We start from the raw sequence: 111724 nt of genomic DNA, 5'->3' as shown, positions 1-111724 counted from the left end.
ACCCATGACTGCCTCCAAAAGACAGTCTTGAATCTGATTTGCTCAGCCTTGGGAATCCCCAAGAGTCCACACGACCTAAAGGATGGAGGCGAGCGCGCTGCCGGCCATGCCGAAGGAGAACAGGACGAGGCAACCGGCGGCGATGCGATGGGGCAGCCGCGGCCCGATCGCCTGCAGCGGCAGGCGTGCGAGGAGGGCACCGGCGACAATCCAGAGAGAGCCGACGCTCACGGTCAGGGCGGCAAACCCGGCGAGCCACGGCAGCATCGCCGCGAGCCCGACCTGGGGCATGATGACGAGCGCGATGATCAGCGCTTTCGGGTTGAGGAGGGTGGTGACGAAGACCCGGCCGAGCGTGATCGGCCGCCCGCCGGCGTCGCGCGCCTTCGCAGCCCAGAGGCCACGTGCCATGAGGAGAATCCACGAGGCGGCGGCGAACTTCAGCAGGAGGCCGATCTCGGGATGGGCGGCAAGCCACGGCGCCGCGAGCGTTGTCGCGGGGACGATGACAAGAAGATAACCGCCGAGCTCGCCGAGTAGCAGACGCGCGGAGCGGCGCAGGCCGACCGCAGCACCGGAAAGCCACAACAGCGTATTGGTCGGCCCGGGCGTCGCGAGCAGAACTAGGATGGCAAGGGCGAAGGCGAGCGGCTGCATGATCGCTATCGATTCCGGTTTCTCGACATGCTTTTAGCCCACCCGCTAGCCTCAGGACTTGATCCTGGTCAAGTGCTGGCGAGGCAACAAGACCCCTCCCCAACCCCTCCCCACAAGGGGGAGGGCTTGGCGCCCGCTGCAATCGCCTGCGATTTCAAGCCATGCGTGAGGCGCAAACATCGATCTGCAGCCAGAGACGGTGCGGCTCGGGAAGCCCCTTGTGCCACAAGGGGGAGGGGCCTGGTGCCCGCTGCAATCGCCTGCGATTTCAAGCCTATGCGTGAGGCGCAAACATCGATCTGCAGACGGAGACGGTGCGGCCCCAGCAGCCCCTCCCCCTTGTGGGGAGGGGTTGGGGAGGGGTCTTCTAGTTAGGGCTGGGAAAGGGGGCACAGGCCGACGGACAGAGCCTTACGCCGCCTTTTGCGCCTCGCCATAGGGATCGAACCGTCCGTAGAAGGTCTCGCCCTTTTCGGCCATCTCCTTCAGGAGCGGCGTCGGCCTGAAATGGTCGCCATGGTCCCTGGCGAGCTTCTCGCACAGCTCGACGAAGGTCTTCACGCCCATGCCGTCGATGTAGGAGAGCGTGCCGCCGGTGTAGGGCGCGAAGCCGAAGCCGAGGATCGAGCCGACGTCGGCTTCGCGCGGATCGGTGACGATGCCTTCCTCGATGGTGCGGGCGGCTTCGAGCGCGATCGTCGCCAGCAAGCGCTGCTTCAACACGCCGACGTCGACCTTGTCGGCATCCTTCTGCGGGTAGAGCTCCTTGAGGCCCGGCCAGAGATATTTCTTGGCCGGTTTCGCCGGGTACTCGTAAAAACCCTTGCCGTTCTTGCGGCCGCGCCGGTCGAACTCGTCGACCATCTTGTCGATCAGCGCCATGTGCCTGGGGTCGACGGCCCTTTCGCCGAGGTCGGCAATGGTCGCTTTCAGGATCTTCTGGCTCAAGTCGATCGCCACCTCGTCGTTCAGCGACAGCGGTCCGACCGGCATGCCGGCCATCTTGGCGGCATTCTCGATCATCGCCGGCGGCACGCCTTCGATCAGCATGTCGTAGGCTTCGTGGATGTAGCGGAAGACACAGCGGTTGACGTAGAAGCCGCGGGTGTCGTTGACGACGATCGGCGTCTTCTTGATCGCCGCGACATAGTCGAGCGCCGTGGCGAGCGCCTTGTCTCCGGTCTCCTTGCCGAGGATCACTTCCGTCAGCATCATCTTCTCGACCGGCGAGAAGAAATGGACGCCGATGAACTGCTCCGGCCGCCTGGAATTCCTGGCAAGGCCGGTGATCGGCAGCGTCGAGGTGTTGGAGGCGAAGATGGCGTCCGGCGCGATCACCGCTTCCACCTTCTCGATCACGTCCTTCTTGACCTGCCGGTCCTCGAACACCGCCTCGACGACGAGGCCGGCGTCCTTGAGGTCGCAATAGTCGGCCGACGGCGTGATCCGAGCGAGCAGGGCTTCGCCCTCTTCCTTCGTCAGCCGGCCCTTGCCGATCGAATCCTTGACCAGCCCTTCCGAATGCGCCTTGCCCTTTTCGGCCGCTTCCATGTCCCGGTCGATCAGCGTCACCGGGATGCCGGCGGCGGCCGTCACATAGGCGATCGAGGCGCCCATGAAGCCGGCGCCGACGACGCCGACCTTCTTCAGCTCCGTCTTCGGTACGCCGGCCGGCCGGCGCGCGCCCTTGCCGAGTTCCTGCATCGAGATGAACAGCGAGCGGATCATCGAGAAGGCTTCGGTGGTCTGCAGGATCTCGGTGAAATAGCGCTGCTCGATCTTCAGTCCCGTGTCGAAGGGCACCTGCAGGCCCTCGTAGACGCATTTCAGGATGGCGATCGCGCCCGGATAGTTGCCGTAGGTCTCGCGGCGAAGGATGCCGGACGCCGCCGGCCAGAGCTGCGCCGAGGCCGGCGTCCAGACGCCGCCGCCCGGCAGCTTGAAGCCCTTCTCGTCCCAGGGCTGCACGGCTTTGAGCCCGTTCCTGATCATCGCCTTGGCGGCCTCGATCAGCTTCTCCGATTCGACCACCTCGTGCACGAGCCCCATCGCCTTGGCGCGGGCGGCGGTCAGCGACGAGCCGGTGGTCATCATCTGCAGCGCGTCCTGCGTATTGGTGAGCCGCGGCACGCGCTGGGTGCCGCCGGCGCCCGGGAAGATGCCGACCTTGACCTCGGGAAGGGCGATCTTCACCGATTTCGAGTTGGAAGCGACACGGCCGTGGCAGGCGAGCGACAGCTCGAAGGCGCCGCCCATGCAGGTGCCGTTGATCGCCGAAACCCAGGGCTTGCCTGAGGTTTCGAGCTTGCGGAAGAGCCCGGTCATGCGGCCGACGAGGTTGAAGAGCTTCTGCGCGGCATTGGCCGGGTCCTTCTTCTTCTCCTCGGCCTGCAGCGTGAACATCGACTTGATCATCGAAAGGTCGGCCCCGCCGGAGAAGGAGGACTTGCCGGAGGTGATGACGACGCCCTTGACGGCGGCGTCGGCGGTCGTCTCATCGACGATCGCGTCGAGTTCGTCCATCACCTCCTGGGTGAAGACGTTCATCGATTTTTCCGGCATGTCCCAGGTGACGAGCGCGATGCCGTCCGCGTCGGTTTCGATCTTGAAGTTCGTGTAAGACATATTCTCTCTCCCGGGATCGGATCAGACGCGTTCGATGATCGTGGCGGTGCCCATGCCGGCGCCGATGCAGAGCGTCACCAAGGCCGTGTTCAAGTCGCGGCGCTCGAGTTCGTCGAGCGCGGTGCCGAGGATCATCGCGCCGGTGGCGCCGAGCGGATGGCCCATGGCGATCGCGCCGCCATTGACGTTGATCCGGTCGTGCGGAATGTCGAAGGCTTGGCAATAGCGGAGAACGACGGCGGCGAACGCCTCGTTGAGCTCGAAGAGGTCGATGTCGGAGAGCTTCATGCCGGCGCGCTTCAGGAGCTTTTCGGTGACGTCGACCGGGCCGGTCAGCATCAAGGCCGGGTCGGAGCCGATATTGGCGAAGGCGCGGATGCGGGCGCGCGGCTTCAGCCCCATGGCTTCGCCGCCGGCCTTCGAGCCGAGCAGCACCGCAGCGGCGCCGTCGACGATGCCGGAGGAATTGCCGGCGTGATGGACATAGTTGATCCGCTCGATCTCCGGATGCGCCTGGATGGCGACGGCCTCGAAGCCGCCCATCTCGCCCGGCATCTGGAAGGAGGGATTGAGCGAGGCGAGCGCCTGCATGTCGGTGCCGGGCCGCATATGCTCGTCGCGGTCGAGGATCGTCAGGCCGTTCTGGTCCTTGACCGGCACCACCGAGTTCTTGAAATAGCCCTTTTCCCAGGCGTGTGCCGCGCGCTTCTGGCTTTCCACCGCATAGGCGTCGACGTCGTCGCGCGAGAAGCCGTATTTGGTGGCGATCAGGTCGGCCGAGACGCCCTGCGGCATGAAATAGGCCGGCAGGCTGACGGAGGGGTCCATGAACCATGCGCCGCCCGACATGCCGAGGCCGACACGCGACATCGATTCGACGCCGCCGGCGATGACGATGTCGTCCGCCCCTTGCGCGATCTTGGCGGCGCCGAAATTGACGGCGTCGAGGCCGGAGGCGCAGAAGCGGGAGATCTGCATGCCGGGCGCCCTGGTCGAGTAGCCCGCCTCGAAGGCGGCCGCCTTCGGGATCACCGCACCGGCATCCATCACCGGATCGACGCAGCCCATGATGATGTCGTCGACGGTCGAGGTGTCGAGCCCGTTGCGGTCGCGCACTGCCTCGAGCACCTTGGCGGCGAGCCGGACGGACGGCACCTCATGCAGTGCGCCGTCCTTCTTGCCACGGCCGCGCGGCGTGCGCACGTGGTCGTAAACGAAGACATTCGTCATCTCTTGATCTCCCTTCGCGGGCGTTGCACCCGCAATTTACATAAGCCTGCAATCAGAACGCGGCAGCGTCCAGCGCCATCATCGTATCGGCACCGGTTTCGATGCGGGCCTTGCGCAGCGCCGTCTCGGGCATGATGCGCTCCATGAAGAATTTCGCCGTGATCAGCTTGTTCCTGAGGTAGTCCGCGCGCGCGGTTTCGCCGGCGGCGAGCTTCTCCTCCGCGGCCTTCGCCATTTTCGCCCACATATAGCCGAGCACGACGAGGCCGAAGAGATGCATGTAGTCGGTCGAGCCGGCGCCGGCATTGTCGGGCTTGGCCATGGCGTTCTGCATGAACCACATGGTCGCCGCCTGCAGGTCGTTGAGGCCCTTCTTCAGGGCCTTGGTATAGCTGGAAAGCCGGTCGTCACCGCGGTTCTCCTCGCAGAAATCGCCGATTTCCTTGAACAGCGCCATGACGGCGCGGCCGCCGTTCATCGCCAGCTTGCGGCCGACGAGGTCGAGCGCCTGGATGCCGTTGGCGCCCTCGTAGATCATCGCGATACGCGCATCGCGGACATACTGGCTCATGCCGTGTTCTTCGATATAGCCGTGGCCGCCGAAGACCTGCTGCGCCATGACCGTGTGCTCGAAGCCCTTGTCGGTCATGACGCCCTTGAGGATCGGCGTCATCAGCCCGAGGACATCGTCGGCGGCCTGGCGCTCGGCTTCACTGTCGGAGCGATGCGCGATGTCGGATTTCAGCGCCGTCCACAGCGTGAAGGCGCGGCCGGCCTCGTTGAAGGCCCTGATCGTCATCAGCGTTCGGCGCACGTCCGGATGGACGATGATCGGATCGGCCTTCTTGCCCGGTTCCTTCGCCCCTGAAAGCGAGCGGCCCTGGATGCGTTCGCGGGCGTAATCGGCCGCATTCTGATAGGCGATCTCGGCGATCGACAGCCCCTGCATGCCGACGGCGAGGCGCGCCTCGTTCATCATCACGAACATGGCGTTGAGGCCCTTGTTCTCGGCGCCGATCAGACAGCCGGTCGCCTCGTCGTAGTTCATGACGCAGGTGGCGTTGCCGTGAATGCCCATCTTGTGTTCGATCGCGCCGCAGGAAACGCCGTTGCGCTCGCCGGGCAAGCCGTCGCCGTCCAGCTTGAACTTCGGCACGATGAAGAGCGAGATGCCCTTGACGCCTTCCGGCGCGCCCTCGATGCGGGCGAGCACCAGGTGGATGATGTTCTCCGCCATGTCGTGCTCACCGGCGGAGATGAAGATCTTCTGCCCGGAAATCCGGTAGGAGCCGTCGCCGTTCGGCACCGCCTTGGTGCGCAGCAGGCCGAGGTCGGTGCCGCAATGGGGCTCGGTGAGGTTCATCGTCCCGGTCCAGGTGCCGTCGACCATCTTCGGCAGGTAGGTGCGCTTCTGCTCGTCGGACCCATGCACGAGGATGGCGGCGATCGCCCCTTGCGTCAGGCCCGGATACATCATCAGCGACATGTTCGCAGCCGACAGGAATTCGCCGACCGCCGTGTGCAGCGTATAAGGCAGGCCCTGGCCGCCGAACTCCTCCGGCGCGGCAAGGCCGAGCCAGCCGCCCTCGCGATAGAGATCGAAGGCTTGCTTGAAGCCCCTGGGCGTGGTGACGGAGCCATCCTCATGGCGCGTGCAGCCTTCCTGGTCGCCGGAAAGATTGATCGGGAAGAGGACCTCTTCGGCAAGCTTCGCCGCCTCGCCGAGGATCGCCGCCGTCATGTCCGGCGTCGCATCGGCGAAGCCGGGCAGGTTGTGATAGCGCTCGATGCCGAGCACGTCGTTGAGGATGAACAGGGTGTCGTCAACCGGAGCCTTGTAGATGGGCATTCTTTCCTCGCCTTGATGTCCCTTCGGGCCGCGCCGCGCGTCTCACCCGATTCCTGCTGTTTCGAGCGTACACCGACCGGCCGGTGTCGCAACATCAACGCGACGCTACAAAAATTTGACGTTTGCGTAAACGTCAAAAATATTCCGTCGCAAAAGTTTCATCCGCGCTTCTGGCGGCCGGGAACGGCCCGCGGCCGGGCGCGCAGCCGCGCTGGCGCCACCAGGCTGCGCAGCAAATGGTTAAAAAATCGGGCGGATTAACCGCTTGTTTACCACGTTTAATGAATTGTGGGCTTTGAAGTGGCCAAGCTGCAGCGAGTCCCGTGTTCGTGATGTTGCGGCTCGGCCCGCATCGGCTGTGCCGCCGGCAGCGAGGAAGACGGATTCCTTCAGGGCGGCTTCGATGATGGTCGAAGACAGGGGCGAAGGAAGACAGGGGCGAAGAGACAATGAACGGATCGCGATCCACTTCTCAGCGCGCAGGCAACCGGTCCTATGGCGACAGGCCGTCGCTCGATGCCCTGAACCGCACCATCGAGGGGCTCGAGGCGCGCATCGAGGGCCTGATGAGCAGCGTCAGCCGCGAGCCGCGCCAGCCCGAGCGGCCGCGTCCGGGCCCGGGCGATGCGGTCTCCGAAATCCTCGAGCGCCAGCGCGCCTTGAGCGCCGGCCGGGAGCGGCCCGCCTTGCGCGAACGGATCGCGTCGCGCGAGCCCGATCGCCCCGCCTCGAACCGCCTCGCGGACGAGAGCCGGCACCAGTCCGCTTATGCGTCCGCGCCGGCGGCACGCTCCTCGGCGCCGAACGATATTGCGGCGGCGTTGGTCGGGCTGCGGCAGGATCTGAAGCGCGACATCGGCGACGGGCTGTCGCGCGAGATGCATGCGCTGCGGACGGAGATTCGCGGCATCAAGGCGGAGGCGGCCGAGGACCGCCGCTTCGCCGCGGATGTGCGCGGTGAGATCGAGCGCCTGGCTATCGGCATCAAGGAGATCGGCCGGCAGGCGCCGGCGGCGGAGGCCGACGCGCTAAGGAGGGAGTTCGACGATCTCCGGGCGACCCTCGACGGGCTCGCACGCGAGGACAGCATGCGCCGCATGGAAAACCGCTGGAGCGGCGTCGAGGACCGGCTGAACGCCTTCGACCAGAATCGCGACGACGAACTGGTGGCGCTCGCCTACAGGCTCGACGAGATCAAGTCGCAGATCAACGGCCTGAACAGGGATTCGTCGATCGACGCCTTGGAGAACAAGCTGGTCGCGGTCGCCCAGGCGATCGAGATGCTCGGTCGCCAGATGCAGCCGGACGACAGGCGCCTCGCCGCGCAGTTCGCCGATTTCGACGCGCGGCTCGACGAGATCAGCCGGGCGATCGCCGCCGGCAGCCGCTCTGCGGCCGGCCTCGACACCTCCTTCATCAATCGACTCGAGACGAGGCTCGGGGACCTGTCGCGCCAGATCGACGGTCTCGCCCATCCCGCTGACTCCGGCCTCGGCGCGCGGATCGAGGCGCTGGCGGCGCGGATGGAGGATCTTGCCGGCGAGAAGGCCGCGGACCGGCTCGAAGCGCGTCTCGATCAGCTTTCCGCACTACTGGAACGCAGCCAGCAGGACATGCTGCCGGACCTCCTCGACCATCTCGCCGATATTTCCCGGAAGATCGAGGCCCTGGGCCAGGACAGCGTCAACGATTCGCTCGCGGTCCGGCTCGACGACCTCGCCCGTCGCATTGACGACCTCGCCTTCAACGCCGAGCCGTCTGCGGCCGACCCGCGCTTCGACCGCCTCGAAGACCGGCTGGCCGATATCGCCCAGCGCCTGGAGGAGGCGCAGGTCGCGCCCTTCGACGATCGCCAGGCGCTGAGCAACCTCGAAGCGCAGATCAGCAATCTCTCGACGCTGATCAGCCAGCCGCGTTCCGAACCGGGCGAGGCGCCGGCGGAGTTCGAAAGCCGCATGAATGCGCTCGAAGACTACCTGGCGACCAGCGACGAATATATCATCGAAGCCGCCCGCCAGGCCGCCGAAGCGGTGATGGAAGCCTATAACAGGAATGCCGCGCCGCAAATGTCCGCGGGTGGCGACATGGCGGCGATCTCGGCGCTTGCCGAGGACCTCAGGACGCTCGAGGAGCTCAGCCGCTCGAGCGATGAAAGGACGGCGCGGACCTTCGAGGCGCTGCATGAAACGCTCGTCCACATCGCCGAGAAGCTGGAGCGGCTCGAAGAGCGCGGGCCCGCCGCGCTTCGCGAAGCCCAGACCAGCGTGCCGATGCCGAAGGCGGCGCAGCCCGAATTCTCCGCCGGCCTTGCGAGCACGGCGCGGGATGATCGCGGCGAGCGTGAAGTGCCCTTGCCGGCGGAAGACGCGGCGATGGTCGCTGCCGTGGAGGCTCCGGCCGCCGTCGAGGCGAGCGCCCCTGCCGGCGGTTCCACCGTTGAAGCGGGAGAAATCAGGGCGGAGGCGCGCGGGGCCAGGACGAGCCTGCTCGCGGGCCTGACCCGGCGGTTCACCGGCAAGCGCGGCGAGACGGCTTCCGTCGAGGCGCGGCAGATGATCGAGCCGACCCCGTCGATCGATCCGTCGGAAATGCTCGCTCCCGAGGATGCCAACCAGCTCCTGGAACCGGGCTCGGGCGTCCCGGACGTGAGAAAGATCCTCGAGCGCGTCCGCGCGGGGCAGATGGCCCGCGGCGGCCAGCAGGCTCCCGAGGGCGACAAGGCGGACTTCATTGCGGCGGCACGTCGCGCGGCGCAACTGGCCGTCGAGGAATCCGATACGCTGAACCGCGTCAAGGAGCGCAAGGCTCCCTCCGCGCTCGGCGGCGCCCTTGCCCGCCACCGCCGGCCGATCCTGATCGCCGTCGGCGCCGTGCTGCTCGCCATCATGTCCTACCCGCTCGTCAACACGATGCTGAAGGGCAAGGAGGCACCGAGCCTCCCGCCGGCAGCGACGATCGAGCGCAAGGCGGACGCGGACGTCGCCCCGCCGAAGGCCGCCGATAACCGCATCGCGGAAACGGCTCCCCTCGCTACCGAAACGGCCGAGGCTGGGAAGACCGCGCCGCCGATCGGGAAAGCCGAATCGCCTGCGCCCGCGATCGAGCCGCCCGCGGCCGCGGCCGACAAGGGCGAAACTGCCGCTGCCGCCGGCAACGCGCCCCTGCTGCAGCCGGCGGCCGGAACGACCGAGGTCGCCGCCGTATCGACATTCGAGCCGTCCAAGGATGCCGCCGGGGCCGCGACCTTCGAGCCGGCCGGGCAGGGCGAGATTGCCCTGCCGGACGGCTTCGGTCCGCCGGCGCTGGTCACGGCGGCAAAGGGGGGCGATCCGCTCGCCTTCTACGAGATCGGCAGCCGCTTCACCGAGGGGCGCGGCGTCAAGGAGGATCTGGCGGAGGCGGTCAAGTGGTATCAGCGCGCCGCCGATGCCGGCGTCGTGCCGGCCCAGTACCGGCTTGCCAACGTCTATGAGAAGGGCGCGGGTGTTGCTCGCGACGCGGCCAGGGCCAAGGCGCTTTACCTTGAGGCCGCCGCCGCCGGCAACGCCAGCGCCATCCATAACCTCGCGGTCATGCTGGCAAGCGGCCGCGACGGCGACGCGGATTTCGCCGAAGCCGCCAAATGGTTTGAAAAGGCCGCCAATCTGGGCGTGCGCGACAGCCAGTTCAATCTCGCCGTACTTTACGCGCGCGGCAACGGCGTCACGCAGAACCTCGAAGAGTCCTACAAATGGTTCGCGATTGCCGCTCGCGACGGCGACAAGGACGCGGCCGAGAAGCGCGACGAGATCGCCAAGGCACTGAAACCCGCCGAGCTTTCGAGCGCCAAGGCCAAGGCCGACGCCTGGAAGGCTGAGGCCGTCGACGTCAAGGCGAACAAGGTGGAGGTGCCGGACGCCTGGGTCGGTGCGCCGACCAAGACGGCGACGATCGACATGGCGAAGGCGGTGCGCAACATCCAGGCCATCCTCAACAACAACGGCTTCGATGCCGGCACGCCGGATGGCCAGATCGGCAAGAAGACGGTCGCCGCCATAAAGGCCTTCCAGAAATCGGTCGGCCAGGAACCGACCGGTCGGATTACCGACGAACTGGTCCGGGAACTCTTGAAGCGCAATTCCTGAGGAGTTCGCTTAAGTCCGGGCGAAATGCGACGCGCTTTGGCGCGTCCTGAACTTGCGCGCTGGGCATGTGCCTGAGAAGGTTGACAGTCCCGGCTCACGGGCGCATGAGAGGAAATGTCGCCCTTCCCTGTCCGGGTCGGGCGGTCCAGCAATATATCCTACCACTTCGCAGGATCGCGTCGCGCGCCTTTCGGGGCGCGTGAGGGGTGCGGATGATTTGAAACAATGCACAATTCCTCAATCGTTTCCGGTTAGGACTTGTGAAGGAGCAAATTTCGCCCGCATTGCGGGCCGCTGGCATATCGAGGTTCGGCCGTGACGGTCTATCTGCCCATTGCAGAGCTATCGGTGAACATCCTGATCATCCTCGGCATGGGCGCAGCCGTCGGTTTCCTGTCCGGCATGTTCGGCGTCGGCGGCGGTTTCCTGATCACGCCGCTCCTGATCTTCTACAACATTCCCCCGGTCGTCGCCGTGGCGACCGGCGCCAACCAGGTCGTCGCCTCGTCGATCTCCGGCGCGATCACACACTTCCGCCGCGGCACCATCGACGTCAAGCTCGGCACGGTCCTCCTATGCGGCGGCCTCGTCGGGGCGAGCGTCGGCGTCTGGCTGTTCTCGATCCTGCGCCGGATGGGCCAACTGGACCTGGTGATCTCGCTGCTCTACGTCGTGCTGCTCGGCTCGGTCGGCGGGCTGATGCTGTGGGAGAGCATCGGCGCCATGCGCAAGGCGGCGAAGAACCAGCCGACGCCGCTGCGCCGGCCCGGCCAGCACATCTGGATCCATGGCCTGCCGCTCAAGATGCGCTTCAAGAAGTCGAAGATCTATCTGAGCGTCATCCCGGTCGCCACGCTCGGTTTCTGCATCGGCATCCTGACATCGGTGATGGGCGTCGGCGGCGGCTTCATCATGGTGCCGGCGATGATCTACCTGCTGCGCATCCCGACCAGCGTCGTCGTCGGCACCTCGCTGTTCCAGATCGTCTTCGTCTCCGCCTATACGGTGATCGTCCAGGCCTCGACGAACTATACGGTCGACATCGTGCTCGCCTTCGTCCTGATGATCGCCGGCGTCATCGGCGCGCAATACGGCGTGCGCGTCGGCCAGCGGCTGCGCGGCGAGCAGCTCCGGGCGCTTCTGGCGCTGCTGGTCCTTGCCGTCGGCATAAGGCTGGCGATCGAACTCGTCATTCCGCCGAAGGATATCTATTCGGTCGTTTCAACGGGGCTCGCCTTCTGATGCTCCGTTCGGCGCTCACTCTTCTTGCTTTGCTTGCCTTCGCCGCGCCGGCCCTGGCGCAGTCCCTGGAGCGGCCGGTGACGAACTTCGCCGAGAAGCTCGAGATCGGCATCTCGACGGACGAGATATCGATCACCTCCGATTTCCGCGGCGCCGACCTGACGATCTTCGGCGCCATCGACGGCTTCGACGCCAGCCTTTTGGCGCAGGGCAAGTACAACATCATCGTCGCGCTCGAAGGCCCGAAGGACAACGCGACGGTGCGCAAGAAGGAGCGCGTCTTCGGCATCTGGGTCAATACGAACTCGATGACCTTCGAACTGGTGCCCGAATCCTACTCGCTGTCGAGCACGCGCGACATCGAGACGATCGCCCCGCCGCGCGACGTCGCCAACATGGGCATCGGCATCGATCACATCCGCCTGGTGCCCCTGGGCTTCGTCGGCGACGGCAGCTCGCTCGGCGAGTTCCGCAACGCCTTCCGCCGCATCCGCGAGACGAGCGGTGTCTTCCAGCGCGATCCGGGCGGCGTGCAGTTCATCAGCTCGAGCCTCTTCAAGGCCTCCGTGCGCCTGCCGGCCAACGTTCCGAACGGCGTGCATGTCGTGCGCGCCTACCTTTTCCGCGACGGTCTCTTCGTCGCAGCCAAGGCCCTGCCGCTTCGGGTGGTGAAGACCGGCCTGGAGCAGGCGATCACCCGCGCTGCGCATGATCAGCCGCTGATCTACGGCCTCTTCGCGGTGACGCTTGCGGTGATCACCGGCTGGGGCGCGAGCCTGCTCTTCCGCAAGGAATAGGCCGCTCTGCCGCGTTTCCTTTTGCGCGGTTGCGGTTTAAGGAGAAGCGATAGGCATCGCCACGCCCGCTGTCAGCCCGCGACCGGTGCAGCGATGCGGAACGTTTGGGACGCCGCCCCTGAGCCGGGCGCTCCCGGCAAGCAGAGGAAGCCTCATGAAACCGATATTCGTGCAACTGCAGTGCGCTCCCGGCAAGACCTATGATGTGGCCGACGAGATTTACCGCAAGGAGATCGTCTCGGAGATGTATTCGACGAGCGGCGACTACGATCTGCTTCTGAAGATCTATGTCGAGGAGGGCCAGGACATCGGCAAGTTCATCAACGACAACATTGCGAGCGTCCCGGGCATTTCCCGTTCGCTGACGACGCTGACCTTCAACGCTTTCTAGAGTTTTGCAGCCAGGTGGAATCACCTGACTTCACACAGATGCGGTGGCGGGAACGCATGTGAGTGCACCCGCTCTAACCCAGGAGGTTGGCGAAGCGAACCGAATAGATCCGGTCGCGCCCGAGCATATGGGCGACCAGCCGCTCGCGCTCGAAAAGGCCGCTCATGGCGCGGTGCCGGAGATCGAGACCGCCGGTCGTCACGCCGAAGGCGGGCATCAGCAGGCGCCTGCCGTCCGTCGCGAAGCAGGCGCGCCGGACGCATCTTTCCCGGCGCCTGACCGTCGCGGAGGGATGCAGGTGGCCGGCGATCTCGCCGAGGCCATCGACCAGTGATGGCTCATGGCGGAAGACGAGGCCGGCGTGGCGAAGCTCGTCCATGGAGGCGCCGGGCAGTCCCACGGCGCCGTCGGGGTCGTGATTGCCGTTGATCCAGATCCAGTCGCGGCCGCGGGCCATCGCTGCAATCATCTGGCGGAAGATCTCCGGCATTGCAGCCGATCCCTTCCGGTCATGGAAATTGTCGCCGAGGCTGACCACCGTCGCCGGATCGTGGCGGGCGACGACCGCCTCCAGGATGCGCAGCGTCGCCAGCGTGTCATAGGGCGGAAGCATCATCCCCCGCCGGGCGAAGGCGGAGCCCTTTTCGAGGTGCAGGTCGGACACGACCAGCGTGCGGCTCTCCGGCAGAAAGAGCCCGCCCAGCGGATCGCAGACCGCCGCGACGCCGTTGACCGATGTCGCGGCCTGCAGGAACGTGTTGGCGGCGGGGCCGGACGTCGCGTGAAGGAGCCGGTGCATGGTTACTCCGACGCTTCCGTACGTGATCCAGTTGGGCACGAAGCCCTCTCGGAGCGGTCGAAAGGGGCAAGACGGTGCCGCTGTGGAGCCCCTCCCCCTTGTGGGGAAGCGCTGGGGAGGGGGTCACGCACATTATTCACATCGCTCTCCTATCCGTCCGCACCGTGAGCGCCGCCCATCGCCTCGTTGATCAGTTCATCGGCTGCCGCTTCCGTCAGCAGGAAGTCGTGCGCTTCGCCATGCACCGTTTCCTTGCCGATCTCCAGCATGACCGGTACGGCGAGCGGCGAGATGCGGTCGAGCCGGCGATGGGTAATGTGCCCCTTGATTCGCTTGAGCATAGAGCCGAGGCGGCCGATGTCCAAAAGACCCGTGGCGGCGTCGTTGCGCGTCGCCTCGAGCAGGATGTGATCGGGCTCGTGCATCCGCAATACGTCGTAAATGAGGTCGGCGGAAACGGTGACCTGCCGCCCGGTCTTCTCCTTGCCCGGGTGACGCTGGTCGATCAGCCCGGCGATCACCGCGCAATTGCGGAAGGTGCGCTTCAAAAGGAAGGATTCGTTCAGCCAGGCCTCCAGGTCGTCGCCGAGCATGTCCTTGTCGAAGAGCTGGCCGAGCGACGGCGCCCGTGCCTCGAAGGCGGCGCCCATGTCGTCGAGGGCCCAGATGCCTAGCGAATAGTCCGTTGCGACGAAGCCGAGCGGCTTCAGCCCGGCGCGGTCGAGCCTGCGGGTGAGAAGCATGCCGAGCGTCTGGTGCGCGAGCCGGCCCTCGAAGGCGTAGATCACCATGTAGTGACGGCTGCCGCGCGGGAAGGTCTCGACCAGGAGTTCGTTCTCGCCGGGCAGCATCGACACGTCCCGCTGCAGCGCCAGCCAGTCGCGCACCTGGTCGGGCAGGCCGGCGCGGCGCGCCGGATCGGCGAGCATCTCCCTCACCTGCCCGGCGAGATAGGTGGAGAGCGGGAACTTGCCGCCGGCATAGCTCGGCACCTTCGGATCGAAGGAAAAGGCCTGCGAGACGAGGCACTCGTTTTCGCGGATGCCCTCGAAGCGCACGACCTTGCCGGAAAAGACGAAGGTGTCGCCCGGCGACAGCATTTCGAGGAAAGATTCCTCCACCTTGCCGAGCGATATGCCGCCGCGGCCGAGCGAGCCGCGCTGGTTGCGCTTCACCATGCGCACGTTCAGCATCGGCGATTCCACGATCGTGCCGACATTCAACCGGTATTGCTGGGCAACGAAAGGGTTGGAGACGCGCCACAAACCGTCCTTCGTCTTGCGGATGCGGGCGTAGCGCTCATAGGTCCTGAGCGCATAGCCGCCCGTGGCGACGAGGTCGACGACGCGCTCGAACGTCTCCCAGGAAAGATCGGCATAGGGGGAGGCGCTGGTGATCTCTTCGTAAAGCTCGAGCGCGTCGAAAGGCCTGGCGCAGGCCATGCCGAGCACATGCTGGGCGAGCACGTCGAGCGCGCCTTTGCCGACCGGCGGCGTATCCTGCGCGCCGATATAGTTGGCATCGAGCGCCGCCTGGCATTCCATCACCTCGAAGCGGTTGGCGGGCACGAGGATGGCGCGGCTCGGCTCGTCCATCCGGTGGTTGGCGCGGCCGATGCGCTGGGCGAGACGGCTCGCCCCCTTCGGCGCGCCGACATGGACCACCAGGTCGACGTCGCCCCAGTCGATGCCGAGATCGAGCGTCGAGGTGGCGACGACGGCGCGCAGCCGGTTCTCCGCCATCGCCGCCTCTACCTTGCGGCGCTGCGCGACGTCGAGCGAGCCGTGATGCAGCGCGATCGGCAGGCTGTCGTCATTGATCGTCCAGAGCTCCTGGAAGAGCATTTCCGCCTGGCTGCGCGTGTTGACGAAGAGCAGCGTCGTGCCGTGCTGCTTGATCGCCGCATAGATGTCCGGGATGGCGTAGCGGGCCGAGTGCCCGGCCCAGGGCACGTGGTTCTCCGTGTTGAGAATCGAGATCTCCGGCTTCGCCCCGCCGGAAACGGTGATCAGTCCGGCATGGTTCTGCCGATCCGGGGCCTGGGCCGCGAGCCAGCGCTGCAGTTCCATCGGCTCGGCAACCGTCGCCGAAAGGCCGATCGTCTGGAGGCGAGGCGCCAGCCGGCGCAAGCGCGCGAGCCCCAGCGACAGGAGATGCCCGCGCTTCGACGTCACCAGCGAGTGCAGCTCGTCGAGCACCACGTAGCGCAGATCCTTGAAGAAGCGCGTCGCCTCGCCATCGGAGAGAAGCAGCGCCAGCTGCTCCGGCGTGGTGAGCAAGAGGTCCGGCGGGTTGAGCTTCTGGCGCAGCCTCTTGCCCTGCGGCGTATCGCCGGTGCGGTTCTCGATCCGGACCGGCAGCCCCATCTCGCCGACCGGCTTCATCAGGTTGCGCTCGATGTCGACGGCCAGCGCCTTCAGCGGCGAAATATAGAGCGTATGGATGCCGACGAAGGGGGAGCTTGGCGGCATCCTGTCGCGCCGCGTCACGTCGACGAGCGAGGGCAGGAAGCCGGCAAGCGTCTTGCCCGCGCCGGTCGGCGCGATCAGCAGCGTGCTTTCCCCCGCCTCCGCCCGGGACAGCAATTCGAGCTGATGGGCGCGCGGCCGCCAGCCCTTTTCGGCAAACCACCGGAGAAAGGGCGCCGGCAACGTCAGCGCGTCGCTTTCCGGCGATGGGGAATCGATCCTGTTCACGGGGAACAAAGGTAGATCAAACCGGGCAAAAGAGAAGCCCGCTATGCGGCGTGCGCGCGACCGCCCCTCACCCTAGCCCTCTCCCCGTGCCGCGAGCCCCTTCGCCCCGCTTGCGGGGAGAAGGTGGCCGGCAGGCCGGATGAGGGGGCGCTCACTTTAGCGTATCAAAGCGCGATATACCGGTCGGCGCGGTGGTTGATCGCCACGAAGAGGTTGAGGACGACCGCGCCGAGCACGGACCACATGACGACCGGCGGCGTGGTGACCGAGAAGGCGACGGCGAGCACGGCTATGTCGATCGCGAGCTGCACGAGGCCGGCGCGAATGCCGAAGCGCTCCTGCAGGTAGATGCCGAGGATACCGACGCCGCCGAGGCTGGCGCGGTGGCGGTAGAGCGCGAGCAGCCCGTAGCCGAGCAGGAGGCCGCCGAGCAGGGCGGCCCAGCCGGGATGGATTTGCTCGATCTCGAAGAGGCGCGATTGCGCATCGGTCAGGAACGATGTGAGCGCGATGGCGATGAATGTCTTGAGCGTGAAGGCCGGGCCGAGCCGCTTCAGCGACAGATAGAAGAAGGGCAGGTTGAGAAGGAAGAAGGCGAGGCCGAAATTCACCCCCGTCGCGTAATGCAGGAGGAAGGCGATGCCGGCCGTGCTTCCGGTGAGGAGCCCGGCGCTCGCCAGGAAGTAGAGGCCGAGCGCAGCGACGAGGCTGCCGGAAAAGATCCCCTGGACATCCTCCGTCGGGGTGTGCCGGGTCGGGCTCGTGTTCCAGAGACCGAAAACGCTGCTTGCCTGTGCCATGCCGAAACCCTCGTGATGGCGCAAGCATTGCTGCAATGCACAAAAATAATCAAGAAAAATATGTAAGCCATGCTGACCTATTTTTCCCGACATAGACCAGCCGCTTCGCTCTACCCAGGCTTGCCGGCGAGGAACAGGATGCCGGCGACGGGTTCGCCCGCGTCCATGCGGATGACGGTGCGCTCTAGCGCCAGCATCGAAAGGCCGCGGTCGGCCAGCAGGGAAGCGACATAGCGCTCGGAGTGCGCGTAGCGCAGCGACGGGCGGAGCACAAAGCCCTCGTCCGTTGCCGCGTCTTCGACGGAAAAGGCGAAGAGCCCGGCGGGAGCGAGCAGGCGCTCCGCGATCACGAAGGCGCTTTCGAGATTGCCGAGGTACATCAGCACGTCCGCGGCGCTGACGAGGTCGGCTCGCTCGGCCGGCAAATCCCCGAGCACGCCCGAGCTTTCCGGCGCCAGCGACAGGTCCGCCTGGCCGAGCCGGTCGTAGGTCGCCTTTGCTTCCGCCCTGGCGAGCATGTTGGCCGAGAGATCGAAGCCCTCGAGGAAGTCCGCACGGCCGCGGATGCGCTCGCCGAAGAGCCCGGTGCCGCAGCCGAGATCGGTCACGTGGCGGAAATGCCGTCCGCCGCTCGCCCGCTCGATTAGCCCCGCGAGCTTTTCCGGGACGCTGTAGTCGAGCTTCTCGACGAGCGCATGGTCGAAACGATCCGCATAGTCGTCGAAAAGACGCTCGACATAGGTGCTCGGCGGCTGCTCCGGCGTCTCTTCGGCGCCGAGCAGGGCGAGCTTGAGGCTGGCGCCGAAGATGTCGTCCGGGTGGAGGCGGAGCGTCGCGCGGAGCGCGGCGACCGCCGCCTCTTTTCGGCCCGATTTCTCCTCATAGTCCGCCAGCCGGAACCAGCCGGCGGCCCAGCCGGGCGCGAGTTCCAGCGCCTGGGCCATCAACTCGGCCGCGCCCAGGCTATCGCCGGATTCGGCGAGCATTTTGGCGTAGTCGGCACGGCGGTCGGCGATCAGGTCGCCGGAGGAGAGCTGGTTGAGGGACATCGGCTTGACGGCTTGGTTGCGGTTGACGCATCTGACGCCGGGCAAGGCAAAATACAAGGGGAATCTGAGGAACGGGCGGGCCTCCCTTGCGTCACGTCTTGCGGGCTTGGGAACGGCGGCTTATGTGAAGGCAGGCAGGCCGCCCCTCGAACGAAATGAATCGAACGGAACAAAATGTCGGACGGAATAAACAAATTCCTCGGTGATTCGCCGCTCCGCGTGCTCGTCAAGCTGGTCGTGGTTTCGATCCTGGTCGGCTTCGTCATGACCGTCTTCGACTGGTATCCGGCCGATATCCTTTACGCCATCCGCAATTTCCTGCTCGACATCTGGCACAAGGGCTTTGCGGCGCTCGGGCGCGTCGGCGACTACCTGTTGCTTGGCGCCGCCGTGGTCATTCCCGTCTTCCTCATCCTTCGTCTCTTGAGCTATCGGCGATAAGCATGCAGCATCCGGTCTTTTTCGCCCGCAGGCGGCTTCTCCTGCGTGCCGGTGCCGTGGTTTCCCTCGGCGTGATCACCGGCTGTACGACCGCCAACATCCTTGCCCCGGATGACGGCAAAGGCAGCGACCAGACCGAGGCGACGCTCGGTTACGTCAACCGGCTGCGCCAGGGCAGGGGGCTTTCGACCCTGGTCGGCGATCCCGTCGCCTCGGTCGCCGCCATGCATCAGGCCGCCCGCATGGCGCGTGCCGGCAAGATGCAGCACACGATCGGCTGGCGCGACAGTTTCCGCGACCGGATGAAGGGACAGGGCGTCACCCTTCCGGCGGCGGAGAACATCGCCATGGGCCAGGACGATGCCGAAGCGGCCTACGAGGCCTGGTTCCATTCGCCGAAGCACCTCGAAAACATGCTCGGCACCTATCGCGGGCTCGGCGTCGCCGTGGCGCAGAATTCCGCTTCCGGAAACCGCCCCTATTGGGCCATGGTGCTTTGCAGTTGAGCTGATTCCCAAGGTCTCCTTGCGGAAGCTGCGCAGGGACCGTGATGACGACCGCCATGCAAAACCTCGAATGCGACAGGGACGCCCGCGACGCGGGTCCGTTTCACGTCACCAATCGGCTGATCTTCTCGATCGCCTTGCCGATGACGCTCGGATTCCTGACGACGCCGCTGCTCGGCCTTGTCGATACGGCCGTGGTCGGCAGGCTCGGCCGCGCCGAGCTCATCGCCGGTCTCGCGATCGGCGCGGTGATGTTCGACCTCATCTTCACCACCTTCAATTTCCTGCGCGCCGCCACCACCGGCCTCGTCGCCCAGGCCTATGGCCGCGGGGACCGGCGTGAGCAGCAGGCGGTCTTCTGGCGCTCGCTCACGATCGCGCTCGCCTCCGGCGTTGGCCTCGTCCTCCTGTCGCCGCTTCTGCTGGCGATCGGGCTCTCGCTGATGGGACCGGATGCGGAGGTCGCGGCGGTGACGCGCACCTATTTCCTCTATCGCATCCTGTCCGGTCCGGCCGCTCTCGCCAATTACGCGATCCTCGGCTTCGTCCTCGGCCGCGGCGAGGGCGCCATCGGCCTCCTGCTGCAGACGCTGATCAACGGGACGAACATCGTCCTTTCGATCCTGCTCGGGCTCGTCCTCGGCTGGGGCGTCGCCGGCGTCGCGATCGGCACCGTGGCGGGCGAGGCGATCGGGGCGCTCGCCGGTTTTGCGATCGTCTACGGCCGCTTCGACAAGAAGGAGGCCCCCGGCTGGGCGACGGTTCTTGCGCGCGACCGGCTGAAGGCACTCTTCGGCCTCAACCGCGACATCATGATCCGCTCCTTCGTGCTCCTCGGCGCCTTCACACTCATGACGCGGATCGGCACCGCGCTCGGTCCGGTGACGCTTGCGGCCAATGCCGTGCTGATGACCATCTTCCTGGTGGCCGGCTACTACCTCGACGGCCTTGCCAATGCGGCCGAGCAACTGACGGGACGATCGATCGGCGCCGGCTGGCGCCCGGCCTTCGACCGGGCGCTGCGGATGACGGCCGCTTGGGCGCTGGGGCTCGCCCTGCTGACGACGGCCGCCTTCCTTGCCTTCGGCAATGCGATCATCGACATGCTCACGACGGCGCCGGACGTGCGCGCGCTCGCCTATGACTACATGCCCTGGGCTGCGTTGACCGCGCTCACCGGCGCGCTCGCCTTCCTGATGGACGGCGTCTTCATCGGCGCCACCTGGTCGCGCGACATGCGCAACATGATGCTCTTGGCCTTCCTCGGCTACGTCGCTGCGCTGGCCGTTCTGGTGCCGCTCTTCGGCAATCACGGGCTCTGGGCCGGGCTCAACCTGTTCCTGCTGATGCGCGGGCTCTTCCTGTTGATCCTGGTGCCGCGCCGGGCGGCTCAGGCGTTCCGCCCCGCCCAGTAGTCGAGCCGGCTATCGCGGATGTCGCGGATGGAGCCGAGCTTTTCGCGGTCGCAGAGCGCCGAAAGACCGCGCACGATCCGGGCCGGCAGGCCCGGCCCCTCGTAGACCATGCAGGAATAGAGCTGCACCAGATCGGCGCCGGCGCGGATCTTCTCCGCCGCGGTCTCCGCCGAGCTCACGCCGCCGACGCCGATGATCGGCAGGGCCGGGCCGACGCGCTTGCGCATCCGCGCGAGCACCGCCGTCGACTTCTCGAAAAGCGGCTTGCCGGAAAGCCCGCCGGCCTCGCCCGCCTGCCGCCGGTCCCCGAGCCCCTCGCGCGAGAGCGTCGTATTGGAGACGATCAGCCCGTCGAGATCATGCGCCAGCACTTCGGCGGCGATGTCGTCCATGCCTTCCTCGGTCAGGTCCGGGGCGATCTTGAGGAAGATCGGGACGCGCCGTCCGCTCTTGCCGGCCTCCTCGTCGCGGGCGGCAAGGACGGCGGTAAGCAGCGCCGCCAGGCTTTCGCGCGCCTGCAGGTCGCGCAGGCCCGGCGTGTTGGGCGAGGAGATGTTGGCGGTGAAATAGCGGGCGACGGGATAGAAGGTGCGGATCCCCGCCACATAGTCGGCGATGCGGTCGGAGCTGTCCTTGTTGGCGCCGATATTGACGCCGATGAGCGCCTGGCGCGAGCAGGCCTTGAGCCGCGCCAGCGCGGCTCCGTGCCCCTCATTGTTGAAGCCGAGGCGGTTGATCACCGCCTCGTCCTCGACGAGCCGGAAAATCCGCGGCTTGTCGTTGCCCGGCTGGGGGCGCGGCGTCACCGTGCCGACCTCGGTGAAGCCGAAGCCGATCCGCAGAAGCGCCTCCGGCACCTCGGCATTCTTGTCGTAGCCCGCGGCCATGCCGACCGGATTGGGGAAGGTGAGGCCGGCGATCGTCTGCTCGAGCCGCGGATCGGCCGGCGCGGCGCAAGCCGGCACCAGCCCGCTCTTCAGCGCCTTGATCGAGAGGCCATGCGCGGTCTCCGGATCGAGGAGGAAGAGGCCGCGGCGCGCGAGAAATGCGAGGGGGCCGGTCATGGCTGAAGCTCGGGAAAGACATGCCGACCGTCGGCGCCGAGCGGCAATGGCTTCTCCCACAGGACCGCATCGAGCGTCAGGGGCGCGTAGAGATGCGGAAACAGCGCACCGGCGCGGGAGGGTTCGTAGACGAGCCTGTCGCCCAGCGCTTTTCCGTCCACCGCGACGAGGAGCAGGTCTTCCTGTCCCTCGAAGTGGCGCGCCGCCGTCTCGACCACCTGTTCCCGGGTCGAAAAGTGAATGAAGCCGTCGGTGAGGTCGACGGGCGCGCCTGCGAATTGCCCGGTGCGCCGCGCCTCCTGCCACAAAAGTGCGGGGACGATCTTGTAAATGGTAGCGTTCATCTTGTGCCCAGTCCGCTTTCGCCCGTCCGTCTCGAGAAACCGAGCCTTGGCCTTGCCGCAAATATTGGCGCATGTCCACCGCGGAGCGTAAGATCGAAGCGGATTTCCGTGAGCCATCAAAGGAGAGAATGTCATGAGGCAGACAATCGCAGCGCTCGCGGTCGGCCTGGGACTCGGGCTGATGGTGCCGGTCCATGCCGAAGAGGTATCGCCCGGCCGCTACAGCATGCAGAAATCGGAGACGGGACTGGCCCGCCTCGACACCGAGACGGGCGAGGTCTCGCTCTGCCGGGAGAACAATGGAGAACTCGTCTGCCGGATGGCCGCGGACGAGCGCGCAGCCTTCGAGCGGGAGCTCGACCTGCTGACGAAACGCGTCGAAGCCCTGGAGAGGGCGGTGGAAAGCGGTGAAACCGCTCGCAAACCCGATCTTCCCGACGACGAGGAGATTGACCGCGCCATGGGCATCATGGAAAAAATGATGCGCAAGTTCATGGAGATCGCGAAGGAGCTCGAGCTCTATGGGAACGACCCCGCCGACCAGGGCGGAGTGCCGCAGAAGACCTGACGGGATCGGCGCACCATGATCGCGAGCTCGCGGGCGCGCGGCTGCATGAGTCCTTGATCTGGATTGATTTGGCGCTGAAATCGTGCAGCGATTGGAAATATTGCAGTGATCCCGACAAGGCGGCACTGCGGGATCGCAGATTGAGGCTCTTGGGAGGGGGCGTCACCATGCCGGAAATGACCATCATCATCGCGGACGACCATCCGCTTTTCCGTGGTGCGATGCGCCAGGCACTGAGCGGCACGCCCGGCACGCCGGCCATCGTCGAGGCCGGGGATTTCGCCGCCGTGCGCAACGCCGCCGCCGAAAACCCCGATGCCGACCTGATGCTGCTAGACCTGACCATGCCCGGGGTCAGCGGCCTTTCCGGCCTGATCGCGCTGCGCGCCGAATTCCCGAGCCTGCCGATCATGATCGTCTCCGCCCATGACGACCATGAGACCGTCCATCGCGCGCTCGACCTCGGCGCGGCCGGCTTCCTGTCCAAGTCCGCCGGCATCGACGAAATCCGTGAGGCGATCGGCAAGGTCATGGCCGGCGAGGTCTTCGTCCCGGCCAGCTACGACCAGGGCCAGCCTTACGAGCCCGAGATCGCCGACCTCATGCACCGGCTGCAGACGCTGACGCCGCAGCAGTCGCGCGTGCTCTCGATGCTCGCCGAGGGCCTGCTCAACAAGCAGATCGCCTATGAGCTCGGCGTCTCTGAGGCGACCATCAAGGCGCATGTCTCGGCAATCCTCCTGAAGCTCAACGTCGACAGCCGCACCCAGGCGGTCATCCAGCTTTCCAAGCTCGGATCGGTTGCTGCCTGAGGCGGCGCCTCCGTCATAGGCTTTTTTCGCCCCTCATCCGCCTGCCGGCACCTTCTCCCCGTCCTGACGGGGAGAAGGGATTTTGCCGCGACCTACCCGCACCCCCCGAATGCCGAGAAGGTTCGATGCGGTGCCGCGAGTCCCCTTCGCCCCGCCTGCGGGGAGAAGGTGCCGGCAGGCGGATGAGGGGGGCCTTCCGCGCCCTACTCCGCCGCCGCCCGTGCCGCCGCGGCAAGCTGCGTCAGCCAGGCACGCATTGCCGCCGGGCGCACCGGCTTGTGCTGCAGCGAGATGCCGTCGCGCTCGGCGGCGGCGCGGACCTCCGGCGAGCGGTCGGCGGTCACCATCAGGGCCGGAATGCTTTCCTTCCAGAGCGCGCGGATGGAGGCGATCGCCTCTATGCCGGTGCCGTCGCCTAGGTGGTAGTCGGCGACGATCGCATCGGGGCGGGTCTCCAGTTTCTCCGGCCCCATGTCCGATGAGGCCGCAAGCGATTCGCCCGTCGTGACGGCGCAGCCCCAGCCGCCGAGCAGCACCGCCATGCCTTCGAGGATCTTCGGTTCGTTGTCGATACAGACGACGTTGAGGCCGGTCAGCGCGTCACTCGCCTTCGTTGCTGCCGGCGGCTGCGGCTTCACCCGTTCGCCGGCGCTCGCGTCGAGCGGCACGGCGACCTTGAAGCCCGTGCCCTTGCCCGGCTTCGATTGCAGGCTCACGGGGTGATTGAGCACGCGGGAGATGCGGTCGACGATGGAGAGGCCGAGCCCGAGCCCCGAAGCCGTGCGCGCGCCCTCGTCGAGCCGTGCGAATTCCTTGAAGACCGTCCGGAATTTCGAGGAGGGAATGCCGATGCCGGAATCGAGCACCTCGATCGTCGCCGCCTGCCCGTGCCGGCGTGCGCCGACGAGCACCTTTCCTTCGAGCGTGTATTTGATGGCGTTCGACACCAGGTTCTGGACGACGCGCCTTAAAAGGTTCGGATCGCTGCGCACGATGAGCGAAGTGGGCATGACGATGAGCTCGATGTTCTTCGCCCGCGCCATCGGCGCGAAATCCGTCTCGATGCGCCTGAGGAGTTCGTTGAGGGCCACGGATTGCAGCCGCGGCTTCATCGCGCCGGTGTCGAGCCGCGAGATGTCGAGCACTGCGCCGAGGATGGCTTCGACCGATTCGAGCGAGGAGTCGATGTTCTGGACCAACGCGCTGTTGTCGGAATCGCCGAGGCGCTCGACGAGCGAGGAGGAATAGAGCCGCGCCGCGTTCAAGGGCTGCAGGATGTCGTGTCCGGCGGCCGCGAAGAAGCGGGTCTTGCCGATATTGGCTTCCTCGGCGGCGGCCCGCGCCTCGGCGAGTTCCCGGTTGACGCGGGTGAGTTCTCCCGTCCGCTCGGCGACGCGCAGCTCCAGCGTCTCGTTCGCCTGTTTGAGCGCCATGTCGGCGGCCACGCGTTGCGTGATGTCGGTATAGGTCGTGACGATGCCCTTGTCGGGCATCGCGTTGGTCCTGACTTCGATGATGCGGGCGCCGCCCGAAAGCTCGAGCAGGAAGGGCTTGTCGAGCGTCAGGAAGTTGGCGACCAGCGCCTTTTCCTCGTCCTTGCCGATGTCGCCGCGCCGGGCGAGCATCGCGACGATGTCGGCCAGCGGAAAGCCGACCTGGCCGGCAGCCTCCGGCAGGTCGAGAAGCTCGCGGAAGCGGCGGTTCCAGATGATCAGGTTGTTGGCGTTGTCGAAGACGGCGATGCCCTGGTCCATCTGCGAGAGCGCCGTCTGCAGCATGTCCTGATTGTATTGGAGCGCCTCGCTCGCCTGGTCGAGCAGCCAGGCCGTGTCCGACGAGGCGTCGTCCATGCGCTGCAGCACCAGTGAAAGGACGAGCCGGGCCGACGAGGAGCCGATCGCGCTGCCCAGCAACTGCTCGGAGAAATGGACGAGCGCCATGTCGGCGGAGGCGTTGTCGTCGAGCCAGCGGCCGCTTTGCCGCTCATAGGTGTGGAACGAGCGCTGCATACGCTCCTCGCCCATGTAGCGGGCGATCGTCGTCTTGAGGTCGCGCACCGTCACCTTGGTCTTGCGGCCGCGGAAGGTCCGCTCCGTGCGCGAGCGGCGCGTGATGAAGACGCCGGCCTGGAAGCGCTCGAGCGGCTTTGGCGCGCGCGTCAGCGAGCCCAGCACATAGGCCGCCACATTGACGAGCATGCTGAGGGCCGTCGCGTTGACGAGCGGGTCGGATTGCGGGCCCGAGAAGAGATCGGTGAACGGGAAGATGAAGCTCAGGACGGTCGAGGCGATGTGGGAGTTGTCCGGCCCGCCGAGGCTCGGCAGGAACAGGACATAGGCCCAGACGAGAAAGCCGCTGACCATTCCGGCGATCGCGCCGCGGGCGTTCGCCTGCCGCCAGACGAGGCCGCCGAGCAGCGCCGGCGCCATCTGCGCGATCGCGGCGAAGGAGAGCAGGCCGAGCGAGGCGAGCCCCGCGCTGATGTCGGCGGCGCGATAATAGCCGTAGCCGAGCAGCAGGACGGCGAAGATGGCCGTGCGGCGGATATTCAGCAGCGTCCCGGCCATGTCCTCCTGGAGCGAACCGCGCCTGCCGAGCCGGCGGCGCAGGAACACGGGCATGACGATGTCGTTGGAGACCATGATCGAAAGTGCGACGGAAGCGACGATGACCATGGCCGTCGCCGCCGAGAAGCCGCCGATGAAGGTGATCAGCGTGATGACCGGCACGTCGCCCGCGAGCGGCAGGGTCAGGAGGTAGAGATCGGCGTTGCCGGAGCCGGAGAATGTCAGGATGCCGGCCATTGCGATCGGCAGGACGAAAAGATTGATCGCGATCAGGTAGAGCGGGAAGAGAATGCCGGCGGTGCGCAGTTCGTTGTCCGTCCGGTTTTCGACGACGGTGACGTGGAACTGCCGCGGAAGCATGATGATCCCCACGGCGGACAGGCCGATCAGCAGGATCCAGCGCGCGACCGGCGTCTCGTATTGGAGCGCGGCAAGCACGGTGGGGCTCTCACGGGCCTCGGCCCACAGATTGGCGGGACCGCCGGACAGCGCGAAGATGATGTAGACGCCGACGGTCACCATCGCCAGCAGCTTGACGACCGACTCCATCGCGATCGCGAGGATCAGGCCGTCCTGGTGCTCCGTCGCATCGGTGTGGCGCGTGCCGAAAACGATCGCGAAACAGGCGAGGAACAGCGTGACCAGGAGCGGCAGGTCCATGAAGTTCTCACCTGCGCCTATGCCGTAGTCGCTGGTGTTGATCATCGTGGCGACCGAGCTCGAGACCGCCTTCAACTGAAGCGCGATATAGGGGACGGCGCCGACCAGCGAGATCAGCGCGACGATCGCCGCGACCGCCGGGTTCTTGCCGTAGCGCGCCGCCACGAAGTCGGCGACGGAGGTGAGCTTCTCGGTCTTGGCGAGCCGGACGATGCGGCGGATGAGCGGCATGCCGAGCGTGAACATCAGGATCGGACCGATATAGATGCCCGTGAATTCGAGCCCGCGCTCCGCCGCAAGCCCGACGCCGCCGAAATAGGTCCAGGAGGTGCAGTAGATCGCAAGGCTCAGCGCATAGACGAGCGGCCTGCCCTTCTCGGCAATCCTGTCTCGTCTCGCTCGCCGGTCGCCATAGCTTGCGACTGCGAAGAGCAGCAGCAGATAGGCGAAGGCAGAGGCAAAAATAACCGAACCCGAAAGCATGCCTCACTCCTCCACGGGCAGCATAGGGCAAGTCCATTTGCTTGGAAATTGCCTGTAGTATCAGTCTTAAGTCCAAGACCGAGCCATCTCTCCGCCGACCGGTTTTGCGTGCACGAATCATGAGGGCGATCGGCCGAGCGCGGCTTGAGCAAAGGCAAAGAGTGGTTCCATAGCGCCCGGCTTTGGTTTAAATTCCTACCACCGGTTGCCGCATCGAAACTGCGGGCGATCATTCTCGACTGGACTTCACGGAGAGAGGCATGCTGAACGAATTCAAAGAGTTTATCGCGCGCGGCAACGTGATGGACCTCGCCGTCGGCGTGATCATCGGCGCCGCCTTTGGCAAGATCGTCGATTCGGTCGTCAACGACCTGGTAATGCCGGTCGTCGGGGCCATCACCGGCGGCGGCTTCGACTTCTCCAACTATTTCCTGCCGCTGTCGGCGAACGTGACGGCTCCGACGCTTGCCGCGGCTCGCGAGCAAGGCGCCGTCCTCGCCTACGGCAACTTCATCACGGTACTGATCAACTTCCTGATTCTCGCCTGGATCATCTTCCTGTTGATCAAGCTGGTGAATCGCGCGCGCACATCGCTCGAGAGGGAAAAGCCACCGGCACCGGCCGCGCCGCCGCCCGAGGACATTCAGCTCCTGTCGGAAATTCGCGATCTCTTGAAGCAGCGCGCTTGAACGACCTTGCGCTGTTTATCGCGGGCACGCTTCCCGTGCCCGCGAAAACATCACAGAAATCGATAAATCCGTCAGAGAAAATCGCGTGATCGCGGGCGCCAAAGCGATTACTGCATGTTCCCGAACCGCTGCGCACTTTTGGGCGACATGCATAGGAGCCTGCCGATGACGATCATGACCAGCCTCAGCCCGCGCGCTCTCTCGGCGCCCGAAAGCGGCATCGTCGAAGTGGTGAACTATGCGCGCGGCCGCGACGGGCTGATCCCGCTCTGGGTTGGCGAGGGCGATCTTCCGACGCCGGATTTCGTCAGCCGCGCCGCGGCCGAAGCGCTGGTCGCCGGCGAGACCTTCTACACCTGGCAGCGCGGCATCCCGCCGCTGCGCGAGGCGCTGTCGCGCTACTATCGGCGCCGCTTCCAGAAGGCGCTTTCGCCCGAGCATTTCTACGTCACCGGTTCGGGGATGCAGGCGATCAAGCTCGCGATCGAGGCGGTCGGCTCGCCCGGCGACGAAATGGTGCTCCTGACGCCGGCATGGCCGAATTTCGCTGCCGCCGCGGACCTCTCCGGCGTTCGGCCCGTCGCGGTGCCGCTCAGCTTCGAGAACGGCAAATGGCAGCTCGATCTCGACCGGCTCGAGGCGGCGATCGGGGAAAGGACGCGGGCGCTGTTCATCAACACGCCGTCCAATCCGACCGGCTGGACCGCGACGCGCGACGATCTGAAGGCCATCCTGTCGCTGGCGCGCAAGCACGGCCTCTGGATCATCGCCGACGAGATCTACGCGCTTTACTGCTACCTCGGCGCACGGGCGCCGTCCTTCCTCGACATCATGGACGAGGACGACCGCATTCTCTTCGTCAACTCCTTCTCCAAGAACTGGTCGATGACCGGCTGGCGCGTCGGCTGGATCGTCGCGCCGCCGGCGATGGGGCAGGTGCTCGAAAACCTGATCCAGTACTCGACCTCGGGTGTCGCGCAATTCATGCAGCGCGGCGCCGCCGTCGCCCTCGACCACGGCGATGGCTTCGTCGACGAGAACGTCGCCAAGGCGCGGCGCAACCGCGACATGCTCTGCGATGCGCTGATTGCGACCAATCGCGTCCAAACGCTGAAGCCCGACGGCGCGCTCTACGCCTTCCTGAAGATCGACGGCGTTACCGACGCGCGGGCCGCGGCGCTCGACATCGTCGACAAGACCGGCGTCGGGCTCGCCCCGGGGACGGCCTTCGGCGAGGGCGGCGCGCTCTTCCTGCGCGCCTGTTTCCTGCGCCACCCGGCTCAGATCGCGGAAGCTGCGGAACGGCTCCAGGGCTATATCCTCGGCCGCTGACCGTCGCGAAGGGCTGCCAGCCCCGCCCCGATCGGGCGATCGATAAAATGCGAAGGATCGGCGAGGCGGACCCTTAACCACGCAACCGAGAATTGGTGGTGTTCGCCTCCGGGAGACGGCCGGATTTACCAATTCTGAAAGCACGAGGCGGCTTTTCTGTTCCCATGTTCTAAGGGCAGGGGGCAGGCATGGCCGTATTGGTGACAGGCGGAGCGGGCTATATCGGCAGCCACATGGTATGGGCGCTGCTCGATGCGGGCGAAGCGGTGGTGGTGCTCGATTATCTGTCGACCGGCTTTCGCTGGGCAGTGCCGCGGGAGGCGCGCTTTTATTTTGGCGACGTCGGCAATCGCGCGCTGCTTCAGCGGATCTTTGCCGAAAACGAGATCGATTCGGTCGTGCATTTCGCCGGATCGGCGGTGGTGCCGGACTCGGTCGCCAATCCGCTTGCCTATTACGAGAACAACACGGCCAATACCCGCACGCTCATTGCGGCGGCCATAGAGGCCGGCATACGCCACTTCGTCTTTTCGTCCACTGCCGCCGTCTACGGCACGCAGGACACGCCCGATCCGGTCAAGGAAACGGTTGGCCTACGCCCGGAGAGCCCCTACGGCCGCTCCAAGCTGATGTCGGAGATGATGTTGCAGGATGCCGCGGCGGCGCATGATTTCAGCTTCGTCGTCCTGCGCTATTTCAACGTGGCGGGCGCCGATCCGCAGGGGCGTGCCGGCCAGTCGACCTTCGGCGCGACGCATCTCATCAAGGTCGCCTGCGAGGCCGCGCTCGGCAAGCGCCGCAAGGTCGATGTCTTCGGGACCGACTTTCCGACGGCGGACGGCACCGGCGTTCGCGACTATATCCATGTCAGCGATCTGGTGGCCGCCCACGGTAAAGCGCTTTCCTATCTCCGGCGCGGCGGTGAACCGCTCGTCACGAATTGCGGCTACGGCCGCGGCTTCTCGGTGCTGCAGGTCCTCGATACGGTGCGCCAGGTTTCCGGACGCGATTTCCGGGTCGCCTACGGCCCCCGCCGTCCGGGCGATCCCGCGCAGGTCGTCGCCGATCCTTCCCTCGCCCGGCTGAAGCTCGACTGGGTGCCGACCCATGCAAGCCTCGAACACATCGTCCAGAGCGCCTTCGACTGGGAAGGGTATCTGAGCCGCAAGAACAGCTTCGACGACGATCGCGGCAAAGACGGCCGGCTGATCGCCAGCGGCTGAAGGGTCAGTCCCCTCGGCCGGAGCGGCTCACCGTTCGTCCTCGCCGAGCAGGCGCTTCTCATGCGCAATCGCCTGCTCGATCAGTTGCGCCCAAAGCTGCTCGTAAAACTCAGGCTCGAGGCCGAGGTCGACCGCGTTCCTGCGGGCGTTCTCCTTCACCTCGCTCACCCGCGCCGGGATGTCCGCCTTCAGTTTCAACGGCCGCTTGATCTCCGCGGCGCGAACGATATAGCCCCAGCGCTCGGCAAACAGCACCATCAGGGCACGGTCGAGCCGATCGATCTCGGCGCGCACATCCGCCATCGTCGTGCATTCTGCGGGGGTCTTCTGCATGGTCGTCCGGCTCCTCGCGCGGCCGCTTCGGCCCGGCGGTTCGTTGCGGCGCAGTGCTCGTGCATGGCGCCCAGAAGTGTGCAGCGGTTTTGGAACGACGACATGCACGAAAACAAGGACCTGAAGCGCGTCACACGAATTCGATTGAGTGCCACGGGCTTTAGCAAAGGGGACGCTTACTGAGAAGAGGTAAAACGGCCGCAACATGGAGGGGCGGCCGACAGAGCTGAGGCACGCCTTGAAAACCTCACGCGTCTGAACGACGTGCGGAAATGGTCACTTCGGCAGGCGATCGCCCGGGGAGGAGGGTGCGGTCCTGTCTCTTCCGGTGATCGCCCGCCGACGTGTGCGATGACGTTAGGCGTGCAAGCTTGAGCGAGGCTTTCAGCCGCCGAGCGCGAGCTTGATCGCCGCCCCGACGATGCCGACCGCGACGACACCGGCGACCCAGAGGCCGACGAACCAGAGAAGCTTCCGCGTCAACCCGTCCACCCGCATCAGTGATAGCCCTCTTCCGGATCGACCTTGCCGCGGAAGACCCAATAGGCATAGCCGGTATAGGCGAGAATGATAGGCACCAGCACGAGCGCGCCGACGAGCAGGAAGGCGAGGCTCTCATTCGGCGCCGCGGCGTCCCAGATGGTGAGCGACGGCGGCACCATATAGGGGTAGAAGCTGATCCCGATGCCGGCATAGCCGAGGACGAAAAGGCCGAGCGCCGCGACGAAGGGCTGCACGTCGTGCCGTTCGCGAATGCCCTTGAGCAGCAGGTACAGGCAGCCGAGCACGAGCAGCGGCACGATGATGCTGAAGACCGCGGTTGGCCAGCCGAACCAGCGCTCGAGATAGGCCGGCTCGAGAAACGGCGTCCAGAGGCTGACGATGCCCATGTCCACGACCGTCGCAGCGGCGCAAATGAGCGCGATGTCGCGTGCCCGTTCGGCAAGTTCGCCCTGCGTCTTCATGATGAGCCATGTTGCGCCGAGCAATGCATAGCCGACCACGACGGCGATGCCGGTCATCAGCGAGAAGGGCGTCAGCCAGTCCCACCAGCCGCCGGCATAGGCGCGGTTCTCGATCGGAATGCCCTGGACGAGCGCGCCGAGCGCCAGCCCTTGCGCGAAGGCCGCCAGCATCGATCCGGCCGCGAAGGCCCAGTTCCACAGGAATTCGCCGCGCCGCGTGCGCCAGCGATATTCGAAGGCGACGCCGCGGAAGATGAGGCCGATGACCATGGCGATGATCGGCGCGTAGAGCGCCGGCAGGACGGTCGCATAGGCAAGCGGGAAGACGGCCATCAGGCCGCCGCCGCCGAGCACCAGCCAGGTCTCGTTGCCGTCCCAGACGGGCGCCACGGAATTCATCATCACGTCGCGGTCATGCTTCTGCGGAAACAGCGGAAAGAGGATGCCGACGCCGAGGTCGAAGCCGTCGAGAACGACATAGGCGAGAACCGCAAAGGCGATCAGCGCCGCCCAGATGAACGGCAGGTCAAAGTCCATGCTCGCCTCCATGAGGTCTGGCCGCAGCCGGGCCCGGCGTGACGCCGGCGCTGCGCAAGGGGCCCTCGCCGAGTTCCGGCATAGTGTCGCGCGGCAGACGGGCCATCAGCCGGAAAATGTAGAAGGTGCCGGCGCCGAAGACGAGGAAATAGACGATGATGAACGCGACGAGCGAGGCGCCGACGGCCGGTGCCTCGATCGGCGAGATCGACTGCGCCGTCAGGAGGTGGCCGTAAATGGTGTAGGGCTGCCGTCCGACCTCGGTGGTGATCCAGCCCGCAAGCACGGCGACGAAGCCCGCGGGCCCCATGACGACCGCCGTGCGGTGCAGCGAGGCATTCGTTGCGAGCGTGCCGCGATAGCGGCACCAGAGGCTCCAAAGCCCGATGCCGAGCATCGCGAAACCCATCGCCACCATGACCCGGAACGACCAGAAGACGACGGCGACCGGCGGATGCAGTTCCTCGGGGATCGTATCGAGGCCGGCGAGCGGCGCATCGAGCGAATGCTTGAGGATCAGGCTCGAGAGCTTCGGGATTTCGACCGCATAGTCGATCCGCTTCTCGGCGGCGTTGGGCATGCCGAAGAGGATCAGCGGCGCGCCTTCCGGATGGCTGCGGTAATGGCCCTCCATCGCCATCACCTTGGCCGGCTGGTGCTCCAGCGTGTTGAGGCCGTGCTGGTCGCCGGCGAAAATCTGGATCGGCGCGACGAGCGCCGCCATCCACATGGCCATCGAGAACATCGTGCTGGCCCGGCGCGGCGCCGTCCTGCGCAGGAGGTGCCAGGCGCCGCAGGCGCCGACCACGAAGGCGGTTGTCAGATAGGCGGCGAGCACCATATGCACGAGCCGGTAGGGGAAGGACGGATTGAAGATGATCGCCCACCAGTCGGCGGGCACGAACTGCCCGGCCTCGCTCATCGTGAAGCCGGCAGGCGTCTGCATCCAGGAATTGGCGGCGAGGATCCAGGTGGCGGAGATCAGCGTGCCGAGCGCGACCATGACGGTCGCCAGGAAATGCAGGCCGGGGCCGACACGGTTCATGCCGAAGAGCATGATGCCGAGGAAGCCAGCCTCGAGGAAGAAGGCGGTCAGCACCTCATAGCCCATCAGCGGCCCGATGATCGGCCCGGCCTTGTCCGAGAACACGCTCCAGTTGGTGCCGAACTGGTAGGACATGACGATGCCGGAAACGACGCCCATGCCGAAGGTGACGGCGAAGATCGTTTTCCAGAAGTTGAAGAGTTCCAGATAGACCTGGTCCTTCTTCCAGAGCCACAGCGCCTCGAGGACCGCCAGGTAGCTGGCGAGCCCTATGGAGAAAGCGGGAAAGATGATGTGGAAGGAGACGGTGAAGGCGAATTGCAGGCGCGCGAGTATCGTCGCATCGAAGGCTTCAAACACGGTGCAATCCTTTCACGCGGGAGCCGCCGCGACGGACGAGCAGTCCGTCAAGCATCGGCGATCACACGTCGGAACCCGGCGGTTTCATTTTGTGATTGAATTTGGCCCAGAATTGCCAAAGGTCAATGTCGCGTGGGATCGCCACGTTGTCGCACTGCGGCAATCTTTCGCCTGCGGCATTTTGAACGGAAACTGCCGCCCTGCTCGCTTCGGGCGGCATGGTTGCACTTGTGCCGCTATTATCCAGGTGTATAATAACTCCGTCGCCGATTTTTGACGCGACCTTCGCTTCATTTTCCGCAGGAGAGCCGCATGCGCCTATCCGCCTGGCAGGCAATGACGTTTTGGCCGGGCGCTCCGGTCCGGAGGCGGGCATGAGCCGCCGCAGCTTTCATCGTGCGCCGGAGGGCGAACGCCGGCAGGAACTCATCGAGGCGACGCTCGACTGCATTTCGGAGTACGGCCTCAAGGGGGCGACCGTCCGGCAGATCGCGGTCCGCGCCGGCGTCACCGCCGGGCTCGTGCGTCATTACTTCGATTCCAAGGACCAGATGATCGCGGAGGCCTACCGCGCCGTCATCGCGGCGCTCACGGACAAGGCGACACACGTCGAGGGCGACCCGGTGACGCGCCTCAAGGACTTCATCGCCATCAACCTGACCGAGCCGGTCGCCGACAGCCGCAGCGTCTCGCTCTGGGCGGCCTTCATCAGCCAGGTGCGCGTCGACCCGGTGCTCGCGGCGATCCACCGCGAAGGTTATCTCGCCTTCCGCAACGCGCTCCAGGACCTGTTGAGCGACTTCCTGGCCTTCAAGGGCAGGCCCGCCGGTCCGGAAGAGTGTCGCCGCTACGCGATCGCCATCAACGGCCTCGTCGATGGACTGTGGGTGGAAGGCTGCCTTGCCGGCGATCTCTTTCGTGAGGGGGAGCTGGTCAGCATTGCCATGGCGTCGGTGGAGGCCCTGCTCGGCCTGCCTATAGAAAGCTGATGTCTGTGGCCGCGCCGCGGTCTTGGCAAACGACATGCATGAAACAGGACAAGAAGGGAGCGAACACTTGCGCTACGCCTCGATCACGTCACGACTTGCCGGCCTCGGTTCCGGCAAATGGGCGCTGCACATTCGCGCGCGGCAATTGAAGGCGAGCGGGGCCGACGTGATCGAGCTCACCATCGGCGAACCCGATGTGGCGCCAGATCGCGCCCTTCTTGACGAGTGCCGGCGCGCCCTGCATGCCGGGCGCTATCGCTACTCCAATGGCCGCGGCGAGCCGAGCGTGGTGGCGGCGCTTGCGGAAAAGTACCGTCGCCGCCGCAGCGACGTGACGGCGGAAAACGTCCTGTGCTTTCCCGGTACGCAGACGGCGCTCTTCGCCGTGATGCTCGGGCTTGCCGAGGCGGGGCAGGGCGTCCTCGTCGGCGATCCGCTCTATGCCACCTATGAGGGCGTCATCCGCGCCACCGGCGCCCATCCCGTTTTCGTGCCGCTGAAGCCGGAATTCGGCTTTCACATGCGCGCAGCCGATCTGGAAGCGGCGGTCACGCCCGAGTGCCGCGTCCTGCTCCTGAACACGCCGCACAATCCGACCGGCGCGGTGTTGACTGCGGCGGAGATCGCCGCGATCGGTGCGGTCGCGCGTCGCCACGACCTCTGGATCGTCTGCGACGAGGTTTACGAGCAGCTGGTCTTCGACGGAACCTTTGCCTCGCCCTTCGACGATCCGGATCTCGCCGAGCGCACCGTCGTCGTCTCGTCCATCTCGAAGTCGCACGCCGCGCCCGGCTTCCGCAGCGGCTGGGCCGTCGGCCCGGCCGAGTTCACCGGGCGGTTGCTGGCGGTTTCCGAGACGATGCTCTTTGGCCAGCAGCCGTTCATCGCCGACATGACGGCTTATGCGCTGACGCATGAGATCGACACGGCGCGGCAGATGCGCGAGGCCTACAGGCGCCGCGCCGGCCGGATCGTCGATGGCCTCGCCAAGGCACCGGGCGTCTCCGTCCTGCGGCCCGAGGCCGGCATGTTCGCCCTGATCGACGTCGCCGCCACGGGCCTCTCGGGCGAGGCTTTCGCCTGGGCCCTTCTCGAGGAGGAGGGCGTGGCGGTGATGCCGGGCTCGTCCTTCGGCGAGGAAGCGCGCGACTTCCTGCGCGTGAGCCTCACCGTCCCCGATGCCGCCATCGACGAAGCGTGCCGACGCATCGCGGCTCTCGCCGAACGCTGCGCCGGCCGCAGGGAGCGGCGCGCATGACCGCTGAAATCACGACGGTTCCGGGCCGTCGCTCATCGCGTCGCCGATTTGACTTTTCCGGCCTGGAGTGGTGTTAAGGGCGCGAATGCTCGAATCCGGCCACGTTCTTCCGTTAGGGTCGGACTTCGGGCTGAAAAACGTCTCGCTGGCGCCGGGGATCGGCGCCGAAGAGAAAGGAACCGCGTCCGCGATGGACCTCCTGGGTGGTGGCAGCAAGAGCATGCAGGCCAGCCGGCTCCTGGCCGTGCTGTGGCTGTTCTGCGCCTCGCTTGCCATGCAGGTCATTGCGGTCGGCCAGGGCGCCTCGGCGCGCGCGGCGGGAGCGCCGGCCGGCGATGTCTCGTCACCCGATACCGGGCCCTCCGACCGTCCCGTCGCCCGCCAGATCACCCGGGCGGTGCCCCTGCCGGATTTTCGCTTCAACAGCGACCGGGCGGATGGGAAATCCACCGCCGGCGGCGACCCGGCCGCCGCGCTGCCCGTCGAGTTCTTGCCTTTGCCCGCCCACGAGAAGGTTCGGCCGCCGTCGCTTGCGCGCGCCGAGATCGTGGTCGGAACGCCGCCGCGCAGCGAGCGCATCCGCGCGCCGCCCGAGGCTTGATAGCCTGGAGAATTCGGGAGGCCGAAGCTGCTCGCTTCCGCCTCTTTCATTAGCTGAAACCTGGCCAGATGCCGCCGGCAAGGCGCGCTCGGGCATTCATGGAATTTCCACATGCGTACATCCAGATGGGCGATTCTCGCCTATGTCGCGATCATTGTCTTCGGATGCCTCGCGGCCGTGCCGAGCGTGCTGCCGCAGGCTTTGAGAGAACAATTCACCGCCGTTCTGCCCTTCAAGCCGGTCACCCTGGGCCTCGACCTGAGGGGCGGCTCGCACCTCGTTCTCGAGGTCGACGGCGCCGGCCTGCAGAAGGCGCGGCTCAACACGCTTCTCGACGATACCCGCCGGGTGCTGCGCGGCGAGCGCGTTTCCGCCTCGTCGGCACGCATCAGCGGCAACGCCGTGACGGTCAGCATCCCGGATGCTGCCGACCGGGAAAAGGTGCTGCCGAAGCTGCAGGAACTGGCGACCCCGGTCAGCACCGTCGGCTTCGGTGCCTCCGCTGCCGAAGTCGAGGTGGCGACAAACGGCGACGTGGTCACGCTGGCAATCACCGAGGCCGGCCTCGCGGACCGCATGACCAAGGCGGTTGAGCAGAGCCTCGAGATCATCCGCAACCGCGTCGACCAGGTCGGCGTCGCCGAGCCGCTGATCCAGCGCATCGGTTCCAACCGTATTCTCGTTCAGCTGCCGGGCCTTCAGGATCCGACCCGCCTGCGCGAGCTGCTCGGCTCCACCGCGCAGATGAGCTTCCATATGCTCGATCAGACCGCAGACGTGACGCAGCCGCCGCCGCGCGGCGTCGACATTCTTCCCGGCGCCAATGACAACAGCAAATATCCGGTCGAAAGCCGCGTCGCCATTTCCGGCGAGCGTCTCGATGACGCCAAGGTCGGCTTCGACCAGCGCACCAACCAGCCGGTGGTCGATTTCAGCTTCGATTCGCTCGGCGCACGCCAGTTCGCCGAGATCACGCGTGAGAATGTCGGCCGGCCCTTTGCCATCGTGCTCGACGGCAAGGTCCTGACGGCGCCGGTCATCAACGAGCCGATCCTCGGCGGACGCGGCCAGATCAGCGGCAATTTCACCGTCGAGGAGGCGACCGTCCTTTCGGCGCTGCTGCGCTCCGGTGCGCTGCCGGCGCCGCTCACGATCATCGAGGAGCGGTCGGTCGGTCCGAACCTCGGCAGCGATTCGATCCGCATGGGGCTCTACACCGGCCTTGCCGGTTTCGGCCTCGTCGTGACGCTCATGGTCGTCCTCTACGGCGCCTGGGGCATGATCGCCAATGTCGGCCTGGTGCTGCACACGATCATGACGATCGGCGTGCTCGGCCTGATCGGCTCGACGCTGACCCTGCCCGGCATCGCCGGCATCATTCTCGGCATCGGCATGGCGGTCGACGCCAACATCCTCATCAACGCCCGCATCCGCGAAGAGACGGAAGGGGGCGCCGGTGCGATGAAGGCGCTCGACGTCGGCTTCAACAAGGCCTATGCGACGATCCTCGACTCCAACGTCACGACCCTCTCCGGCACGGTGCTCCTGTTCTGGCTCGGCAGCGGCCCGGTTCGCGGCTTCGCCGTGACCATGATGCTCGGCATCGTCATCTCGATGTTCACCTCGGTGACCGTGGTGCGCCTCTTGATGCGCGAGGTCGTCATCCGCCGCAAGATGAAGAAGCTGGAGATCCCGTCGCTCTTCGGCCGGGTACCGCATCTGCCGACCATCTCCTTCATGAAGCGCCGCTTCCAGGCGATCGGCTTCTCGGCCTTTCTGTCGATCAGCTCGGTCGTGCTGTTCTTCACCCCCGGCCTCAACTACGGCATCGACTTTGTCGGCGGCATCCAGGTGGAGGCGGTGTCCAAGGACAGGATCGACCTGGCGACGCTGCGGCACAGCCTCGAAGAGCTCAATCTCGGCGAGGTCGCGCTGCAGGACTTCGGCGGCGGCCAGTCGGTGCTGATCCGCGTACAGCGCCAGCCCGGCGGTGAGCAGGAACAGACGGCCGCGCTGAACCGCGTCAAGGATGCGGTGACGGCCGCCGTGCCGGGCGCCAGCCTGGAGCGGACCGAGGTCGTCGGACCGACGGTGAGCGGCGAGCTGCAGCGCTCCGGCTTCCTTGCCGTCGGCCTCGCCATGGTGGCGATCCTGCTCTACATCTGGTTCCGCTTCGAGTGGCACTTCGCCGTCGGGGCGATCGCCGTGCTCTTGCTCGACATCACCAAGACGGTCGGCTTCTTCGCTCTCACCGGCGTCGACTTCAACCTGACCGCGATCGCCGCGCTGCTGACGATGATCGGCTATTCGGTGAACGACAAGGTGGTGGTCTACGACCGCATGCGCGAGAATCTGCGCAAGTACAAGTCGATGCCTTTCTCCGATCTCATCGACATGAGCATCAATCAGGTGATCGCTCGATGCATCTTCACCTCGATGGCAACGGCGCTCTCGCTGGTGCCGATGGCGATCTGGGGCGGCGAGACGGTGCGCAGCTTCGCCTGGCCGATGATCTTCGGCGTCATCGTCGCGACGACCTCGTCGATCTATATCGGTGGCCCGATCCTGTTGTTCCTGAGCCGCTGGTGGAAGGACCGGGAAGCCGGCCGCTCCAGCGCTCAGCAGGCGGGAACGCCGACGAACTGATCGGCGCCTTCGCGTGAAAAGTGAAGAACAGCCCAAGGGGCAGCCAGCCGGCTGCCCCTTTTTCGTCCGAAAGTGCTGCCTTTATGCGAACCGTCCCTTGCAGGTCGATTCGGCGCTCCCTAGATAGCGTTGTGGCCCGCGATGGGCAGGCGAACGGAATTGTCACCAAGGTAACTGCGCAGACGAAGCGAAGAGAATTATTTTTCGTGCGGGCGCTTGGTAGTTGACTTAATTGGTAGATTATTCTAGTTTGCGAATCGCGACGGAGTGGGACTCCGCTTCGCATTGTTCATGAAACGCCCCGGCGTGCAGCGCCGGGCCAAGCCAAAGGAGAGTGACATGTTCGAAAACGTCTCGACCGCCGCTTTCTGCGGCTCGCGTTCCCGTTGTCGTGCAACGGTGAAAGGTCTCATTCGCCCGCTTTGGCGAATGTGATCGGATCGAATTTCCCGAATTCACCCTGTGCCCGAGAATTGGATGATCCGCGCTTTGAGCCGCGGAGGAGCGTTATTTGCATGAGCAAGCAAGTCATAGAATATGGCGGTGAAGCCGTCGGTGTCGTCGTCCCCGACCAGGACCGGTTGAAGTTCCTGGCCGTGAAGTACCACGTCTGGGATCTCGACAAGCAACATTTCCGCTCGGCCGATGAAGCCCGCGCGGCGATCCGCCATCTGCTGGCCGGACAATCCGGTCAAAATCAGCGGCATCATGCGGCCGGCATCACGGCCGCATGATGCCGTGCCGCTCGGCCTGATTTTTTTGTGGCCAAAGCTTCAAAGCCCCGTATCCCGCGCGTCGAAGCGGCCCGCGGGATTGTTCCCAGTCTTCGCTGCCCCTCTCTTCGCCGATTGTCGACTATAACTGTATATTGACGGCGCATTCTTGTGCTATGCCATGGAAGAGGTTTGTCCATGGACGGTTTCCGCCTGAAGCGGAACCTTGGAGAATTGGCTCGAATGCTGACGAAGAAGGGAAAATACGGCCTGAAGGCGCTGGTCGATCTGGCACGGCTCGGACCCGGTGAAACCGCCTTCATCAACGAGATTGCGGTTCGCAACAATATTCCAAAGAAATTTCTCGACACCATCCTGCTCGAATTGCGCAATGCCGGCGTCTTGCGGTCGAAGAAGGGTCCGGGAGGCGGCTATTCGCTGTCGCGGCCGGCATCCGAAATCCGCATCGGCCATGTCATACGCACGCTCGACGGGCCGCTGGCGCCGATACGCTGTGCCAGCCGGACGGCTTACGAGGTTTGCGAGGATTGCAGCGATCCGGAGACCTGTCGGGTGCGCATCTCGATGACGTCGGTGCGTGACGCAATGGCGTCGATCCTCGATTCGATGACGCTCGCCGAGTTTGCCGCGGACGGCGCGATGCCTCCGGAGGTGTCCGTCGAGAAACGTGCCAGCTGAGATTCATGCGGCGGCAGGCTTGGTTTGCCGGAAAAAAGAGCTTATCTGCCTTCAATATTCGCCGCGCCGCCGAGAAGGGCGGCCTTTCCTTGAAGAACCGGGGTCGATGATGGGCTTGAGAAATGTGAAGGCCGACGCGCATTCCAGCGCTGCCGTGGTGGATTCGATTCGTCGGACGATCACGACGGCGAAGAACGGCATCGAGGCGCTCGCCGCGCACCTGGCGACGGATGCAGCCTTTGCGCAGGGCCTCGTCGACGCCATTGCGCTGATCGGCGACGGACGGGGTCGCGTGGTCGTTTCCGGCGTCGGCAAGAGCGGCCATATCGCCCGCAAGATCGCCGCCACGATGGCTTCCACCGGCACCTCCGCCTATTTCGTCCATCCGACGGAGGCAAGCCACGGGGACCTCGGAATGATCACCGCCGAGGACGTGCTGATCCTGCTGTCCTGGTCCGGCGAGACGGCGGAACTCGCCAACATGCTCACCTATGCCAAGCGCTTCAAGGTGCCGGTCGTCTCGATCACCTGCAATCGCGACAGCACGCTTGCGCGCAATTCCGAAATCGCCCTCGTCTTGCCGAAGGTCCAGGAGGCGTGCCCGCACGGGCTTGCGCCGACGACCTCGGCGATGCTGCAACTGGCGGTCGGCGATGCGCTTGCAATGGCGCTTCTGGAGCGGCGCGGCTTTTCCGCCGAGGATTTCAAGACCTTCCACCCCGGCGGCAAGCTTGGCGCGCAATTGCGCCTGGTCCATGAACTGGCGCATGTCGCCGAGCAGGTGCCGCTGCTTGCAGTCGGTCGCCCCATGAGCGAGGCGGTCATCGAAATGTCGGCGAAGGGCTTCGGCGTCGTCGGCATCGTCGACGAGAAGGGGGTGCTCACCGGCGTCATCACCGATGGCGACTTGCGCCGGCATATGGCCGGCAACCTGCTGAGCCAGCCGGTCGAAGAGGTGATGTCGCGCAACCCGCGCGTCGTTCACGGCGACGTGCTCGCAAGCGCCGCCATGGAGTTCATGGAGGAGCACAAGATCACCGTACTCTTCCTCGTCGACGATGCTGGATCTCCGGTCGGCATCCTCCACATTCACGACCTGCTGCGCGCCGGCGTTGCCTAGAGCATTTTGCAGTCAGGTGAAATCACCTGACGTCGCACAAATGCGGCAACTAGAACGGTCAGGTGAATCGGCCTGACTGCAAATGCTTTAATCGGCGGAAAGGCCCCGCTTCACCGGCTTGCGCCGGGGCGGCGGATCGACGAAGGCACCGGGCTGGTTGACGTCGTTGCGATGCAGTCGCTCGGCGATCGCCGCGGCGCCGGCATCCGTGCCCGCGCGGGAATAGAAGTTGCCGCGGACCTGGATCGAGGCCGCCATCAATCGGAACATTGCCGCGCTCAGCGACGGCTCCGGCGGCTCGGGAGCCGACCAGAACGCGTCGAGCGGCTGCTGGTCGGTGAGACCCGCAATGTCGAACACCGCCGTGCCGAGAACCTTCACGGGTTTGCCTTGCCTCAGCGCATGAAGGCCGGCGGTCGAGTTGACCGTCACCATGCCGGCACTCTTTTCGGTGAGAAGGTCGAGATTGCCGCCGTCGAGACAGAGGACACGGTCGCCGATCCCGAGCATCGCCGCCTTGCGGTCGATGATCCTGCGCCATGGAATAAGGCTGTTGTCGAGCGGATGGACCTTGACGGCGAGCCTGCTTGCGGGCGGCGCGCGATGCGCGAAGGAGACGAGGATCTCGTCGATCGCCTCGCGCTGGCTGCCGAAGGGCGAATGGGCCCGCAGCTGATAGTCGGTCTCGAGTTGCAGCGGATAGACGAAATAGGGGTCGCTGCCTGAAAGCAGCGACCGGATCGCCGCATCGGCGGCGCGGCTCCGGCTCCGGCTCGTCGCAAGCCGCCGGAGCCAGCCCGCATATTCGGCGAGCGGATGAAAGATCCCGTGCCTCCGATAGCCCGGAAAGAGGAACCAGAGGAAGACGTTCGGCAGATTGTAGAGGAGATCGCAGGCCGCCTCGGTGACGAAGGTCTGCTGATGGCGCCGCCGCCAGTCGGGCTCGGCCAGCCCCTCGGCCGCCTTCAGGATCTGTTCGGCGTCCGTCGGGAAATGCGAGTTCGACGACATGCCGCCGCGCTCGAGCGTCAGCCAATCCGGCCTCAGATATCCCATCTCGACGATGAAGACCTCGGCCCCGGCTTTTCGGGCGGCGGCGATGGCGATCCGGTGGTAGGGGCGCTCTTCGCCGAGGAGGATCAGGTCGCTCACCGAATGGCGGCGGATGAACGCCTCGACATGGCCCGGCCACTCGGCGATCGATCCGCGATAGTTATGGGCGCCCCGCCGCCGCCAGAAGATCTGGTCGCCGGCGTTGAGGTTGATGCGCAGGCAGCGGTGCCCGAGAACCTCGAGCCGCGCGGCGATCTTGGCGAAGATCGGCGAGGACGGCCCCTGCAGGAAGAGGAATGTGCGTCGTTGAGGATGTCTGATCGTCCCTGCGGTCATGGGTCGAATTTCCCCGTCGGCCGCGCTATTGCAGCGCGTCCTTGTGCAGGTTGGCGTGTTTGAGCAGGGAGCGGATGAGGTTCCACGGGTCCTCGTCCTGCGCGGTTTTCGGGCTGTGGCCCGAGGGCCGCGCCTTCGCCAGCGGCACGATGAAATAATCCGTGCGCGGATCGGGGAAGGGATCCGCGAAGGATTTGAGGAGCGGCGCGTGATCGCCGTAGAAGACGAGCCAGACGGGCCGGTCGAGCCGGCTCAAGCCGTCGATCAGCTGCTTCAGCGCGGCGTCCGATTGTTCGAGGATCGCCAGATAGATGTCGACCGGGTTGGTCAGCGTGCCGACGCGACCGGGTTCCCAAGGGCCATGATTGGCCATCGAGGCGATGAAGAAGAAGCCGCTGTCATCTTCCGGCAACATCTCGGCTTCGGCAAGCACCCGCGCGGCAAGCGTCGCGTCGGAAACGTAGAGCCCGTCCCGCTCGGGCACGTGGTCGAAGGCGTCGAGCATGGTGAGCTTGTCGAAGCCGAGGACGGGCATCGCCTTGTGCCGGAGGAAGAACGTCCGGTCGTAGGGATGAATGAAATGCGTGCGCCAGCCGGCGCGCTTCAGCTTTCCCGGCCAGACCACGTCGGCGTAATGCGCCGCGCGAAGGTAGGGATAGCTCGCATCGACGTGAATGTCGTCCGGGACGAGCCCGCTCAAGACGGCGAACTCGGTGCGCAGCGTATAGCCGCCCTCGAAGACATTGCTGAGGCGCCCCCATTGCACCGCCTGCTTGCGCAGCCGGTCGATGGTCGGGAGCTTGATCGAATCGACGCCGAAATGCCGCATGTCGATGAAGGATTCCGACTGCCAGACGACGATCAGCGGCGCTTCCTCATGACCGATGAGGTCATGGACCGCGGCCCGCAGGCGCTCGGAAAGCTCGGCGACGATCTTCTCGCGCTTGACGCCGAGCCAGATGATGAAGTGGAAGACGACGGAGCCGAAGGTGCCGAAGCGCACCGTGCTCATCTTCACATTGACCTTCTTGCCGACGAGCCGCTGGACGAGTGCCGCCGTCGGCCGGTTCACCGGCCCGTAGAAGAGCAGCAGCCACGGCCCGGCGGCGATCAGGATCATCACCAGGATCCAGAACGGCTTGTCGCGTGCCGGCAGTACGCTCGGCTCGAAGTACATGTACATTCCCGAGACGCCGAACACGTATGCGAAGGCGACGATCCAGAAGACGATGTTCAGCGAGGTCGCGTAGAAGATCGTCTTGTACTTGAAGACGTCCGCGACGAGGGCGATGTCGGAGAAGACCAGGGGCTCGCGGATGAACTTGAACTTTGCCCGGGAAATGCCGGTGAAGATGATGAAGAAGCTCATCGTTCCGGCGGCCGCGTAAAGCGGGCGCCAGGAGATCGCGAAGAAGCCGGCAAAGACGAGCGCTATGACCGGAAGCCGCGCCAGCGCGTCGACGATATGCTGATTGCGCCCGTAGGGCGGTGCGTTCTTCCGGCGCTCGCGCGCCGGCAGCGCGAAGCGATCCGTGTGGAAGATCACCGCGCAGGACAAGAGATAGCAGCCGAGGGTCAACGCTGTCGGATAGTCATGCAGTTGGAAGGGAAGACGCGCCAAGCCGATACCTTTGAGCCATTTCACCGCCGGCGCCGCCTCGGCAGCAGGGCCGTGTCGACACTTACTGCATGTTTCCTCAAATCGGAACCGATTTGAGGATAAAATACATGCAGCTTTCAAAGCGCCGCAGCGGCCTTTGCGCGTCTAAAAGATTGCGGCGCCGTCGAGCCTGACGCCGGCCGGCACAAGCGCGTCCGGCGGCCGCCGGCATCACCGTCGACCGCGGCGCGTGATCGCCCTGTCGAACCACCAGTTGATCAGCGGCCGCACCGCCGGCCCGAAGCGGCCAAGCAGATACAAGGTCGGGCCGAAGTAGATTTCGAAGCGCCGCCGCTCGATGCCCTGGACGATCTTTCGCGCAACCGCAGCCGCGGTCCAGGGCCGGACCGCCCCCATCACGACGCTCGCCTCGAGCGGCCGGAAGGCGAGTTCGCGCTCGAGCTGCGGCGTTTCGGTGTCGGGCGGAAAGGAGATCGACACGCCGACATTGTGCAGCCGCGCCTCGCTGCGCAGCGCCTGGGCGAAACCGTGCAGCGCGAACTTCGATGCGCAATAGGCGGTATAGCCGTGGATGCCGATGAGCCCGGCGCCGGAGGAGATCATCATGATATGGCCGCGGCGGCGCCGCTTCATCTCCGGATAGACGGCCCGCACTGCGTGCACGGTGCCGGAGAGATTGGTGTCGATCTGGCGGCGGAAGGCCGTGCTCTTCATCTCCTCGAACGCGGCCGGCTCGACGACGCCCGCCGAGGTCACGAGAATGTCGCAGGGTCCGAGCGCGTCCACGCAGCGGGAAATCGCCGCCCCGATCTCCCCCTCTCTGGAGACGTCGGCAGGCTCGATGCGGATATCCTGCGCCTCGATGCCGTGTTCCGCCATCAGCTTCGCCGCCGCCTGTTCCAGCAGTCCGGGGGAGCGGGCGATGAGCGAGAGCCGCGCACCGCGCGCCGCGTATGTCGATGCGAGTGCCAGACCTATGCCGCTCGAGCCGCCGGTGATGATCACGTGTGTCATAGCGAAATCCGCCTGCGGCCGCAGCTTGTCGGTAACCGGCCCCTGACGCGCCTTGCAGTCACTTCAGGTCCTTGTTCTTCCACGCATCGACGTCCAAGATCGCGGCACCTTCGGTCGACAGTAATCAGCGCGCCGAGAGCGCCCTCATCATCTTCTCGATGTCGACGCCGCCGAGGCCGAAATTCCGATCGGTCAGATCCTTCAGCCGCTCGGCCGTCAGCGTCACCGTACGGTGTATCTGCTCCTCGCTATGGTCCGAGGTGATGAAGAAGCGCAGGCGCGCCAATCCTTCCGGCACCGCCGGATGGATGATCGGCAGCACATTGATGCCGGCCGCGAGCAGATCGTTCGAGAGTTGGACGGCGCGCAGCGAATCCCCGACGAGCACCGGCACGACCGAGAAGCCGCCGCTCAAGCCGGTGTCGAGACCGGCTTCCCGGGCGAGCTTCAGGAACAGCGCGCCGTTGCGCCGCAGCGCGCCCGTGCGCTCGGGCTCGCGCTCGAGGATGTCGAGGCTGGCGACCGCCGATGCGGCAAGCACCGGCGCGAGGCCGACGCTGTAGACGAAGCCGCCGGCGGCTGCCTTGAGCACCGCCGCCAGCGCCTCGCTGCCGGCAATGTAGCCGCCGCAACTCGAAGTGGTCTTCGACAGCGTCCCCATCCAGATGTCGACCTCATGCGGATCGACGCCGAAATGTTCGGCGAGCCCCTTGCCGTGCCTTCCGAGGACGCCGAGCGAGTGGGCCTCGTCGACCATCAGCCAGAAACCGTACTCGGCCTTGAGCTTCAGCAGCGCCGGCAGGTTGGCGACGTCGCCGTCCATCGAATAGATGCCTTCGACGATGACCATGATGTGGCGGTAGTCGCCTGCGACGGTCCGCAGCACATGCTCCAGATCGGCGATGTCATTGTGCTTGAAGAGACGGCGCGTCGCCCCGGAGAGCTTGATTCCGGCAAGGGCGCTGTTGTGGATGAATTCGTCGTGGATGACGAGGTCCTTCGGCCCCATCAGGCAGCTGATGGCGGCGACGTTCGTCAGGTAGCCGCTGACGAAGCAGACGCTGGCATCGACGCCGTAGAAACGCGCGATCCTTTCCTCGAGCTCCACATGCTGGGGCCGCTCGCCGGCGACGAGCCGGCTCGCCGAGGCGGAAATCCCGAAGCCGCCGATCGTCTCGCGCGCCCGGTCGAGGACATGGGCATGCCGGTTCAGCCCGAGATAATCATAGGACGCGAAGTTGATGAGCTTGCGGCCGTCGATCACCGTCGTCGCGCCGGCCGCCGTCTGGTGCGGCCGATAGAACGGGTTGGCAATCCCGAGCTGTTCGCTGGCGACCTTCTGGGCAACGACCTGCTTATATTCCGGCAGGTCCTCGAAGCGGGCCTGTTGGCGACGAGGGGCCGGCGGCAACTCCCGCTCGGAGCGCGCCATGCGGTTGCGCTCGGACGATTGATGCGTGTTCCTCATTCGGTCGAGCAGGCTCTCCTTGAGGCCGCTGTTCATCTTGGGGAAGGTCTGGCCGTTTCCGTCGCTCATTGGCTCAGTGCCTTTTCCTTGACCGCATCCTTGGCCGGCCCGGTGTGGCGCTGCGTCAGCTCGATGACGAGCTTGTCGTCGCCGCTCTCACCGTCGTTACCCTGGTCGCGCTTGCTTACCTTCTCATAGAGCTTGCGGGCAACGTCGCCGACGGTCGTGTTGTCGGCGACGCCGCTCAAGGGCATGTCGAAGCCGGTGTTCTGCTGGAAGCTCATGCCGAGTTCCACCGCCATCAGGCTGTCGAGGCCGATCTCCTTCAATATCTTGCTGCGCGTCACCGTATCCTTCGAGACCCGGAGGATCGCGGCGATCTCGCCGGCCACAAGATCGAACAAAATATCCTCCGCCTCCTGCGGCGACTTGCCCTCGATCATCGCGACGAGATCCATCTTCGCGCCCTCGGCACCCGAGGCATGCTGGTCGGCACTGCGCAGGATGACCTCGAACAGCGCGTAGCGGGCGACCGGCAGGTTGCGCGCGGCCGCCCAGTCGATCTCCGAAATCATCACCACGGCGGCATCGACCGTGCCCGGATCGGCGGCGATGTGGCTCTCGACCATGTCGAGCGCCACTTGCGCCTTCAGCGCCGTCTTGCCGATGCGCTTGGCGAGCAGGTCGTTGACGTCGGCGTTCTGCGTCAGGTAGCCGGCATCGGCGATCGCGCCGAAGCCGACGGCGAGCCCCGCCAGACCCTGCTCGCGCCGTGCGCGGGCAAGGCCCTCGAGATAGCCGTTGGCGGCGACGTAGTTCGCCTGGCCGGGATTGCCGACGAGCGTCGTTGCCGACGAGAACAGGATGAAGTTGTCGAGTTCGTCGCGGCGGGTGAGGCGATCGAGGATCGCCGCGCCCTTGGCTTTCGTGTCGATCACCGGGCGGTTGCGCTCGCGGTTGAGATTGCTGATCAGCGCGTCGTCGAGCACCATCGCCGCGTGGACGACGGAGCGCAGCGGCGCTTCGGCCCGAAGCGTCGCGAGCAGCCCTTCGACGGCTGCGGCGTCGGTGATGTCGCAGGCGTGAACGGAGGCCGCGACGCCCGCCTTCTCCCAGCGCCCGATCATCGCCAGCGTCTCGGCATCCGGCTGGCCGCGGCGCGAGCAGAGCGCGATCCGGCGCGCGCCTTTCTCGACGAGCCAGTTGGCCGCCATGAGACCGAAGCCGCCGATGCCGCCGACGACGAGATGGACGCCGTCCGGATCGACCTTGATCCGCTTGTCCCGCTTCGCCGTGACCTCGTGCTTGCCGGCCGTGGGCGGCAGCACCACGATCTTGCCGATATGGCCGGCATTCTGCATCAGCCGGAACGCATTGCCGATCTCGTCGAAATCGAAGGCGCGATAGGGAAGCGGGCTGAGCTTGCCTTCCTCGAAGAGCGCCCCGATTTCCATGAAGATGCGCCTGGTGAGACCCGGCTGATTGACGAGAAGCTGGTCCGCGTCGATGCCGAAATAGCTGACGTTGCGGCGGAACGGCCGGAGCCCGATCTTGCTGTCGGCATAGTAGTCGCGCTTGCCGAGTTCCAGGAACCGCCCGAAGGGCTTCACCAGCGCGAGGCTCTGCTCCATCGCCTCGGCAAAGAGCGAATTGAGGACAAGGTCCACCCCTTCGCCTTGCGTGACCGCACGCACATCGTTGACGAAGCCGAGCGAGCGCGAGTCGAAGACGTGGTCCGCGCCGAGCATCGTCAGGAAGCGGCGCTTCTCGCGCGTTCCCGCCGTGGCGATGACCTTGGCGCCCTTGAGCTTGGCCACCTGCAGCGCGGCGAGGCCGACGCCGCCGGCGGCACCGTGGATGAGGATCGTCTCGCCCGCCTGGATGCGGCCGAGTTCGACCATGGCATAGTAGGCGGTGAGGAAAGCGACGGGCACGGTTGCCGCGGCCACCGGGTTCATCGTGCGCGGCAGCTTGGCAATGCCGGCGCGGGCGACGACCGCATGCGTCGAGAATGCGGACGAGGCGATCGCCATCACCGCATCGCCGATGGCGAGGTCGTCGACCGCTTCGCCGACGGCGACCACGTGGCCGGAAAGCTCCATGCCGATCGTGGCGCCGGCAAAACCGTCCTCCAGCGCTTCCTCGGGCAGAAGGCCCATCGCCCACATGACGTCGCGGAAGTTCAAGCCGGTGGCCGCGACCGCGACGACGACTTCTCCAGGGCCCGGCCGAGGCACGGCCGTTTCTTCCCAGGCGATGCTGCCGACCTGCGAGGCGACCCGCTGGCGGATGGTCGCGGCGGCAAAGGCGCTGGTCTTGCCTTCGGCCTTGTTCGTTGCTCCCGGCACGGCGCGGATTTCCGAAAGAAGCCCGGAAGCGCGGTCGAGCAGCCATTCGCGGTTCGTTCCCGACACCGTCAGGAGAGGGAGCGCCGAGGCGAGCATGTCCTCGCGGCTCAAGCCTGATCCCGCGCCTGATCCGTTGACCAGATCGAGCGCGTGGACGTCGAGAAACTCATATTCGTTCTGCAAAACGCGAGCGAATGCCCATAGCCCGGAATTTATCCCCGAGCTTGCCGATGCGGCGACCGGCATGCCGCCCGGGGCGACGAGCACGAGGCGCGGGCGGTCGTCTCCGGCGGGCTCTGCATCGGCAAGGTGCTGCCGCAGCGCCTCGGCGAAGGCGCTGAGCGCCAGCACGCGGGCCTGCAGCAGGGCCGACTCTTCCTCGCCGGCGCGGTCAGCCGGGGACGCGAGCACCGCGCGGATGGGCCTTCCGCCAAGCGCTTCAAGGGCCGTGCGCAGCGTCGCGACATCCGCGGGTATCTCTCCCGTCACGGCGACGGGGATCGCCTGGGCGCCGGCATGCGCCGGCTTCCGGGCGTCCGCGAGCTCGATCAGCAGGTAGGGGAGGGCATTGGCTTCCGCCTCTTCCGCGCCTGCGCCCGCGGCAGTCGCCGCGCCGCGCGCCTCGATCACGATCGTGCTGCCGTGCGGGCACTCGCGATCCGTGACGGTGATGTCGCCGAGGTCGAGATCCGAAAGGCACTTCTGCCAGTGCGGCACGGCCGCGATCCTGCCGATCGGGAACTCTGCCGTCTGGCTGCGTGCGAACCAGCCATCGGAGAGGCCGAGCGCGAAGTCGCCGAAGACCGACGGCGCGCTGACCGCCGCGACCAGGGCGCCGCCCGGGCGGAGCATGGAGCGCAAGGCGGTGCGGACGGCAGCGTCCTCTTCGATCAGGTGATAGAGATTGTCCGAAGCGCTGACCGCGAGATCGAAAGGCGCGATCGCCGCGAACTCGCCCTTCTTGAGAACCTGCACATGCGGGTCTTCCTCGAAGGCTATCTCAAGGTTACGCTGGGCGTTGTCCCGCGGTTCGACGACCGCGAGGCTCGCCCCGTGCCGGGCGGCGAGATCGGCGAGCCTGCGGGTGAAACCGGCGGAGACGCTGCCGAATTCCACGATGCGCAAGCGCGCCCCGGCGCTCTGCGCGGCGAGTGCCCGTTCGACGGCGGCGAGGACCTCGTCCATCCGCGAGCGGCTCGCGACGGAATGCACGGCGTGGTGATCGAGCGTCGCCTCGCTCATGAAGGCGGCATTGAAGGAGGCGGACGGGTCACTGCCTGCAGTCAGCGCAAAGAGCGCGTCGAGGCGGCCGAGCGCCTCCGCATGGGCGTTGTTGATCAGCACCGCTTCCACGGCGCGATCGGGCCGATCGCCATAGAGCTCGCCGAGGATCTCCGGCACGCTCGGCAGCGTGAATTCGGTCGCGATCTTCCAGCTACCGTTCTGGTGTTCGCAGAGCCCGGCATCCTCGAGCGCATAGAGGCAACTCGTCAGGAAGCATTGGAAGGCGAAATCGCCGGGCAGGGCATTGCCCTGGATCGTTGCCTTTCCTCTGCCGAGCTTCAGGGCGATTTCCTGGCAGGCGCGGTAGATGGCGGCATTGAAGAGCAGCGTCGCATTGTCGACGCCATCAGCCTCTGCCCGATCCGTAAGCCTTGCCGGAATGGCCGCCTTCGGCGTTGCACCGGGAAGGCTCACGTCGGCGAGCACGGTCTCGTAGTGGAAGGAAAGCCCATCCAGCGTCTTGTGCTTGCGCAAATAGGTGCGGCGGAAGCGGCAGTCTTCGAAATGGGCGATGGGCGTGCCGGTCTCGTCGAAGAAATGGAACTTCGCCTTGATCGAATTGGCGCTGACGCGCTCGATCTCGATCGTGGCGCGGGCGATCGGCCGGCCGGCATTGACCACGCGCACCGAGCCGAAGCGCACCGGAATATAGGGCGCGCCGCCCCTGTCGCCGCTGAAGCGGTCGAAGAGCGCGACCAGGCCATGGAAAGTCGCGTCGACCGAGATCGGATGAAGGGCGTAGGAGACGAGCGGATGTCCCGCCGGTTTGGGCGCCTTCAATTCGACGTCGATCAGTCGGTCCCCATAGGCCACCGCCTTGGAGAGGAGCTGGAAACGGGGACCGTAGTCCAGCCCGAACTGCCGCGCCGTTTCATAGGCCTTCGCCGGCGTCACGGTCGCCGACTTCGCCATGCCGGCAAAGGAGGGACATTTCCCGTTTGACCCCGGCACGGGCTTGCGGGAGCGCGCGACCGCATGCACCGTCCAGTCGTCCTCCGTGAGGCGCTCGCGCGAACGGATCTCGATGTCGCCGGTCTCCGGCGACAGGATGGTCGAGAGCTCCATGATGCGGCTGTCGCTGAGTTCGAGCGGCCGGACGATTTCGAGATTGGTGATCTCGACCTCGTCGCTGCCGTAATACCGCTGCGCGGCGGAGACGGCCACCTCGATGAAGCCGCTCCCGGGCAGAATGGCCTTGCCGTCGACGACGTGCTCGGCGAGGTCGGGGAAGAGGTGTGCGTCGACGTGGTTCTTCCAGCTTCCCGCATTGGGGTCGCTGCGCCAGCCGTTCAGGCGGTAGGGCTGCCTGGCCGCGCGGCCGAAGAGGTCGGTCGCATCGGTCGTGGTTGCGGGGCGCAGTTCGACCGGCTCGAAGGGGAGGCTTGGCAGCGCGACGAACGCATTGCGCTTGCCGTAGACGCGCGGCCGGTCGACGGCTGCGCCGTGCGCGACCGCGCGCGCCATCGATGCCGAGATCGGGTCATGACCGCTTTCGGCGACGTCGCGAAGCAAGGTCGGCACCACCGTCGCCGGCACTGCAGCCTGCTTGATGGTCTCCTTGACATAGGATGACAGGATCGGCCGCGGTGAGATTTCGATGAAGAGACGGCAGCCGAGTTCGAGCGCGGCTTCGGCGGCCGCCTGGAAGCGTACCGGCTCGCGGACGTTCTTCCACCAATACTCCGGGTCGAGTTCGGTCCCGTCGAGCGCGGAGCCTGTGACCGTCGAGAGATAGGCGAGCTCCGTCCGGCGCGGCGCGATATCCGGGATGTCGGAAAGAAACGCCTCTTTTGCCTGGTCGATGATGGGGTGATGGAACGGGTAGTTGATGTCGAGGATCTGGACCGGGATCTTCGCCTTGCGGGCGGCGTCGCGGAAGGCGGAAATCTCGTGCGCCGGCCCGGAGATCGTCACCGAATTATGGGCGTTGACGGCTGCAACGCAGAGCTCGGTAAGGCCGCGCGCTTGCGCGAAGGCATTGGCGGCCTCCTCGCCGAGCATGACGGCGGCCATCGTGCCCTGGCCGGCCAGCAGGTCCTGATGCAGGGAGCGTTTCGCAACGATCGACACGGCATCGACCAGCGACAGCGCGCCCGCCGCGTAAGCCGCGGCGATCTCGCCGACCGAGTGGCCGAAGACGGCAACCGGCTTGATGCCCATCGCCACGAGCGAGTCGGAGAGTGCGGCCTGGATTGCGAAGAGCAGCGGCTGGGCGATCTTCGTGTCGGCGAGCTTCCGTTCCAGTTCCGGGTCGGTCAGCAATTCGTCGAGCGCGATATCGGAATGGAACTTGAAGAGGGCGCTGACCGAGGTGAAGGACTGGCGGAAATGCAGGTTCTCCCGGAACGCCTCGACGCCCATGCCGGCCCATTGCGAGCCGTTGCCGGAGAAGACGAAGGCGACCTTCGCATCCTTGACGGCCGCCTCGCCCACTTCGCCGATGTCGGAGCCGGGCCTGTCGAGATGGTTCGCTATCGCCCTGACGATCTCGTCGGGATGGTCGCTGCGCGCCGCGAAGCGGTGGCGCATATGCGTCCGGTTGGCGCCGGAGGCGGCGATGAGCGCGCGCGTCTCTTCCTTGGAGGCATTGGCGAAGGCGGCCTTGTAGTCCTTGAGCAGGTTCTCGAGGCTCGACGCGGTATGGGCGCTTGCGAGAAACACGTGTCCCGCCGGCGCAGCCGCGCTCTTCTCCTCCTGCACCGGCTCCGGATCGCTGATGACGACATGCGCGTTCGCGCCGCCGAAGCCGAAGGAATTGATGCCGGCGAGCCGCGCGCGCTTGCCCTTGAGCAACTCGATCGGATTGGCCGTGACGCGAACATTGAGGCCATCGAAATCGATCTGCTCGTTCGGCGTGTCGAAATGCAGCGAGGCCGGCAAATAATTGTTCTCGAGCGCCAGGACGGCCTTCATCATTCCGAACAGGCCGGACGCCGGCTCGGTGTGGCCGATGTTCGACTTGATGGAGCCTATCGGCACCGGAGCCCGGCGCGCGGCACCGATCACCGTGCCGATGGACCACACCTCGGCCGGGTCGCCGACCTTGGTGCCGGTGCCGTGGCCCTCGATGAAGGCCACCTCGTTGGCGTCGATGCCGTTGCCCTCGTAAATGCTGCGAAGCAGGTTGGCCTGGGCCTCGCGCGAGGGCAGCGAGATGCCGTTGGTGCGGCCGGCGGAATTGACCCCCGAGGCGATGATGCGCGCGTAGCTGCGGTCGCGCTCGCGGCGCGCCCGGTCGGTTCGGCGCAGGATGAAGACGACGCCGCCTTCGGCGCGCACATAGCCGGCGCCGTCATTGTCATAGGCGCGGCAGAGCCCTTCGGGCGACAGCATGCGCGCCTGGGCGAAGCCGACGAAGGGCAGCGGATGGGCGAGGATGTTGACGCCGCCGACGATCGCCGTGTCGATCTCGCCGGCGTTGAGCGCCCGCATCGCCTGGTCGAGGGCGACGAGCGAGGAGGAACAGGCCGTGTCGACGGTCATGCTCGGGCCGCTCAACCCGAAGACGTGAGAAATGCGGTTGGAGACGATCGAGAGGGTGTTGCCGGTCATGAAATAAGGGCCGGCGGCGGCCGGGTCGTCGGCCGAAAGGTTGGCATGGTCGAGGCTCGACGCGCCGACATAGACGCCGACTTTCTCGCCGTGCAGCGCTACGACCGAGATATTGGCATCTTCCAGCGCGCGCCAGGCGAGCTGCAGAAGGACGCGCTGCTGCGGGTCCATGTACATGGCCTCGCGCTGCGACATGCCGAAGACGGCGGGATCGAAGTCATAGAGCTCGTCGAGCACGCCGGCGGCAAAGGAGTAGGTCTTGCCCTGCGTCCCCATCAGCGGGTGCCAGAAGCGCGCGAGGTCCCACCGGTCCGCGGGGACGCGGGTCACGGTGCATTTGCCCTGACGAAGGATTTTGAACAGTGCCTGCGGAGATTTCGCCCCAGGGGCAAGGCATGCACGCCCTATGATTTCAACCGTCATGTAAGATCGAACGCTCTGAACTGCCGTTAAAATTGTCTTAGCCGATTGCAACATTGAACGTAAATTGCAATCGACAACATTCCGCTGAGGTGGCTTTCCCCGGTTTTTATCCCCTCTGCTGTATTAGCGAGCTTTTAACTCATAGCGCCTAGCTTTCAACCCCGAAGGCTCAGATATACGTCCGGCGTCACTCATCCAACACAATTACGGCGACAGTCCGAAACAGGATCGTGGCGGTATGGCCGGAAAGGCGCAGTCCCTAATATTTTGGCTGGAGCGACGGTGAGGTGGCTTGTTGTGGGACGGCCTTTGTGCTTTTCAGAGACCGGTGGATTCCCTGCCAAAAGAAATGCGGCGCAGATATCTGAATAGAATCATCGCTGTGCCGAATACGGAGTGTCGTAGTGAAACGAGTGACTGCCCTTCTGCTTTGTGCCGCGCTTGCGGGATGCCAAGCCGTACCGGGCGAGGGGCCGCTGGCCGCCGACATCCTCGCGGACGCCGGCCAGTCCGGGACTGAGATCGGCAGAAGGAACGCGACCGTCTTCGATATCGTCGATGTCGACGGCCAGTCGGCGCGGCTCGTTTCCGAATATGTGGCGACGACGCTCAGCCGTCGTTTCGGCATCGGCGGCGGCGTCGGCCAGGTCGTGATCGGCGTCGGCGACCAGCTGAAGGTGACGATCTTCGAAGCGGGCAGCGACGGTCTCTTTTCGACAACGGAATCCAAGCAGACGAGCATCGATCTCGTCGTCCAGCCGGACGGCAAGGCGGCCATTCCCTATGTCGGCTCGGTCCGCTTTGCCGGCCTGACGCTGGAACAGGCGCGCCAGGCGATCCTCGACGCCCTGAAGCAGAAGGCGGTGGAGCCGGACGTGATCGTGACATCGACGTCGACCGCCTCGCGCATCGTCACCGTTTCCGGCGCCGTCGGGCGTCCTTCGGTGGTGCCGCTCAATCTCGTCAGCGAAACGATCAACGAGGTCATCGCCAAGGCCGGCGGTCCGTCGGCCCCGCCCTACGAGACCTATGTCACGCTCGTGCGCGGCAAGAAGACCGGCACGGTCCTCCTGAAGTCGATCATCGAGAGCCCGTCGGAGAACATTCACGTCAAGCCGGGCGACCAGATCTTCGTGACGCGCGATCCGCGCACCTTCACGATCCTCGGCCAGGTCCGGGCCAACCAGCGCGTCGAGTTCGGCGCCAACGACCTCAACCTGCTCGAAGCGGTGGCGCTTGCGGGCGGTGGCGCCGACCGCACGGTCGATGCCAAAGGCTACTTCGTCTTCCGTTACGAGGAGCCGGACATCGTGATGAGCCTGCTCGGGCAGCAGCGGTTCCACGACATGCTGAGCAAGGGCATGAAGGCCGACCGGGTCGGCCGCTATCCGATCGTCTACCGCTTCAACATGACGAATCCGGACAGCCTGATCGTCGGCCAGACCTTCCCGATCAAGAACCGCGACGTGATCTACGCCTCGCGCCACCCCTCGGTCGACATCTCCAAGTTCCTGGAGTTCATCGCGCGCCCGATCGGCATTGCGAATACCGGCGTCAACATGGCGGACAACATCAACGATTTCGGCAACTGATAGTCCCGTTCCGAGCGCGGGCATGCCTTCCCGCGAGAGGCGGGCGCGCTGGCCGGAAGGGGATCGCCGCCCGACCCCATGAACATGCTTGCCGCCTCCTGCGTTCTATGATTGATCTGGATTGACCCGATTTGTCGGTGGCCGCAGCGCTCGGCCGGATTGCGAGGACGCCATGGCTGAAGACGCCCTGATCGTTATCGACCTGCAGAACGACTTCTGCCCGGGCGGCGCCCTCGCCGTCGGCGGCGGCGACGAGATCGTGCCCGCGGTCAACCGCCTCATCGAGCAGTCGCCGCATGTGATCCTCACGCAGGACTGGCACCCCGCCGGTCATTCGAGCTTCGCCTCGAGCCACCCGGGCAAGGCACCTTTCCAGACGGTGGCGATGCCCTATGGCGAGCAGACGCTCTGGCCGGACCATTGCGTGCAGGGAACGCCCGGGGCCGATTTTCATCCGGCGCTCCGCTGGACGACCGCCGAACTCGTCATCCGCAAGGGTTTCCGGCGCGAGATCGACAGCTACTCCGCCTTTTTCGAGAACGATCACCGGACGCCGACCGGCCTTGCCGGATACCTGCGCGAGCGCGGCATCTCCAGGGTGTCGCTTTGCGGCCTTGCGACCGATTTCTGCGTCGCCTTCTCGGCGCTCGACGCGGTCGCCCAAGGCTTCTCAACATCCGTGGTTCTCGACGCCTGCCGCGGCATCGATCTCAACGGTTCGCTCGCGGCGATGATGAAGCGCATGCAGGAGGCCGGCGTCCGGCTGATCTGATCAGAGGCGTGGATCGAGGAGGAGCATCGCCCAAATGCCGAAAACCGATATAGCGCGGCGGGTCTACAATCATACCTGGAAGCTCGACCCGATCGTCCGCAGCCTGCTGGACACGGACTTCTACAAGCTCCTGATGCTGCAGATGATCTGGAAGCTCTATCCGGAGATCGATGCAACCTTCTCGCTGATCAACCGGACGAAGACCGTGCGTCTCGCCGAGGAGATCGATGAGCAGGAACTGCGCGACCAGCTCGACCACGCGCGCACCCTGCGCTTCACCAAGAAGGAAATGATCTGGCTCGCGGGTAATACCTTCTACGGACGCAAGCAGATCTTCTCGCCGGAGTTCCTCGCCTGGCTCGCGAATTTCCGCCTGCCGGAATACGAGCTGGCGCGCCGTGACGGCCAGTTCGAGCTCGCCTTCCGCGGCCGCTGGGTCGAGACGACGATGTGGGAGATCCCGGCGCTCGCGATCATCAACGAACTGCGTTCGCGGGCGGCGATGAAGGGACTCGGACCGTTCACGCTCGACGTGCTCTATGCGCGCGCCAAGGCCAGGATGTGGTCGAAGGTCGAGCAGTTGCGGCAATTTCCGAAGCTGCGCATCTCCGATTTCGGCACGCGCCGGCGCCACAGCTTCCTGTGGCAGCGCTGGTGCGTCGAGGCGCTGAAGGAGGGGATCGGCGCCTCGTTCACCGGCTCGAGCAACGTGCTCCTCGCCATGGACAACGATCTCGAGGCCGTCGGGACCAATGCGCATGAGCTGCCGATGGTCGCCGCCGCGCTTGCCCGCAACGACCGCGAGCTCGCGGCCGCGCCCTACAAGGTCCTCACGGACTGGAACCAGCTCTACGGCGGCAACCTGCTGATCGTGCTGCCGGACGCGTTCGGGACCGCAGCGTTCCTGCGCGATGCGCCGGCCTGGGTGGCAGACTGGACCGGCTTCCGGCCCGACAGCGCGCCGCCGATCGGGGGCGGCGAGAAGATCATCGCCTGGTGGAAGAAGATGGGCCAGGACCCGCGCGAGAAGCTGCTGATCTTTTCCGATGGCCTCGACGTCGACACGATCATCCGCACCTATCGCCATTTCGAGGGACGCGTGCGGATGAGCTTCGGCTGGGGAACCAACCTCACCAATGATTTCGCGGGCTGCGCCCCGACGGAGATCAGCGGCCTCCACCCGATCTCGATCGTCTGCAAGGTCAGCGAAGCCAATGGCCGCCCGGCGGTCAAGCTCTCCGACAATCCGCTGAAGGCAACCGGCGATCCCGCCGAAGTGGAGCGCTACCTGAAATTCTTCGGCACGCAGGATTTCGTCGAGCAGACCGTCCGCGTCTGACGGCCGGCCGGTTCAGTACCTGCCGCGGGGGCAACGGCCGGGATCGGCTTTCCGCGGGCCGCGAACGAAGCCGAAAACAACGATGCGTCTGGCGAAGACTCAGGCAGGGCCGCGGGGGAAGGCCGCGCACTTTGCTCGTCCAGGTTCAGGCTTCGGAGCGCACATCCGCCGCGAGCCGGAGAGGCGGGATCGACGCCCTGCTGGCGCTCATTGGTATGACTTATTGCGGTACCTCACTATTTCCTTGAATTTCCCCCGGAATGCCCCATGATGACGCCATTGAGGTACACCTTGGGAGGGGTTCGTGCGTCAAGCCTATTCTCCGGATGATGTCGATGTGATGCGCGGAGCGCTCGATGTCTGGTGCGCTCTGCATAATGTCGGCAAGGACGGTGCGGAGGCCAACAGGGCCGCCAGACGCATCCTTGACCTGATGAGCAAGAGGAAGTGCTCCTGCGACGAGCTTCTGGCTCAACTCGGAGACTTCCGGCCCGAACCGCGTCACCGGTTGTCCTGACCCGGCGAGCGGCATTCCCGAACAGTTTGAGCGCGTAAGACGTTCCTTCGCAAAGGCGGATGAGCGCTGGTGACGTCGCTCGCGCTCCTGCGGCCTCAGTGCCGCAGCGTGGCGTCGACGGGCGATCGATCGCGCTTGTGATCCGGGCCGGCGGCGCGCGACCTCGTTCATCGCGGTATCGACGAGGTGATCTCGCCGGACACGGTGGGGTGCCCTTCCGGCCGATATTGGGACAGGGCGAAGTGAAGGACACCGCTGACGGCGATCGAGAGGGCAAGAACCGCGACGGTGACGCCAAGACCCGATTTGATCATTCCCATCTCTCCAGAACGCGTGTTTTGCCGGCCCCTTGGCCGAATGAGCGCGAAATGGAGTTATTCCTGTGGCGCCGATCTGGCTGTTCCGAAGGAAACGTAGGACATGGTTAAGAATGGGTTTAGCGACGGTGTCTTGGAGCGCCGGCACGTCCCGTAGTCAAGCCTTGGCGCGGGCTCGCCGCATGGCGCGTCGTTCCGCCATTTTCGCCTGAAGCTCGCCCGGCCGCTTCGAACTGGACAGCGCAATATTCATCGCCCTGTCGAGATCATCCTTGTACCAGAACTTGCGCCGCGGGCTCTCGACGACGCGCGGCTGTGGGTAGGCTTTTCCGATGCGCTCGAGGAAATCCTCCACGTGCTTTTCACCCACGTAGCCTGCCGCCATCTCCGCCATCATGCGTGCCGGCCAGCTGCCGGAGGGAACATGGGCATCACGACGTTTTCTATCCTTTGCCGGCATCCCTGCACCGTTTCTTCGACCACAACCATGGCGGTGCAGACTGTCACAGCACACGTCTCAGTCAAGGATTAATGACGTCACTCGAATGGGGTATGGCAGCTTCTCGGGCGACGCTGCGCCGAGGGACCTGGGCACAGCTTTGGTATCATCGCCTTCGCGGCGCTGCGGGTTGCAGGCCAAAGGGGCAGGCCATTAGCAGCAATCGGCGGGGTAACGATATGTCGGCGTGAAGTTAGTATTCGCCGCCGGGCTTAAAGAAGACGTACCCTCTAAGACCTGCTACTTTTCCGTCGTCCGTTCGGTGCCATGTTAGCCTGGCGTTCATTGGGAAGGGACACCCTTTTTGGAGAAACTGCGCAAGACGCGCACTCGGGACGGTCGGACAGGGTGGAACCACCTTGAATCCCATTGATTTAAGGTCCCGTTCTACAGCGGCCGCATCACTGCCGGCGGGAAAGAGCACCTGCAGGCGTCTCGTGAGTTCCGGCGAGAAAGCGGTGGGCTGCTGTTCCGCTTCGGGAAGTCCGCATCCGGGGTGCCACGCGTCCCCTTCGTCCACAGCCGACAAGTTGAGCAGTAGCGGAGGTAGGCGGCGATCGCACTCCCCCGGCAAGCATCTTGAAAGGACAACGCAGACGCCGACCAGCGCAGCCGCGCGTTTCATAATCACTCCCCTGCGCGCCGCAACCGAAGAGCTTGAAGCGTCTCACAGGGGACGTCTCAGTCAAGGATTAAGGCGCTGCCCGAACGGGCTAATGTGATAGCTGCCGCTCCTCCGATACAATCACGAGTTCCAAGAGCAATCACGAGGTGCTTAGGTGCAGGATGAATTTCCAATCGGCCCGATTCTGATTCTTGTGGGAGATTTCATCGACAAGGAAACAGGCTTCGGTCTTTTGGTTGGAATCTTCGTCGGACTGCTGGCGTACTTTGCAGTGTCAAAACTGATCGGCTACGGTCGGTCGACCAAGGTCACGCCGGCAGTCGAGCGGCAATTCAGGAACGTCTTCGCCATAATGGATGAGGGCCGCCGACAGTCACTGATCCGCTATTACATGGAGAAGTTCGAATGTAATCGCGAGGACGCCATGCGCCGGGCAGTTGAGGAGCGCCAACGTGACGCAAACAGATGGTAAACAGCAACGGTAAGGGTCGGCTCTGATCTTTCCGGCCGTCGGTAGGTAGTGACTAAGGTGCTGATAGCACCATTGATTTCGTTGGAAAAACTGGTGCTGCTAGAGAGATTTGAACTCTCGGCCTCTCCCTTACCAAGGGAGTGCTCTACCCCTGAGCTATAGCAGCATTCCGGCGGCGTCTGGTGACGTGCCGCAGCAGGCGAGGGGCCTATTGCCATAGCTTGAGGGAGAGCGCAAGCCGCATTTCGAAGTTTTTGATCGGGGCGGATCGTCATGGTGTCGAGCGCGGCGGGAGAAGAGTCAGGGAAAATAGCGATTTCAAGGCGTTGCGGCGAAGTTCCGGCGGGCGACGGCAGTGCATTTTTCCGCGTTCGACCCGCGCGCCGACGGCCTCACGCCTTCCGGAGGCTCCGTTTTTGCGCTAATGGAAGCGCATGCGGAACGACGATCACAACAAGCATGCGCCGGGCCCGGCGAAGGGCGACGCGCATCCGAGCGAGGCGGAGGTGCGGCGCCAGCGGCTGGCGAAGACTCTGCGCGACAATCTCCAGCGCCGGAAACAGCAGATGCGTGCCCGCCGCGCCGGCGGCGCCGACGAGACCTCCGGCTTGCCTGCCGCAAAAACGGACGAATCGGAAGATTAGGTCCTGGCCCGCCGGGTTGCGGGGACGGATGTCGCAGGACCCATTCCGGGTCCTGCCGCATTATTCCTGCGCCCGCATTTCGAGGCACTTCTAATTTCACAGCATCTCCACTAAGAGACGCCCTTTAGCAACACCCGGAATTGCCGGTACCGGATTTTCAGAAAGGCGGGCAGCGCCCGTGCGAGAGGTCTCATGGATCGCATCAGGATCGTAGGCGGAAATGAACTCCACGGGGTCATCCCCATTTCCGGCGCGAAGAACGCCGCTTTGCCGCTGATGATCGCGTCGCTCCTGACCGACGACACGCTGACCCTCGAAAACGTGCCGCATCTCGCCGACGTCGAGCAATTGATCCGCATCCTCGGCAATCACGGCGCCGACATCTCCGTCAACGGCCGGCGCGAGCGCCAGGGCGAGAGCTATGCCCGCACGATCCATTTCACGAGCCGCAACATCGTCTCGACCACCGCCCCTTACGAGCTCGTCTCGAAGATGCGCGCGAGCTTCTGGGTGATCGGGCCGCTGCTTGCGCGCGAAGGCAAGGCGCGGGTGTCGCTGCCGGGCGGCTGCGCCATCGGCACGCGGCCGGTCGACCTCTTCATCGAGGGCCTGGCCGCGCTCGGCGCCAACATCGAGATCGACGGCGGCTACGTCAACGCGACCGCGCCGGAAGGCGGGCTCGTCGGCGGGCGCTACGTGTTCCCGAAGGTCTCCGTCGGCGCGACCCATGTCCTGATGATGGCGGCGACCCTTGCCAACGGCACGACGGTGATCGGCAATGCCGCCCGCGAGCCGGAGGTCGCCGACCTTGCCAAGTGCCTCAACGCCATGGGCGCCAGGATCTCCGGGGCCGGCACCGGCACGATCACCATCGAGGGCGTGCGTTCGCTTTCGGGCGCCCGTCACCGCGTGCTGCCCGACCGCATCGAGACGGGCACCTACGCCATGGCCGTCGCGATGACCGGCGGCGACGTCATCCTCGAGGACACGGACGCGAGCCTGCTCGAGACCGCGCTCGAGGCTATCCGCCGCACCGGCGCCGAGATCAGCGCAACGAATAGCGGCATCCGCATCGTTCGCAACGGCGCCGGCATCAAGCCGGTCGATATCGTCACCGATCCCTTTCCGGGATTCCCGACCGACCTGCAGGCGCAGTTCATGGGCCTGATGACGAAATCGAGCGGCGTTTCCCACATCACCGAGACGATCTTCGAAAACCGCTTCATGCATGTGCAGGAGCTCGCGCGTCTCGGCGCGAAGATCTCGCTCTCCGGCCAGACGGCGAAGGTCGAGGGCGTGTCGCGGCTGAAGGGCGCTCCGGTCATGGCGACCGACCTCAGGGCTTCGGTCTCGCTGGTGATCGCGGCGCTGGCGGCGGAGGGCGAAACCATGGTTTCGCGCGTCTACCATCTCGATCGCGGCTTCGAGCGCCTGGAAGAGAAGCTTACCCGCTGCGGCGCCCATGTGGAGCGTGTCAGCGACTGAGTTTCGACGCATGCCGGTGAGCACCGCTCGAGCCGTTTTCGGATGAACAAAAACCGCTTGGCGCGTGCGGGAGCGTTGCGGTTTCCGGCGCGACGTCCTATGTCCTTGACGGTTACCCGCTAATATGCGGGCCTACAGCGCCGTGCCTCTTACCAGACGCGCAAAGGCCGCTGTAGCACTTGGAATTGCTGCATGTCTTCTCGAATCGACCGCGATTCAAGGAGACATGCAGCAGGGATGGACGGGGATGGACCGCATGGATGCCTTGAAACTGCTTGCACTCGACGAGGAAGACCTTGCCGTCGTCTCCGCCCACGTGCAGGACGCAGTCTTCAAGGTGGGCGGCCTTTCCTATGATGCCCGTCGACACCAGTTCTGCGTGGTGATCAATCGCTTTGTCTGGGAAAAGGCGGAAGGCAAGCGCCGGAATTTCGAGCGGCGGCGAGCGGTGCTGCTCTTCAAATGCGTCTCGGCCGTTCGTTCCGTCGGCTTCGACCGCGCCGACCCGGAAGCGGTGCTCGATCTCCTCGCCCTCAGCTTCTCCCGCAAGGCGGAGGGCCCGGAAGGCACGATCGAGCTCGTGCTCGCCGGCGAGGCATCGATCGCGCTTGACGTGGAATGCATCGAGGCGCAGCTCGCCGATACCGGCGGCGCCTGGGAAACCGCATTCAGGCCGCGCCATCCCGAAGGCGCCTGAGCACCCGCCGGCCACCACCAGAGGATCATCGCATTGGCAATCAGGCTGAACTATCTCGACACGAGCTTCGAACGCGAATTCGCCGCGTTCCTGACAACCAAGCGGGAAGTTTCCGAAGACGTCAACGCCGCCGTCCGCGCGATCATCGACGATGTCCGCGCGCGCGGCGACGCGGCGCTCGCCGATTATTCCGCGCGCTTCGACCGGATCGACTTCAATACGACCGGCATGGCGGTCACCCCGGCCGAGATCGACCAGGCGATCCAGGCGGTGGCGCCGGAAGTGCTCGGCGCGCTCAAGGTCGCGGCCATCCGCATCGAGGCCCATCACCGGCGGCAATTGCCGAAGGACGATCTCTATGAAGACGCGATGGGCGTCGGCCTCGGCTCGCGCTGGACGCCGATCGATGCGGTCGGCCTCTACGTGCCGGGCGGCACGGCAAGCTATCCGAGCTCGGTCCTCATGAACGCGCTGCCGGCCAAGGTCGCCGGCGTGCCCCGCATCGTCATGGTCGTGCCGGCAAGCAACGGTGCTATCAATCCGGCCGTGCTCGCCGCGGCGCGGCTCGCCGGCGTCGAGGAGATCTATCGCATCGGCGGCGCTCAGGCGGTGGCCGCGCTTGCCTACGGCACCGAGACGATCGCCCCGGTGGCAAAGATCGTCGGCCCGGGCAATGCCTATGTCGCGGCCGCCAAGCGGCAGGTGTTCGGCACCGTCGGCATCGACATGATCGCCGGCCCCTCGGAGGTGCTGGTCATCGCCGACGGCGACAACGATCCCGACTGGATCGCCGCCGATCTTCTGGCGCAGGCCGAACACGATGCCGGCGCCCAGGCCATCCTGATCACCGACGACGCCGCCTTCGGCGATGCGGTCGAGAAGGCTGTCGAGCGGCAGCTGAAGACCCTGCCGCGGGCCGAGACGGCGGCAGCGAGCTGGCGCGATTTCGGCGCCATCATCCTGGTGCCGGATCTCGACAAGGCGGTGCCGCTCGCCAACCGCGTCGCGCCCGAGCATCTCGAGCTCGCGATCGCCGATCCGGACGCGATGGTGCCGAAGGTCCGCAATGCCGGCGCGATCTTCATCGGCCGCCACACGCCCGAGGTCATCGGCGATTATGTCGGCGGCTCCAACCACGTGCTGCCGACGGCGCGCTCGGCCCGCTTCTCCTCCGGCCTCGGCGTGCTCGACTACATGAAGCGAACCTCGATCCTGAGACTCGGCTCCGACCAGCTGCGCGCGCTCGGCCCCGCGGCGATCGCGCTGGCGCAATCGGAAGGGCTCGAGGCGCATGCCCGTTCCGTCGCCATTCGCCTCAATCTCGGGGGCGAGGGATGAAGGCAGACCGCAACCTGCGCCTCTGCGATGTCGTCCTGGACGAGACGATCGGCCGCTCGACGCCGGACGTGGAGCACGAGCGCGCGGTTGCGATCTTCGACCTGCTCGAGGAGAACCTGTTCGAACCCCTCGGGCATCCGGGCGGACCTTATCGGCTCAAGCTGTCGCTGGTGGATTCGAAACTCGTCTTTGCGATTTCGACCGACGGCGGCGCCGACGTCGCCACGCATATCCTGTCGCTGACGCCCTTCCGCCGGATCGTGAAGGACTATTTCATGATCTGCGAAAGCTATTACGAGGCGATCCGGTCGGCGACGCCGAGCCAGATCGAGGCGATCGACATGGGGCGCCGCGGCATTCACAACGAAGGCTCGCAGACGCTGATGGATCGGCTGTCCGGCAAGATCAGGCTGGATTTCGATACGGCGCGGCGGCTCTTCACGCTCGTCTGTGTCTTGTACTGGCGAGGGTGACGGAGCGGAGATGACCGGAACCGCCGCGCCATATCCGAATTCGCCGCGCTCGGTCCTCTTCATGTGCGGCATGAATGCGATCCGTTCGCCGATGGCGGAGGCGCTTGCGAGAGCCGCGCTGCCGAAGGGGACCTATGTCGCCTCCGCGGGCGTCCGCCAGGGCGAGCGCGACCCCTTCGTCGACGTGGTGCTGGAGGAGATCGGGCTGTCGATCGGCCGGCATCAGCCGCGCACGCTCGAGGAGCTCGAGGACGACTATTTCGACGTCATCGTCACGCTCGCGCCGGAGGCGCACCACAAGGCGCTTGAATTGACCCGGTCGATGGCCGTCGACGTGGTATATTGGCCGACACCCGACCCGACGGTCGCGACCGGGACGCGCGAGCAGATCGTCGCGGCCTATCGGGCAGTCAGGGACCACCTGGCGACGCTGATTGCCAGCCGGCTCGTCGCAAAGGAGCAGCGGAAGGGCGCCTGACCGCAGGCACGGCGCGGTCCCGCGCTGCGTAGATCGCCGCTCGGGTTGAATTCGCGGAAAAAGCGGAATCAAGGCGGTTCACAAAGCCGCGGCGATTGTGTAGTTTCCGGCAACTTTTGAGGATGCGTGAGGCATCCGGTACGAACACGAGAAAGAACAATCCTGCATGGCGAAAGAAGAAGTCCTCGAATTTCCAGGCGTGGTCACCGAATTGCTTCCCAACGCGACCTTCCGCGTGAAGCTTGAAAACGAACACGAGATCATTGCCCACACGGCGGGCCGCATGCGCAAGAACCGCATCCGCGTCCTCGCCGGCGACAAGGTGCTCGTCGAAATGACCCCTTACGACCTGACGAAGGGCCGCATCACCTACCGCTTCAAGTAGGCCCCGGCAATGCATGTCGCCCCGGAATGCCGAGCGTTCAGGGCGGACGACATGCGTGAAGAAAAAGGCAGCGATAATTTCCGGGATTGACGGCGCGCTTCGATGGCAGTGACCAAAAAACTGATACTGGCGTCCGGATCGCCGCGCCGCGTCGAGCTCTTGGCCCAGGCCGGCATCGAGCCCGCGCGCCTTCTGCCGATGGACCTCGACGAAACGCCGAAGCGCTCGGAGCACCCGCGCTCGCTCGCGCGCAGGCTTTCCGCCGAGAAGGCGAGGGCGGCGCTTTCGGCGATCAAGGGCGACCCGGCCTGGGAGGGCAGCTTCATCCTGGCCGCGGACACCGTTGTTTGCGTCGGCCGCCGAATTCTGCCGAAGCCGGACCTGGTGAGCGAGGCCTCGAGCGCGCTGCATCTTTTGTCGGGCCGCAGCCATCGCGTCTATACCGGGATTTGCCTCGTCACGCCCGACCGGACGCTTCGCCAGAAGGTGATCGACACCAAGGTGCGCTTCAAGCGCCTCTCCGGCCGCGACATCGAAAGCTATCTCGCCTCGGGCCAATGGCGCGGCAAGGCCGGCGGCTACGCGATCCAGGGCATTGCCGGAAGTTTCGTCGTAAAGCTCGTCGGCTCCTATACGAATGTGGTAGGCTTGCCGCTCCATGAAACCGTCAATCTCCTCGTCGGCGAGGGCTATGACGTCCACGATCGCTGGCTGGAAGGCTGAAGGAAGTGAGCGGTCAAGGCAAAAACAAGGGTTCCAATGTCGAGCCCCTGCGCGCGACGCGCCCCTGCCCGGAATGCGGCCGCCCGTCCGCGCGCGAGCACTACCCCTTCTGTTCCGAGCGCTGCCGCAACGTCGACCTCAATCGCTGGCTGTCGGGCTCCTACGCGATCCCCGTCACGGACGACGAGTCGAAGGCCGACGAGGACGACCGGTAAGGTCGCCGGCAATCACCGCGCTTCCCGCACGAGACCTCCGCCCCGGCGTCCTGCCTCGGTTCCGATTCGATGCGCCGTGTCTCTCCGATCCTCCTGAATCCGTTCGCTTTTCGCGGCTTTTCCCACCGCCTGCCAATTTCCTTCAAAAAAGAGTCGTTTGGTGCTGGACACCGCCGAACAAGATGCTATAACCCCGCTCGCTTCCGGGGCGAACGACAGCGAGCCCCACGGTTTCTCCAGGAAGCGGCGCCGTCAAGGCGGATGCCCGGATAGCTCAGTTGGTAGAGCAGCGGATTGAAAATCCGCGTGTCGGTGGTTCGAATCCGCCTCCGGGCACCATACTCAAAGTTGCTTAAGCCCCCCCGCAAACCACATATCTTTCGCATTATCCCCTTGAGTTCCCTGCCGTTTAGACCGCACCGGGGCTGGCGGGAAGCCGAAATTTCGATCACAAATAGGTAGGCATGCCGGCATGTCCGGGAACCGCTCGCTTGGGTTGAGCGGCGAGGGGATTTGGGATGAAGTTCCGCGTCTCGGAGGGGGCACGATTTTTCCTGCTTGGGCAGCGCAAGACGATTTTCGTCGAATCGTCGCAGCAGATATTTGAGGTCGACGACCTCACCGCCTATCTCACCTGCGTGCTTGTCGAGCCGGCGTCGGCCCGGCAACTGGAGGCGGACCTCGTGGCGCGTGGCACCGGCCGGTCCCGGGCACGGGCGGTCGTGCGGAAATATCTCCTTTCCTGGTCGAGCCGGGGTCTCGTGGACATCGTGCTCGACGAGGAGGAGGGAGAGCCGCTGCACATCCAGGTGCTCGATTTGTCGGGAACGGCGGTCTCGATAGCCTATCACGACCGACGCCTCCTCGATCTCTCCCTGCCGGTTTTCGAGCATCAGGCGTCGCCGGGGCTCGAAGCCTCGATTTCCTATCAGCTGGCGAGGTTCGACGACCGTGCCTGCATCAGCCGCAACCGCTCCCGCGGCATGATCGTCGCGGCCGACGAGGCGGTGCCGGCGCTGAAGGCGCTGCTGACGGAGGACATGCTCGCAAGCCTCGGCGCGAAGATTGCGCTCCATGCGGCCCTTCTCGTGCGGAACGCGAAGGGCCTGCTGATCTGCGGCGCGCCTGGCGCGGGCAAGACGACGCTGACGCTGGCGCTGCTCGAAGCGGGCTTTGCCTGCGGCGGCGATGACATCGCGCTCCTCGGTGCGGACGGACGGGTGCAAGGCGTGCCCTTCGCTCCGGCACTCAAGCGCGGCTCGTGGGATCTCGTCGACGGCATGCGCGAGACGATCGGGGCCGCTCCGATCCATCGCCGCCTCGACGGCAAGCGCGTCCGCTACATCGCGTCGATCCCCTATGCGCCGGGCGAAGCGGTGCCGCTCGGCACGATCGTGCTTCTTCGCCGCCGAAGGACGGGCCCCGTCGCCATTTGCGAGGCGGAGCCGGCGCGGGTCCTTTCCGAACTCTTCGCCGGCGCCTTCACGCCGGCGCAGCGCCTCGGCCTGGCGCAGTTCGAGACCCTGCTCGGCGCCATCCGCGGCGCCCGCGCCGTCGAGTTGTCCTATTCCCGGCTCGACGAGGCCGTGGAGACGCTGAGCAGGCATCATGAAGCGCCATAGCTACGCAAACCTCCTTGCGCTTGCCGCCTGTCTCGATGGCCGCCCTCCGGCCGGAGTCGACTGGGACAACGTCATAGCCCTGGCGAATGAAAGCCTGACGGTTCCGTCGCTCGCCGTGGCGATGGGGAAATCCGCGGGCGCGAACGACCTGCCGGACGATGTGCGTCAGTACCTTTCCGTGATCCACGAAAGGAATGCGGAGCGCAATAGAAGGCTGATGGCGCAGGCGACGGAGGCGGTGACCTGCCTCAATCGCATCGGCATCGAGCCGCTCGTCATGAAGGGCGCTGCGATTTTGCTTGGCGAGCCGCGGGACGACGTCGGGGCGCGGATCCTGACCGACCTCGACATTCTCGTCCGCCCGGCCGACGTGGAGGCTTCGATCGGGGCGCTTCAGGGCATCGGTTATGAGGTCCGGCTGACCGCCGGCCGCGGCTCATGGCCGGGAAACCCCAGGTTCCATCTGCCGACCGTATTGGAGCGCCCGACGGATGCCGGCAGCATCGATCTGCAATGCCGCCCGAGAGGCCCGGCCTCCTTCAGCGACATCGAATGGCTTTACGGCAACAGCCGGCGGATCGCGCTCGACGGAGGATATGTCCACGTACCCTCGCCCTTCGCCCAGATCGTCTTCCTGATCCTGCACGACCAGTTCCAGGACGGCGACTATTGGCGCGGCCTGATCGACCTGCGTCACCTCCTCGACATGGCGAAGCTCGCCCGGGCCGGCGACATCGACTGGCAGGCCTTGAGATCGCTCTTCGCGCCGGGCTACGAAAGAAATGCCGCCGACACGCAGATCCTGACGGCGCAGGCGCTGTTCGGCATCGACCGGATATCCGACCTATCCTTTGGCAGGCTGCCGCGTCTCCAATTGGCACGCCGACGACTGCAGATCGGAAGGGACAGCCTCGCCGTCCCTTTCACGCTCTTCACGCTTCTGACCGAGATCGCCCATTACGCCTCCTGGGATCGCTTCGGCGGCGAGCCCTATCCCTCGCGGCGGCTCGAAGCAAAGCGCAAACTGCGTGAGTTATGGCGCATTTTCCGCCCGAAGCCGTTGGGGAAGCTCTAGCATTTTGCAGTTCATCTGACGTCGCACAAATGCGGCAAAAACAAACAGATACGTGGTGGCGCGAACGCATGTGAGCGCATCCCGCTCTAATGCCGATCAAATAAAATTAGCGCCTGTATTTTTGCCTTTTGCGCTAAACAACTGTAATATTGCGGAAATTGGGCGGATTAAGTATTTATGATTAATCCCAAAGAATTATAGTTGTACTGATATCAAGAGAAGTAATCAAGCAGCATCACTGTCAAGCGGTCGACGATTACTGTATCGTTCACCACGATTACCGACGCGAAGGGGAGGCGTTATGAAACCCGAAAGCCAGAGCGAACTGCCGTCGCGCAGCGAGGAAGACCGACGCGAATTCCTGAAAAGCTGCGGACGCTTTGCGGTGGTGACGCCGCCGGCCGTCACGATGCTGCTTTCTACGAGCCTCAACTCGAAGGCGATCGCCAAGTCAGGCGGCGGCGGTGGTGGTGGCCACATCAAGGGCAATAACGGATACGGCAACGGACCGGACGGGACCAATCCCGGGAGCTTCCATGGCGGCGGCGTGTCGCATGGCGGTCCGGGCGGCGGGCAGTCGCAAAGCGGCTCGAAGTCCGGCGGCATCCTCAGATAAACATTGCGAGCGGCACGTCCATCCGCGGCGCCATGCGGCTGAATGCATGGCGCCGTTTTTCGCTGTCCGGAAAGCCTTGAAGCCTCCTATCGTCCAGGCGCCGCCCCACGATGCGCGTTGGAGGGACGGCGTTGCGCCGTCGGGCTACTCCCAATAGGCACGATGTTTTCTTAAGCAATTTGTCACAAAATTGTCGGCGTTCGATGGGGCTCTACGGCGCCGCGCGCGTCTTATCAAGGCGCGCAAGCCGCATTCGTCTTCCTGGGGAGTTGAGGCGAGGATGTACGCAATGACGAATCACATGATGAAAGTGTTGATGAGCATCATTGCCGCACTTTCGCTCGGCTCCGTGATGTTCCTCGTCGCCGTTCTCTAAGGCTCGTTGCACTCAGGTTGAATCACCTGACGTTGCACAAATGCGGCCGAAACAAACAGCACGCAATCACAGCGCCGAGACGTCGATCCATTCCGCGCCGGTCAGTTCGGCGATGCGCTTCGGGCTGATGTGAACCGCAGCGTTGGTCGCGCCGGCGGCGGGCACGACAACGTCGAAAGCCTTGAGGGATTCGTCGCAATAGATGCTGTGCGGCTTCGCCAGCCCGAAGGGGCAGACGCCGCCGACCGGATGGCCCGTCTCCTCCTCGACCTCGTCGAGGTCGAGCATGCGAGCCTTGGTGCCGAAGCGCGCCTTGTATTTCTTGTTGTCGAGGCGCGCGTCGCCGCGCGTGACGATCAGGATGACGTCGTCGCCGACGCGAAGCGCGAGCGTCTTGGCGATCTGCGCCGGTTCGACGCCGTGGCCCTCGGCCGCGAGCGCAACCGTGGCGGTGCTCTGTTCGAGTTCGATGACGTCGATATCGGGCGCGTGCCGGGAAAAGAACTGTTTGACGGAGGCAAGACTCATTTCGGGCGATCTTTGCTCTTGAACGAAAACGAGGCGTCGACGGAACGCCGCTTCGGCTGTCTCTGCAGCGCCGCGCGTCTTATCAGGCGCGCAAAGGCCGCTGTAGCACTCTGATCTGCTGCCTGTCTTTGTCCTTAAATCGATGTCGATTCAAGGAGACATGCAATAGGGAAGTGTGAAGGGAAGCGAATGTCTCAGTCGTCGTTGGAGGCGTCAAGGTCTTCGGGGCGCCGACCCTCCTGCTGCGGCGGCAGGTAGCCATGGCTCGCGAACCAGTTTTCGAGGATCGCCGAGATCGCCTGCTCGCGCGTCAGCGGGCCGGGGTGATCGCTGATATAGGTCTGCAGCGCCGTTTCGATCTTCTCGGCATAGAACTCGGTCATCTTCTCCTCCGCTTCGTCATTGCGTGGGCTTCCCCGACCGCGCCCCAAGGGGCGGGCGAAAAGGCGCCGCAGCGGTTTAGCCGCTCAATGATTTTGTCCTCAAACCGGTTCCGATGATAGGCGAATCCTCATCGGGAGCAGCGCCATTTCAGGCCTGTTTGATGATACGGATGAGCGCCAGAAGGATCACGGCGCCGATCGTCGCGTGAAAGATTGACGCCATGATGCCGTTGCCGAGGGTGATGCCGATCGCGGGAAAGATATAGCCGGCGATCAGGGCGCCGATGATGCCGACGACGATGTTGCCGATCAGCCCGAATCCGAAGCCGCTGACGATCAGGCCGGCGAGCCAGCCGGCAACGGCGCCGACGATCAGCAAAACCAGAATGCTTTCGATACCCATCGATGTTCCTTTCGGTTGTATCCCGAGAGCGGGAATGCGCTCACCTGCGTTCGCGGCACCGCCCCATCTGCTTGTTTTTGCCGCATCTGTGCGACGTCAGGTGATTCCACCTGACTGCAAAATGCTCTAGGAAAAAGATATCCGATGATCCTGGATCAGTGGAGGGCAATTCGATCGCGCGGCAATTTTTCTGCGCAAACGGGATTGCCCGCCGCGGTTCGGCTATCGCCGGGTCTGCCGTCGCTACGCAATACCGGGCGAGCCGGGGCCGGCTCGCCTGAAACCGGCGATCCCGGGCCGCAGCGACCCGGGATCATGAACGGGAAAGCTCAAGGCCAATTCAGACGATGCCGCCGCCACCGCCGCTAACCGCCGGCCGCGCTGCCGCCACCCTGGCGCGGTAGCCGCTCGCGCGATAGGCGGCGACCGGTGCGATCGCGCCGCCGCTTTCGAGGCGCGCCATGGCCAGGATCGGCTCGACATCGGTCCGGAAGGCGGCCTTGAGCGTTTCCGACGCCATCAGTGCGTCGTTATCCTGCTGATAGGCCTCGAGCGCCCGCCGGTCGACGAGGAGCGCCTGGGCGTAGGCACGGCCGACCTCCATGGCGCTCGTCATCAGGCTCTCGATCGGGTCGGTCACGTTATGGCTCTGGTCGAGCATATGCGCCGGCTCGAAGCCCTCGGCGCCGCGCATCTCGGCATCGACGAGCTCGTTGAAGACGAGGAACAGCCGGTAGGGGTCGATCGATCCGGTGTCGAGGTCGTCGTCGCCGTATTTCGAATCATTGAAATGGAAGCCGCCGAGCTTCTTGAACTGGATCAGCCGGGCGACGATCATCTCGATATTGACGTTCGGCGCGTGGTGGCCGAGGTCGACGAGGCAGAAGGCTTTCGCTCCGAGCTCCTGGGCGATCATGTAGTTGGTGCCCCAGTCCTGCACGACGGTCGAATAGAAGGCCGGCTCGTACATCTTGTGCTCGGTGAAGACGCGCCAGTCGTCCGGAAGCGCCGCATAGACCGCTTTCATCGAGTCGAGATAGCGTTCGAAGGCGCGGGTGAAATTGCTCTGGCCGGGGAAGTTGGAGCCGTCGCCGATCCAGACGGTGAGCGCCTTCGAGCCGAGCGCCTTGCCGGTCTCGATGCATTCGAGATTGTGCTCGATCGCCTGCCGGCGCGTCGCGGCGTCGGTATGGGTGAGCGAGCCGAACTTGTAGGAACGGGCCTGGCCGGGCGCATCCGAGAAGGTGTTCGAGTTCATGGCATCGAAGCCGAGACCCAGCGCCGCGCCTTTCTCCTTCAGCGCCTTGAGATCGGAGACCTTGTCCCAGGGGATGTGCAGCGAAACGGTCGGCGTCGCCCGCGTCAGTTGCTGGATGACGCCGCAGTCCTCGAGCTTGTCGAAGATGTTGCGCGGCTCGCCCGGGCCGGGGAAGCGGGCAAAGCGGGTGCCGCCGGTGCCGACCCCCCAGGAGGGGACGGCGACGCCATAGGCGGCGACCTTTTGCTTGATCGCGTCGATGTCGATGCCGCGGCCCGAGAGCCGCTCGCCGAGGCTGTCATAGTCGCGCCGCAGCGCCGGCTCCCGGCTTGCGTTGTCGGCATCGAGGACGGACGTGCTGATCATCCCTGTCATGATTGCCTCCCGGTCAGCGGGTGAAGGACTGGGCGTTGCCCGCGTCGACATTGATGATGTTGCCGGTCGATTTCGCCGACATCTCGGACGCCAGGAAGTAGACGGCCTCGGCGATGTCCTCCGGGAAGACGCTGCGCTTCAGCATGGAGCGCTCGCGGTAATGCGCCTCCAGCTCGTCGACATCCATCTTGTAGGCGGCGGCCCGCTGCTCCTTCCATTCGCCGGTCCAGATCTTCGAGCCGCGCAGCACCGCATCCGGATTGACGACGTTGACGCGGATCTGTGCGGACGCGCCTTCGAGCGCCAGGCAGCGGGCAAGGTGGATCTCCGCCGCCTTGGCGGTGCAATAGGCCGAGGCGCCGGGCGAGGCGGCAAGGCCGTTCTTCGAGGCAACGAAGACGATGTTGCCGCCGGCCTTCTGGTTGCGGAAGACCCGGAAGGCTTCGCGCGACACCAGGAAATAGCCGGTCGCGAGAATGTCGATGTTCTTGTTCCAGAGCGCCAGCGTCGTGTCCTCGACCGCCGCCGACGAGGCAAGCCCGGCATTGGAGACGAGGATGTCGAGGCCGCCGAAGGCAAGCAGCGCGTCGCCGAAGCCTGCCTCGACCGCCGCCTCGCTGGTAACGTTCATATTGACGGAGCGGACGAAATCCTTGCCGTAGCGCGCGGCGAGATCGTTGTGCGCCGTGTCGAGCGCCGTCTCGTCGATATCGGCGAGAACGACGCAGGCGCCTTCCTGCATCAGCCGGTCGGCCGTCGCCTTGCCGATGCCGCCGGCGCCGCCGGTGACGAGCGCGATCCGCCCGGCAAGGCTCTTCGGCCTCGGCATGCGCTGCAGCTTGGCCTCCTCGAGCAGCCAGTATTCGATGTCGAAGGCCTCCTGTTCCGGCAGGCCGACATAGGTCGAGACGCCCGAGGCGCCGCGCATGACGTTGATGGCGTTGACGTAGAATTCGCCGGAAATGCGGGCCGTCGCCTTGTCCTTGGCAAAGGTGATCATGCCGACGCCGGGAACGAGATAGACGACCGCGTTCGGGTCGCGCATCGCCGGGCTGTCGGCGCGCTTGCAGCGCTCGTAATAGGCGGCGTAGTCGGCGCGATAGGCGGCGACCGCCTCGGGGAGGCCGGCAAGGGTCCTGTCGATATCGGGCTCAGCCGGGTCGAAATCGATCACCAGCGGACGGATTTTCGTGCGCAGGAAATGGTCGGGGCAGCTCGTGCCGAGAGCGGCGAGCGGCATGAGATTGGTCGAGGTGACGAAATCGAGCACCGCCTGGCTGTCGTCGAAATGGCCGACCTTGTTCTCCTCCGCGCCGATCAGGCCGCGGATCACCGGCATCAGCTTCCTGGCGACGGCCGCGCGCTCGGCAGCGGCGAGCACCGGCTTTGCCTGTCCGCCGAAGGCGGGTGCGGTATTCTCGGCCTCGAACCAGGCGATGGCCCGGTTGATGATCTCGATCGTCGTCTCGTAGGCTTCCTTGGCCGTATCGCCCCAGGTGAAGAGGCCGTGGCTCTCAAGCACGACGCCGCGCGCGCCCGGATTGTCGAGGCAGAATTTTCCGAGCCAGAGGCCGAGCTCGTAGCCGGGCCGCTTCCACGGCAGCCAGCCGATCTCGTCGCCGAAGATCTTCTGCGTCAGTTCGCGGCTGTTCTTCGAGGCGGCGATCGCGATGATTGCGTCCGGATGCATGTGGTCGACATGGGCCTTCGGCACATAGGCGTGCAGCGGCGTGTCGATCGAGGCGGCGCGCGGGTTTAGATTGAAGGTGCAATGGGGCAGGTAGCCGACCATTTCGTCTTCGAACTCGACGCCGCGATAGATGCCCTTGAGCGCCTTCAGCTTGTCCATGTAGAGCGTCGCGAAGCCGTCCATCTTGATCGTGCCGACGTCGCCGCCCGAGCCCTTGACCCAGAGAACCTCGACCATCTCGCCGGTCAGCGGGTCCTTTTCCATGACCTTGGCCGAGGTATTGCCGCCGCCGTAATTGGTGATGCGCTTGTCCGAGCCGAGCAGATTCGAGCGATAGAGAAGCCGCTCCGGCTCGCTCATTGCCGCCGCCTTCGCGTCATCCCAGAGATTGGCGAGCCGTGCGCCCTGTTGCTTGTCGAGCATCTCGAATTCCTCCCGGTAAGCTAGCCGCCGGCACTCGGGCCGCGACGATATGATTGGCATCAGATCACACGGTCGTTGCGCAGATGTCAATCAAAAACGATCAAAAACGTTCATATTGCAGCGCACAATGAAAATTTATGATCGAAACTGATTGACAATGCTTGGGAGTGGTGGAAGCATGCGGGGCATCGGAGGAGCGCATGCACGAGAAAGAAAGACATAGGATCATCCTGTCGGCGGTGCAGGAAAAGCCGGTCGTCACCGTGCCCGAGCTGGTCGATCTGACCGGCAGTTCGGAAGCCACCGTCCGGCGCGACATCGCCGCCCTGCATGTGCAGAAGCGCCTGCGGCGGGTGCGCGGCGGCGCCGAGGCGATCAACCCGCCGCAATTCGTTGGCCTCGCCGGCCGGCCCTTCAGCGTTAACGAAGGCCTGCATGCGCGCGAGAAGCAGGCGATCGCGCGGGAGGCGGTGGCGCTCTGCCAGGACGGCGAGCCGATCATCATCAACGGCGGCACGACCACCTTCCAGATGGTGCACTTCCTCGCCAACCGGCGGATGCAGGTCTTCACCAATTCCTTTCCGATTGCCGAGCACCTGCTCAAGCACTCGAAGAATACGGTGATGCTCTCGGGCGGCACGATTTATCGCGAGCAGAACATCATCCTCAGCCCCTTCGACAACGACGTGACGCGCAATTTCTATGCGCGGCGCATGTTCATGGGCGCCCAGGGGCTCGGGCCGCTCGGTCTGATGGAGGCCGATCCTTTGTTGATCCAGGCCGAGCAGAAGCTCATCGACCAGGCCGACGAGCTCGTGGTGCTCGCCGATTCCTCGAAATTTCACAAGCGTTCGAGCCTCATCCTTTGCGGCCTGAAGCGCATCGCCACCGTGATCACCGATTCGGGCATCGAGGACAGGCATGCCTCTATGCTCGAAAATGCCGGCGTCAATCTGATCATCGCCAATGCGAAGCCCGCGAGCGACGCCGAGACTGCTTCAACATCCGCCGGGGGCGGATGAGGAGAGGGGAAACGGTCGTGCCCGGGAAGACCGCGGCAGGCCGGTGGATGAGTTGTCGGGCCGCAGGCTGCACCAATCCGGAGGCAGGGCCCAAGGGAGGAGAAAGTTATGAAGATCCTGAAGTCATTGATGGTCACGGCGGCCGTTGCGGTCGCGCTCATGGCCAATGCTGCGCATGCGGAGAACAAGAAGATCGCCCTCGTCGTCAAGGCGCTCGGCATCGGCTTCTTCGAGGCCGCCAACAAGGGTGCCCAGGAAGCGGCCAAGGAACTCGGTGACGTCGAGGTCATCTATACCGGTCCGACCTCGACGACGGCGGAGGGCCAGATCGAGGTGATCAACTCGCTGATCGCCCAGAAGGTCGATGCGATCGCGGTTTCGGCGAACGACACCGACGCGCTCGTCCCGGCCCTGAAGAAGGCGATGGACCGCGGCATCAAGGTGATCTCCTGGGATTCGGGCGTGGCCAAGGAAGGCCGGATGATGCACCTCAATCCGTCCTCGAACGCGCTGATCGGCAACATGATCATCAAGCTTGCCGCCGATAACCTGCCGGAAGGCGGCGACGTCGCGGTGCTTTCGGCTTCGGCGACGGCGACCAACCAGAACACCTGGATCGCCGAGATGAAGAAGGTCCAGGCGAACTACAAGGGCATCAACGTCGTCGCCACCGTCTACGGCGATGACCTTGCCGACAAGTCCTACCGCGAGACTCAGGGGCTCATCCAGTCCTATCCGAACCTGAAGGCGATCATCGCCCCGACCTCGGTCGGCATCGTCGCCGCCGCCCAGGCCGTCACCGACGCCGGCAAGGTCGGCCAGATCAACGTCACCGGTCTCGGACTGCCGTCCGAAATGGCCGGCCACGTCAAGTCCGGCGCCTCGAAGTCCTTCGCCATCTGGAACCCGATCGACCTCGGCTACTCGGCCACGATGATCGCCTACGACCTCATCAACGGTGCCGAAGCCAAGCCCGGTGCGGAACTGAAGATGGGCCGCATGGGCACGGTGAAGCTCGACGACAACAACGAGGGCGCCATGGCCGACCCGTTCGTCTATGATGCCAAGAACGTCGAGGAATTCGCGAAGATCTTCTGATCTGAGGGGAGGGGCGAATTGCCCCTCATCCGGCCTGCCGGCCACCTTCTCCCCGCAGGCGGGGAGAAGGGAATTCGCGGCGCCGCCTCGCCCCTTAGGAACGCTAGTGCGCGCGGCGCCCGCCAACGCTGTCCCCTCTCTCCGCGCGCGGGGGGAGAGGGCTCGGGTGAGGGGCTTTGAGAAGCACCTAAGCGCGAAAACCGCCGCCCAAATGAAACGACTGAAACTGGTGGACCCTCTCTTGTTGCAGGATACGACCACATCGCGGATGAAGCCCGCCATCACGCTCGAGGGGATATCGAAGTCCTTTCCGGGCGTGCGGGCTCTCTCCGATGTTTCTCTGGCGCTCTATCCCGGTTCGGTGACGGCGCTGATCGGCGAGAACGGCGCCGGCAAGTCGACGCTCGTCAAGATATTGACCGGCATCTATCAGCCGGATTCCGGCGTCATCCGGGTCGCGGATGAGGACGTCACCTTTCCGACGGCTCTTTCCGCGGCGCGCGCCGGCGTCACCGCGATCCATCAGGAGACGGTGCTCTTCGACGAGCTTTCGGTTGCGGAAAACATCTTCCTCGGCCATGCGCCGCGCAACCGCTTCGGTTTGATCGACTGGAAGAAGCTCAATGCGGACGCCCAGGCCCTGCTGCAGCGCGCCGGTGCCGATTTCGACCCGACGATCCGGCTGCGCGATCTCGGCATCGCCAAGAAGCATCTGGTGGCGATCGCCCGCGCGCTCTCCGTCGATGCGCAGGTCGTCATCATGGACGAGCCGACGGCGGCGCTGTCGCACAAGGAAATCCATGAACTCTATGCGTTGATAGAGCGGCTGAAGGCCGACGGCAAGGCGATCCTCTTCATCAGCCACAAGTTCGACGAGATCTTCCGGATCGCCGACCGCTACACGGTCTTCCGCGACGGTACCCTGGTCGGCGAGGGACTGATCGCCGATGTGAGCCAGGACGATCTCGTGCGCATGATGGTCGGCCGCGCCGTCGGCTCCGTCTATCCGAAGAAGGCGGTCGCGATCGGCGAGCCGGTGCTGGCCGTCTCCGGCTACCGTCATCCGACCGAGTTCGAGGACATCAGCTTTGAACTGAGACGCGGCGAGATCCTCGGCTTCTACGGTCTCGTCGGCGCCGGCCGCTCGGAATTCATGCAATCGCTGATCGGCATCACCCGGCCGTCGGCCGGCGCCGTCAGGCTCGACGGCGAGGTGCTGGTGATCCGCAGCCCGGCAGAGGCGATCCGTGCGGGCATCGTCTACGTGCCGGAGGAGCGCGGCCGCCAGGGCGCGATCATCGGCATGCCGATCTTCCAGAACGTCACCCTGCCGTCGCTTTCGCGCACGTCGCGCTCGGGTTTCCTGAAGCTCGCCAACGAGTTCGCGCTGGCGCGCGAATATACCGCGCGCCTCGATCTGCGCGCCGCCTCGCTCGACCAGGACGTCGGCACGCTCTCCGGCGGAAACCAGCAGAAGGTGGTGATCGCCAAGTGGCTGGCGACCAAGCCGAAGGTCATCATCCTCGACGAGCCGACCAAGGGCATCGACATCGGCTCCAAGGCGGCGGTCCACGCCTTCATGAGCGAACTCGCCTCGCAAGGCTTGAGCGTCATCATGGTCTCCTCGGAAATCCCCGAGATCATGGGCATGTCCGACCGCGTCATCGTCATGCGGGAGGGCCGCATCGCAGGGCGCTTCGACCGCGCCGAACTGACGGCCGAAAAGCTTGTGCGCGCGGCGGCGGGCATCGAAACGCAAGTCAACGGCAGGGCCGCATGATGGCGAAGCTCCTCCTCAAGAATCGTGAACTCCTGCTCCTCGCCGCGATCGCCGTGCTCGTCGCGCTGATCGCGCTGCGGTTCCCGGCCTTCGTGACTGTGGCGAACCTCGCCGGCGTCTACAACGACACCTCCATCCTCGTCATCCTCGCGCTCGGGCAGATGGCGGTGATCCTCACGCGCTGCATCGACCTGTCGATGGCCGCCAACCTCGCGCTCTGCGGCATGGTCGCCGCGATGCTCAACGCCGCCTTTCCCGGCCTGCCGATCCCGCTGATCATTCTCGCGGCGATGGCGCTCGGCGCATTGCTCGGCACGATCAACGGCGCGCTCGTCTGGAAGCTCGATATCCCGCCGATCGTCGTCACCCTCGGCACGCTGACGATCTATCGCGGCCTGATCTTCCTCTTGACGGACGGCAAATGGATCAACGCGCATGAGATGAGCGACGCCTTCAAGGCGCTGCCGCGGCTGGAGCTCGCCGGGACGCCGGTGCTCTCCTGGCTGTCGCTCCTGATGATCGCCCTGATGGTCCTCGTCATGGGCCGCACGCCGCTCGGCCGCGCCTTCTATGCCGTCGGCGGCAATCCGCACGCGGCCGTCTATACCGGCATCGACGTCGGCCGCACCCGCTTCTTCGCCTATTGCCTCTCCGGCACGCTCGCCGGCCTTTCCGGCTATCTCTGGGTATCGCGCTATGCGGTCGCCTATGTCGACATTGCAGCCGGCTTCGAGCTCGACATCATCGCGGCCTGCGTCATCGGCGGCATTTCGATTGCCGGCGGTATCGGTTCGGTGCCGGGCGCCGTGCTCGGCGCGCTCTTCCTCGGCGTGATCAAGAACGCGCTGCCGGTCATCAACATCTCGCCCTTCGCCCAGATGGCGATCTCCGGGACGGTCATCATCATCGCCGTCGCCGTCAATGCCCGCGCCGAGCGCCGCAAGGGCAGGGTCATTCTCAAGAAAGCGGAGGCTGTCTGATGGCGGACGCGCAAATCTCTCCCCGCAACATTCCCGACCGCCTCGAGGGGCGCGGCGTGCGCCTCCTCAAGAGCTGGGAAGCACTGCTGGTCGTCGTTGCCGCCGCCATCTTCCTCGGCAATTCGCTGGCCTCGCCCTATTTCCTCGACCCGTGGAACCTCTCCGACGCCACCTTCAACTTCACCGAAAAGGCGATGATCGCCTTCGCCATGGCGCTGGTCATCATCTCCGGCGAGATCGACCTCTCGGTCGCCTCGATCATCGCGTTTGCCTCGACGGCGATGGGTTATGCCGTCCAGCTCGGCTTCGACACGCCGGCGCTGGTCGCGATCGGCCTTGGCGTCGGGCTCCTCTGCGGCACCGTCAACGGCCTCCTGATCACCGGCCTCGGCCTGCCCTCGATCGTGGTGACGATCGGCACCATGAGCCTGTTTCGCGGCCTGTCCTTCATCGTGCTCGGAGACCAGGCCTTCACCGGCTATCCCGAAAGCTTCGCCTGGTTCGGCCAGGGCTATGTCTGGTGGGTCTTCTCCTTCGAGTTCGCGCTCTTCCTTCTGCTTGCGGTGATCTACGGCGTACTGCTGCACAAGACCAATTTCGGCCGCGCTGTCTATGCGATCGGCAACAATCAGACCGCGGCGCTCTTTTCCGGCGTGCGGGTGGCGCGCGTGAAGTTCACGCTCTTCCTCCTGACCGGCCTGATGGCCGGGCTCGCCTCGATCTGCCTCACCTCGCGGCTCGGCTCGACCCGGCCCTCGATCGCGCTCGGCTGGGAGCTCGAGATCGTGACCATGGTGGTGCTCGGCGGCGTCAACATCCTCGGCGGTTCCGGCACGATACCGGGTGTCGTGCTGGCGGCGCTGATCATGGGCATGGTCACCTTCGGCTTCGGTCTCCTGAACGTGCCCGGTATCGTCATGTCGATCTTCATCGGCCTGTTGCTGATCTCGGTCATTGCGCTGCCGATTCTCTGGCAGCGCGCCCGCCGCCGGCTTGCGCATTGAGGTCTCCCCCATGGAAAAATACGCCTTCCGCATGCGGCTCAATCCGGGAATGGCCGAAGAGTACAAGGCGCGTCACGACGCGATCTGGCCGGAGCTGGTCGAGCTCCTGAAGGACGCCGGTATTTCCGACTATTCGATCCATCTCGACGAGGAGACCAATCTGCTCTTCGGCGTCCTCTGGCGCACCGACGACCACAGCATGGCCGACCTGCCTTCGCATCCGGTGATGCAGAAATGGTGGGCCCACATGGCCGATATCATGGAAACCCGCGCCGATAACGAGCCGGTCGCCGTGCCGCTCACGACCGTCTTTCACATGAGCTGACGGTGCGACGATGAAGACCGTCGCCGTCATCGACATCGGCAAGACGAATGCCAAGGTCGCGCTGGTCGATCTCGACCGGTTCGAAGAAATCGCCGTCCGCAGGACGGCGAACGCAGTGGTCGATGGCGGGCTCTATCCGCATTTCGACACCGAGCGGCTGTGGCGTTTCATCCTCGACAGCCTCGCCGCGCTCAATCGCGAGCGCCCGGTGGACGCGATTTCCGTGACGACGCACGGCGCCACCGCCGTTCTGCTCGACGAGGCGGGCGACCTCGCCTTGCCGGTTCTGGATTATGAATTCGCCGGACCGGATGCGCTCGCCGATGAATATGACAAGGCGCGGCCGCCCTTCGCCGAGACCGGTTCTGCGCGCCTGCCGATGGGGCTCAATCTCGGCGCCCAGCTCTTCTGGCAGCAGCGGAGTTTCCCCGAGCATTTCGCCCGCGTAGCCGCGATCCTGACCTATGCGCAATACTGGTCCTATCGCTTGACGGGCGTCAGGTCGAACGAGCTGACCTCGCTCGGTTGCCATACCGATCTTTGGAATCCGAAGGCCGGCAGCTTTTCATCGATGGTCGAGGCCGAGGGGTGGCGCCAGCTCTTTGCGCCGGTGCGCAAGGCGGGCGACGTGCTCGGCAGTCTATCGCAGCCGCTGGCGGAAGAGACCGGCCTGCGGCCCGCAACGCCGGTCCATTGCGGCATCCACGATTCGAACGCCTCGCTGCTGCCGCATCTCGTCACGCGGCGGGCCCCGTTCTCCGTCGTTTCGACCGGCACCTGGGTCGTGATGATGGCCGTTGGCGGCGAGCCCGTGGAACTCGACGAGCGGCGCGACACGCTGATCAACGTCAACGCGCTTGGCGAACCGGTGCCCTCGGCCCGCTTCATGGGCGGCCGCGCCTTTTCGCTGCTGATCGGCGACGAGCCGCCGCCGGCCGCGCCGGAGGCCGAGGCAGGGGTGCTGGCGGCAGGGCATATGCTGCTGCCTTCGGTGCCCGGCGGCTCCGGCCCTTTCCCAACGGCGAGCCCCCGCTGGACGACGGACGAGGACAAGCTCGCCCCCGCCGAACGGCTCGCCGCGGTTTCCTTCCATCTCGCCCTGATGACGGCGACCTGCCTCGATCTCATCGGCGCGCGGGGGGACACCGTCGTCGAGGGCCCGTTTGCCGCGAACGACGCCTATCTGCGGATGCTTGCCGCTGCCACCGGCCGGCCGGTTCTCGCCAACAGGCAGAGCAGCACCGGAACCAGTCTCGGCGCCGCCTGCCTCGTCGCGGGCGCCCGCGTCAGAACGGGCGTCGAGCCGGTGAGGGATGCGATGGAGGATGCTTATGTCGCCTATGCGGACGAATGGCGGCGGCTGACCGCCGTGCATCTCCGCGGCGGTGACGAATAGACGAGCGGCCGATCAATGAGGTACGGCTGAACGCCGCGGGCAGGAGCCGAGGTCAGAATACGGCTTTGCTGCCTGCCGGTCGGCTATGCTCGATATTGACGACGATCGATATTGCCGTCATTGCGAGCGTTGCGGTGACAATGGCACACAATCCAAGAACAATCATTGTTCACTTCCCGTGGGCGCACCCTCATGATGCCGCCCTGACCCCGACGATGGTACTTGGAGCGGGATGCGCTCACAGGCGTTCGCGCCACCGCTCTATCTGTCTGTGTTGCCGCATTTGTGCGACGTCAGGTGATTCCACCTGCAGAATGCCCTGACGCGCAGTTCGCGCCATTTACATCTCCGCCTCGATACTGGACGGCAAGTAGAACCGCAATTCTAAACTCTTGTGATTGAAAACCTGTTGTTCGGCGCTCGAATAAAACCGTGCAGCGACAGCAATGAGAACGCGCCTTTCATGATTCCGATTCAGAGTGCTGCAGCGACCCTTGCGCGTCTCAAAAGACGCGGCGCTGTAGGGTTGAATTTTAGCGATTCCGATTACGGGTCAGGGACCGTTAACCTTCAAGCAAGGAATTAACCATAAACATGGTCCAACACGTCGGAATGGGAAGTTTTCAGGTCTTCACCAGGCATGATGCCGCGCCGCCGTACCGGTTCCGGTCCGGTATGCATTCACGAAATTACTTGTGGGGCGGACGATTGCAGACGCTTAGCGCGCGCTGATCTCATCGATCTGGCGCGGCCGGTCGCCGGCGGGCGATCCTCCCTCGGGCAGATTTCGATTGCGCAATTTTGAGCGCCGCGCGTCAGCAGCCGGGGATAAGCGTGAACCAGGAAGCGTCAGAACAGGCAAGGAGGGGCCAGGCAGGCAGTCTGCTGGAGCGCCTGCGCTTTGCCGGCCTCGACGATGAGGCCTGCGCGCTGCTTCGCGATCGTCGACAAGGCCTGTCGCCGCGCATCGAGCTGGCGCTGCGCGACCTTTTCCACCGCCTGCAGAGCAATCCCGACGCGGCGCGCCACTTCGACAGCGACCGCCAGCTCGACCGCCTGCACGACCTTCAATCCTCCCACTGGAACGTCCTGACCGACGCCCGCTTCGACGCGCTCTATGCCGAGCGCGTCAAGGTGCTCGCCGATAGCGAAGCCCGCATGGGCCTCGACCCGCGCTGGCAGATCGCGAGTCATGCGGTCGTGCTCGAGCATCTGATCGTCGGCGCCATCGAGGACGACTGGCCGAAATCGCTGCTGCCCTTCGGGAAAGCGCGCAGGAAGGAACTCTCGGACCTCGTCGCCGCCGTCGTCCGCGCCGCCTTCGTCGACACCGAGATCGCCGTTTCCCTGCGTTTCAACGCGCTCCGCCAGCAGCATCAGCGGCAACTCTCCGAGCAGCGCCGAGGCGATGAGACCGAGGTGGCGGCGCTGTTCTCGGATTTCCTTCGGTCGCTCGGCGATGGCGATTTCGCCGCGCGTCTTCCGGAAGACGCGCCGGAGGCCTATCGGCCGATAGTTGCCGGGCTCAATGCGGCTCTGGACGGGGTTCAGCAAGCCCTGCTCGCGGCAGACAGGCGCACCGCCGCCGCCGAGACGATCGTCTCGGCCCTGCGCGGCAGCGCCGCCGAATTTTCCGGGAAGGCCGGGAGCGAGGCGGAAGCGCTTGGTGAGCATGTCGCGACCCTCGGGGCAATGGCCGAGCGCATGCGCTCCGGATCGGTCCGCATCGGCGAAACGGAGGCCAAGGCGAGCGCAACGCGCGCGGCGGTCGAACGCAGCGGCGAGATCGCCGGCCAGGCGATCGCCGCCATGGCGGACATCGAGGCCTCGGCCGAGAAGATCGGCCAGATCATCGGGGTGATCGACGAGATCGCCTTCCAGACCAATCTCTTGGCGCTCAATGCCGGCATCGAGGCGGCGCGCGCCGGCGACAGCGGCCGGGGTTTCGCGGTGGTGGCGCAGGAAGTCCGCGCCCTCGCCCAGCGCTCCGGCGAGGCGGCGCGCGAGATCAAGCAGCTCGTCACCGGCACCAAGACCCAGGTCGAGGCCGGGGTCGAGATCGTTGGCCGCACCCAGGATGCGATCAGCAGCATCGCCGAACAGGTGATCTCCATCAACGACGCCGTGACCGGCATTGCCCGCGATGCGGAAGGCCAGGTGAGCGACCTTGCCGCCGCCGCTTGCGGCATCGGCGGCATCTCCGAGGCGATGAGCCGAAGCGCGGGGCTCGCGGGCGAGACGGCGGCGTCCTCGGACGACTTGCACAACGTCATCGTGGAACTGGGGCAGACGATCCGCCGCTTCCGCTTCGAGCGGCAGGCGCGTTCCTCGGGCGCCAGCGTCTCTCCGCCGCCCGCATTGCCGGCGGCAACACATGAAGAGGAACCGGCGATGCCCTTCGGCAACGACACCGTCTCCGAACGCCATGTCGCGGGATGGCGGCGCTAGTCCAGGGGAAATCAGGCAGGGAACATATGGCCAGCAAGAACACCGCTCGAAAAACGCTGAAGCTCGCTCCGGTCTTGGACCTGAACGAGGCGACGGCGCTGCATGAAAAGCTCCTGGCGCTGAGGGGCGGCGCCGTCGCGATCGACGCTTCGGCGGTGGAACGCGTCGGCGCGCTCTGCATCCAGGTGCTGATGGCCGCCGCAAGAAGTTGGGAAGAAGACCACTCGTCTTTCACCTTTGCCAAGGTGTCGGACGCCTTCGTTAAAACGACACAGCTCATCGGCGTGGATTTCGCCCCGCTGATGGCGAAGGAGATTTGAGAAAATGAAGAAGAGAGTTCTGACTGTCGACGATTCCCGGACGATCCGGAACATGCTTCTCGTCACCCTCAACAATGCCGGGTTCGAGACGATCCAGGCGGAAGATGGCGTCGAGGGCCTCGAAGTGCTCGAGACGGCCAATCCGGACGTGATCGTCACCGATATCAACATGCCGCGCCTCGACGGCTTCGGCTTCATCGAGGGCGTGCGCAAGAACGACCGCTACCGCGCGGTTCCGATCCTGGTTCTGACCACGGAAAGCGACGCCGAAAAGAAGAACCGCGCGCGGCAGGCCGGTGCCACCGGCTGGATCGTCAAGCCGTTCGACCCCACCAAGCTGATCGATGCGATCGAGCGCGTAACGGCCTGAAATCCGGGGACAGCCTCCAATGGATATGAACGAAATCAAAGAGATTTTCTTCCAGGAATGCGAGGAGCAGCTCGCGGAACTGGAGTCGGGTCTCCTCAAGCTCAATGACGGCGACCGCGATCCCGAAACGGTCAACGCCGTTTTTCGCGCGGTCCACTCCATAAAGGGGGGCGCCGGCGCGTTCGGGCTCGATGATCTCGTCTCGTTCGCGCATGTGTTCGAGACGACGCTCGATTGCGTTCGATCCAACCGGCTTGAACCCAACCAGGATGTCCTCAAGGTCATGCTGAGATCGGCGGACGTGCTTGCCGACCTCACCAACGCCGCCCGCGACGGCGGCAGCGTCGACGAGGGGCGCAGCCGGCAACTGATCAAGGAACTCGAGGCGCTGGCCAATGGCGAGTTGCCGCAGGCGGCGGCCGAGCCCGCGCCGAAGAAAGCCGCTGCTGCCCCCGCGCCCGCGCCTGCGCCCGCGGCGACCGAGGAAGGCTTCCAGCCCGTCGCCTTCTCCTTCGACGAGTTCGAGACGAGCGAAGAGCCGACGATCGAGCCCTCGACCTATGAAATTGCCTTCAGGCCCAAGTCGGACCTCTACGCCAAGGGCAACGACGCGACGCTGCTGCTCCGCGACCTCTCGCGCCTCGGCGAAATGAGCATTCATTGCAATACGGACGATCTGCCGCCGCTCGACCGCATGAACCCGGAGGCCGCCTATTTCGCCTGGAAGGTTTCGCTGAAGACCGACAAGGGCGAAGACGCGATCCGGTCCGTGTTCGAATTCGCCGAATGGGACTGCGAGCTCGAAGTGACGCTTGCGGGCGGCGACGCGGGCGATGCGCGCGAAGAGCTGCCGATGCAGCCGGTGCCTTTCGATCTCTCCATGCTTGACGAAGAGCCGGCCGCGCAGGCCGGCGCGGACGAGGAGGAAGACCAGGCCGTTGCCCGGCAACGCGAAGTCCGGGATGCCGCCGTGTCGGCGGCGGAAACGGCAAGCAACGTCGTGCGGATGGCGCAGGCCGCGACCCAGGCGCCCGGGGACGGCGGCCGGAGCGCGTCGACGTCAGCCGCCGCTCAGGCGAGCGCCTCGCAGCAGGCTGCCTCGGCGGCGACCCCGACCATCCGCGTCGATCTCGATCGCGTCGACCGCCTAATCAACCTCGTCGGCGAGCTCGTCATCAACCAGGCGATGCTGTCGCAGAGCGTCATCGAGAACGACACGAACGGCACCTCGTCGATCAATATGGGGCTCGAGGAGCTGCAGCAGCTCACCCGCGAGATCCAGGACAGCGTCATGGCGATCCGTGCGCAGCCGGTGAAGCCGGTCTTCCAGCGCATGTCCCGAATCGTCCGCGAAATCGCCGACATGACCGGCAAGTCGGTGCGCCTCGTCACCGAGGGCGAGAACACCGAGGTCGACAAGACGGTCATCGACAAGCTCGCCGAGCCGCTCACCCATATGATCCGCAACGCGGTCGACCACGGGCTCGAGACGCCGGAGAAACGCGTTGCCGCCGGCAAGAACCCGGAAGGCACGGTGCGGCTGACCGCCAAGCACCGCTCCGGCCGCATCGTCATCGAACTTGCCGACGACGGCGCCGGCATCAATCGCGAGAAGGTCCGCCAGAAGGCGATCGACAACGACCTGATCGCCGCCGACGCCAATCTCTCCGACGAGGAGATCGACAACCTGATCTTTCATGCGGGCTTCTCGACCGCCGACAAGATCTCCGACATTTCCGGCCGCGGCGTCGGCATGGACGTGGTCAAGCGCTCGATCCAGGCGCTCGGCGGCCGCATCAACATCTCGTCGAAGCCGGGGCATGGCTCGGTCTTCACGATGAGCCTGCCGCTGACGCTCGCCGTCCTCGACGGCATGGTGGTCACGGTCGCCAACCAGACGCTCGTCGTGCCGTTGACGGCGATCGTCGAGACCCTGCAGCCGGAGGCTTCCGCGATCCATAGCTTCGGCGCCAGCCAGCGGCTCATCTCGATCCGCAACTCCTTCTGCCCGCTCGTCGATGTCGGCCGCATCCTGAATTTCCGCGCGAGCCAGGCCAATCCGGTCGACGGCGTGGCGCTCCTCGTCGAATCCGAGGGCGGCGGGCAGCGCGCCCTCATGGTGGACGCCATCCAGGGGCAGCGCCAGGTGGTGATCAAGAGCCTCGAGGCGAACTACACCCATGTTCCCGGCATCGCCGCGGCCACCATCCTCGGCGACGGGCGCGTGGCGCTCATCCTCGATGTCGACGCCATCGTCGCCGCGTCGCGCGGCCAATCCCTGAAACCTGAAATGTCTCTTGCTGCTGCCGGATAATCCTCATGACCAATGCCGCAAAGAATCTGACCACTGGCGGACGGGAGCTGATCGCTTTCCGCGTCGGCGACCAGGAATTCTGCGTCGACATCATGTCGGTCCGCGAAATTCGCGGCTGGACGCCGGCGACCGCCATGCCGCATGCGCCGCCCTACATGCTCGGCGTCATCAACCTGCGTGGCGCGGTGCTGCCGATCGTCGACTTCTCCGCCCGCCTCGGCATGAAGCCGTCGGAGCCGACGGTCCGGCACGTGATCATCGTCGCCCAGGTGAAGAGCCAGGTCGTCGGACTGCTGGTCGATGCCGTCTCCGACATACTGACCGTTGCAGACAGCGACATCCAGCCGACCCCCGATATCGCCTCCGATTTCGAGAGGACCTTCGCGCGCGGCGTGCTGGCGATCGAGGGGCGGATGATCTGCCTCGTCGAGCTCGACTCGGTCTTCCCGAGCGAAGAGAGGGAAGCCGCATGAGAGGCCTGGCAGTGCAGGAACCGAAGCTCCCGTCGGACGAATGTCTGGCGAGCGGCGAATATCCGCTGACCCGCCGCGACCTCAACGAGATCGCCGCGATGATCTATGCGGATGCCGGCATCTATCTGAACGAATCCAAGGCCTCGCTCGTCTACTCGCGGCTGTCGAAGCATATCCGCAATCTCGGGCTCAGGGGCTTCCGCGACTATTGCCAGCTCGTGGCCTCTCCGGCAGGCGCTGCGGCGCGCCGCGACATGCTCTCGCACCTGACGACGAATTTCACGCGCTTCTTCCGGGAGAACCATCACTTCGAGCACCTGAAGACGGATGTCCTGCCGGAGCTGATCGCCCGCGCCAAGGCGGGCGGCCGCGTCCGCATCTGGTCGGCGGCGTGCTCGGACGGGCAAGAGCCCTATTCGATCGCGCTGACGGTCCTCTCGCTCCTGCCGAATGCGGCCGATTACGATTTCCGTATCCTCGCGACGGATATCGATCCGAAGATCCTGGCACTGGCGCGCGCCGGCGCCTATGACGCGACCGCGCTCGAAACCGTCAACCCCGCCATGCGCAAGCAATGGTTCAGCGAGATCGAGGTCGGCGGCCGCCTGAAGTGGCAGATCGACGACCGCGTCAAGCGGCTGATCACCTTCAACGAGCTCAATCTCATGGCGCAGTGGCCGGTCAAGGGGCCTTTCGACGTGATCTTCTGCCGCAACGTCGTGATCTATTTCGACGAGCCGACGCAGATGAAGATCTGGTCGCGCTTCGCCAGCGTCCTCGACACCGGCGGCCATCTCTACATCGGCCACTCGGAACGCGTGTCCGGGGACGCCAAGGCACTCTTCGACAATATCGGCATCACCACCTATCGCCATACCGGCAGATTCCATGGAGTTCGGGCATGAGCGCTCCAGCACGCGTCCTCGTCGTCGATGACTCTCCCACCATGCGCGGTCTCATCTCCGCCGTGCTCAATTCCGATCCGGAAGTGACCGTCGTCGGTCAGGCGGCCGACGCGCTCGAGGCGCGCCAGGCGATCAAGCAGCTCGACCCGGACGTAGTGACCCTCGACATCGAGATGCCGAACATGAACGGCCTCGAATTCCTCGACAAGATCATGCGGCTGAGACCGATGCCGGTCATCATGGTCTCGACGCTCACCCACAAGGGCGCGGAGGCGACGATCGCCGCCCTCGAGATCGGCGCCTTCGATTGTGTCGGCAAGCCCCATCCGGGGGATCCTAGCCCCTTCGGCGACCTCGCCGAAAAGGTCAAGGCGGCGGCGCGCTCGCAGCGCAAGTCGATGATCACCAGCAACAAGGCTGCCGCGCCGGCTGCAGCCGCGGCTTCCGACTACAGGGCAGGACGCAAGATCATCGCCATTGGCGCCTCGACCGGCGGCGTCGAAGCCCTGATCACGGTTCTGCAGAAGTTCCCGGCCAACTGCCCGCCGACGGTGATCACCCAGCACATGCCGCACACTTTCACGCGCAGCTTTGCCGAGAGGCTGAACCGGCTTTGCGCCCCGAGCGTCCAGGAGGCGACGGACGGCGCGCGGCTCGAGATCGGCAAGATCTATCTGGCGCCCGGCGGCGAACGCCATCTCCAGGTCGCCAATGCCTCGGCACCCTGCTGCCGGCTCGTCGATCGCGATCCGGTCAACGGCCATCGCCCGTCGGTCGACGTCCTGTTCGATTCGGTCGCCGAAGTGGCGGGTCGCAACGCCATCGGCGTCATTCTGACCGGCATGGGTCGCGACGGCGCATCCGGTCTCCTCAAGATGCGGCATGCCGGAGCACGCACCTTCGGACAGAACGAAAAGACCTGTGTCGTCTACGGCATGCCGAGAGTCGCCTATGAATTGGGTGCCGTCGAAACCCAGCTACCCCTCGGATCGATCGGGGAAGAGATACTGAAGACTGCGGCAGCCCGAAAAGAAGGAAGCGAATAATGTCCCTCGCCGAAAAGATTAAAGTTCTGATTGTCGACGATCAGGTCACGAGCCGCCTGCTCCTGGGCGATGCCTTGCAGCAGCTCGGCTTCAAGCAGATCACTGCGGCGGGTGACGGGGAGCAGGGCATGAAGATCATGGCCCAGAACCCCCATCACCTGGTCATTTCGGATTTCAACATGCCGAAGATGGACGGCCTCGGCCTCTTGCAGGCGGTGCGCTCGAACCCGACGACCAAGAAGGCCGCCTTCATCATTCTGACGGCCCAGGGCGACCGGGCGCTGGTGCAGAAGGCGGCCGCGCTCGGCGCCAACAACGTGCTGGCGAAGCCCTTCACGATCGAAAAGATGAAAGCGGCGATCGAGGCCGTGTTCGGGGCATTGAAATGAACGCTGAGGCTGCCGGCAGGCGCGTGCATGTCATTCAGGGCGAGTTCAAGGTCGTCAACGATCCGGATGTCGTTCTTTCGACCATCCTCGGCTCCTGCGTGGCTGCCTGCATGCGCGATCCCGTGGCGGGTGTCGGCGGCATGAACCACTTCCTGCTGCCGGGCTCGGCGACCTCGCCGAACTCGGGCGGGGATGCCACGCGCTACGGCGTGCATCTGATGGAATTGCTCATCAACGGGCTGTTGAAGCAGGGTGCGCGGCGCGACCGGCTGGAAGCGAAGATTTTTGGCGGTGCCAGGACGATCGCGCGCTTCTCGAACGTCGGCGAGCAGAATGCCGCCTTCGCACGCCAGTTCCTGTTGGACGAAGGCATCCGCATCGTCGGCGAAAGCACCGGCGGCGAGCACGGGCGCAAGCTCGAATACTGGCCGCTTTCGGGGCGTGCCCGCCAATATGCCCTGACGGGCACGGAAGCCCAGCGGGCGATCCAGATGGACCAGCGGCCTGCGCCCGCGCCGAAACCGGTGGAAAGCTCTATCGAATTCTTCTGACCGCGCCGGCCCGCCGGCACTTCAAACCAAAACCGCGTCCCGCAAGCCACGTGAGAGAAACGATGCAGATTGACTACAACCACATGCCTCACGCGGAAGAATCGCTGCCGGACGTGCTGATGCGTATCGTCACCGAACTCCACGACGTCGCCTACCTCATCGAACGCATCGAACCCCAGCTCCTTGCCGGCGAGGGCGCGGCGACGGACAAGATGATGGTCATCCAGGGCATCGACCTTGCCGTCCAGAAGACGCGCGGGCTCGCCGAGTTCATCGATACGATCACCGCAGCCATCCCGGACACCTGGCTGGTCGACATCAGCACCGCCGTCAATCTGGTCAAGCTCGCCGACATGAAGAGGGCGCTCGCCAGCGGCATGCTGCGCCACGGCCACTCACAGCCGCTGACCAAGGCCTCCGGCGATTTCGAGGCATTCTGACGCAGGAATGCAGCCGATTGCCCTCTCCTCGGGTTTAACCCGAGGACTAGCCCTTTACCCGTTTTGACGGCGAGAGGGGATTTGAGCGCCCCCGCGAGTCCCCTTCGCCCCGCCTGCGGGGAGAAGGTGGCCGGCAGGCCGGATGAGGGGTGGCCGCACCTTTCGACGCACGCTCCCTGTTCTTCGTCAAGTTCGCGCAAGTTTCGCCGCCTAGCTTCGCTTCCGGGGCTGGTAGATTCGCGCGGAATGCATTCGGCTATGCGAAAAGCCGATGTCCAGCAAACCCGAATGTTGGAGCTGCGCATGGCGGCGGGCGGATAATCGGCTCGATTGCCTTGCGATACTGGGTGCGGAAACAGAATGAATCTGTTCGATCAATTCTCGACGTTCACGAAAAACCTGAGCAATCTCGGGCAGGGCAAGCTGATTGCGCTTGCCGTTGCCGGTATCGTGGCGGTCGGCTTCGTCCTCGGCGCAGGCATCTATGTCAACAGACCGTCCTTCGAGACGCTCTATGTGGGGCTGGAGCGCAGCGACATCACCCAGATCAGCATTGCGCTCGCCGAGGCCAATCTCGACTTCGAGGTCGGTGCCGACGGAGGCAGTATCCAGGTGCCCGTGGGCATGACCGGCAAGGCTAGGCTGCTGCTTGCCGAGCGCGGATTGCCGAGCAGTGCCAATGCCGGCTACGAGCTCTTCGACAATGTCGGCTCGCTCGGGCTCACCTCCTTCATGCAAGAGGTCACCCGCGTTCGCGCGCTCGAGGGCGAAATCGCCCGGACGATCCAGCAGATCTCCGGCATTGCCGCGGCCCGCGTCCACATCGTCATGCCGGAGCGGGGCAGCTTCCGCAAGGCCGAGCAGACGCCGACGGCGTCGGTGATGATCCGCGCCAGCGCCACCGTCGGCCGCAGCGCCGCAGCCTCGATCCGCCATCTGGTCGCCTCCTCCGTGCCCGGTCTCGACGTCGACGACGTGACCGTGCTCGATTCGACCGGGCAGCTGCTTGCCTCGGGCGACGACCCCGCGAACAGCGTCCTCAACCAGTCGCTCGGCGTCGTCCAGAACGTCCAGACCGATCTCGAGAAGAAGATCGACAATGCGCTCGCGCCTTTCCTTGGCATGGACAACTTCCGCACCAGCGTCACGGCGGAACTCAACACCGATGCGCAGCAGATCCAGGAAACCGTCTTCGATCCCGAGTCGCGGGTGGAACGCTCGACGCGCGTGATCAAGGAGGAGCAGAAGTCCAGCCAGCAGCAGCCGGACAATGCCGCGACCGTGCAGCAGAACGTGCCCCAGGCGGCGCCGCGCGGCGGCGCCGGGCCGCAATCGAGCGACGAGGCGGCCAAGAAGGAAGAGCAGACCAACTACGAGATCAACAGCAAGACGATCGCCACCGTCAAGAACAGCTATTCGATCGAGCGGCTGTCGATCGCCGTCGTCGTCAACCGCGGCCGGCTCGCCGCCATGGTCGGCGAACCGGCCGACCAGGCGAAGATCGATGCCTATCTCAAGGAAATGCAGAAGATCGTTTCCTCGGCCGCCGGCGTCGACGCGAACCGCGGCGACGTCGTCACCTTGAACGCGATGGACTTCGTCGAGACCCAGTTGCTCGACCAGCCGGTGCCGGGCCCGGGCATCATGGAAATGCTGACCCGCAACCTCGGCGGCATCATCAACGCGCTCGCCTTCGTCGCGGTGGCCTTCCTGGTCGTCTGGATGGGCATGCGGCCGCTCGCACGCCAGCTCGGCTTCGGCGGCAAGGCCGGTCAGCTCGAAGGCGAGGCGGCCGGGCTGGAACTCCCCGACTTCTCGCCGGCCGGCGCCGCCTCGGGTGGCGCCCTCATGGAGGGCTTCGGCTCCGACTTCGGCTTCGACAGCACCGACGACCTGCTCAATCTCGGCGACGAAAGCAGCTTCAACCGCCGCGTCAAGGAAGGGCCGGAGCGCCGGCTCGCCCGGATGGTGGAGATCAGCGAGGAACGGGCCGCCAAGATCCTGCGCAAATGGGCCCTCGACCGCGCCGCCTGAGGCAGGTCGCCGGAACGATCGCACGAGAAATCCCGCCCTGGTGGCGGGATTTTCCGCTTTCAGGATAGATTTCCGGGCATCGGGGCCCTGACGCATCCCCGTTGGAATCTGTCGCGTTCACGAGTATTGCTCGAGTCTAATAAATGCGGCGGACGACAGGGTGGACTCCGCGTCAAGAATCCGTCCGGCGCATTCGAGTCATGTCCGGTGCGTCGCTCGCGAAGTTTAATAGAAATTTAACGGTTTTAGATTCCACCGGCGTTCCGGCCCGTCGCGGGCGCGGCCGGTTACTGATTGCTTCTTGGCTGATCCGCAGTTCTTTCGAAATATAGCCTTGAGTGGGGTGAATATAATTTTGCGGCGTTGGCTATGTTATTCGTTTCGTTGCTGCTCTCTGGCTGGATTCGGATTGATGCATTTTAGCAACATGCGGAATATTAAAGTAAATGGATCGCCGTTGCTTTTCGGGAAGGAGGCGAGGCGCCTGGCTGCTTTTGCGGGGCGGCATGCCGCCATTTCAACGCCGGACAACCGCCCGGTCGGCACCGAAAGAGAAAATAGTACTTTTGAATCAGAATCTTGCTCGAATCTCCCCACGGTTGCTTCTGGTGAGTTTAGGCACGCAAAAGTGGAGCTTGCCGGTTCGTTTTCAGAGATGCTTTCGGAAGTAAGCCCTCGCTGATGCCCGTGTTTTTTTGGGGGAGGCGATGTAAAGTTTAAACGATTGATTCGCGTCCTGATCTGCGAATTGTGGCACAGATATGTCGGCTCGGGCCGATGTGCCGTCGCGGCAGGGCAACGTGATTTTCGGGGCGTGGATCGCGCATGGGGGCACTGGAAGTCATGGAAATGTTGCGGGCTGATGCAGTCTGGTCCTCACAGGCCGCTCCGGCGCGTGTGTGTGGCCGGGGAATTTCGCGGGAGCAGTTGATCCGAAGGCTGGGAGAGGCAGCCGGGCACAACGGGCTCGGCGGCGGATTGGCGGCGCTGACGGAATATGTCGGTGCAACGCATTATCTCCTCGCCCGCCATGATCTCTCCCAGGACGGCGGCCTTGATTTTGTCGTCTGTTCCGATTGGCCGTTCGATATCGTCCGGCGCCTGTCGGGCATCGTCGCCGGGCTTCAGGCGAAGACGACGGAACTCGAGAAATGCCTTTCCGTCCTGCAGCCGTCCTTCCATCTGATGCCCGACGACGTCGATCCGCCGCGCGGCATCAGTCGCACCTACTGCGCCGTCACCTTCAATGTCGGGCGGTCGCGATTTTCGTTGATGTTGTTGTTTCCGGAGGACGTCATCCTCTCGCAGGAGGAATTGCGCGAGGTGGCGGTGCTGGCAGCCTATACCGCAAGCCTGAAGACTGCCGTCGAGGTGCGCCAGGACCGTGAATTCGAGTTGACCGAGCGCGAGCTCGAATGCCTGTTCTGGATCGCCGAAGGCAAGACGAGCGAGGAGATCGCGGTCATCCTCGGCATCTCCCGCAACACCATCAACAACTACATCACCAGCGTGATGCGAAAGACGGCGACGCGAACGAGGTCGGAAGCGATCGCCCACGCGGTTCGCAACAATCTGGTATAGGAGCGACGAGGATGCTTCCATTCGTGACGGAAGACCGCGACGACGCCGGCCGATTGGGGCGAGGCGGGCGCGCGGCGCGAGCGGCGACGCTGGTGACGCGCCTGCAGGCCATGCAGCGGCAGATCAATGCGCGGAACTTCGCCGTGCTGCGCATCAACGGCCGGGGCATGCCGGCGACCCGCAAGCTTACCTGCGTCCTCCACAATTGGGGCGCCGCCTCCGAGGCGAACGCACATGAACTGATCCAGGTCTATGGCGAGGAACTGCTGCAGCATCTCGATCGATCGCTGCTGCCGGTGCTCTGGAACGGCCAGGGCGAACACCAGACGGCGGAAGCGACGGATTTTGCCCAGTTCACCCACCGGCTGAAGGGCCGCAAGCTCTCCTGTTCGGGAATCGCTCTCCCGATCAGGCTCGGCGCGCAAGGCAACGGCTACGTGGTGTTTACCGGCAGCTATATCGACGCCTCGGGCGAACAGATCGTCGACCTGCATGGCCGCAGCGCGCATATCATGACCGACATGCTTGCAGCCGACGAAAAGCGCCTGTTCAAGACCGAGTCCCTGAGCGATCGCGAGATCGCCTGCCTTCAGATGGCCGGCGACGGTTATATCAGCGAAGAGATCGCCGAGAAGATGGGCCTCTCCGTGCACACGGTGAACGCCTATCTCGGCGCGGCCACGACGAAACTCGATTCCGTCAACCGCATCCAGGCAATCGCCAAGGCGATAAGGCTCGGCTACATCAGCTAGTTTTTCGTTGAACCTGCCCCTCATCCGGCGTGCCGGCCACCTTCTTTCCGCAGGCGGGGCGAAGGGGACTCCGAGCGGGGCGAAGGGGACGCGCGGCGGCCGCTTAAGTCCTCTCCCCGTCAGAGCGGGGAGAGGGTTGTTTCCCGGGGTAAACCCGAGGAGAGGGGCAATCCCGGGTGAGACCCCGCATCCGATCAACTCGCCAGCGGCAGCGGGTAGGATTTGACGAATTTCGCCTCCTCCAGGCTCCTGGCGAGAAAGGCGGTGTTCTCGTCCGGGTCGCTCGAAGGGTGCTGGAAATTGATGTGGCTGATCTCGACACCGGCCGTTTCGGCCGCGAGCACGAGGCGAGCATAGACGGTGACGCCGCGCGGCTTCAGTTCGAGGTCGAGGATGATCTCCGGGCAACTGTTCCAGTCCAGGTTATAGTTGCCGCCGAGGCCGAAATTCACGGTCCCGGGCAGGAAGTAGAGCTCGGCCGCCGATTCCACCAGATCGGCGAGGCTCGCATAGGATTCGAATCGCAGGAGCGCGACGAAATCCGCAGCGTCGATGAGGCGCAGTTCCGTCGCGACCGGGCGGATCGCCTCTGCCACTATCTGTTCGCGTCTTTCGGAGAATTCGCTTTTTTTCAAGATTAAGTCACCCGTCTTTGTTGCGGCTGAGCTGCATAGACCCGGTGAATGAGTTCGGCGACTGCCTTGTAAAACACCGGTGGAATGACACTATCCACCGAGACTTGTGCAAACATGGAGCGCGCGAGCGGCGGATCCTCGAAAACCGGAATGCCGTTCTTTTCGGCGATCTCGCGGATCTTGAGGGCGACGAGATCCTGTCCCATCGCCACCACCACCGGCGCGTCGTTCTCTTCGCGCACGTAGCGCAGGGCGACGGCATAGTGGGTCGGGTTGGCGATCACCAGCGTGGCACGGGGAACGGAGCCGATCATGCGCTTGCGGGCGCGGTCGCGCTGCATCGATCTCAGCCGCGACTTGACGATCGGGTCGCCCTGGGATTGCTTCAGTTCCTCCTTGACCTCCTGCTTGGTCATCTTCAGTTCCGTGTACCAGTGGTGCCGGGTCCAGAAGAGGTCGAGGATCGCAAGCACCGCGGTTGCGAGAAGGACGACGATGATGATCTGCTTGAGGTCGGAGATCATCGCCGTGAAGATCGACACCGGGTCGGAGAACATGAGGTCGAGCGTCGCGAAGTAATCGTTCCACAGCACGAGCACGACGACGATCGAAACCACGATGATCTTGAACAGCGACTTGCCGAATTCCACCAGCCCCGGAAGGCCGTAGATGCGCTTCAGGCCGCTCAGCGGCGAGACGCGGTTCCATTTCGGCTGGATACGGTCGACGACCGGCCGCGGCAGGTTCTGGAAGATCGACGATCCGACGCCGAAGAGGATGAGGAGGACGAAGATCGGCACGAGCAGCGCCGTGGATTTCAGGAGGACATGGGAAATCAGCGCCGTGGCATCGCTTGCCGTGTCGAGGCGCCAGGCCTCCGGCTGCTCGAAGATGTCCTTCAGCGCTTCGGCCATCGTCGCCGCACCGTCCGAAAGGAAGAAGACGACGAAGATGTAGATCGCCAGCGTCGAGGCGAACATCGTCACCTCGCGCGAGAAAGGAACGTTACCCTTCTCGGCCGCGTCGGAAAGCTTCTTTTCCGACGGCGCTTCTGTTTTGCTTTCCTTGTCCTGCTCTTCCGACATGAAGGAGGATGCCCCCGCCGCCCACGCGCATGATGCTTCGGCGGCCAACCGGCCGACGCTCTGCTATCGTGGTGAACCCGGGCGGCTTCGAGCGCAAGGGGCGAGGGCCGGCAATGCGACCGGCTCAACAGAAATCAGGCGCGGGACGCCGGTTGCCGCGCGCGAGGAAGCAAGCGTCAGGCGGCTTGCGCCTCCTTTTCCTTGAGCTCCAGCTGGCCGCCGGCGGCCAGGCGAATCGCCTCCTGGGTGATCGAGCGCCTGGCGATGGCGATATCGCGCGGGTTGATGCCGGCATCGCCGACCGCAAGATCCGACTCGATCATGCGCCGCTGGCGCGCGCCGATGGAGGCGAGGATCGATTCGCGCAACTCCGCCGCGGAGCCCCTGAGCGCCATCGTGATGACGTCGGTGGAGACGTCGTTGAAGAGCTGCACGCGGCTTCTCTGCGGCATGTAGAGGATGTCGTCGAAGAGGAAGATCTTCGGGCGCACCTTCTGGGCGGAATCGGTGCTGATGGTTTCGAGCGAGGCGAGCAAGGTGTCCACCTGCGGCTTCTCCAGCTCGTTCATCACCTCCGCGATCTTGGCCGGGCCGGGCGAATTGCGTTCCGCCTCCATTTCGTCGACCATCTCCATGACGCGTGCCTCGATGATGGCGGCGGCCTTGGGGCTGACGTTCTTGATGTTGACGGCGCGGTTCAGGATGTCCGGTCGCTGCCGGTCGGAAATCTGCAAGAGCACCTTGGCGCCGAAGCTCGACGGCATCATCGACAGCACATAGGCAATCGTCTGCGGATGCTCCTCGACGAGCAATTGCGCGACGGCGGCGGGATCGCAATCGAGGAGCCGGTCCCAGATGTTGGCTTCATAGGACTGGAAGGTCGCACGGCGGCCGAGCAGGCCGTCGACCTCGTCCGGCGTCAGGCCTTCCTCGAGAATGCTCTCGATCGCCTTGGCGTTGTCCATCAAGCCCGCGCCTTCGGTGAAAAGATCCTCGAACTCGTTGACGAGCGATTCGAGTTCGTGCGGAGGGATGGCGCGCAGCGATTGCGCCGCGGCGATGATCGCCTGCAGCTCGCTCTGCGTGAAGAACTTCAGGAGTTTCCCGGCGACCGACTTGCCCATGGCGAGCAGCACGGCCGCCGCCTTTTCCGTCTGGCTCAGCGGTTGCGCCAGTGCCTGTGCCCCGAAACTTTCGAAATCCGTCATGGATTCATCCCTCGCCCAATCATCGGGCTGCTATTTCCTGCTGCCAATTATCTCGATGAGCTTGACGCCGAAGCGGGTCACATCGCCCTCGAGCACGGTGATTTCGCCGCGGCCGATCACCCGGCCGTTGACCATGATCTCGACCGGCTCGCCGATCTTGCGGTCGAGCCCGATCGTCGCGCCCTCGGTCAGGCCCATCAGGCCCGAAACCTGCATCCGGCTGGTGCCGAGCACGATCTGGAGATCGATCGGGATGTCCATGATCAGGTCCATATTGGCCGTCATGCCGCTTCCCGGTGGTGTGTCGACGCCGCCGCCCGCAGCATCGAAGCCGCCGAAATCCGCGCCGGCGCCGAAGTCGGCATTGCCGGTATCGGATAAATCGCCGCCGAAGCCGCCTGCGCCGAAATCGCCGCCGAAGCCGGCGCCCTCGGCCGAACCGAATTCGCTGCCGAAATCCGACGATCCGAGCGGCTCGGCGGCCGCGAAGTCGGCGCCGAAATCGGCCGGTCCGCCATCCTTCTTGAGGACGCCGCGCAGGTCGTCGATCGCCTGGTCGAGCTCGGCGTCCGCCGTGAATGCGGCCGGTTCTGCGATGGGTGCTGCTTTCTTGGGTGCCATGTGCGGAATATTCCAGTTGAACCTTGCCTCAGGCATTCTGCCGGAGAGGGTTGATTAACTCATGATGTGGCGAAGGATGTCCTGCTCGGAGCCGTGCGTATCCTTGATCCGCACCGTGTACTTCGACCCGGCGCGGCCGAACTCGCAGACATAGAGGTCGCGGCCATTGGCATTGACCTCGACGCGGACATCCTGGCCGTCGTGAAACGGGATGACGTCTCCCGGCTGCAGGCGGCTGATCGTGTTCAGGGTGAGGCTTTCGAGCCGGATGCGAGCTTCGAGCGTTACCGCCGACCGGCGGACCTGTTCTTCGAGATGCTCGGTCCATTCGGTCTTCATCTTCTGTTTCCCGCCCGCGCCGTCGGGCGAGACGATTTTCGTCTTCAGGAGAACGCTTTGCGGGACGATCACCGAGAAGGTCGAAAGCACCGGACCGAGACCGATAGTCATGTCGATCGCGGCGGCATGGACGTCCTCGATTGCCGGGTCCGGTCCCGCCCGTTCCGCACCGTTCACGGGCCGAGCGACGACCGGTTCGGCGCCTGCCCCAGCCTGAACCGCGCTGCAGACGACCTCGGCGATCCCGTGGAATACCGGCAGGGCCATGTCGATCTCGATCTTCGAGAGGGATCGCGGCTGCGGCTCATCGATGGTCGTCGGCTCGGCACCGAGCAGGATCTCGACCAGGGTGACGAGCACCGGGCTGTCACAGCCGATCTGAAACTCCGGGCACCAGTTGTGCAGCGAAACGTCGGCGACCACGGCCGCGTCTCCGAGATCGGCGATGAGCGCGTTGCGAAGCCCCGTGCGGAAGCCTGCATAGGCGATCGTGATGTCCGACCCGGTCTCCGACTGGAGGACATCCGGCAGGAATTCGCTGAGGACCTGGCCGAGCTCCAGCGCGATGCGGCCGATCGCCTTGTCGTCGCCGAGCGCGCCGACCATGCGCGCAAGCAGCCTCTTGTCGAATGCGTGGACGTTCGATGCCGTGCTCATCGTCAAGCCGCCTTGCTCTCGCTGCCGCCGCCCGGATTCATCATCTCCTGCTCGACCGCGTCGATCGACGGCCGTTCATAGGCGGAAATCGTCTTGCGTCCGTATTCGAGGGCGACCTGCGGAACGGAGCCGTTCATGTAGGCAAGCAGCGTCTGCTTGACGATGACGTAGAGCCGGTTCTGCTTTTCCCGCACCGCCTTGATGTTGGAGACGAGCGGACTGACGATCGAATAGGAGAGGAACACGCCGAGCAGCGTGCCGACGAGCGCCGCCGCGATCTTCGCACCGAGCACTTCCGGCGCTTCGCTGATCGCGCCCATGGCCTTGATGACGCCGAGAACGGCGGCGACGATGCCGATCGCCGGCAGGGCATCGCCCATCGTCGTCAGCGCGTGGTAGCACTTCATCTTGTCATGGGTGATCGTCTGGATCTCCTCGTCCATCAGCGCCTCGATCTCGTGCGAGCGGGCGTTGCCGATGATGATCAGCCGCACGTAGTCGCAGATGAAGGCGGTGAGCTCCTTGTTCTGCAGCACCGTCGGCGCCGACTGGAAGATCGAGGATTCGTCCGGATTGTCGATGTGGCTTTCGATCTCGTTGCGCGACTTGGTCCTTAGGTCGCGCATCAGGCTGTAGAGCACGCCGAGCGTGTCGAGATAGTGGCGCTCCTTCGGCACCTTGTGCTTGAAAGCCTCGCCGAGCGCCCGGCCGGTGTCTTTGACCACCTTCATCGAGTTGGCCATGATGAAGCCGCCGATGCCGGCCCCGCCAATGATCATCAGCTCGAAAGGCTGGTTCAAGACTTCCAGGTGGCCGCCCATCGCCATGTATCCGCCGAGGATACAGCCGAAAGTCACAAGAAGCCCGATGATGATATTCATTGCCGATACCTGTCGCGATCGTGGTTTTCCCTCCGATGGATAGGGTTTGATCCTTGCGTGAGGCTGGCCGCAAAGCCCGGTCGCAAAGCGGTGTTCGAGACAGGTTCGCGCAAGCCAGTGCGGTCAGGATTTTTAAAAGGTCGGGCCACCACGCCCGATTCTCGAAACTTGGCGCGGGATGCGTGCGGAAAAACCGCGCACGCTTTTCCGAAATCCGCTTCAGTGCGACAGGGCGAACCGATCGTGACCACGACCTACACGAGCTACAAGCTGATCACCGCCGATCTCACGCGATCGCTGGAACGCGTCTCCGCCAAGCCGGATGTCGCCCGCGAGACTGAATACTACCTGTCGAAGATCGGCAGCATCACAACGATCGACGATTTCTTCGCCGACAACCGGCTGTACAACTACGTGATGAAGGCGCACGGTCTCGAGGACATGGCCTACGCCAAGGCCTTCATGCGCAAGGTGCTGACCGAAGGCATCGACAGCGACGATGCCTTCGCCAACAAGCTCGCCGACAGCCGCTACAAGGCGCTGGTCGAATCGTTGAACTTCGCCCGTCACGGCGAAACCGCGACCTCCTTCGAGCGCGCGCAGAAGGGTGTCGTCGACAAGTACACGCGCCAGACGCTCGAGCAGAGTGCCGGCGAAGAGAACACCGGCGTGCGCCTGGCCCTCTATTTCGAGCGCATGGCACCGATGATCGCCAACGGCTACGAGATCATCGCCGACGAGGCGCTTGCGCAGGTCGTGCGGACCGCCCTGCAATTGCCCGAGGAATTCGCGGCCGCCGACGTCGACCACCAGGCACAGGCCTACGAGGCCGCGATCGATTTCAAGGATTTCAAGGATCCCCAGAAACTCGCCGCATTCCTCGATCGGTTCACCGCCCTCTGGGAGATCAACAATTCCACGGACGGCTACGATCCGCTGGCCGTGTTCGGTTCGTCGAGCGGTTACGGGATTTCGCCCGACCTGCTGCTCTCCATCAACAATCTGAAACTCGGGGGAAGCTGACGTGCAGACCGGCCTCTATGTAGCGCTTTCGTCGCAGATGGCGCTCGAAAAGCGCCTGAACACGCTTGCCGACAACATCGCCAATTCCAACACGGTCGGCTTTCGCGGCACGGAAGTGAAGTTCAACCAGGTGCTCGGCGACACGAAGCCGACCCGGGTTTCCTATGTTTCGGAAGGCGAGGAGTTCCTCAACACCAATAACGGCGCGCTCGCGCGCACCGGCTCGGCGCTCGATTTCGCCATCAAGGGTGACGCCTGGTTCTCGATCGAGACGCCCGGCGGAACGGCGCTGACGCGCGACGGCCGGTTCACGCTGACGGAGACCGGCGAACTGGTGACCATCAAGGGCTATCCGGTGCTCGACGCCGGCGGCGCACCGATCCAGTTGAACGGCGCGGGCGACATCACCGTCGGCGCCGACGGCGCCATCCATCAGAACGGCGTGCAGGTCGCGCTGCTCGGCCTCTATGAGGCGGATTTCAGCAAGGGCTTCATGCGCTACGACAACAGCGCCGTGATGCCGGGCGTACAGCCCGAGCCCGTCGTCGACCGCTTCGATGTCGGCGTCATGCAGGGCTTCCTCGAGGAATCGAACGTCAACGCCATCCAGGAGATGTCGCAGCTCATCATGGTCACGCGCGCCTTCGACAACATCACCGCGCTGATGCGCGACAGCGAGGGATCGCTCGACGAAGCGATCAAGACGCTCGGCGGCGAACGCTGACCCAACGCGTGTGAAACGGACCCCGGATGGCACCCCACGGCTCTGAGACACCCGCGGCATCGACCTCGCTTGCGGCGCTTGCCGGGCTGGTCGAGCGTTACGCGGATCCCCACTTTGCGATCGCCCCCGGCGGCCATGTCCAGACGATCTCGCCGGGCCACTATACGGTCACGGGTCTCTCGCGCCATGTCCGGCTGGGGGATTTCGTCGCCCACAAGAGCGCGACCGGCACCCATCTCGGCGAAGTCGTCCGCGTCGAGCCGGAACGGGTGGTCGTCTGCCCGATCGAGCCTGGCGATCCGATCGGCATCCATGACGTCGTTATCCGCAAGGGTGCCTTCCGCGTCGCCCCGACCGACAAGTGGTGCGGCCGCACGATCAACGCGCTCGCCGAGCCGATCGACGGGCTGGGGCCGCTGATGCAGGGGGACGTCCGTCGCTCGATCTCCAACACCGCGCCGCCATCCATGACGCGCCGGCGGGTGGAGGAGGGGTTCAAGACCGGCGTGCGCGCCATCGATATCTTCTCGCCCCTTTGCCTCGGGCAGCGCCTCGGCATCTTCGCAGGCTCCGGCGTCGGCAAGTCGACGCTGCTCTCGATGCTGGCGCGTGCCGACGCCTTCGACAAGGTGGTGATCGCGCTCGTCGGCGAGCGCGGCCGCGAAGTGCGCGAGTTCATCGAGGACACGCTCGGCGACAACCTCGCCAAATCCGTCGCGGTCGTCGCCACCAGCGACGAGAGCCCGATGCTCAGGAAAATGGCGCCGCTGACGGCGGTCACGATCGCCGAGCACTACCGCGACAAGGGCGACAACGTGCTCCTGATCGTCGACAGCGTCACCCGCTTCGCCCACGCGATCCGCGAGGTCGCCACAGCCGCCGGCGAACCGCCGATCGCGCGCGGCTATCCGGCATCCGTCTTCACCGAATTGCCGCGCCTGCTCGAACGCGCCGGCCCCGGCGCGGAAGGCACGGGCACGATCACCGCGATCATCTCGATCCTCGTCGACGGTGACAACCACAACGACCCGGTCGCCGACTCGGCCCGCGGCATTCTCGACGGGCACATCGTGCTCGACCGCAGCCTCGCCGAGGAAGGGCGCTATCCGCCGATCAACCCGCTCGCCTCGATCTCGCGCCTGGCGAGAAAGGCCTGGACGCCGGACCAGGAGAAACTGGTCGCCCGGTTGAAATCCTTGATCCACCGCTTCGAGGAAACCCGCGACCTGCGGCTGATCGGCGGCTACCGCGCCGGCGGCGATGCCGATCTCGACATGGCGATCAAGCAGGTGCCGGTCATTTACGACGTCCTGAAGCAGACGCCCGGCGAGCGGCCGGCCCTCGACGCCTTCACGGACCTCGCCAATGCGCTGAAGGCGGCAGCGATGGGCAATCAGCCGGGCGCCGGTGCCGGCGCGCGGGGCAGGGGATAGGATATGACCGACTTCGACGCAGACGAAATCGTCCGCCAGCGCCGGCGCGAGGCCAAGACGCCGTTGATCGACAGGATCCTCGGTGCGGTCGGACTGGCGATGGCCGCCTTCGCGACCTTCCTGCCGTGGTACGTCTATCTGCACCCGGAGAAATTCTCGATGCCCTCGCTCTGGCAGGGAACGACGCGCGACCTGCCGGAACGTACCGGCCCCGCGGTCGTGTCGGTCTCGCCGCTCGCGATGACGGACATGGACGACGAGACCGCCGCCGCGGTCGATCGACTGACGACGGCCACCGTGCCCGGCCTCGACGGCAAGCCCGCCGAGGCGCGCGAGGAAGCACCGGCCGGCCCGAACCAGCCCTTCCCGGCCGTGCCGCGCTTCAAGCTCATGCATGTCGCCAAGGGCCGCGCCCTGATCGAGGACGCAAGCGGCATGTACATCGTCCGCGTGGGTTCGGTCCTGCCGGACAACAGCCGGCTTGCAACCTTCGAGGAGCGAGGCGGCCGCTGGGTGATGATCACCTCCAAGGGTGAGGTCTACCAGGACAAGTAGCCAGCAGGCGACGAGGTTGGCGGGGAGGCCCCTCCCCACACGGGCCCACAAGGGGGTTTGGCCTGCCGCCCGCTTCCGCTCCAAGTGCCGCCGCTGCGATCATAAGCCAAGCCGTTGAAGATGCGGACGATTCCGCGAGCGGCAAGCTCCTCCCCGTTGTGAAGAGGGGTTCTGCCCCAAAGGGTTTGCCGCGGCATCACCGACCAAAACCGCACAAGCCTCCTCTCGACAAGTCCCACGCAAGATTACCCGCCTAGGTTCGCCATCATCAGCGGGAGCTCTTGATGGAACCGATTCAGCTTTTCGAACTCGCGTCGCGGCAGGCCCAGTGGCTGACCGTTCGCCAGAACATCGTGGCGGGCAACATCGCCAATGCCAATACGCCGCATTACCGGGCGAAGGACGTTCTGCCCTTCGAAAGCGTTCTCCAGAACACCGGCATCCAGATGGCCGCGACCCACCGCGCCCACTTCACCGAGAGCCCGGAAGCAGCGCAGGTGACGGAGGTGAGCACCCTCGACGATGTCGCGGTGCAGCAATCCGGCAATACCGTCGCGCTCGAAGAGGAAATGATGAAGACCGGTGAGATCAAGCGCGACCACGAGCTCAATGCCGGGCTCGTGAAGGCCTTTCACCGGATGATGCTCATGACGGTACGGAAGTAAGACCCATGGATCCATTGACCTCGGCGCTCAAAGTTTCGGCCTCCGGCCTGCAGGCGGAATCGACCCGTTTGCGCATCGTCTCGGAAAACATCGCCAATGCCCGTTCGACCGGCGACGTTCCCGGCGCCGACCCCTACCGCCGCAAGACGATCTCCTTTGCCGCGGAGGTCGACCGGGCGAGCGGCGCGTCGCTCGTCGAGGTGCAGCGCCTCGGCACGGACGATTCGGACTTCAATATCGAGTTCGACCCCGGCAATCCGGCGGCCGACGAAAAGGGCATGGTCAAGATGCCGAACGTCAACATCCTGATCGAGATGGCCGACATGCGCGAGGCGAACCGCGCCTACGAGGCCAACCTGCAGACCGTCAAGCAGTCCCGCGATCTCATCTCCCAGACAATCGACCTGTTGAGGGCTTCGCAATAATGATCGATGCAATCCAGTCCGTCGGCGCGTTTTCGGCCCTGAAGGAGACCGAGGGAGCGAACGCGACCTCCTCCGCCTCGCTCGTCATGCCGGGCGCCGGCGCCGCCACGCCCCCGTCCCAGAGCTTCGCCGAAGTCCTCGGCAACATGACCACCGACGCGATCCGCTCCATGAAGTCCGCCGAAGGCATATCGCTGCAGGCGATCCGCGGCGAGGCCAACACCCGTGGAGTCGTCGATGCCGTCATGAGCGCGGAACAGTCGCTGCAGACGGCGATCGCCATCCGAGACAAGGTGGTCACCGCCTATCTCGAAATCGCGCGCATGCAGATCTGAGGGAACGAGACATGAAGGCCCTTTCCATCGCCGCCACGGGCATGAACGCCCAGCAGCTGAATCTCGAAGTCATCGCGAACAACATCGCGAACATCAACACGACCGGCTACAAGCGGGCGCGCGCCGAGTTTTCGGACCTGCTCTACCAGACCGAGCGCGCCCAGGGCGTGCCGAACCGCTCCAACCAGGCGATCGTCCCCGAAGGCGCGATCATCGGCCTCGGCGTGCAGACTTCGGCGGTGCGCAACCTTCACATCCAGGGCAGCCTCGTCAACACCGGCAACAACTACGATCTGGCGCTCGTGGGCCGCGGCTGGTTCCAGGTCGAAACGCCGGATGGCGAGACGGTCTATACCCGCTCCGGCGCCTTCAACACCAACGCCACCGGCCAGCTCGTGACGATCGACGGCTACACGGTCGTGCCCGGCATCACCGTGCCGCAGGACGCCACGGAGATCACCTTCACCTCGTCCGGCCAGGTGATGGTGCGCATCGGCAACGATACGGAGCTGCAGGAGATCGGCCAGCTCACGATCGCGAATTTCATCAACGAGGCGGGCCTCGAGCCGATGGGCGAAAACCTGTTCAAGCAGACGCCGGCCTCGGGCGAGGCGATCGTCGGTACGCCGGCCGACCCGGGCTTCGCGCAGATCAAGCAGAACTACCTCGAGGCCTCGAACGTCGATCCGGTCAAGGAGATCACGGACCTGATTTCGGCCCAGCGCGCCTACGAGATGAATTCCAAGATCATTCAGGCCGCGGACGAGATGGCGGCCACGGTGAGCAAGAACCTGAGGTAAGGGCAAGAGGAGGCAAACATGACGTTTCGCCGATCGGAAGGGACAGTTGCCGGAAACGGCCTCGCCCGCCTGCGGGCCATTGCAGCCGCGGCGGTGGCCATCGCTCTCCTGTCGCCTTCGGCCGCCTCTGCCGAGCCGCCGACGGCGGTCATTCCGAAACAGACGATCTATCCCGGGGAAACGCTCGAGGCGAGCATGCTCGAAGTCGTCGACGTCACCAATCCGGACCTGCGCGACGGCTATGTCCGCTCTATCGAGGAAATCCAGGGCAAGGTCACCAAGCGGACCCTTCTTCCAGGGCGCGTGATTCTCGCCTCGGCGCTGCGCGATCAATACGCGGTCGAGCGCGGTTCGACGACCCGGCTCATCTTCAGCAATGGCGGCCTGACGATCACCGCCGCCGGCTCGCCGCTGCAGGATGCCGCGATCGGCGACCTGATCCGCGTGCGCAATATCGACACCGGCGTCATCGTTTCCGGGACGGTGATGGCGGACGGCACGATCCATGTGGTGGCGAAATGAAGATGCGTGCATTGCAGTGGCTCCTGACCCTCGCGGTGGCTTTCGCCGCGGCCTTGAACTCCGCGCATGCCGCATCGCGCATCAAGGACGTCGCCTCGCTGCAGTCGGGCCGCGACAACCAGCTCATCGGTTACGGCCTGGTGGTCGGCCTGCAGGGAACCGGTGACAGCCTGCGTTCCTCGCCCTTCACCGAGCAGTCGATCCGCGCAATGCTGCAGAATCTCGGCATCTCGACCCAGGGCGGCGAATCGCGCACGCGCAACGTCGCCGCCGTGCTCGTAACCGCGACGCTGCCGCCCTTTGCCAGCCCCGGCAGCCGCCTCGACGTGACCGTCGGCTCGCTCGGCGATGCGACGTCGCTGCGCGGCGGCACGCTCGTCATGACCTCCCTTTCCGGCGCTGATGGCCAGATCTATGCCGTCGCGCAAGGCTCCGTCGTCGTCACCGGCTTCAACGCTCAAGGCGAAGCCGCCGAACTGTCGCAAGGCGTGACCACCGCCGGCCGTGTTCCGAACGGCGCGATCATCGAGCGGGAGCTGCCGTCGAAGTTCAAGGACGGCTTCAACCTGGTGCTGCAGCTCCGCAATCCCGATTTTTCGACCGCCGTCGGCATGGCCGCGGCGATCAACAAATATGCGGCGGCGCAGTTCGGCGGCCGCATCGCCGAGGCCCTGGATTCGCAATCCGTCCTGGTTCAGAAGCCGAAGATGGCCGATCTCGCGCGGCTGATGGCGGACGTCGAGAACCTCGTGATCGAAACCGACGCACCGGCGCGCGTCGTCATCAACGAGCGGACGGGCACGATCGTCATCGGCCAGGACGTCCGCGTATCCGAGGTCGCGGTCAGCTACGGCACGCTGACGGTGCAGGTGAGCGAGACGCCGACGGTCGTGCAGCCGGCGCCGTTCTCGCGCGGCGAGACGGCCTATGAACCCAACACCACGATCGAGGCCCAGGCCGACGGCGGCACGGTGGCGATCCTCAACGGGTCGAGCCTTCGCTCGCTCGTCGCCGGCCTGAACAGCATCGGCGTCAAGCCGGACGGGATCATCGCGATCCTCCAGAGCATCAAAACGGCGGGTGCCCTACAGGCGGAGCTTGTCCTGCAATGACCGGAAATCTCGACCATCTTCGCGGCAAGGCGCTCCGCATCCTCTTCGCCTCGGCGGCCGGCGCGCTGATGCTGGCGATGCCGGGCGCTTTCGCCCAGGACGTGACGGCGCCGCCCGCGGAGAACCCCACCGCCAGCGAAATCGAGAAGTTCTGCACCAACATCGCCGATGCCGCGCGCGACCAGCGCTATCTCTTGCAGCGCAAGGATCTTGAGGCGCTGAGGGCAAGCGTCGACGAGCGGATCGCGACGCTCGAGAAGCGCCGCGCCGAATACGAGGACTGGCTGAAGCGCCGCAACGATTTCCTCAAGCAGGCGGAACTCGGGCTCGTCGACATCTACAAGACGATGAAGCCGGACGACGCCGCCGGCAAGCTCGAGATGGTGCGCCCGGAGATCGCCGCGGCGATCGTGATGAAGCTGCCGGCGCGCCAATCCTCGCTGATCCTCGGCGAGATGAGCGACGACAAGGCGGCGGTGCTGACCAACATCATCTCGAGCGCCAGCGACCCGAATACCTCGAAGGAGCCATCATGAGAAAGCATTTTACGGCCGTCTTGGCCGCGGGTCTCCTTGCGGGGTGCCAGAACCAGGCGTTCAACGAGATCGGACGGGCGCCGTCGATGAGCCCGATCGGCAGCGGCCTGCAATACACGCAGACGCCGCAGCTCGCGGCCTATCCGAAGCAGCCGCATCAGGTCACGCACGGATATTCGCTCTGGAACGACCAGCAGTCAGCGCTCTTCAAGGATGCCCGCGCGATCAATGTCGGCGACATCCTCACGGTCGACATCCGCATCGACGACAAGGCCTCCTTCGAAAACGAGACGGACCGCAGCCGCACGAACTCGAGCGGCTTCAATCTCGGCGCCAGCGGCGAGTCGCAGACGAGCGACTTCTCCTGGTCCGGCGATCTCGACTACGGCTCGAACACCAAGACCGAGGGCGACGGCAAGACGGAGCGCTCCGAAAAGCTCAGGCTCCTCGTCGCCGCCGTGGTCACCGGTGTCCTTGAGAACGGCAATCTGCTGATCAGCGGCTCGCAGGAGGTGCGCGTCAACCACGAGCTGCGCATCCTGAACGTCGCCGGCATCGTCCGCCCGCGCGATGTCGATGCCGACAACGTCATTTCCTACGACCGCATCGCCGAGGCGCGCATCTCCTACGGCGGCCGCGGCCGCCTGATGGAGGTGCAGCAGCCGCCGTGGGGGCAGCAGGTCGTGGACCTCGTCTCGCCGATCTGACGGGCGGCACAATCAGGCATCCTCGCCACGGAACGGCACGATGGAAGAAAACGATAGCAAAGAGTCGAAATCCCCCTCGCTGGTGATGACCATTGCCGCCGTGGCCGTGCTCACGCTCGTGGCCGCCGCCGGGGGCTGGCTCGTCGGTGAGCTCCTCGCGCCCCCGCCGGCCGAGGAAACGGCCG

At 65.0% G+C, this 111724-nt stretch carries 102 protein-coding genes and 2 tRNA genes (1 of these 104 only partly in view); 71 read left to right on the top strand and 33 right to left on the bottom strand.

All coding sequences use genetic code 11. The features are described from left to right. Positions 1 to 75 precede the first annotated feature (75 nt). The 4 genes from ATB98_RS16570 to ATB98_RS16555 form a co-directional block, all read right to left on the bottom strand. Entirely contained in the window at positions 76 to 657 is a 582-nt protein-coding gene (locus ATB98_RS16570; protein WP_066875550.1) for a LysE family translocator, read from the bottom strand. 411 nt (positions 658 to 1068) lie between these two features. Beyond that, positions 1069 to 3282, bottom strand: coding sequence for an FAD-dependent oxidoreductase (locus ATB98_RS16565; protein ID WP_066875549.1), 2214 nt, complete (start codon positions 3280 to 3282; stop codon positions 1069 to 1071). A gap of 21 nt (positions 3283 to 3303) precedes the next feature. Further along, positions 3304 to 4512: an acetyl-CoA C-acetyltransferase gene (locus tag ATB98_RS16560; protein WP_066875548.1), complete on the bottom strand. Its 1209-nt coding sequence runs from the start codon at positions 4510 to 4512 to the stop codon at positions 3304 to 3306. Between the two features lie 52 nt (positions 4513 to 4564). After that, the gene (locus ATB98_RS16555; RefSeq protein ID WP_066875547.1) at positions 4565 to 6361 is read right to left on the bottom strand and encodes an acyl-CoA dehydrogenase; all 1797 of its coding nucleotides are present in this window, start codon (positions 6359 to 6361) and stop codon (positions 4565 to 4567) included. Positions 6362 to 6810: 449 nt separating this feature from the next. On the opposite strand from ATB98_RS16555, the gene ATB98_RS16550 reads away from it, so the two are divergent. The 4 genes from ATB98_RS16550 to ATB98_RS16535 all read left to right on the top strand — a co-directional run bounded on the left by ATB98_RS16550 (position 6811) and on the right by ATB98_RS16535 (position 12915). Then, positions 6811 to 10485 carry a peptidoglycan-binding protein gene (locus tag ATB98_RS16550; protein WP_066875546.1) on the top strand — a complete coding sequence of 1225 codons (3675 nt, stop codon included), beginning with the start codon at positions 6811 to 6813 and terminating at the stop codon, positions 10483 to 10485. A 315-nt stretch (positions 10486 to 10800) separates the two neighbouring features. After that, positions 10801 to 11727: a sulfite exporter TauE/SafE family protein gene (locus ATB98_RS16545; RefSeq protein WP_066875545.1), complete on the top strand. Its 927-nt coding sequence runs from the start codon at positions 10801 to 10803 to the stop codon at positions 11725 to 11727. Then, positions 11727 to 12524 carry a TIGR02186 family protein gene (locus ATB98_RS16540; RefSeq protein ID WP_066875544.1) on the top strand — a complete coding sequence of 266 codons (798 nt, stop codon included), beginning with the start codon at positions 11727 to 11729 and terminating at the stop codon, positions 12522 to 12524. Before ATB98_RS16545 ends, ATB98_RS16540 begins: the two co-directional genes overlap by 1 nt. A gap of 154 nt (positions 12525 to 12678) precedes the next feature. Continuing rightward, a complete protein-coding gene (locus ATB98_RS16535) occupies positions 12679 to 12915 on the top strand; it encodes an Lrp/AsnC ligand binding domain-containing protein (protein ID WP_027999378.1) in 237 nt (78 codons plus the stop codon). Between the two features lie 73 nt (positions 12916 to 12988). Here ATB98_RS16535 and pdeM read toward each other — a convergent pair whose 3' ends face one another. The 4 genes from pdeM to ATB98_RS16515 all read right to left on the bottom strand — a co-directional run bounded on the left by pdeM (position 12989) and on the right by ATB98_RS16515 (position 18259). Then, positions 12989 to 13714, bottom strand: a complete 726-nt coding sequence (gene pdeM, locus ATB98_RS16530) for a ligase-associated DNA damage response endonuclease PdeM (protein WP_066875543.1) — start codon at positions 13712 to 13714, stop codon at positions 12989 to 12991. 149 nt (positions 13715 to 13863) lie between these two features. Further along, on the bottom strand, positions 13864 to 16419 hold the full coding sequence (locus ATB98_RS16525; RefSeq protein WP_066875542.1) for a ligase-associated DNA damage response DEXH box helicase: 2556 nt from the start codon (positions 16417 to 16419) through the stop codon (positions 13864 to 13866). A gap of 155 nt (positions 16420 to 16574) precedes the next feature. Beyond that, on the bottom strand, positions 16575 to 17210 hold the full coding sequence (locus ATB98_RS16520) for a YitT family protein (RefSeq protein ID WP_066875541.1): 636 nt from the start codon (positions 17208 to 17210) through the stop codon (positions 16575 to 16577). Positions 17211 to 17320: 110 nt separating this feature from the next. After that, positions 17321 to 18259, bottom strand: a complete 939-nt coding sequence (locus tag ATB98_RS16515; protein ID WP_066875606.1) for a class I SAM-dependent DNA methyltransferase — start codon at positions 18257 to 18259, stop codon at positions 17321 to 17323. 174 nt (positions 18260 to 18433) lie between these two features. Here ATB98_RS16515 and ATB98_RS16510 point away from each other — a divergent pair, with 174 nt between their 5' ends. Genes ATB98_RS16510 through ATB98_RS16500 form a run of 3 tightly spaced genes read left to right on the top strand, consistent with a single transcriptional unit; the run spans position 18434 to position 20621 of the window. Further along, positions 18434 to 18700 carry a DUF6460 domain-containing protein gene (locus ATB98_RS16510; RefSeq protein ID WP_066875540.1) on the top strand — a complete coding sequence of 89 codons (267 nt, stop codon included), beginning with the start codon at positions 18434 to 18436 and terminating at the stop codon, positions 18698 to 18700. Between the two features lie 2 nt (positions 18701 to 18702). Continuing rightward, a complete protein-coding gene (locus tag ATB98_RS16505; protein ID WP_066875539.1) occupies positions 18703 to 19206 on the top strand; it encodes a CAP domain-containing protein in 504 nt (167 codons plus the stop codon). 44 nt (positions 19207 to 19250) lie between these two features. Beyond that, the gene (locus ATB98_RS16500; RefSeq protein WP_066875538.1) at positions 19251 to 20621 is read left to right on the top strand and encodes an MATE family efflux transporter; all 1371 of its coding nucleotides are present in this window, start codon (positions 19251 to 19253) and stop codon (positions 20619 to 20621) included. Here ATB98_RS16500 and ATB98_RS16495 read toward each other — a convergent pair. Continuing rightward, positions 20597 to 21685 (bottom strand): quinone-dependent dihydroorotate dehydrogenase, encoded by a 1089-nt coding sequence (locus ATB98_RS16495; RefSeq protein WP_066875537.1) that lies wholly within the window; start codon positions 21683 to 21685, stop codon positions 20597 to 20599. The two genes, ATB98_RS16500 and ATB98_RS16495, sit on opposite strands and share 25 nt — an antisense overlap. Further along, entirely contained in the window at positions 21682 to 22029 is a 348-nt protein-coding gene (locus ATB98_RS16490) for a DUF952 domain-containing protein (protein ID WP_066875536.1), read from the bottom strand. Before ATB98_RS16490 ends, ATB98_RS16495 begins: the two co-directional genes overlap by 4 nt. Before the next feature lie 133 nt (positions 22030 to 22162). On the opposite strand from ATB98_RS16490, the gene ATB98_RS16485 reads away from it, so the two are divergent. Together ATB98_RS16485 and ATB98_RS16480 are read left to right on the top strand one after the other, a co-directional pair. Next, positions 22163 to 22597, top strand: a complete 435-nt coding sequence (locus tag ATB98_RS16485; RefSeq protein WP_066875535.1) for a hypothetical protein — start codon at positions 22163 to 22165, stop codon at positions 22595 to 22597. A 167-nt stretch (positions 22598 to 22764) separates the two neighbouring features. Next, positions 22765 to 23409: a response regulator gene (locus ATB98_RS16480; RefSeq protein ID WP_066875533.1), complete on the top strand. Its 645-nt coding sequence runs from the start codon at positions 22765 to 22767 to the stop codon at positions 23407 to 23409. Positions 23410 to 23612: 203 nt separating this feature from the next. On the opposite strand, the gene ATB98_RS16475 is transcribed toward ATB98_RS16480, so the two are convergent. Next, positions 23613 to 27119 carry a PAS domain-containing hybrid sensor histidine kinase/response regulator gene (locus ATB98_RS16475; RefSeq protein WP_066875531.1) on the bottom strand — a complete coding sequence of 1169 codons (3507 nt, stop codon included), beginning with the start codon at positions 27117 to 27119 and terminating at the stop codon, positions 23613 to 23615. 260 nt (positions 27120 to 27379) lie between these two features. Between ATB98_RS16475 and mscL the strand changes: the two genes are divergently transcribed. The 3 genes from mscL to galE all read left to right on the top strand — a co-directional run bounded on the left by mscL (position 27380) and on the right by galE (position 30363). Beyond that, on the top strand, positions 27380 to 27808 hold the full coding sequence (mscL, locus tag ATB98_RS16470; RefSeq protein WP_066875529.1) for a large conductance mechanosensitive channel protein MscL: 429 nt from the start codon (positions 27380 to 27382) through the stop codon (positions 27806 to 27808). 165 nt (positions 27809 to 27973) lie between these two features. Next, the gene (locus ATB98_RS16465) at positions 27974 to 29140 is read left to right on the top strand and encodes a pyridoxal phosphate-dependent aminotransferase (RefSeq protein WP_066875527.1); all 1167 of its coding nucleotides are present in this window, start codon (positions 27974 to 27976) and stop codon (positions 29138 to 29140) included. Positions 29141 to 29328: 188 nt separating this feature from the next. Continuing rightward, complete coding sequence (galE, locus tag ATB98_RS16460; protein WP_066875526.1) at positions 29329 to 30363, top strand: UDP-glucose 4-epimerase GalE; 1035 nt, start codon at positions 29329 to 29331, stop codon at positions 30361 to 30363. A gap of 27 nt (positions 30364 to 30390) precedes the next feature. Here the strand turns inward: galE and ATB98_RS16455 are convergent, their stop codons facing one another. The 3 genes from ATB98_RS16455 to ATB98_RS16445 form a co-directional block, all read right to left on the bottom strand. Further along, the gene (locus ATB98_RS16455) at positions 30391 to 30696 is read right to left on the bottom strand and encodes a chorismate mutase family protein (RefSeq protein WP_066875524.1); all 306 of its coding nucleotides are present in this window, start codon (positions 30694 to 30696) and stop codon (positions 30391 to 30393) included. Positions 30697 to 31193: 497 nt separating this feature from the next. Continuing rightward, a complete protein-coding gene (gene cydB / locus ATB98_RS16450; RefSeq protein ID WP_066875522.1) occupies positions 31194 to 32198 on the bottom strand; it encodes a cytochrome d ubiquinol oxidase subunit II in 1005 nt (334 codons plus the stop codon). Continuing rightward, positions 32188 to 33603: a cytochrome ubiquinol oxidase subunit I gene (locus tag ATB98_RS16445; RefSeq protein WP_066875520.1), complete on the bottom strand. Its 1416-nt coding sequence runs from the start codon at positions 33601 to 33603 to the stop codon at positions 32188 to 32190. The genes cydB and ATB98_RS16445 overlap by 11 nt, the downstream gene beginning before the upstream one ends. A 374-nt stretch (positions 33604 to 33977) precedes the next feature. Between ATB98_RS16445 and ATB98_RS16440 the strand changes: the two genes are divergently transcribed. The 7 genes from ATB98_RS16440 (at position 33978) to ATB98_RS16410 (ending at position 41629) form a co-directional block, all read left to right on the top strand. Beyond that, on the top strand, positions 33978 to 34592 hold the full coding sequence (locus tag ATB98_RS16440; protein WP_066875605.1) for a TetR/AcrR family transcriptional regulator: 615 nt from the start codon (positions 33978 to 33980) through the stop codon (positions 34590 to 34592). Positions 34593 to 34659: 67 nt separating this feature from the next. Continuing rightward, positions 34660 to 35850: a pyridoxal phosphate-dependent aminotransferase gene (locus ATB98_RS16435; protein WP_066875518.1), complete on the top strand. Its 1191-nt coding sequence runs from the start codon at positions 34660 to 34662 to the stop codon at positions 35848 to 35850. Between the two features lie 190 nt (positions 35851 to 36040). Further along, entirely contained in the window at positions 36041 to 36451 is a 411-nt protein-coding gene (locus ATB98_RS16430) for a hypothetical protein (RefSeq protein ID WP_066875604.1), read from the top strand. 111 nt (positions 36452 to 36562) lie between these two features. Beyond that, on the top strand, positions 36563 to 39097 hold the full coding sequence (gene secD, locus ATB98_RS16425) for a protein translocase subunit SecD (protein ID WP_066875516.1): 2535 nt from the start codon (positions 36563 to 36565) through the stop codon (positions 39095 to 39097). A gap of 515 nt (positions 39098 to 39612) precedes the next feature. After that, complete coding sequence (locus tag ATB98_RS16420; RefSeq protein ID WP_066875514.1) at positions 39613 to 39831, top strand: hypothetical protein; 219 nt, start codon at positions 39613 to 39615, stop codon at positions 39829 to 39831. A gap of 222 nt (positions 39832 to 40053) precedes the next feature. After that, positions 40054 to 40509 carry an RrF2 family transcriptional regulator gene (locus ATB98_RS16415; RefSeq protein WP_066875512.1) on the top strand — a complete coding sequence of 152 codons (456 nt, stop codon included), beginning with the start codon at positions 40054 to 40056 and terminating at the stop codon, positions 40507 to 40509. A 109-nt stretch (positions 40510 to 40618) separates the two neighbouring features. Continuing rightward, the gene (locus ATB98_RS16410) at positions 40619 to 41629 is read left to right on the top strand and encodes a KpsF/GutQ family sugar-phosphate isomerase (protein ID WP_066875603.1); all 1011 of its coding nucleotides are present in this window, start codon (positions 40619 to 40621) and stop codon (positions 41627 to 41629) included. Positions 41630 to 41716: 87 nt separating this feature from the next. On the opposite strand, the gene ATB98_RS16405 is transcribed toward ATB98_RS16410, so the two are convergent. From ATB98_RS16405 to ATB98_RS16385, 5 genes are all read right to left on the bottom strand, one after another. Next, complete coding sequence (locus ATB98_RS16405; protein WP_066875510.1) at positions 41717 to 43018, bottom strand: capsule biosynthesis protein; 1302 nt, start codon at positions 43016 to 43018, stop codon at positions 41717 to 41719. A 25-nt stretch (positions 43019 to 43043) separates the two neighbouring features. After that, the gene (locus ATB98_RS16400; RefSeq protein WP_066875509.1) at positions 43044 to 44663 is read right to left on the bottom strand and encodes an LTA synthase family protein; all 1620 of its coding nucleotides are present in this window, start codon (positions 44661 to 44663) and stop codon (positions 43044 to 43046) included. Positions 44664 to 44849: 186 nt separating this feature from the next. Then, a complete protein-coding gene (locus ATB98_RS16395; protein ID WP_066875506.1) occupies positions 44850 to 45653 on the bottom strand; it encodes an SDR family oxidoreductase in 804 nt (267 codons plus the stop codon). Positions 45654 to 45777: 124 nt separating this feature from the next. Next, positions 45778 to 47190: an aminotransferase class I/II-fold pyridoxal phosphate-dependent enzyme gene (locus ATB98_RS16390; RefSeq protein WP_066875504.1), complete on the bottom strand. Its 1413-nt coding sequence runs from the start codon at positions 47188 to 47190 to the stop codon at positions 45778 to 45780. Then, entirely contained in the window at positions 47187 to 54728 is a 7542-nt protein-coding gene (locus tag ATB98_RS16385; RefSeq protein WP_066875502.1) for a type I polyketide synthase, read from the bottom strand. The genes ATB98_RS16390 and ATB98_RS16385 overlap by 4 nt, the downstream gene beginning before the upstream one ends. 404 nt (positions 54729 to 55132) lie before the next feature. Here ATB98_RS16385 and ATB98_RS16380 point away from each other — a divergent pair, with 404 nt between their 5' ends. The 4 genes from ATB98_RS16380 (at position 55133) to ATB98_RS30020 (ending at position 58948) form a co-directional block, all read left to right on the top strand. Continuing rightward, the gene (locus tag ATB98_RS16380) at positions 55133 to 56320 is read left to right on the top strand and encodes a polysaccharide biosynthesis/export family protein (protein ID WP_066875500.1); all 1188 of its coding nucleotides are present in this window, start codon (positions 55133 to 55135) and stop codon (positions 56318 to 56320) included. Between the two features lie 172 nt (positions 56321 to 56492). Next, entirely contained in the window at positions 56493 to 57092 is a 600-nt protein-coding gene (gene pncA, locus ATB98_RS16375) for a bifunctional nicotinamidase/pyrazinamidase (protein WP_066875498.1), read from the top strand. A gap of 34 nt (positions 57093 to 57126) precedes the next feature. After that, entirely contained in the window at positions 57127 to 58431 is a 1305-nt protein-coding gene (gene pncB, locus ATB98_RS16370) for a nicotinate phosphoribosyltransferase (RefSeq protein ID WP_066875496.1), read from the top strand. Between the two features lie 304 nt (positions 58432 to 58735). Beyond that, positions 58736 to 58948 (top strand): hypothetical protein, encoded by a 213-nt coding sequence (locus ATB98_RS30020; protein ID WP_066875494.1) that lies wholly within the window; start codon positions 58736 to 58738, stop codon positions 58946 to 58948. A gap of 167 nt (positions 58949 to 59115) precedes the next feature. Here ATB98_RS30020 and ATB98_RS29005 read toward each other — a convergent pair whose 3' ends face one another. Further along, complete coding sequence (locus tag ATB98_RS29005; RefSeq protein ID WP_167354075.1) at positions 59116 to 59262, bottom strand: hypothetical protein; 147 nt, start codon at positions 59260 to 59262, stop codon at positions 59116 to 59118. Positions 59263 to 59422: 160 nt separating this feature from the next. Then, complete coding sequence (locus ATB98_RS16360) at positions 59423 to 59659, bottom strand: hypothetical protein (protein ID WP_234781920.1); 237 nt, start codon at positions 59657 to 59659, stop codon at positions 59423 to 59425. An 884-nt stretch (positions 59660 to 60543) separates the two neighbouring features. Between ATB98_RS16360 and ATB98_RS16355 the strand changes: the two genes are divergently transcribed. Next, positions 60544 to 60861, top strand: a complete 318-nt coding sequence (locus ATB98_RS16355; RefSeq protein ID WP_066875490.1) for a hypothetical protein — start codon at positions 60544 to 60546, stop codon at positions 60859 to 60861. Positions 60862 to 60952: 91 nt separating this feature from the next. Here the strand turns inward: ATB98_RS16355 and ATB98_RS16350 are convergent. Continuing rightward, positions 60953 to 61027 (bottom strand) — tRNA-Thr (locus ATB98_RS16350). Between the two features lie 268 nt (positions 61028 to 61295). Between ATB98_RS16350 and ATB98_RS16345 the strand changes: the two genes are divergently transcribed. The 13 genes from ATB98_RS16345 to ATB98_RS16285 all read left to right on the top strand — a co-directional run bounded on the left by ATB98_RS16345 (position 61296) and on the right by ATB98_RS16285 (position 70612). After that, positions 61296 to 61505 carry a hypothetical protein gene (locus tag ATB98_RS16345; protein WP_066875488.1) on the top strand — a complete coding sequence of 70 codons (210 nt, stop codon included), beginning with the start codon at positions 61296 to 61298 and terminating at the stop codon, positions 61503 to 61505. Between the two features lie 192 nt (positions 61506 to 61697). Next, a complete protein-coding gene (gene murA / locus ATB98_RS16340; RefSeq protein ID WP_066875486.1) occupies positions 61698 to 62990 on the top strand; it encodes a UDP-N-acetylglucosamine 1-carboxyvinyltransferase in 1293 nt (430 codons plus the stop codon). 256 nt (positions 62991 to 63246) lie between these two features. Next, on the top strand, positions 63247 to 63687 hold the full coding sequence (locus tag ATB98_RS16335) for a DUF2948 family protein (protein ID WP_066875602.1): 441 nt from the start codon (positions 63247 to 63249) through the stop codon (positions 63685 to 63687). A gap of 33 nt (positions 63688 to 63720) precedes the next feature. After that, positions 63721 to 65025, top strand: a complete 1305-nt coding sequence (gene hisD, locus ATB98_RS16330) for a histidinol dehydrogenase (RefSeq protein ID WP_066875483.1) — start codon at positions 63721 to 63723, stop codon at positions 65023 to 65025. After that, positions 65022 to 65498, top strand: coding sequence for a UPF0262 family protein (locus ATB98_RS16325; RefSeq protein WP_066875481.1), 477 nt, complete (start codon positions 65022 to 65024; stop codon positions 65496 to 65498). The genes hisD and ATB98_RS16325 overlap by 4 nt, the downstream gene beginning before the upstream one ends. A gap of 10 nt (positions 65499 to 65508) precedes the next feature. Then, positions 65509 to 65976 carry an arsenate-mycothiol transferase ArsC gene (locus ATB98_RS16320; protein ID WP_066875479.1) on the top strand — a complete coding sequence of 156 codons (468 nt, stop codon included), beginning with the start codon at positions 65509 to 65511 and terminating at the stop codon, positions 65974 to 65976. A 166-nt stretch (positions 65977 to 66142) separates the two neighbouring features. Then, the gene (gene infA, locus ATB98_RS16315) at positions 66143 to 66361 is read left to right on the top strand and encodes a translation initiation factor IF-1 (RefSeq protein ID WP_004435948.1); all 219 of its coding nucleotides are present in this window, start codon (positions 66143 to 66145) and stop codon (positions 66359 to 66361) included. Positions 66362 to 66463: 102 nt separating this feature from the next. After that, complete coding sequence (locus ATB98_RS16310; protein WP_066875477.1) at positions 66464 to 67084, top strand: Maf-like protein; 621 nt, start codon at positions 66464 to 66466, stop codon at positions 67082 to 67084. A 5-nt stretch (positions 67085 to 67089) separates the two neighbouring features. After that, a complete protein-coding gene (yacG, locus tag ATB98_RS16305; RefSeq protein ID WP_066875475.1) occupies positions 67090 to 67299 on the top strand; it encodes a DNA gyrase inhibitor YacG in 210 nt (69 codons plus the stop codon). A gap of 263 nt (positions 67300 to 67562) precedes the next feature. Then, positions 67563 to 67638 (top strand) — tRNA-Phe (locus ATB98_RS16300). 179 nt (positions 67639 to 67817) lie between these two features. Next, entirely contained in the window at positions 67818 to 68921 is a 1104-nt protein-coding gene (locus tag ATB98_RS16295) for a phosphoenolpyruvate carboxykinase (ATP) (RefSeq protein WP_066875473.1), read from the top strand. After that, positions 68908 to 69996 (top strand): nucleotidyltransferase family protein, encoded by a 1089-nt coding sequence (locus ATB98_RS16290; protein ID WP_066875471.1) that lies wholly within the window; start codon positions 68908 to 68910, stop codon positions 69994 to 69996. Before ATB98_RS16295 ends, ATB98_RS16290 begins: the two co-directional genes overlap by 14 nt. A gap of 301 nt (positions 69997 to 70297) precedes the next feature. Then, complete coding sequence (locus tag ATB98_RS16285) at positions 70298 to 70612, top strand: hypothetical protein (RefSeq protein ID WP_066875469.1); 315 nt, start codon at positions 70298 to 70300, stop codon at positions 70610 to 70612. A gap of 442 nt (positions 70613 to 71054) precedes the next feature. Here the strand turns inward: ATB98_RS16285 and ATB98_RS16280 are convergent, their stop codons facing one another. The 5 genes from ATB98_RS16280 to ATB98_RS16260 form a co-directional block, all read right to left on the bottom strand. Continuing rightward, on the bottom strand, positions 71055 to 71516 hold the full coding sequence (locus ATB98_RS16280; RefSeq protein ID WP_066875467.1) for a YbaK/EbsC family protein: 462 nt from the start codon (positions 71514 to 71516) through the stop codon (positions 71055 to 71057). Positions 71517 to 71710: 194 nt separating this feature from the next. Then, the gene (locus ATB98_RS16275) at positions 71711 to 71899 is read right to left on the bottom strand and encodes a hypothetical protein (RefSeq protein WP_066875465.1); all 189 of its coding nucleotides are present in this window, start codon (positions 71897 to 71899) and stop codon (positions 71711 to 71713) included. 148 nt (positions 71900 to 72047) lie between these two features. Next, positions 72048 to 72302: a GlsB/YeaQ/YmgE family stress response membrane protein gene (locus ATB98_RS16270; RefSeq protein ID WP_066875463.1), complete on the bottom strand. Its 255-nt coding sequence runs from the start codon at positions 72300 to 72302 to the stop codon at positions 72048 to 72050. Positions 72303 to 72642: 340 nt separating this feature from the next. Further along, positions 72643 to 73935 (bottom strand): L-rhamnose catabolism isomerase, encoded by a 1293-nt coding sequence (gene rhaI, locus ATB98_RS16265; protein ID WP_066875461.1) that lies wholly within the window; start codon positions 73933 to 73935, stop codon positions 72643 to 72645. A gap of 13 nt (positions 73936 to 73948) precedes the next feature. Further along, positions 73949 to 76048: a bifunctional rhamnulose-1-phosphate aldolase/short-chain dehydrogenase gene (locus tag ATB98_RS16260; RefSeq protein ID WP_066875459.1), complete on the bottom strand. Its 2100-nt coding sequence runs from the start codon at positions 76046 to 76048 to the stop codon at positions 73949 to 73951. Positions 76049 to 76248: 200 nt separating this feature from the next. Here ATB98_RS16260 and ATB98_RS16255 point away from each other — a divergent pair, with 200 nt between their 5' ends. The 21 genes from ATB98_RS16255 (at position 76249) to visR (ending at position 97276) form a co-directional block, all read left to right on the top strand. Further along, entirely contained in the window at positions 76249 to 77070 is an 822-nt protein-coding gene (locus ATB98_RS16255; protein ID WP_066875457.1) for a DeoR/GlpR family DNA-binding transcription regulator, read from the top strand. A 108-nt stretch (positions 77071 to 77178) separates the two neighbouring features. After that, the gene (gene rhaS, locus ATB98_RS16250; protein ID WP_066875455.1) at positions 77179 to 78168 is read left to right on the top strand and encodes a rhamnose ABC transporter substrate-binding protein; all 990 of its coding nucleotides are present in this window, start codon (positions 77179 to 77181) and stop codon (positions 78166 to 78168) included. Between the two features lie 268 nt (positions 78169 to 78436). Continuing rightward, positions 78437 to 79948 (top strand): sugar ABC transporter ATP-binding protein, encoded by a 1512-nt coding sequence (locus ATB98_RS16245; RefSeq protein WP_066875453.1) that lies wholly within the window; start codon positions 78437 to 78439, stop codon positions 79946 to 79948. Then, the gene (locus ATB98_RS16240) at positions 79945 to 80928 is read left to right on the top strand and encodes an ABC transporter permease (protein WP_066875451.1); all 984 of its coding nucleotides are present in this window, start codon (positions 79945 to 79947) and stop codon (positions 80926 to 80928) included. Before ATB98_RS16245 ends, ATB98_RS16240 begins: the two co-directional genes overlap by 4 nt. Beyond that, the gene (locus tag ATB98_RS16235) at positions 80928 to 81932 is read left to right on the top strand and encodes an ABC transporter permease (protein ID WP_066875449.1); all 1005 of its coding nucleotides are present in this window, start codon (positions 80928 to 80930) and stop codon (positions 81930 to 81932) included. The genes ATB98_RS16240 and ATB98_RS16235 overlap by 1 nt, the downstream gene beginning before the upstream one ends. 10 nt (positions 81933 to 81942) lie before the next feature. Continuing rightward, on the top strand, positions 81943 to 82257 hold the full coding sequence (gene rhaM / locus ATB98_RS16230; protein WP_066875447.1) for an L-rhamnose mutarotase: 315 nt from the start codon (positions 81943 to 81945) through the stop codon (positions 82255 to 82257). Positions 82258 to 82267: 10 nt separating this feature from the next. Beyond that, positions 82268 to 83653 (top strand): FGGY-family carbohydrate kinase, encoded by a 1386-nt coding sequence (locus ATB98_RS16225; RefSeq protein WP_066875445.1) that lies wholly within the window; start codon positions 82268 to 82270, stop codon positions 83651 to 83653. Between the two features lie 834 nt (positions 83654 to 84487). Next, entirely contained in the window at positions 84488 to 86101 is a 1614-nt protein-coding gene (locus ATB98_RS16220; protein WP_066875443.1) for a globin-coupled sensor protein, read from the top strand. Between the two features lie 26 nt (positions 86102 to 86127). Continuing rightward, positions 86128 to 86421, top strand: coding sequence for an STAS domain-containing protein (locus tag ATB98_RS16215; protein WP_066875440.1), 294 nt, complete (start codon positions 86128 to 86130; stop codon positions 86419 to 86421). A gap of 4 nt (positions 86422 to 86425) precedes the next feature. Beyond that, positions 86426 to 86791, top strand: a complete 366-nt coding sequence (locus tag ATB98_RS16210) for a response regulator (protein WP_014761079.1) — start codon at positions 86426 to 86428, stop codon at positions 86789 to 86791. Positions 86792 to 86810: 19 nt separating this feature from the next. Beyond that, positions 86811 to 89105, top strand: coding sequence for a chemotaxis protein CheA (locus tag ATB98_RS16205; RefSeq protein ID WP_066875438.1), 2295 nt, complete (start codon positions 86811 to 86813; stop codon positions 89103 to 89105). A 5-nt stretch (positions 89106 to 89110) separates the two neighbouring features. After that, on the top strand, positions 89111 to 89578 hold the full coding sequence (locus tag ATB98_RS16200; RefSeq protein ID WP_066875436.1) for a chemotaxis protein CheW: 468 nt from the start codon (positions 89111 to 89113) through the stop codon (positions 89576 to 89578). After that, positions 89575 to 90483 carry a protein-glutamate O-methyltransferase gene (locus ATB98_RS16195; RefSeq protein WP_066875434.1) on the top strand — a complete coding sequence of 303 codons (909 nt, stop codon included), beginning with the start codon at positions 89575 to 89577 and terminating at the stop codon, positions 90481 to 90483. The genes ATB98_RS16200 and ATB98_RS16195 overlap by 4 nt, the downstream gene beginning before the upstream one ends. Further along, positions 90480 to 91529, top strand: a complete 1050-nt coding sequence (gene cheB, locus ATB98_RS16190; protein WP_066875432.1) for a protein-glutamate O-methylesterase CheB — start codon at positions 90480 to 90482, stop codon at positions 91527 to 91529. Before ATB98_RS16195 ends, cheB begins: the two co-directional genes overlap by 4 nt. Continuing rightward, on the top strand, positions 91529 to 91918 hold the full coding sequence (locus ATB98_RS16185) for a response regulator (protein WP_066875430.1): 390 nt from the start codon (positions 91529 to 91531) through the stop codon (positions 91916 to 91918). Before cheB ends, ATB98_RS16185 begins: the two co-directional genes overlap by 1 nt. Beyond that, positions 91915 to 92469: a chemoreceptor glutamine deamidase CheD gene (gene cheD / locus ATB98_RS16180; RefSeq protein WP_066875428.1), complete on the top strand. Its 555-nt coding sequence runs from the start codon at positions 91915 to 91917 to the stop codon at positions 92467 to 92469. The genes ATB98_RS16185 and cheD overlap by 4 nt, the downstream gene beginning before the upstream one ends. Positions 92470 to 92531: 62 nt before the next feature. Further along, positions 92532 to 92909, top strand: coding sequence for a chemotaxis protein CheT (gene cheT, locus ATB98_RS16175; RefSeq protein WP_066875426.1), 378 nt, complete (start codon positions 92532 to 92534; stop codon positions 92907 to 92909). Positions 92910 to 93269: 360 nt separating this feature from the next. Next, a complete protein-coding gene (fliF, locus tag ATB98_RS16170) occupies positions 93270 to 94943 on the top strand; it encodes a flagellar basal-body MS-ring/collar protein FliF (RefSeq protein WP_066875424.1) in 1674 nt (557 codons plus the stop codon). A gap of 412 nt (positions 94944 to 95355) precedes the next feature. Then, positions 95356 to 95625: a hypothetical protein gene (locus ATB98_RS28995; RefSeq protein WP_153435965.1), complete on the top strand. Its 270-nt coding sequence runs from the start codon at positions 95356 to 95358 to the stop codon at positions 95623 to 95625. Positions 95626 to 95786: 161 nt separating this feature from the next. Next, positions 95787 to 96524: a transcriptional regulator VisN gene (gene visN, locus ATB98_RS16165; protein ID WP_066875422.1), complete on the top strand. Its 738-nt coding sequence runs from the start codon at positions 95787 to 95789 to the stop codon at positions 96522 to 96524. 11 nt (positions 96525 to 96535) lie between these two features. After that, positions 96536 to 97276, top strand: coding sequence for a transcriptional regulator VisR (visR, locus tag ATB98_RS16160; protein WP_066875420.1), 741 nt, complete (start codon positions 96536 to 96538; stop codon positions 97274 to 97276). 194 nt (positions 97277 to 97470) lie between these two features. Here visR and ATB98_RS16155 read toward each other — a convergent pair whose 3' ends face one another. From ATB98_RS16155 to motA, 6 genes are all read right to left on the bottom strand, one after another. Next, positions 97471 to 97911, bottom strand: a complete 441-nt coding sequence (locus ATB98_RS16155; protein WP_066875418.1) for a hypothetical protein — start codon at positions 97909 to 97911, stop codon at positions 97471 to 97473. Between the two features lie 2 nt (positions 97912 to 97913). Continuing rightward, positions 97914 to 98996, bottom strand: coding sequence for a flagellar biosynthesis protein FlhB (gene flhB, locus ATB98_RS16150; protein WP_066875416.1), 1083 nt, complete (start codon positions 98994 to 98996; stop codon positions 97914 to 97916). A 176-nt stretch (positions 98997 to 99172) separates the two neighbouring features. Then, positions 99173 to 100204 (bottom strand): flagellar motor switch protein FliG, encoded by a 1032-nt coding sequence (gene fliG, locus ATB98_RS16145; RefSeq protein WP_066875414.1) that lies wholly within the window; start codon positions 100202 to 100204, stop codon positions 99173 to 99175. 30 nt (positions 100205 to 100234) lie between these two features. Continuing rightward, a complete protein-coding gene (gene fliN / locus ATB98_RS16140; RefSeq protein ID WP_066875413.1) occupies positions 100235 to 100825 on the bottom strand; it encodes a flagellar motor switch protein FliN in 591 nt (196 codons plus the stop codon). Between the two features lie 54 nt (positions 100826 to 100879). Further along, complete coding sequence (locus ATB98_RS16135; RefSeq protein WP_066875411.1) at positions 100880 to 101827, bottom strand: FliM/FliN family flagellar motor switch protein; 948 nt, start codon at positions 101825 to 101827, stop codon at positions 100880 to 100882. After that, the gene (motA, locus tag ATB98_RS16130) at positions 101824 to 102702 is read right to left on the bottom strand and encodes a flagellar motor stator protein MotA (RefSeq protein ID WP_066875409.1); all 879 of its coding nucleotides are present in this window, start codon (positions 102700 to 102702) and stop codon (positions 101824 to 101826) included. Before motA ends, ATB98_RS16135 begins: the two co-directional genes overlap by 4 nt. 243 nt (positions 102703 to 102945) lie before the next feature. On the opposite strand from motA, the gene ATB98_RS16125 reads away from it, so the two are divergent. From ATB98_RS16125 to ATB98_RS16065, 13 genes are all read left to right on the top strand, one after another. Next, positions 102946 to 103725 (top strand): DUF1217 domain-containing protein, encoded by a 780-nt coding sequence (locus tag ATB98_RS16125; protein WP_066875601.1) that lies wholly within the window; start codon positions 102946 to 102948, stop codon positions 103723 to 103725. A gap of 1 nt (position 103726) precedes the next feature. Continuing rightward, entirely contained in the window at positions 103727 to 104449 is a 723-nt protein-coding gene (flgF, locus tag ATB98_RS16120) for a flagellar basal-body rod protein FlgF (protein WP_066875407.1), read from the top strand. Between the two features lie 26 nt (positions 104450 to 104475). Beyond that, entirely contained in the window at positions 104476 to 105882 is a 1407-nt protein-coding gene (gene fliI, locus ATB98_RS16115) for a flagellar protein export ATPase FliI (protein ID WP_066875405.1), read from the top strand. 3 nt (positions 105883 to 105885) lie between these two features. Next, on the top strand, positions 105886 to 106437 hold the full coding sequence (locus ATB98_RS16110) for a flagellar protein (protein ID WP_066875403.1): 552 nt from the start codon (positions 105886 to 105888) through the stop codon (positions 106435 to 106437). A gap of 284 nt (positions 106438 to 106721) precedes the next feature. After that, the gene (gene flgB / locus ATB98_RS16105; protein WP_066875401.1) at positions 106722 to 107102 is read left to right on the top strand and encodes a flagellar basal body rod protein FlgB; all 381 of its coding nucleotides are present in this window, start codon (positions 106722 to 106724) and stop codon (positions 107100 to 107102) included. Between the two features lie 5 nt (positions 107103 to 107107). Continuing rightward, positions 107108 to 107527: a flagellar basal body rod protein FlgC gene (gene flgC / locus ATB98_RS16100; RefSeq protein ID WP_066875399.1), complete on the top strand. Its 420-nt coding sequence runs from the start codon at positions 107108 to 107110 to the stop codon at positions 107525 to 107527. Continuing rightward, positions 107527 to 107862, top strand: a complete 336-nt coding sequence (locus ATB98_RS16095) for a flagellar hook-basal body complex protein FliE (protein WP_066875397.1) — start codon at positions 107527 to 107529, stop codon at positions 107860 to 107862. Before flgC ends, ATB98_RS16095 begins: the two co-directional genes overlap by 1 nt. An 11-nt stretch (positions 107863 to 107873) precedes the next feature. Next, on the top strand, positions 107874 to 108662 hold the full coding sequence (gene flgG, locus ATB98_RS16090; RefSeq protein ID WP_066875395.1) for a flagellar basal-body rod protein FlgG: 789 nt from the start codon (positions 107874 to 107876) through the stop codon (positions 108660 to 108662). 18 nt (positions 108663 to 108680) lie between these two features. Then, positions 108681 to 109184: a flagellar basal body P-ring formation chaperone FlgA gene (gene flgA, locus ATB98_RS16085; RefSeq protein WP_066875393.1), complete on the top strand. Its 504-nt coding sequence runs from the start codon at positions 108681 to 108683 to the stop codon at positions 109182 to 109184. After that, positions 109181 to 110296, top strand: a complete 1116-nt coding sequence (locus ATB98_RS16080; RefSeq protein ID WP_066875391.1) for a flagellar basal body P-ring protein FlgI — start codon at positions 109181 to 109183, stop codon at positions 110294 to 110296. Before flgA ends, ATB98_RS16080 begins: the two co-directional genes overlap by 4 nt. Beyond that, entirely contained in the window at positions 110293 to 110832 is a 540-nt protein-coding gene (locus ATB98_RS16075; RefSeq protein ID WP_066875389.1) for a MotE family protein, read from the top strand. The genes ATB98_RS16080 and ATB98_RS16075 overlap by 4 nt, the downstream gene beginning before the upstream one ends. Beyond that, positions 110829 to 111539: a flagellar basal body L-ring protein FlgH gene (flgH, locus tag ATB98_RS16070; protein WP_066875387.1), complete on the top strand. Its 711-nt coding sequence runs from the start codon at positions 110829 to 110831 to the stop codon at positions 111537 to 111539. Before ATB98_RS16075 ends, flgH begins: the two co-directional genes overlap by 4 nt. A 40-nt stretch (positions 111540 to 111579) precedes the next feature. Continuing rightward, positions 111580 to 111724, top strand: the 5' portion of a protein-coding gene (locus ATB98_RS16065) for a flagellar basal body-associated FliL family protein (RefSeq protein WP_066875384.1). Its footprint extends 347 nt past the window's final position; 145 of the gene's 492 nt are visible here — the first part of the coding sequence; it begins with the start codon at positions 111580 to 111582; its stop codon lies off the right edge, out of view.

This window comes from Sinorhizobium saheli, assembly GCF_001651875.1.
Classification (GTDB): domain Bacteria; phylum Pseudomonadota; class Alphaproteobacteria; order Rhizobiales; family Rhizobiaceae; genus Sinorhizobium; species Sinorhizobium saheli.
The sequence above is the reverse complement of the archived record's forward strand: the minus strand, read 5'-3'. Positions and strand labels throughout refer to the sequence as shown.

Coding starts and splice junctions, on each gene's coding strand:
- fliF (WP_066875424.1), top strand. CDS start 93,270: ATGAATCTGTTCGATCAATTCTCGACGTTCACGAAAAACCTGAGCAAT.
- ATB98_RS16215 (WP_066875440.1), top strand. CDS start 86,128: ATGGCCAGCAAGAACACCGCTCGAAAAACGCTGAAGCTCGCTCCGGTC.
- ATB98_RS16420 (WP_066875514.1), top strand. CDS start 39,613: ATGAGCAAGCAAGTCATAGAATATGGCGGTGAAGCCGTCGGTGTCGTC.
- ATB98_RS16295 (WP_066875473.1), top strand. CDS start 67,818: ATGAAGTTCCGCGTCTCGGAGGGGGCACGATTTTTCCTGCTTGGGCAG.
- ATB98_RS16505 (WP_066875539.1), top strand. CDS start 18,703: ATGCAGCATCCGGTCTTTTTCGCCCGCAGGCGGCTTCTCCTGCGTGCC.
- ATB98_RS16515 (WP_066875606.1), bottom strand. CDS start 18,259: ATGTCCCTCAACCAGCTCTCCTCCGGCGACCTGATCGCCGACCGCCGT.
- ATB98_RS16185 (WP_066875430.1), top strand. CDS start 91,529: ATGTCCCTCGCCGAAAAGATTAAAGTTCTGATTGTCGACGATCAGGTC.
- ATB98_RS16475 (WP_066875531.1), bottom strand. CDS start 27,119: ATGCTTTCGGGTTCGGTTATTTTTGCCTCTGCCTTCGCCTATCTGCTG.
- mscL (WP_066875529.1), top strand. CDS start 27,380: ATGCTGAACGAATTCAAAGAGTTTATCGCGCGCGGCAACGTGATGGAC.
- ATB98_RS16325 (WP_066875481.1), top strand. CDS start 65,022: ATGAAGGCAGACCGCAACCTGCGCCTCTGCGATGTCGTCCTGGACGAG.
- ATB98_RS16275 (WP_066875465.1), bottom strand. CDS start 71,899: ATGACCGAGTTCTATGCCGAGAAGATCGAAACGGCGCTGCAGACCTAT.
- ATB98_RS16440 (WP_066875605.1), top strand. CDS start 33,978: ATGAGCCGCCGCAGCTTTCATCGTGCGCCGGAGGGCGAACGCCGGCAG.
- ATB98_RS16535 (WP_027999378.1), top strand. CDS start 12,679: ATGAAACCGATATTCGTGCAACTGCAGTGCGCTCCCGGCAAGACCTAT.
- ATB98_RS16095 (WP_066875397.1), top strand. CDS start 107,527: ATGATCGATGCAATCCAGTCCGTCGGCGCGTTTTCGGCCCTGAAGGAG.
- visN (WP_066875422.1), top strand. CDS start 95,787: ATGGAAATGTTGCGGGCTGATGCAGTCTGGTCCTCACAGGCCGCTCCG.
- rhaS (WP_066875455.1), top strand. CDS start 77,179: ATGAAGATCCTGAAGTCATTGATGGTCACGGCGGCCGTTGCGGTCGCG.
- ATB98_RS16235 (WP_066875449.1), top strand. CDS start 80,928: ATGGCGGACGCGCAAATCTCTCCCCGCAACATTCCCGACCGCCTCGAG.
- ATB98_RS16360 (WP_234781920.1), bottom strand. CDS start 59,659: ATGGCGGAGATGGCGGCAGGCTACGTGGGTGAAAAGCACGTGGAGGAT.
- ATB98_RS16245 (WP_066875453.1), top strand. CDS start 78,437: ATGAAGCCCGCCATCACGCTCGAGGGGATATCGAAGTCCTTTCCGGGC.
- pncA (WP_066875498.1), top strand. CDS start 56,493: ATGGCTGAAGACGCCCTGATCGTTATCGACCTGCAGAACGACTTCTGC.
- ATB98_RS16285 (WP_066875469.1), top strand. CDS start 70,298: ATGAAACCCGAAAGCCAGAGCGAACTGCCGTCGCGCAGCGAGGAAGAC.
- flgC (WP_066875399.1), top strand. CDS start 107,108: ATGGATCCATTGACCTCGGCGCTCAAAGTTTCGGCCTCCGGCCTGCAG.
- flhB (WP_066875416.1), bottom strand. CDS start 98,996: ATGTCGGAAGAGCAGGACAAGGAAAGCAAAACAGAAGCGCCGTCGGAA.
- cheD (WP_066875428.1), top strand. CDS start 91,915: ATGAACGCTGAGGCTGCCGGCAGGCGCGTGCATGTCATTCAGGGCGAG.
- flgG (WP_066875395.1), top strand. CDS start 107,874: ATGAAGGCCCTTTCCATCGCCGCCACGGGCATGAACGCCCAGCAGCTG.
- ATB98_RS16455 (WP_066875524.1), bottom strand. CDS start 30,696: ATGCAGAAGACCCCCGCAGAATGCACGACGATGGCGGATGTGCGCGCC.
- pdeM (WP_066875543.1), bottom strand. CDS start 13,714: ATGCACCGGCTCCTTCACGCGACGTCCGGCCCCGCCGCCAACACGTTC.
- flgA (WP_066875393.1), top strand. CDS start 108,681: ATGACGTTTCGCCGATCGGAAGGGACAGTTGCCGGAAACGGCCTCGCC.
- ATB98_RS16480 (WP_066875533.1), top strand. CDS start 22,765: ATGCCGGAAATGACCATCATCATCGCGGACGACCATCCGCTTTTCCGT.
- ATB98_RS16495 (WP_066875537.1), bottom strand. CDS start 21,685: ATGACCGGCCCCCTCGCATTTCTCGCGCGCCGCGGCCTCTTCCTCCTC.
- ATB98_RS16410 (WP_066875603.1), top strand. CDS start 40,619: ATGGGCTTGAGAAATGTGAAGGCCGACGCGCATTCCAGCGCTGCCGTG.
- ATB98_RS16210 (WP_014761079.1), top strand. CDS start 86,426: ATGAAGAAGAGAGTTCTGACTGTCGACGATTCCCGGACGATCCGGAAC.
- ATB98_RS16260 (WP_066875459.1), bottom strand. CDS start 76,048: ATGCTCGACAAGCAACAGGGCGCACGGCTCGCCAATCTCTGGGATGAC.
- ATB98_RS16500 (WP_066875538.1), top strand. CDS start 19,251: ATGACGACCGCCATGCAAAACCTCGAATGCGACAGGGACGCCCGCGAC.
- ATB98_RS16465 (WP_066875527.1), top strand. CDS start 27,974: ATGACGATCATGACCAGCCTCAGCCCGCGCGCTCTCTCGGCGCCCGAA.
- ATB98_RS16310 (WP_066875477.1), top strand. CDS start 66,464: ATGGCAGTGACCAAAAAACTGATACTGGCGTCCGGATCGCCGCGCCGC.
- ATB98_RS16565 (WP_066875549.1), bottom strand. CDS start 3,282: ATGTCTTACACGAACTTCAAGATCGAAACCGACGCGGACGGCATCGCG.
- fliI (WP_066875405.1), top strand. CDS start 104,476: ATGGCACCCCACGGCTCTGAGACACCCGCGGCATCGACCTCGCTTGCG.
- ATB98_RS16195 (WP_066875434.1), top strand. CDS start 89,575: ATGAGAGGCCTGGCAGTGCAGGAACCGAAGCTCCCGTCGGACGAATGT.
- ATB98_RS16385 (WP_066875502.1), bottom strand. CDS start 54,728: ATGACGGTTGAAATCATAGGGCGTGCATGCCTTGCCCCTGGGGCGAAA.
- ATB98_RS16395 (WP_066875506.1), bottom strand. CDS start 45,653: ATGACACACGTGATCATCACCGGCGGCTCGAGCGGCATAGGTCTGGCA.
- ATB98_RS16430 (WP_066875604.1), top strand. CDS start 36,041: ATGGACCTCCTGGGTGGTGGCAGCAAGAGCATGCAGGCCAGCCGGCTC.
- fliG (WP_066875414.1), bottom strand. CDS start 100,204: ATGACGGATTTCGAAAGTTTCGGGGCACAGGCACTGGCGCAACCGCTG.
- ATB98_RS16335 (WP_066875602.1), top strand. CDS start 63,247: ATGGATGCCTTGAAACTGCTTGCACTCGACGAGGAAGACCTTGCCGTC.
- visR (WP_066875420.1), top strand. CDS start 96,536: ATGCTTCCATTCGTGACGGAAGACCGCGACGACGCCGGCCGATTGGGG.
- ATB98_RS16280 (WP_066875467.1), bottom strand. CDS start 71,516: ATGAGTCTTGCCTCCGTCAAACAGTTCTTTTCCCGGCACGCGCCCGAT.
- ATB98_RS16550 (WP_066875546.1), top strand. CDS start 6,811: ATGAACGGATCGCGATCCACTTCTCAGCGCGCAGGCAACCGGTCCTAT.
- ATB98_RS16490 (WP_066875536.1), bottom strand. CDS start 22,029: ATGAACGCTACCATTTACAAGATCGTCCCCGCACTTTTGTGGCAGGAG.
- ATB98_RS16200 (WP_066875436.1), top strand. CDS start 89,111: ATGACCAATGCCGCAAAGAATCTGACCACTGGCGGACGGGAGCTGATC.
- ATB98_RS16485 (WP_066875535.1), top strand. CDS start 22,163: ATGAGGCAGACAATCGCAGCGCTCGCGGTCGGCCTGGGACTCGGGCTG.
- cheT (WP_066875426.1), top strand. CDS start 92,532: ATGCAGATTGACTACAACCACATGCCTCACGCGGAAGAATCGCTGCCG.
- galE (WP_066875526.1), top strand. CDS start 29,329: ATGGCCGTATTGGTGACAGGCGGAGCGGGCTATATCGGCAGCCACATG.
- fliN (WP_066875413.1), bottom strand. CDS start 100,825: ATGGCACCCAAGAAAGCAGCACCCATCGCAGAACCGGCCGCATTCACG.
- ATB98_RS16320 (WP_066875479.1), top strand. CDS start 65,509: ATGACCGGAACCGCCGCGCCATATCCGAATTCGCCGCGCTCGGTCCTC.
- motA (WP_066875409.1), bottom strand. CDS start 102,702: ATGAATATCATCATCGGGCTTCTTGTGACTTTCGGCTGTATCCTCGGC.
- ATB98_RS28995 (WP_153435965.1), top strand. CDS start 95,356: ATGCATTTTAGCAACATGCGGAATATTAAAGTAAATGGATCGCCGTTG.
- ATB98_RS16345 (WP_066875488.1), top strand. CDS start 61,296: ATGCGGAACGACGATCACAACAAGCATGCGCCGGGCCCGGCGAAGGGC.
- ATB98_RS16570 (WP_066875550.1), bottom strand. CDS start 657: ATGCAGCCGCTCGCCTTCGCCCTTGCCATCCTAGTTCTGCTCGCGACG.
- ATB98_RS16560 (WP_066875548.1), bottom strand. CDS start 4,512: ATGACGAATGTCTTCGTTTACGACCACGTGCGCACGCCGCGCGGCCGT.
- ATB98_RS16110 (WP_066875403.1), top strand. CDS start 105,886: ATGACCGACTTCGACGCAGACGAAATCGTCCGCCAGCGCCGGCGCGAG.
- pncB (WP_066875496.1), top strand. CDS start 57,127: ATGCCGAAAACCGATATAGCGCGGCGGGTCTACAATCATACCTGGAAG.
- rhaI (WP_066875461.1), bottom strand. CDS start 73,935: ATGACAGGGATGATCAGCACGTCCGTCCTCGATGCCGACAACGCAAGC.
- ATB98_RS16240 (WP_066875451.1), top strand. CDS start 79,945: ATGATGGCGAAGCTCCTCCTCAAGAATCGTGAACTCCTGCTCCTCGCC.
- ATB98_RS16255 (WP_066875457.1), top strand. CDS start 76,249: ATGCACGAGAAAGAAAGACATAGGATCATCCTGTCGGCGGTGCAGGAA.
- ATB98_RS16270 (WP_066875463.1), bottom strand. CDS start 72,302: ATGGGTATCGAAAGCATTCTGGTTTTGCTGATCGTCGGCGCCGTTGCC.
- ATB98_RS16290 (WP_066875471.1), top strand. CDS start 68,908: ATGAAGCGCCATAGCTACGCAAACCTCCTTGCGCTTGCCGCCTGTCTC.
- secD (WP_066875516.1), top strand. CDS start 36,563: ATGCGTACATCCAGATGGGCGATTCTCGCCTATGTCGCGATCATTGTC.
- cydB (WP_066875522.1), bottom strand. CDS start 32,198: ATGGACTTTGACCTGCCGTTCATCTGGGCGGCGCTGATCGCCTTTGCG.
- ATB98_RS16390 (WP_066875504.1), bottom strand. CDS start 47,190: ATGAGCGACGGAAACGGCCAGACCTTCCCCAAGATGAACAGCGGCCTC.
- ATB98_RS16075 (WP_066875389.1), top strand. CDS start 110,293: ATGACCGGAAATCTCGACCATCTTCGCGGCAAGGCGCTCCGCATCCTC.
- cheB (WP_066875432.1), top strand. CDS start 90,480: ATGAGCGCTCCAGCACGCGTCCTCGTCGTCGATGACTCTCCCACCATG.
- flgB (WP_066875401.1), top strand. CDS start 106,722: ATGGAACCGATTCAGCTTTTCGAACTCGCGTCGCGGCAGGCCCAGTGG.
- ATB98_RS16205 (WP_066875438.1), top strand. CDS start 86,811: ATGGATATGAACGAAATCAAAGAGATTTTCTTCCAGGAATGCGAGGAG.
- infA (WP_004435948.1), top strand. CDS start 66,143: ATGGCGAAAGAAGAAGTCCTCGAATTTCCAGGCGTGGTCACCGAATTG.
- ATB98_RS16540 (WP_066875544.1), top strand. CDS start 11,727: ATGCTCCGTTCGGCGCTCACTCTTCTTGCTTTGCTTGCCTTCGCCGCG.
- murA (WP_066875486.1), top strand. CDS start 61,698: ATGGATCGCATCAGGATCGTAGGCGGAAATGAACTCCACGGGGTCATC.
- ATB98_RS16555 (WP_066875547.1), bottom strand. CDS start 6,361: ATGCCCATCTACAAGGCTCCGGTTGACGACACCCTGTTCATCCTCAAC.
- ATB98_RS16225 (WP_066875445.1), top strand. CDS start 82,268: ATGAAGACCGTCGCCGTCATCGACATCGGCAAGACGAATGCCAAGGTC.
- ATB98_RS29005 (WP_167354075.1), bottom strand. CDS start 59,262: ATGATCAAATCGGGTCTTGGCGTCACCGTCGCGGTTCTTGCCCTCTCG.
- flgH (WP_066875387.1), top strand. CDS start 110,829: ATGAGAAAGCATTTTACGGCCGTCTTGGCCGCGGGTCTCCTTGCGGGG.
- ATB98_RS16080 (WP_066875391.1), top strand. CDS start 109,181: ATGAAGATGCGTGCATTGCAGTGGCTCCTGACCCTCGCGGTGGCTTTC.
- ATB98_RS16510 (WP_066875540.1), top strand. CDS start 18,434: ATGTCGGACGGAATAAACAAATTCCTCGGTGATTCGCCGCTCCGCGTG.
- ATB98_RS16520 (WP_066875541.1), bottom strand. CDS start 17,210: ATGGCACAGGCAAGCAGCGTTTTCGGTCTCTGGAACACGAGCCCGACC.
- ATB98_RS16405 (WP_066875510.1), bottom strand. CDS start 43,018: ATGACCGCAGGGACGATCAGACATCCTCAACGACGCACATTCCTCTTC.
- rhaM (WP_066875447.1), top strand. CDS start 81,943: ATGGAAAAATACGCCTTCCGCATGCGGCTCAATCCGGGAATGGCCGAA.
- ATB98_RS16415 (WP_066875512.1), top strand. CDS start 40,054: ATGCTGACGAAGAAGGGAAAATACGGCCTGAAGGCGCTGGTCGATCTG.